Source organism: Halovenus rubra, from assembly GCF_026586665.1.
Taxonomy (GTDB): Archaea; Halobacteriota; Halobacteria; order Halobacteriales; family Haloarculaceae; genus Halovenus; species Halovenus rubra.
This window is the reverse complement of sequence record NZ_JAODIY010000011.1, coordinates 112,289-227,631: the sequence shown is the minus strand read 5'-3', so window position 1 is coordinate 227,631 and position 115,343 is coordinate 112,289. Positions and strand designations below refer to the sequence as shown.

At 55.3% G+C, this 115,343-nt stretch carries 107 protein-coding genes, 3 tRNA genes and 1 pseudogene (2 of these 111 running past the window's edge); 53 read left to right on the top strand and 58 right to left on the bottom strand.

The features are described 5' to 3' along the window. From N5098_RS11965 to N5098_RS11950, 4 genes are all read right to left on the bottom strand, one after another. On the bottom strand, positions 1-596 hold the 5' portion of the coding sequence (locus N5098_RS11965; RefSeq protein WP_267638104.1) for an alpha/beta fold hydrolase. The gene continues 181 nt to the left of window position 1, outside the view; the window shows 596 of its 777 coding nt (coding positions 1-596); it begins with the start codon at positions 594-596; its stop codon lies off the left edge, out of view. Between the two features lie 83 nt (positions 597-679). Continuing rightward, on the bottom strand, positions 680-1,366 hold the full coding sequence (locus tag N5098_RS11960) for a helix-turn-helix domain-containing protein (protein ID WP_267638103.1): 687 nt from the start codon (positions 1,364-1,366) through the stop codon (positions 680-682). Positions 1,367-1,488: 122 nt separating this feature from the next. Next, complete coding sequence (locus N5098_RS11955) at positions 1,489-1,749, bottom strand: DUF8028 family protein (protein ID WP_267638102.1); 261 nt, start codon at positions 1,747-1,749, stop codon at positions 1,489-1,491. A 111-nt stretch (positions 1,750-1,860) separates the two neighbouring features. Then, a complete protein-coding gene (locus N5098_RS11950) occupies positions 1,861-2,241 on the bottom strand; it encodes an Ig-like domain-containing protein (protein WP_267638101.1) in 381 nt (126 codons plus the stop codon). A 478-nt stretch (positions 2,242-2,719) separates the two neighbouring features. Between N5098_RS11950 and N5098_RS11945 the strand changes: the two genes are divergently transcribed. The 4 genes from N5098_RS11945 (at position 2,720) to N5098_RS11930 (ending at position 9,506) form a co-directional block, all read left to right on the top strand. Next, the gene (locus tag N5098_RS11945) at positions 2,720-5,239 is read left to right on the top strand and encodes an efflux RND transporter permease subunit (RefSeq protein WP_267638100.1); all 2,520 of its coding nucleotides are present in this window, start codon (positions 2,720-2,722) and stop codon (positions 5,237-5,239) included. 127 nt (positions 5,240-5,366) lie between these two features. Continuing rightward, positions 5,367-7,982 carry a PAS domain S-box protein gene (locus N5098_RS11940; protein ID WP_267638099.1) on the top strand — a complete coding sequence of 872 codons (2,616 nt, stop codon included), beginning with the start codon at positions 5,367-5,369 and terminating at the stop codon, positions 7,980-7,982. A gap of 94 nt (positions 7,983-8,076) precedes the next feature. Further along, entirely contained in the window at positions 8,077-9,024 is a 948-nt protein-coding gene (locus N5098_RS11935; protein WP_267638098.1) for an ABC transporter substrate-binding protein, read from the top strand. A 260-nt stretch (positions 9,025-9,284) separates the two neighbouring features. Beyond that, a complete protein-coding gene (locus tag N5098_RS11930) occupies positions 9,285-9,506 on the top strand; it encodes a DUF6199 family natural product biosynthesis protein (protein WP_267638097.1) in 222 nt (73 codons plus the stop codon). A 298-nt stretch (positions 9,507-9,804) separates the two neighbouring features. Here N5098_RS11930 and N5098_RS11925 read toward each other — a convergent pair. After that, positions 9,805-9,881, bottom strand: a tRNA-Cys gene (locus N5098_RS11925). 125 nt (positions 9,882-10,006) lie between these two features. Here N5098_RS11925 and N5098_RS11920 point away from each other — a divergent pair. The 4 genes from N5098_RS11920 to N5098_RS11905 all read left to right on the top strand — a co-directional run bounded on the left by N5098_RS11920 (position 10,007) and on the right by N5098_RS11905 (position 13,184). Next, positions 10,007-10,555: a GMP synthase subunit A gene (locus N5098_RS11920; RefSeq protein WP_267638096.1), complete on the top strand. Its 549-nt coding sequence runs from the start codon at positions 10,007-10,009 to the stop codon at positions 10,553-10,555. A 56-nt stretch (positions 10,556-10,611) separates the two neighbouring features. Next, the gene (locus tag N5098_RS11915; RefSeq protein ID WP_267638095.1) at positions 10,612-11,070 is read left to right on the top strand and encodes a pyridoxamine 5'-phosphate oxidase family protein; all 459 of its coding nucleotides are present in this window, start codon (positions 10,612-10,614) and stop codon (positions 11,068-11,070) included. A 61-nt stretch (positions 11,071-11,131) separates the two neighbouring features. Next, positions 11,132-11,836 (top strand): hypothetical protein, encoded by a 705-nt coding sequence (locus N5098_RS11910; protein ID WP_267638094.1) that lies wholly within the window; start codon positions 11,132-11,134, stop codon positions 11,834-11,836. 115 nt (positions 11,837-11,951) lie between these two features. Beyond that, positions 11,952-13,184: a M48 family metallopeptidase gene (locus tag N5098_RS11905; RefSeq protein WP_267638093.1), complete on the top strand. Its 1,233-nt coding sequence runs from the start codon at positions 11,952-11,954 to the stop codon at positions 13,182-13,184. A 120-nt stretch (positions 13,185-13,304) separates the two neighbouring features. On the opposite strand, the gene N5098_RS11900 is transcribed toward N5098_RS11905, so the two are convergent. Next, positions 13,305-13,389 (bottom strand) — tRNA-Ser (locus tag N5098_RS11900). 264 nt (positions 13,390-13,653) lie between these two features. Here N5098_RS11900 and thiC point away from each other — a divergent pair. Beyond that, positions 13,654-15,096 carry a phosphomethylpyrimidine synthase ThiC gene (gene thiC / locus N5098_RS11895; RefSeq protein ID WP_267638092.1) on the top strand — a complete coding sequence of 481 codons (1,443 nt, stop codon included), beginning with the start codon at positions 13,654-13,656 and terminating at the stop codon, positions 15,094-15,096. A 69-nt stretch (positions 15,097-15,165) separates the two neighbouring features. Then, positions 15,166-16,056, top strand: a complete 891-nt coding sequence (locus N5098_RS11890) for a prenyltransferase (RefSeq protein WP_267638091.1) — start codon at positions 15,166-15,168, stop codon at positions 16,054-16,056. Positions 16,057-16,061: 5 nt separating this feature from the next. On the opposite strand, the gene N5098_RS11885 is transcribed toward N5098_RS11890, so the two are convergent. Both N5098_RS11885 and N5098_RS11880 read right to left on the bottom strand, forming a co-directional pair. Next, complete coding sequence (locus N5098_RS11885) at positions 16,062-16,790, bottom strand: DUF547 domain-containing protein (protein WP_267638089.1); 729 nt, start codon at positions 16,788-16,790, stop codon at positions 16,062-16,064. Between the two features lie 68 nt (positions 16,791-16,858). Further along, the gene (locus N5098_RS11880) at positions 16,859-17,554 is read right to left on the bottom strand and encodes a hypothetical protein (protein WP_267638088.1); all 696 of its coding nucleotides are present in this window, start codon (positions 17,552-17,554) and stop codon (positions 16,859-16,861) included. Between the two features lie 322 nt (positions 17,555-17,876). On the opposite strand from N5098_RS11880, the gene N5098_RS11875 reads away from it, so the two are divergent. After that, positions 17,877-18,362: a peroxiredoxin family protein gene (locus N5098_RS11875; RefSeq protein WP_267638087.1), complete on the top strand. Its 486-nt coding sequence runs from the start codon at positions 17,877-17,879 to the stop codon at positions 18,360-18,362. Position 18,363: 1 nt separating this feature from the next. Here N5098_RS11875 and N5098_RS11870 read toward each other — a convergent pair whose 3' ends face one another. After that, positions 18,364-19,944 carry a hydantoinase B/oxoprolinase family protein gene (locus N5098_RS11870; RefSeq protein WP_267638086.1) on the bottom strand — a complete coding sequence of 527 codons (1,581 nt, stop codon included), beginning with the start codon at positions 19,942-19,944 and terminating at the stop codon, positions 18,364-18,366. Then, positions 19,941-21,941, bottom strand: coding sequence for a hydantoinase/oxoprolinase family protein (locus N5098_RS11865; protein WP_267638085.1), 2,001 nt, complete (start codon positions 21,939-21,941; stop codon positions 19,941-19,943). Before N5098_RS11865 ends, N5098_RS11870 begins: the two co-directional genes overlap by 4 nt. 92 nt (positions 21,942-22,033) lie before the next feature. Here N5098_RS11865 and N5098_RS11860 point away from each other — a divergent pair, with 92 nt between their 5' ends. Continuing rightward, positions 22,034-22,597, top strand: coding sequence for a DUF1684 domain-containing protein (locus N5098_RS11860; RefSeq protein WP_267638084.1), 564 nt, complete (start codon positions 22,034-22,036; stop codon positions 22,595-22,597). 37 nt (positions 22,598-22,634) lie between these two features. Here the strand turns inward: N5098_RS11860 and N5098_RS11855 are convergent, their stop codons facing one another. The 6 genes from N5098_RS11855 to N5098_RS11830 form a co-directional block, all read right to left on the bottom strand. Next, a complete protein-coding gene (locus tag N5098_RS11855) occupies positions 22,635-23,345 on the bottom strand; it encodes an energy-coupling factor transporter transmembrane component T family protein (protein ID WP_267638083.1) in 711 nt (236 codons plus the stop codon). Next, the gene (locus tag N5098_RS11850) at positions 23,342-24,064 is read right to left on the bottom strand and encodes an energy-coupling factor ABC transporter ATP-binding protein (RefSeq protein ID WP_267638081.1); all 723 of its coding nucleotides are present in this window, start codon (positions 24,062-24,064) and stop codon (positions 23,342-23,344) included. Before N5098_RS11850 ends, N5098_RS11855 begins: the two co-directional genes overlap by 4 nt. Positions 24,065-24,067: 3 nt before the next feature. Further along, positions 24,068-24,661 carry a biotin transporter BioY gene (locus tag N5098_RS11845; RefSeq protein ID WP_267638080.1) on the bottom strand — a complete coding sequence of 198 codons (594 nt, stop codon included), beginning with the start codon at positions 24,659-24,661 and terminating at the stop codon, positions 24,068-24,070. An 83-nt stretch (positions 24,662-24,744) separates the two neighbouring features. Further along, positions 24,745-25,374 (bottom strand): alpha/beta hydrolase, encoded by a 630-nt coding sequence (locus N5098_RS11840; protein ID WP_267638079.1) that lies wholly within the window; start codon positions 25,372-25,374, stop codon positions 24,745-24,747. A gap of 182 nt (positions 25,375-25,556) precedes the next feature. Next, positions 25,557-26,162: a 30S ribosomal protein S7 gene (locus N5098_RS11835; RefSeq protein WP_267638078.1), complete on the bottom strand. Its 606-nt coding sequence runs from the start codon at positions 26,160-26,162 to the stop codon at positions 25,557-25,559. 2 nt (positions 26,163-26,164) lie between these two features. Next, positions 26,165-26,593, bottom strand: a complete 429-nt coding sequence (locus N5098_RS11830) for a 30S ribosomal protein S12 (RefSeq protein ID WP_267638077.1) — start codon at positions 26,591-26,593, stop codon at positions 26,165-26,167. 152 nt (positions 26,594-26,745) lie between these two features. Between N5098_RS11830 and N5098_RS11825 the strand changes: the two genes are divergently transcribed. Beyond that, on the top strand, positions 26,746-27,468 hold the full coding sequence (locus tag N5098_RS11825; protein WP_267638075.1) for a DUF7978 family protein: 723 nt from the start codon (positions 26,746-26,748) through the stop codon (positions 27,466-27,468). Positions 27,469-27,529: 61 nt separating this feature from the next. Here the strand turns inward: N5098_RS11825 and N5098_RS11820 are convergent, their stop codons facing one another. Together N5098_RS11820 and N5098_RS11815 are read right to left on the bottom strand one after the other, a co-directional pair. Beyond that, complete coding sequence (locus tag N5098_RS11820; protein WP_267638074.1) at positions 27,530-28,087, bottom strand: DUF420 domain-containing protein; 558 nt, start codon at positions 28,085-28,087, stop codon at positions 27,530-27,532. A gap of 27 nt (positions 28,088-28,114) precedes the next feature. After that, positions 28,115-29,170 (bottom strand): ATP-binding protein, encoded by a 1,056-nt coding sequence (locus tag N5098_RS11815; protein ID WP_267638073.1) that lies wholly within the window; start codon positions 29,168-29,170, stop codon positions 28,115-28,117. A 98-nt stretch (positions 29,171-29,268) separates the two neighbouring features. On the opposite strand from N5098_RS11815, the gene N5098_RS11810 reads away from it, so the two are divergent. Continuing rightward, positions 29,269-29,745, top strand: a complete 477-nt coding sequence (locus N5098_RS11810; protein ID WP_267638072.1) for a DUF7311 family protein — start codon at positions 29,269-29,271, stop codon at positions 29,743-29,745. Positions 29,746-29,854: 109 nt separating this feature from the next. Here the strand turns inward: N5098_RS11810 and N5098_RS17805 are convergent. Continuing rightward, positions 29,855-30,013 (bottom strand): annotated as a pseudogene (locus N5098_RS17805) (DUF7967 family protein); the annotation flags it as partial. Between the two features lie 135 nt (positions 30,014-30,148). Here N5098_RS17805 and N5098_RS11805 point away from each other — a divergent pair. From N5098_RS11805 to N5098_RS11790, 4 genes are read left to right on the top strand one after another with little or no spacing between them, the layout of a single operon-like run. Then, positions 30,149-30,640, top strand: a complete 492-nt coding sequence (locus N5098_RS11805; protein WP_267638071.1) for a DUF7285 family protein — start codon at positions 30,149-30,151, stop codon at positions 30,638-30,640. Further along, on the top strand, positions 30,630-31,562 hold the full coding sequence (locus tag N5098_RS11800; protein WP_267638070.1) for a DUF7284 family protein: 933 nt from the start codon (positions 30,630-30,632) through the stop codon (positions 31,560-31,562). Before N5098_RS11805 ends, N5098_RS11800 begins: the two co-directional genes overlap by 11 nt. After that, positions 31,559-35,116 carry a DUF7286 family protein gene (locus N5098_RS11795; protein WP_267638069.1) on the top strand — a complete coding sequence of 1,186 codons (3,558 nt, stop codon included), beginning with the start codon at positions 31,559-31,561 and terminating at the stop codon, positions 35,114-35,116. The genes N5098_RS11800 and N5098_RS11795 overlap by 4 nt, the downstream gene beginning before the upstream one ends. A 43-nt stretch (positions 35,117-35,159) precedes the next feature. After that, positions 35,160-35,684, top strand: coding sequence for a DUF7283 family protein (locus N5098_RS11790; RefSeq protein WP_267638068.1), 525 nt, complete (start codon positions 35,160-35,162; stop codon positions 35,682-35,684). 288 nt (positions 35,685-35,972) lie between these two features. On the opposite strand, the gene N5098_RS11785 is transcribed toward N5098_RS11790, so the two are convergent. Continuing rightward, positions 35,973-36,863, bottom strand: a complete 891-nt coding sequence (locus N5098_RS11785) for a coiled-coil protein (protein WP_267638067.1) — start codon at positions 36,861-36,863, stop codon at positions 35,973-35,975. A gap of 311 nt (positions 36,864-37,174) precedes the next feature. After that, positions 37,175-39,010 (bottom strand): glycoside hydrolase family 2 protein, encoded by a 1,836-nt coding sequence (locus N5098_RS11780; RefSeq protein ID WP_267638066.1) that lies wholly within the window; start codon positions 39,008-39,010, stop codon positions 37,175-37,177. A 123-nt stretch (positions 39,011-39,133) separates the two neighbouring features. On the opposite strand from N5098_RS11780, the gene N5098_RS11775 reads away from it, so the two are divergent. Further along, on the top strand, positions 39,134-40,993 hold the full coding sequence (locus N5098_RS11775) for an ATP-binding protein (protein WP_267638065.1): 1,860 nt from the start codon (positions 39,134-39,136) through the stop codon (positions 40,991-40,993). A gap of 2 nt (positions 40,994-40,995) precedes the next feature. On the opposite strand, the gene N5098_RS11770 is transcribed toward N5098_RS11775, so the two are convergent. Continuing rightward, the gene (locus N5098_RS11770) at positions 40,996-41,970 is read right to left on the bottom strand and encodes an ABC transporter substrate-binding protein (RefSeq protein WP_267638064.1); all 975 of its coding nucleotides are present in this window, start codon (positions 41,968-41,970) and stop codon (positions 40,996-40,998) included. A gap of 92 nt (positions 41,971-42,062) precedes the next feature. Between N5098_RS11770 and N5098_RS11765 the strand changes: the two genes are divergently transcribed. From N5098_RS11765 to N5098_RS11745, 5 genes are all read left to right on the top strand, one after another. Then, the gene (locus N5098_RS11765) at positions 42,063-44,360 is read left to right on the top strand and encodes an ATP-dependent DNA helicase (protein WP_382231028.1); all 2,298 of its coding nucleotides are present in this window, start codon (positions 42,063-42,065) and stop codon (positions 44,358-44,360) included. Between the two features lie 44 nt (positions 44,361-44,404). Further along, the gene (locus N5098_RS11760; protein ID WP_267638062.1) at positions 44,405-45,031 is read left to right on the top strand and encodes an HD domain-containing protein; all 627 of its coding nucleotides are present in this window, start codon (positions 44,405-44,407) and stop codon (positions 45,029-45,031) included. A gap of 100 nt (positions 45,032-45,131) precedes the next feature. Next, positions 45,132-46,181 carry a hypothetical protein gene (locus N5098_RS11755; RefSeq protein WP_267638061.1) on the top strand — a complete coding sequence of 350 codons (1,050 nt, stop codon included), beginning with the start codon at positions 45,132-45,134 and terminating at the stop codon, positions 46,179-46,181. Positions 46,182-46,262: 81 nt separating this feature from the next. After that, positions 46,263-47,609: a hypothetical protein gene (locus N5098_RS11750; RefSeq protein ID WP_267638060.1), complete on the top strand. Its 1,347-nt coding sequence runs from the start codon at positions 46,263-46,265 to the stop codon at positions 47,607-47,609. A gap of 33 nt (positions 47,610-47,642) precedes the next feature. Then, positions 47,643-48,575 (top strand): hypothetical protein, encoded by a 933-nt coding sequence (locus N5098_RS11745; RefSeq protein WP_267638059.1) that lies wholly within the window; start codon positions 47,643-47,645, stop codon positions 48,573-48,575. Positions 48,576-48,577: 2 nt separating this feature from the next. On the opposite strand, the gene N5098_RS11740 is transcribed toward N5098_RS11745, so the two are convergent. Beyond that, positions 48,578-50,221 (bottom strand): thiamine pyrophosphate-binding protein, encoded by a 1,644-nt coding sequence (locus N5098_RS11740; RefSeq protein ID WP_267638058.1) that lies wholly within the window; start codon positions 50,219-50,221, stop codon positions 48,578-48,580. A gap of 129 nt (positions 50,222-50,350) precedes the next feature. On the opposite strand from N5098_RS11740, the gene N5098_RS11735 reads away from it, so the two are divergent. Further along, positions 50,351-51,808, top strand: coding sequence for a PKD domain-containing protein (locus N5098_RS11735; RefSeq protein ID WP_267638057.1), 1,458 nt, complete (start codon positions 50,351-50,353; stop codon positions 51,806-51,808). On the opposite strand, the gene N5098_RS11730 is transcribed toward N5098_RS11735, so the two are convergent. Then, complete coding sequence (locus tag N5098_RS11730) at positions 51,780-53,045, bottom strand: hypothetical protein (RefSeq protein ID WP_267638056.1); 1,266 nt, start codon at positions 53,043-53,045, stop codon at positions 51,780-51,782. The two genes, N5098_RS11735 and N5098_RS11730, sit on opposite strands and share 29 nt — an antisense overlap. A 180-nt stretch (positions 53,046-53,225) precedes the next feature. Between N5098_RS11730 and carB the strand changes: the two genes are divergently transcribed. The 5 genes from carB to N5098_RS11705 all read left to right on the top strand — a co-directional run bounded on the left by carB (position 53,226) and on the right by N5098_RS11705 (position 60,022). Continuing rightward, on the top strand, positions 53,226-57,053 hold the full coding sequence (gene carB, locus N5098_RS11725; protein WP_382231009.1) for a carbamoyl-phosphate synthase large subunit: 3,828 nt from the start codon (positions 53,226-53,228) through the stop codon (positions 57,051-57,053). Positions 57,054-57,194: 141 nt separating this feature from the next. Beyond that, a complete protein-coding gene (locus N5098_RS11720; RefSeq protein WP_267638055.1) occupies positions 57,195-57,986 on the top strand; it encodes a lycopene cyclase domain-containing protein in 792 nt (263 codons plus the stop codon). Then, entirely contained in the window at positions 57,986-59,035 is a 1,050-nt protein-coding gene (locus N5098_RS11715; protein ID WP_267638054.1) for a Brp/Blh family beta-carotene 15,15'-dioxygenase, read from the top strand. Before N5098_RS11720 ends, N5098_RS11715 begins: the two co-directional genes overlap by 1 nt. 97 nt (positions 59,036-59,132) lie before the next feature. Then, positions 59,133-59,492, top strand: coding sequence for a universal stress protein (locus tag N5098_RS11710; protein WP_267638053.1), 360 nt, complete (start codon positions 59,133-59,135; stop codon positions 59,490-59,492). After that, positions 59,489-60,022, top strand: coding sequence for a GNAT family N-acetyltransferase (locus N5098_RS11705; RefSeq protein WP_267638052.1), 534 nt, complete (start codon positions 59,489-59,491; stop codon positions 60,020-60,022). Before N5098_RS11710 ends, N5098_RS11705 begins: the two co-directional genes overlap by 4 nt. 38 nt (positions 60,023-60,060) lie before the next feature. Here the strand turns inward: N5098_RS11705 and N5098_RS11700 are convergent, their stop codons facing one another. After that, the gene (locus N5098_RS11700) at positions 60,061-60,504 is read right to left on the bottom strand and encodes a universal stress protein (protein WP_267638051.1); all 444 of its coding nucleotides are present in this window, start codon (positions 60,502-60,504) and stop codon (positions 60,061-60,063) included. Positions 60,505-60,596: 92 nt separating this feature from the next. On the opposite strand from N5098_RS11700, the gene N5098_RS11695 reads away from it, so the two are divergent. The 3 genes from N5098_RS11695 (at position 60,597) to N5098_RS11685 (ending at position 62,481) form a co-directional block, all read left to right on the top strand. Continuing rightward, on the top strand, positions 60,597-61,031 hold the full coding sequence (locus tag N5098_RS11695; RefSeq protein WP_267638050.1) for a universal stress protein: 435 nt from the start codon (positions 60,597-60,599) through the stop codon (positions 61,029-61,031). Between the two features lie 68 nt (positions 61,032-61,099). After that, on the top strand, positions 61,100-62,197 hold the full coding sequence (locus N5098_RS11690) for a DHH family phosphoesterase (RefSeq protein WP_267638049.1): 1,098 nt from the start codon (positions 61,100-61,102) through the stop codon (positions 62,195-62,197). A gap of 56 nt (positions 62,198-62,253) precedes the next feature. Next, positions 62,254-62,481: a DUF7860 family protein gene (locus N5098_RS11685; protein ID WP_267638048.1), complete on the top strand. Its 228-nt coding sequence runs from the start codon at positions 62,254-62,256 to the stop codon at positions 62,479-62,481. Positions 62,482-62,488: 7 nt separating this feature from the next. On the opposite strand, the gene N5098_RS11680 is transcribed toward N5098_RS11685, so the two are convergent. The 24 genes from N5098_RS11680 to N5098_RS11565 all read right to left on the bottom strand — a co-directional run bounded on the left by N5098_RS11680 (position 62,489) and on the right by N5098_RS11565 (position 82,591). Beyond that, complete coding sequence (locus N5098_RS11680) at positions 62,489-63,265, bottom strand: nucleoside phosphorylase (protein WP_267638047.1); 777 nt, start codon at positions 63,263-63,265, stop codon at positions 62,489-62,491. 61 nt (positions 63,266-63,326) lie between these two features. Further along, complete coding sequence (locus tag N5098_RS11675) at positions 63,327-63,746, bottom strand: DUF5807 family protein (RefSeq protein ID WP_267638046.1); 420 nt, start codon at positions 63,744-63,746, stop codon at positions 63,327-63,329. A gap of 62 nt (positions 63,747-63,808) precedes the next feature. Continuing rightward, positions 63,809-64,390, bottom strand: coding sequence for an FAD-dependent oxidoreductase (locus tag N5098_RS11670; protein ID WP_267638045.1), 582 nt, complete (start codon positions 64,388-64,390; stop codon positions 63,809-63,811). A gap of 49 nt (positions 64,391-64,439) precedes the next feature. Further along, complete coding sequence (arlJ, locus tag N5098_RS11665; protein ID WP_267638044.1) at positions 64,440-66,194, bottom strand: archaellar assembly protein ArlJ/FlaJ; 1,755 nt, start codon at positions 66,192-66,194, stop codon at positions 64,440-64,442. Further along, positions 66,194-67,870: an archaellum flagellar ATPase motor FlaI gene (flaI, locus tag N5098_RS11660; protein ID WP_267638043.1), complete on the bottom strand. Its 1,677-nt coding sequence runs from the start codon at positions 67,868-67,870 to the stop codon at positions 66,194-66,196. Before flaI ends, arlJ begins: the two co-directional genes overlap by 1 nt. A 6-nt stretch (positions 67,871-67,876) precedes the next feature. After that, positions 67,877-68,644 carry an archaellum protein ArlH gene (gene arlH / locus N5098_RS11655; RefSeq protein WP_267638042.1) on the bottom strand — a complete coding sequence of 256 codons (768 nt, stop codon included), beginning with the start codon at positions 68,642-68,644 and terminating at the stop codon, positions 67,877-67,879. Next, a complete protein-coding gene (arlG, locus tag N5098_RS11650) occupies positions 68,641-69,114 on the bottom strand; it encodes an archaellum stator protein ArlG (protein WP_267638041.1) in 474 nt (157 codons plus the stop codon). The genes arlH and arlG overlap by 4 nt, the downstream gene beginning before the upstream one ends. Before the next feature lie 61 nt (positions 69,115-69,175). Further along, complete coding sequence (gene arlF, locus N5098_RS11645; protein ID WP_267638040.1) at positions 69,176-70,048, bottom strand: archaellum stator protein ArlF; 873 nt, start codon at positions 70,046-70,048, stop codon at positions 69,176-69,178. Between the two features lie 15 nt (positions 70,049-70,063). Next, positions 70,064-70,504 (bottom strand): archaellum stator protein ArlF, encoded by a 441-nt coding sequence (arlF, locus tag N5098_RS11640; protein WP_267638039.1) that lies wholly within the window; start codon positions 70,502-70,504, stop codon positions 70,064-70,066. Next, positions 70,488-72,245, bottom strand: a complete 1,758-nt coding sequence (locus N5098_RS11635; RefSeq protein WP_267638038.1) for a FlaD/FlaE family flagellar protein — start codon at positions 72,243-72,245, stop codon at positions 70,488-70,490. Before N5098_RS11635 ends, arlF (N5098_RS11640) begins: the two co-directional genes overlap by 17 nt. Positions 72,246-72,500: 255 nt before the next feature. Next, the gene (locus tag N5098_RS11630) at positions 72,501-73,022 is read right to left on the bottom strand and encodes a chemotaxis protein CheD (RefSeq protein WP_267638037.1); all 522 of its coding nucleotides are present in this window, start codon (positions 73,020-73,022) and stop codon (positions 72,501-72,503) included. A gap of 2 nt (positions 73,023-73,024) precedes the next feature. Then, the gene (locus tag N5098_RS11625) at positions 73,025-74,242 is read right to left on the bottom strand and encodes a chemotaxis protein CheC (RefSeq protein WP_267638036.1); all 1,218 of its coding nucleotides are present in this window, start codon (positions 74,240-74,242) and stop codon (positions 73,025-73,027) included. A gap of 2 nt (positions 74,243-74,244) precedes the next feature. Then, positions 74,245-74,604: a chemotaxis protein CheY gene (gene cheY / locus N5098_RS11620; RefSeq protein ID WP_267638035.1), complete on the bottom strand. Its 360-nt coding sequence runs from the start codon at positions 74,602-74,604 to the stop codon at positions 74,245-74,247. Between the two features lie 82 nt (positions 74,605-74,686). Next, positions 74,687-75,445 (bottom strand): DUF7500 family protein, encoded by a 759-nt coding sequence (locus N5098_RS11615; RefSeq protein ID WP_267638034.1) that lies wholly within the window; start codon positions 75,443-75,445, stop codon positions 74,687-74,689. 208 nt (positions 75,446-75,653) lie between these two features. After that, positions 75,654-76,385: a flagellin gene (locus N5098_RS11610; protein WP_267638136.1), complete on the bottom strand. Its 732-nt coding sequence runs from the start codon at positions 76,383-76,385 to the stop codon at positions 75,654-75,656. Between the two features lie 26 nt (positions 76,386-76,411). Further along, complete coding sequence (locus N5098_RS11605) at positions 76,412-77,137, bottom strand: flagellin (protein ID WP_267638033.1); 726 nt, start codon at positions 77,135-77,137, stop codon at positions 76,412-76,414. Between the two features lie 11 nt (positions 77,138-77,148). After that, positions 77,149-77,883: a flagellin gene (locus tag N5098_RS11600; RefSeq protein ID WP_267638032.1), complete on the bottom strand. Its 735-nt coding sequence runs from the start codon at positions 77,881-77,883 to the stop codon at positions 77,149-77,151. An 11-nt stretch (positions 77,884-77,894) separates the two neighbouring features. Next, positions 77,895-78,617, bottom strand: coding sequence for a flagellin (locus N5098_RS11595; RefSeq protein ID WP_267638031.1), 723 nt, complete (start codon positions 78,615-78,617; stop codon positions 77,895-77,897). Positions 78,618-78,628: 11 nt separating this feature from the next. Next, complete coding sequence (locus N5098_RS11590; RefSeq protein WP_267638030.1) at positions 78,629-79,372, bottom strand: flagellin; 744 nt, start codon at positions 79,370-79,372, stop codon at positions 78,629-78,631. Between the two features lie 11 nt (positions 79,373-79,383). Beyond that, entirely contained in the window at positions 79,384-80,109 is a 726-nt protein-coding gene (locus tag N5098_RS11585; protein ID WP_267638029.1) for a flagellin, read from the bottom strand. A 353-nt stretch (positions 80,110-80,462) separates the two neighbouring features. Continuing rightward, positions 80,463-80,738 (bottom strand): DUF7521 family protein, encoded by a 276-nt coding sequence (locus N5098_RS11580; RefSeq protein WP_267638135.1) that lies wholly within the window; start codon positions 80,736-80,738, stop codon positions 80,463-80,465. Positions 80,739-80,885: 147 nt separating this feature from the next. After that, positions 80,886-81,224, bottom strand: a complete 339-nt coding sequence (locus N5098_RS11575) for a winged helix-turn-helix domain-containing protein (protein WP_267638028.1) — start codon at positions 81,222-81,224, stop codon at positions 80,886-80,888. A gap of 164 nt (positions 81,225-81,388) precedes the next feature. Beyond that, a complete protein-coding gene (locus tag N5098_RS11570) occupies positions 81,389-82,117 on the bottom strand; it encodes an RAD55 family ATPase (protein ID WP_267638027.1) in 729 nt (242 codons plus the stop codon). Between the two features lie 51 nt (positions 82,118-82,168). After that, complete coding sequence (locus N5098_RS11565) at positions 82,169-82,591, bottom strand: chemotaxis protein CheW (RefSeq protein ID WP_267638026.1); 423 nt, start codon at positions 82,589-82,591, stop codon at positions 82,169-82,171. A 293-nt stretch (positions 82,592-82,884) separates the two neighbouring features. Here N5098_RS11565 and N5098_RS11560 point away from each other — a divergent pair, with 293 nt between their 5' ends. From N5098_RS11560 to N5098_RS11535, 6 genes are all read left to right on the top strand, one after another. Continuing rightward, positions 82,885-83,952 carry a protein-glutamate methylesterase/protein-glutamine glutaminase gene (locus N5098_RS11560; protein WP_267638025.1) on the top strand — a complete coding sequence of 356 codons (1,068 nt, stop codon included), beginning with the start codon at positions 82,885-82,887 and terminating at the stop codon, positions 83,950-83,952. Between the two features lie 44 nt (positions 83,953-83,996). Beyond that, a complete protein-coding gene (cheA, locus tag N5098_RS11555) occupies positions 83,997-85,940 on the top strand; it encodes a chemotaxis protein CheA (RefSeq protein ID WP_267638024.1) in 1,944 nt (647 codons plus the stop codon). Beyond that, positions 85,937-86,746: a CheR family methyltransferase gene (locus N5098_RS11550; RefSeq protein ID WP_267638023.1), complete on the top strand. Its 810-nt coding sequence runs from the start codon at positions 85,937-85,939 to the stop codon at positions 86,744-86,746. Before cheA ends, N5098_RS11550 begins: the two co-directional genes overlap by 4 nt. A gap of 3 nt (positions 86,747-86,749) precedes the next feature. Further along, positions 86,750-87,991, top strand: a complete 1,242-nt coding sequence (locus N5098_RS11545; protein ID WP_267638022.1) for a HEAT repeat domain-containing protein — start codon at positions 86,750-86,752, stop codon at positions 87,989-87,991. 56 nt (positions 87,992-88,047) lie between these two features. Further along, entirely contained in the window at positions 88,048-89,136 is a 1,089-nt protein-coding gene (locus tag N5098_RS11540; RefSeq protein WP_267638021.1) for a DUF373 family protein, read from the top strand. Positions 89,137-89,190: 54 nt separating this feature from the next. Next, positions 89,191-89,265 (top strand) — tRNA-Arg (locus N5098_RS11535). Between the two features lie 78 nt (positions 89,266-89,343). Here N5098_RS11535 and N5098_RS11530 read toward each other — a convergent pair. After that, on the bottom strand, positions 89,344-90,969 hold the full coding sequence (locus N5098_RS11530; protein ID WP_267638020.1) for a hydroxysqualene dehydroxylase: 1,626 nt from the start codon (positions 90,967-90,969) through the stop codon (positions 89,344-89,346). Between the two features lie 206 nt (positions 90,970-91,175). Between N5098_RS11530 and trxA the strand changes: the two genes are divergently transcribed. From trxA to N5098_RS11505, 5 genes are all read left to right on the top strand, one after another. Continuing rightward, positions 91,176-91,484 carry a thioredoxin gene (trxA, locus tag N5098_RS11525; RefSeq protein WP_465261603.1) on the top strand — a complete coding sequence of 103 codons (309 nt, stop codon included), beginning with the start codon at positions 91,176-91,178 and terminating at the stop codon, positions 91,482-91,484. A gap of 99 nt (positions 91,485-91,583) precedes the next feature. Next, complete coding sequence (locus N5098_RS11520; RefSeq protein ID WP_267638019.1) at positions 91,584-91,868, top strand: DUF7091 family protein; 285 nt, start codon at positions 91,584-91,586, stop codon at positions 91,866-91,868. Between the two features lie 100 nt (positions 91,869-91,968). After that, positions 91,969-92,259, top strand: a complete 291-nt coding sequence (locus tag N5098_RS11515; RefSeq protein WP_267638018.1) for a DUF7538 family protein — start codon at positions 91,969-91,971, stop codon at positions 92,257-92,259. An 83-nt stretch (positions 92,260-92,342) separates the two neighbouring features. After that, entirely contained in the window at positions 92,343-94,808 is a 2,466-nt protein-coding gene (folP, locus tag N5098_RS11510; RefSeq protein WP_267638017.1) for a dihydropteroate synthase, read from the top strand. Between the two features lie 3 nt (positions 94,809-94,811). Continuing rightward, positions 94,812-95,678 (top strand): hypothetical protein, encoded by an 867-nt coding sequence (locus N5098_RS11505; RefSeq protein WP_267638016.1) that lies wholly within the window; start codon positions 94,812-94,814, stop codon positions 95,676-95,678. 15 nt (positions 95,679-95,693) lie between these two features. Here the strand turns inward: N5098_RS11505 and N5098_RS11500 are convergent, their stop codons facing one another. Beyond that, on the bottom strand, positions 95,694-96,734 hold the full coding sequence (locus N5098_RS11500) for a glycosyltransferase family 4 protein (protein ID WP_267638132.1): 1,041 nt from the start codon (positions 96,732-96,734) through the stop codon (positions 95,694-95,696). Between the two features lie 148 nt (positions 96,735-96,882). Here N5098_RS11500 and N5098_RS11495 point away from each other — a divergent pair, with 148 nt between their 5' ends. Further along, on the top strand, positions 96,883-97,587 hold the full coding sequence (locus N5098_RS11495) for a class I SAM-dependent methyltransferase (RefSeq protein WP_267638015.1): 705 nt from the start codon (positions 96,883-96,885) through the stop codon (positions 97,585-97,587). Positions 97,588-97,653: 66 nt separating this feature from the next. Then, entirely contained in the window at positions 97,654-98,910 is a 1,257-nt protein-coding gene (locus N5098_RS11490; protein WP_267638014.1) for a HEAT repeat domain-containing protein, read from the top strand. 14 nt (positions 98,911-98,924) lie between these two features. Here the strand turns inward: N5098_RS11490 and N5098_RS11485 are convergent, their stop codons facing one another. The 3 genes from N5098_RS11485 to N5098_RS11475 are packed head-to-tail and all read right to left on the bottom strand — an operon-like array spanning position 98,925 to position 101,682. Continuing rightward, the gene (locus N5098_RS11485) at positions 98,925-99,767 is read right to left on the bottom strand and encodes a DUF7504 family protein (RefSeq protein ID WP_267638013.1); all 843 of its coding nucleotides are present in this window, start codon (positions 99,765-99,767) and stop codon (positions 98,925-98,927) included. Positions 99,768-99,820: 53 nt separating this feature from the next. Continuing rightward, positions 99,821-100,474 carry an FAD-dependent oxidoreductase gene (locus N5098_RS11480; RefSeq protein WP_267638012.1) on the bottom strand — a complete coding sequence of 218 codons (654 nt, stop codon included), beginning with the start codon at positions 100,472-100,474 and terminating at the stop codon, positions 99,821-99,823. A 53-nt stretch (positions 100,475-100,527) separates the two neighbouring features. After that, positions 100,528-101,682: an acyl-CoA dehydrogenase family protein gene (locus tag N5098_RS11475; protein ID WP_267638011.1), complete on the bottom strand. Its 1,155-nt coding sequence runs from the start codon at positions 101,680-101,682 to the stop codon at positions 100,528-100,530. Between the two features lie 225 nt (positions 101,683-101,907). Between N5098_RS11475 and N5098_RS11470 the strand changes: the two genes are divergently transcribed. Both N5098_RS11470 and N5098_RS11465 read left to right on the top strand, forming a co-directional pair. Continuing rightward, a complete protein-coding gene (locus N5098_RS11470; RefSeq protein ID WP_267638010.1) occupies positions 101,908-103,668 on the top strand; it encodes a 2-oxoacid:acceptor oxidoreductase subunit alpha in 1,761 nt (586 codons plus the stop codon). Continuing rightward, a complete protein-coding gene (locus N5098_RS11465) occupies positions 103,665-104,528 on the top strand; it encodes a 2-oxoacid:ferredoxin oxidoreductase subunit beta (protein WP_267638009.1) in 864 nt (287 codons plus the stop codon). The genes N5098_RS11470 and N5098_RS11465 overlap by 4 nt, the downstream gene beginning before the upstream one ends. 26 nt (positions 104,529-104,554) lie before the next feature. On the opposite strand, the gene N5098_RS11460 is transcribed toward N5098_RS11465, so the two are convergent. Continuing rightward, on the bottom strand, positions 104,555-106,270 hold the full coding sequence (locus tag N5098_RS11460) for an ATP-binding protein (RefSeq protein ID WP_267638008.1): 1,716 nt from the start codon (positions 106,268-106,270) through the stop codon (positions 104,555-104,557). A 1,141-nt stretch (positions 106,271-107,411) separates the two neighbouring features. Here N5098_RS11460 and N5098_RS11455 point away from each other — a divergent pair. Continuing rightward, entirely contained in the window at positions 107,412-107,609 is a 198-nt protein-coding gene (locus N5098_RS11455) for a hypothetical protein (protein WP_267638007.1), read from the top strand. A gap of 495 nt (positions 107,610-108,104) precedes the next feature. Here N5098_RS11455 and truA read toward each other — a convergent pair whose 3' ends face one another. Beyond that, on the bottom strand, positions 108,105-108,914 hold the full coding sequence (truA, locus tag N5098_RS11450; RefSeq protein ID WP_382231026.1) for a tRNA pseudouridine(38-40) synthase TruA: 810 nt from the start codon (positions 108,912-108,914) through the stop codon (positions 108,105-108,107). A 194-nt stretch (positions 108,915-109,108) separates the two neighbouring features. Continuing rightward, on the bottom strand, positions 109,109-110,665 hold the full coding sequence (gene gpmI / locus N5098_RS11445) for a 2,3-bisphosphoglycerate-independent phosphoglycerate mutase (RefSeq protein ID WP_267638005.1): 1,557 nt from the start codon (positions 110,663-110,665) through the stop codon (positions 109,109-109,111). A gap of 127 nt (positions 110,666-110,792) precedes the next feature. Here gpmI and N5098_RS11440 point away from each other — a divergent pair, with 127 nt between their 5' ends. Next, positions 110,793-112,025, top strand: coding sequence for an ornithine cyclodeaminase, nickel-pincer nucleotide-dependent (locus tag N5098_RS11440; RefSeq protein ID WP_267638004.1), 1,233 nt, complete (start codon positions 110,793-110,795; stop codon positions 112,023-112,025). Between the two features lie 43 nt (positions 112,026-112,068). Here N5098_RS11440 and N5098_RS11435 read toward each other — a convergent pair whose 3' ends face one another. After that, positions 112,069-113,208 carry a PAS domain-containing response regulator gene (locus tag N5098_RS11435; protein WP_267638003.1) on the bottom strand — a complete coding sequence of 380 codons (1,140 nt, stop codon included), beginning with the start codon at positions 113,206-113,208 and terminating at the stop codon, positions 112,069-112,071. A 449-nt stretch (positions 113,209-113,657) separates the two neighbouring features. Between N5098_RS11435 and N5098_RS11430 the strand changes: the two genes are divergently transcribed. The 3 genes from N5098_RS11430 to N5098_RS11420 form a co-directional block, all read left to right on the top strand. After that, a complete protein-coding gene (locus N5098_RS11430) occupies positions 113,658-114,041 on the top strand; it encodes a 30S ribosomal protein S6e (RefSeq protein ID WP_267638002.1) in 384 nt (127 codons plus the stop codon). A 3-nt stretch (positions 114,042-114,044) separates the two neighbouring features. Further along, positions 114,045-114,473 carry a DUF7112 family protein gene (locus N5098_RS11425; protein ID WP_267638001.1) on the top strand — a complete coding sequence of 143 codons (429 nt, stop codon included), beginning with the start codon at positions 114,045-114,047 and terminating at the stop codon, positions 114,471-114,473. A gap of 163 nt (positions 114,474-114,636) precedes the next feature. Beyond that, positions 114,637-115,343 carry the 5' portion of a CheF family chemotaxis protein gene (locus N5098_RS11420; protein WP_267638000.1) on the top strand. It continues 172 nt past the right edge of the window, so the window shows 707 of its 879 coding nt (coding positions 1-707); its start codon is at positions 114,637-114,639; the stop codon falls past the right edge of the window.

Here is a 115,343-nt window from a genome sequence, read left to right as displayed (position 1 = left end):
AGTAGCGTCCTGGCTGCAATACCGGGGTCGGCTGGCAGTTCGTATGTCTCGACTGCTTTGTTCTCTCGGACGACGGTTTCGGCGAGTTCGAACTGTACTTCCTCGGGCCAGATAGGGAGCTGTTCGGGGGCAGGAACCCCGCCCGCGTCCTGGAAAAACAGCTTCATCGCCGCCTTGCGATTGTCCTCGTTGAGGCAGTCTTGCATTCGAGCGGCTAAATCGTCATCGCGGTACTCACCGACGAGCACGGCTGGTTCGTACAGAATCAGCCGGTCGATTGCTGTTTTTTCTGTGGCTGCCAGTGTAACGAGGCCGCCAAAGGAATGACCAAATACTGTTATCTCGCCCTCGATTGTGTCAAGCAACGCCTGGAGATCCTCGACCTCCCGCTCAAGGTCGTACTCGTTTGCGTCACCGCTGTCACCCCGCCCACGGCGGTCGGGCACAATCAGCTGAAAGTCATCGACCAACTGCGGGATCACAGCATCCCAGGCGTGGCGGGTTCCAGAGGACCCATGAACGAGCACCAGCGGCGGTCCATCTCCGTGTTGCTCGTAGGCGATACTGGTTCCATCAGCGGATGTCACTCTTTGCATGTACATCTGTCTTGGTGGTGTTCCGGGGAATAGATGTCTCTCAGCTGTTCGGCTGTTTAAATACCGTCTCCGTTCAGGTCCTATTACGTGGGAAGTGGTGGCCACGTCGTCGCTACAGTTTCCTCGATGAGTTGGGTCTGGGCACGCCGGAGCCGTTCGGACGCCGATGAGGCAGAGATATCTAGCTCTTTGGCGACATCTTCGAGGGACGCCTTGCGCGGAATGTCGAAGTAGCCGCGTTCGTAGGCGATTCGTAATGCTTCTCGCTGACCATCTGTGAGACCATCTCCGGGTGGCTCACTGTCACCCTCTTTTGTGAGCCGGTGGAGATGGAAGCCACAGTTCCGTTGCCAGAACCGACGAAACTCGTCGAATGCCCCGTAGTGCGCAAACCACCCTGACTGCCGCCACCCTGTCTGAAGCACCTCGATGCGTTCGATAACTGCCTCAGTGCTGGCCAGTGCCTTCAGCCCCGAGAGGTCGTCGAGATGTGGGCCCAGATGTTCTGCCAACGTCGGCCCCGGCTGTACTTGATATCGGCGGGTGTCCCCGGCTTCCCCGAGCACGCTGTAGCCTCCGGTAACTGGCGCGCTCTCGATTGCCTGCTCGACTCGCTCCTGATTACCATCGGTCACCGAAAGGACAAACAGCGGGAGTTCGTCGTGATTGAACTGCAGGTCCAGAACAAGGGTCGCGTCAGGGGCCATAGTAGCAACTTCGACGAACGGAAGCTGGTCACAGTCGATATCGAACTCCGCGACGAGTGCCATGGCTATCGGACAGGCCGTGTCGGTAAAATATCTACTGCTTGTGTTAGTCCACGCGCTAAAACGGGAGTCTTGGTGGGTTCGTACCTGGCCAATGCCCGTCAGGTAGGTCTGGGAGGGGTGAGTCACTTCCGGTGAGTGTGACCAACCAGCAACGCGACAACGTTAGTGACGAGCAACACAAGAAACGCCAGGAGGCCAGAATGAGAGTCGATGCCAGTGAGCAACAGCGGGAGCGAAAGAAATGGGAGGACAACGGCTCCCCAGAAGCTAGCAGTCTGGACCGCGCTGCGTACGAAGGTGTACAGTACGCAACTCAACGGACGCCTCTTGTCAGCCGTTTTTGAGTGCTGTGTTGCTGTTTTCTTCCCGGGTATCTGGGACATTGCGAGTTAGCTCCGTTGTGGGTGTTCTTTTGGGTGTGGGTGCAATCTGGGTGGGTACATACTGTTATTTCTTCTAACGCGTGTGTGGTTCTGATAATCAAGTACAGCGAATCACGGATAGAGTCCTTCAGTCACGGAGACGGTCCCGTTTCCAACTTCGACCAGCACTGTCTGGTCGGGCCACTCGTCGACCTCACAGCGAACGGTCTGCTGGCGATGCCCATCAAGTTCGACGTAGACCTCGTACGTACCGGGTGACAACTGCCCGAACTCACTCACCGTCTTGCCCGGCGTGAGGTGGTACCGACTCGAAAAGACCACGCTGTCTGCGTCACGGACCTCGATGGTCAGGTCGTAATCTCGACTTACGTCGAAGTTCCGGATGTGAATCTCTTCGCTCCGGCGAGTAACCCTGTTCTGTATTTCCGTGCTGCCTCTGGGCGTCAGGTAACTTCCGGCCCCATCAACTTTGCTCTCGTCTGGGCTCAACATCGTATTTGATACAACACGCCCAGTCTACCTGACTCAACATGCTAGTATTCGAACTCTCACCTAGCAGTCTATCTAGCCATACAGAAACCCCTGAGTGAACCCCTGTTCGGTCTTGTCGCTCCGAACGATATTCGCTGATTGTGCCCGCCTCAGTGCCAGAACCGTCTACCCGGTTGTTTCTGTAGATATCGGTGTAATTGACCCACAGACACCGCGTTGATTCTGCTCACCGATTCGATTAGATTCGTACGCTCTCAAGCCGTTCCTTGATGAATCGACTCCACTGTCTCTGAGACGATTCATACTCGAGACAGCCCGACCAGCGCACTGTTTTCAGTCTGAGTTGCTTGCTTTGTTAGATGATAACGTAGCATAGTACCGAAAATACGCGTTTCCGGATAGCTAGATGCTAATCGAACAGCCGTTGAGATAACTAGCGCTATGAGTGAATTGATAAAGAGACATGTATCGAACCACGATGATTCGACAGATACTGCAACGGACAACAACCTTCGTCTCGAAACACAACTGGGTCACGTTACTGGTGATGTTAGTCTTGACAGGACTGGTCGTCGCCGGTATTCCACAACTGGACTTTGGAAACCAGGTTGGTGGTTCGGCAGACGAATTTGACAATCTTGACCGTGTTGAGACGAGCCAGTATATCGACGAACACTACGGGAATGACACAGCTAAACAGACAGAACGAGTCATAGAGCCAGTCTACGTTGAGCGGAAGAACGGGACCGCCCTCTCGAAAGAATCACTGCTCACTGGATTACGTTATCAGCAGGAAATTACCGATAGCGAGGCTGTGCGGACGGCACTCCACGACGATGGGGTGGTCGGCATCGAAAATCTCGTTGCCACGCGTGCAGCGGGCACACAGAATGCCACCGTAGACGAGCAAATTCGTGCTATAGAGAACACGAGTGCTGCCGGGGTCGAACAGTTAGTTGGTCAGACAATAGCCGAGGACCCGATTGCACAGCGGTTCCTCCCAACCGACCACGACAGTTCGGCGAGCTCGACCGACCGGCGCATCTTTGTGGCGATAGACACGAGCGTTGACGACGAAACCCTCGATACCGTGGACACCACGCTGTATGACACTGCAAACAAATACTCCGACTCCGGGTTCTTCGTCGCGACCGACGACGCGTTTGGGGAGATGAGAAGTCAGTTCAACAGCGAAATGCTGGAATTGGTTGTTCCAGTCGCGTTGTTGCTTATTCTGAGTATTCTCGTCTTCACGTACCGCGACATTGTCGACGTCACAGTCGGGATGAGCGGCGTTGTGCTCTCGATTCTGTGGATGCTCGGGATTATGGGCTGGCTCGGCGTTCAGGCCAGTACGATAACTGTCGTTCCAGTCGTCCTGATTACTGGACTCAGCATTGACTTTGGCTTCCACGTATTCAACCGCTATCGTGAGGAGCGCGGTCCTGACGACGGCATCCGTAGCCCGATGGAACGCGGTATCCGATTTGTATCGACAGCCCTGATTTTGGTAACCGTAACTGCTTCAATCGGTTTTTTGGCGAATCTGGCGAATCCACTACCGGTAATTCAGGACCTTGGCGTGAGCATTACACTCGGTGTTATCTCTGCGCTCGCTATCTTCGTCACCATTGTTCCCGCGCTAAAAATCAGTATTGACGGCCTACTCGAATGGATTGGTCTCGACCGTCGGAAGGCGGTGCTTGGACGCGGCAGCTATCTCCGCCCAGCGCTTGAACTGAGTGTCTCCCTTGCAAGGCGTGCGGCCCCAGTCGTGTTGGTGGTGTCAGTACTCATCGCTGGAGCCGGTGGCCTCGCATGGACAGAACTCAGCCAGGAGAGTTTCCAGCAAGGCAACGGCGATGTTGCAGAATGGAAACAACAACTGCCTGACCCGGTGGCCTGGGAGCCTGTCGAATTCCGACAACAGCTATTGCGTACCGAGGAGGTCTACCAGCCCGCAAACGCCGACGACGCTGCCCAGTCGACTATCCTTGTTGACGGAAATGTGACGGCTGACAGCACGCTCGAAGATATCGACAGGGGTGTTGCCGACATCGAAGAGGAGGGGCTGTTAGTCACTCAGTCCAGCGGTCAGGCAGAGCAGTCACCGACGACTGCAATGGCTCGCATCGCCAAGGAAAATGAGACCTTCGCCACAGTCTTGAGTCAAGCAGACACGAATGGTAACGGAGTCCCCGACCAAAATCTCGAAGCAGTCTACGACGCCTTCTATGCTGCTGACAGCCAGACCGCAGCACAGGTCATTGAGCGTACCGATGGCGAGTACCGCACCGTACTGGTGACGCTGGCGCTTGATGCCGAGCATTCCGATCGCAAGGCTGTTGTCTCGCAACTCGATGACGGTGCCGCTACAATGCAAGGGAACAGTCAGCGGACCGCCACCGCTGCCGGCTCATTCGGTGTCGGCAGTGCAATTCTTGACGAGATTGTCGGCGGTATTTTCTTGACGATGATAATCGCCCTATTGGCAATAATCGTCACGTTGGTCGCCGTGTTCCGGTATATGCACGGGAGCGCGACCCTAGGTGCGGTCACCGCTTTGCCGATTACTCTTGTTGTCGGCCTGGTCGTTGGGGGGATGTACCTGCTCGAAATCCCACTCACGTTACTGACCGCGTTGTTGATGAGTCTGGTAGTCGGACTCGGCGTTGATTACAACATCCACATTGGCGACCGCTTCGCCGACGAACTCGCTGCTGGCAAAAAGCCACTTGCGGCCCTGCGTGTCGCTGTCACCGGTACCGGCGGTGCACTGCTCGGTAGCACGCTCACGACTGTCGGTGCCTTTGGTTCTATCTGGCTTGTGCCCCATCCACAGATGCAGAGCTTCGGTGGCATTGTGGTCATCGCACTGCTGACCGCATTCATTGTCAGTTTGGTCGTTTTGCCGAGTGCCTTGCTACTGTGGAGTCGCCATGCGACGGTGCCAGAGACGAGTTCACAGGTTACCCTCGACCCAGCACCACAAGACTGACACTCTGGCTGTCGGCCCGGCACGCGTTTTTACCCTGACTTTGCGAAGGGCAACGGACAACTGTTTTTAGCCTGAGTAGCGACAAGAATATTAATCGACAGCCTGTGTACTGTGCTAACGTGGATGTATGACCGACACTTCAGGGGGACTTGAGCTACTGGTCGTTACCAGAGACCAGGTATTTGGCAGCGAAGTCACAGAGGCAATCGAGGAGGCAGGCCGGACTGTCACAACAAGACAGACCGACACGGTATCGACATGGACAGCAGATGAGATTGCAAGTCTTGACGGTGTCGTTGTTGACGCTACGATAGCAGAGCCAGTAACTGTTGTCGAGCAACTGACCAATAGATGGAACCTCCCGGTTGTCATCTTGAGCGATTCAACAGTGGGCGACGAAACAGTTCACCACACAATCGAGGCAGGTGCAATCGATGTCTTTCCGCGGGCGACAGCGGTCACGCAGTACGAACTGGTGTATGAGCGGCTCGCTAGTAAAGCTGACAGATCACCGGCTGGCAGGATGCTCGATGAGCAACCTGCCCGTGCGGTTTTCCAGAACGTCTCGGATGGACTGGTTATTCATGACCCAGAAACTGGTAAAATCCTCGAAGTAAACAAACGGTACTGCGAGCTGACTGGGTACGACCGTGAGGAACTGCTCAACGACACAATCCAACAAATCATCCCTGACAACCCAGCGTACACGTACGACGACGCTATGACGCGCATCAAGCAAGCCCGCAAAGAGGGGACCCAACTGTTCGAATTCAAGGGGAGACGACAAAACGGGGACACATTTGTCGGTGAAGTCCATCTTCGAACAATCGAGATTCGGGGGCGTGAGCATGTTCTCGCGAGTGTCAGAGACATCTCCGAGCGAAAACGTCGAAAACGCGAGTACGAGCAGATTTTCAACAGCGTTGAGGATGCAATCGTTGTCTGGGACCCAGAGACGCTTAACCCGCTTGACGCCAACGAGGCCTATCTTGAGTTATTTGGGTACGAGAGCCAGAGCGAGCTTCGTGAGGAAGGTGTTGCGGGCCTCAGCGTCACCGAGGAGGGGTATACTGAGCAACGGGGACGAGAGATTCACCAGCGGGTTGTCGAGAGTGGCCAGCCCGAGATCGTCGAGTGGAAAGGTGAGACCAGCAGTGGAGACCACCTCTGGCTTGAGGTCAAAGTAACGCCGGCCAGCATTGGTGGGGAGCAACGCACTGTCTCTATCCAGCGCGACATTACAGAGCGCAAGCGCCGTGAAAAGGCAATTCAGGCCTTACAGGATGCCACCGAACGGCTCCAGTCAGCTCAGACTCCCAATGCAGTCGCTACGATTGCTGTCGAGGCGGCCAGCGACGCGCTTGACCTACCACTTGCACTCTGTTGGTTCCACGACGCTGATAGCGACCGGCTCAAGCCTGCTGCAGCGACTGAACCAGTTCACGAGGCCGGATTGGTTTCGCCGATTTCAGCGGGGCGCTACGAGTACGAGGTGTTCAGAGAGGGGACTGTCGTCGAGTACACGCCCAGCAAGCACGGCGTGGATAATCCGCTTGAGACCGGTGTGTTGTTGCCCCTCGCTGACCACGGTCTCGTCGTCGCTGGAACACACTGCGAAAACAAAGCTGATCGTGTTGTTCTCGATATCGCGAAGGCACTGACGGACCACGTCACGACAGCTCTTGACCGAGTCGAACGGGAGAAAGCCGTCCGTGATAGCGAGCGGCGGTTCCGTCTGATTGCCGAACGCATGGATGAGGTAATCTCGCTTGCTGAGCCTGATTTCTCGGAGATTCTGTACGTCAATCCCGCTTACGAAGAAATCTGGGGTCAGCCAGTCGAGATGCTGTACAGCGATTCGAGAGTCTTTCTTGATGCAGTCGACGACCGTGACCGAGCCAGATTCGAGGCTGACTTTGACGAGATGCTCCGTGAGATACAGGAGGGCGATCACGACGAGAGCTACGACTTCGAGTTTCGGCTCCGACAGCCAAACGGCGAAATGCGATGGGTCAACGCGACCGGATACTCCGTCGAATTCCCGGGCGATACGCGGCGATTTGTTGGTATCGTTGACGATATCACCGAACGCAAACGCCGCGAACAGCGTCTTCAAGTGTTTAACAGAATCTTACGTCACAACTTACGAAACCAGATTGATGTCATCAGAACTCATGCTGAAATCCTAGACGAGCAGTCGACAGACGACCACGCCGAGCGAATCATCGATGCCGTCGACGGACTGGCAACAATGGGTGCTCGTGCCCGGAAAACTGACCGAATTATGTCTACAGAGGAGACTGTCGGTGAAACCGACCTTGTTGGAGTGATTGACACTCTCGTCCAGTCGAAGGCGACAGAATTGAACGGTATAACGGTAACCACCGAGTTACCAGGCTCGGCGCGACTGACAACCAACGAAAACGCAGTCACGCTCGCCGCCGAGAGTGCACTCGAAAACGCATTTGCCTACGCAGCGTCGTCAGTGACCGTCGCGTTACAGGAGTGCACAGACGGCTACGTTCTCACAATCGATGATGATGGGCCAGGCATCCCGGAAGAAGAACTCATCCCAATTGAAGTTGGCACCGAAACCAACCTCCGACATGGGCGAGGGCTTGGCCTCTGGCAACTCCGGTGGAGTGTCGACAAACTCAACGGTGAACTCTCGTTCGACGTTATGGAAGGAACGACAGTGCACATTACTATTCCCGACAAGCGTACGCGAAACGAGACACCGTGAGAACACGGGTTGTGCCAGCATGGTGTGGTCAGCAGCACGCATTACCACTCGATAATACCGGCTGGTTATATCCTTCGCGCTCGAACAGCCCTTGATGTCTACTATCGAACTTGCACTTGACTGGACGCCAAACACGAACCATTCCGGAATCTACGTTGCCAAGGCCAACGGCTACTACGACGATGTCGAACTGGATGTGAGGATTCGTTCCCCAGCTACGGACAGTTACGACGAAACACCGGCGAAGCGAGTCGCAACGGGTGACTCGACGATCGCTATTGCTCCCTCAGAAAGTGCAATCAGCTACCACACGCATCCTGACTACGACTCTCTGACAGCAATCGCTGCTGTCTGCCAACAGGACACCAGTGCAATTGTCGCCCTTGGGGACAGCGATATTAACCGCCCAGCGGACCTCGACGGCAAGTCGTATGCATCCTACGACGCGCGCTTCGAGGACCACATCGTCGAACAGTTGGTTCGAAACGACGGTGGAGACGGGACTCTCGACATCACGACCCCACCGAAACTAGGTATCTGGAACACACTTGTCGAGGGCGAAGCCGATGCGACCTGGGTGTTCATGCCCTGGGAAGGTGTAATGGCCAAACGAGACGGAATCGAACTGACACCATTTTATCTTGACGAGTACGGGGTGCCATACGGATACACGCCGCTCATGCTTGCCCGCGAAGACACAATCACGAAACGAGCCGATGCGCTCGAACGCTTCCTCGATGCGACGGGTCGTGGCTACGAGTTTGCAACAGACAATCCTGCCGATGCCGCCCGGATTCTCGGGGAGACAGCTACTGGTCCGGACTCGCTCGATGATGAAGCGTTCCTTGTAGAGAGTCAAAACCACCTCACGGGTAACTACCTCACCGACGACGGGATGTGGGGCCGGATGAACAGCGAGCGCTGGGAGCAGTTCGTTGAATGGCTTGCTGACGAGGAGATTTTGACGACCGTCGACGGTGACCATATCCACGCCAGCGAAATCGACGTGTCGACACTCTACACGAACGAGTTGCTTCCGTAAGGAGACAAAACCAGCAGTGGCTGCTTGCATCACGACGAAACTGATTGACGTTCTCGGCTACTGAGCCAGAGACGGTCAGTCCCCTCGACTGCTCGACTTGTGGCAGCCCCACGACCGACAAGCATCGTTTTGTGCTCGCTGTGGGCAGGTTCTTGACCCCGAGACTGCCGTCAAAATCGAGGACGCCGATAAGCGCCAGCGGTTAATGGCCTGTGGTAACATTCCATAAAAGCTATACTACTTCCTAGTCAGCATCCAATATGGAGCTCGTACTGGTCTTCGTCTTGCTCGTTTTCGGCCTCCCTGCTGCGGTCTGGCCGTACAAGATCGCACGGTTCAACGAGCGACTTGACGGTATTGGGAGCCGTCGATCGTGGTCTGAAATTGAACCTGCGGACTGGCGAATCGCTCTCACTCGAGTAATTGGGATTGGAATGACGGGCATCGGTGCTATCGGTATCTTTATCATGATATCTGGGTGAGGACAATCGATAAATATCGTTTCCAAACTGAGCGAGTTTGTCACTCATCGAGCACTCCTCCTGTGCTCGCTGAATCCGTCTGACCGTCTCGATATCCCCACCCGTGTCCGGGGAGTGTTCCTTGATTCGTGCTATTATGATGTCGTTCTGGGGTATCTATAGGTTGCGTGCCCGTCGTCGGCGACACTTGTACGCCGGGTCTCCCGCTCGCGACTAGCCGCAGTACAACCAGTTGGCTCCACCTAAAACCGAATACTCTGGACTCTCGGGGTGTGATGGACTTAGATTAAGAACGTTAAGCCAGGGGCCGGATTCGAACCGGCGGGGGTTCCGCTCTGCAGGCGGATGCGTTGGGCCGGACTCTGCCACCCTGGCGCAATTCAACGTTTTTTGTTGGATTGCTTAAGCCCATCGGAGTCACTTGCTGGGCCGGTCGCTAGATAGGTGCTACCGAGAACAGAACGGACAACATTTAATGCCTGACCGACTATCAGCGGGTAATGACGCGCATCGACGTTATTGACAATCACGGGCAGTTCACGCACCTCGAACAGCGTGCACTCCGCGATATGGGTGTCGACGTCGACATCGTGGACAACGAAACGCCGCCGGAAAATATCGACGCCGACGGACTCGTCCTCTCTGGCGGACCAGATATCGACCGTATCGGCAACTGTCCCGACTACCTCGACCTCGACATCCCCGTATTCGGCATCTGTCTTGGCATGCAGATAATTGCGACAGAACTCAACGGCGACGTTGGTTCCGGCGACTACGGTGGGTACGCCGACGTGACTGTTGAAGTGACCGACGATACAGACCCGCTTGTCGGCTCGCTTGCCCCTGATACCCGTGTCTGGGCTAGCCATGCTGATGAAGTCAAAGATGTCCCTGAAGGATTCGAGCGGACCGCCAAAAGCGACGTGTGCGGTGTCGAAGCGATGAGTAACACTGCCCGTGACCTCTATGGTGTCCAGTGGCATCCCGAAGTTGCCCACACTGAGCGCGGCGAGGAAGTGTTCGAGAACTTCCTCACACTCTGCGAGTAGCGGCCTTTTGTTCCGTTTACTGCAGCTTTTTGCATCGCGTTGCCAATATTTTTTAGATGGACGTCATTGAGAACTCACTTGAACCGTCCCTCGCTGACTTCCTCGACCGCCCACTGTTTTGCTTTCTCGGACAGATTTCCTCCGACGGAGCACCACGTCTCTCGCCGTTGTGGTATCTCTGGGAGGACAACCGTCTCTGGATTATCGCTGACACCGTTGGGAAATCCTACGCAAGTCGAGTCAAACAACACCCTGAGACTGCCGTTGCAATTGTTGACTTCGACGTACACACTGGCCGAGTCGAACACGTCGGCATGCGTGGCCGTGCTGTTCTCTCGCCACTGAACATGGACCGGGTATCTCGTCTTCTTCGACGGTATCTCGGTGAGAACACCGACACGTGGGACGACCGATTTGCCAACCTTGATGCAGAGCGCTGGTCATTTATCGAGTTCTCACCAGAGACAGTAGTGGCTCGTGACCAGTCATTCTCTCCGAGCTTTGACTGCCGGTGACTGGTCACACCACAGAAACACAACTAGCTCTTATATTAGAGCGCGGTGTACAGTTCTCGGTATGACGATGTACAACCGTAGCACAGCAGGCCGCGCACGGGTCGTCGGAGAGTGGAGCGATGCCGTTTCGTGGATTTCCTATCCCGACGAGGATGGCAAGCGGGCAAGCCACGCCATCCGAACCGACGAGGGTGTCTGGATACTGGACCCTCTTGACGCACCAAACGTCGACGACCTCGTTGCTGACCTTGGTGATGTCGCTGGCGTTGCCGTCCTCTCGTGTTATCACGCCCGGGACGCTGACACCGTTGCCCGCCGCCACGACGTTCCAGTTCACGTTCCCGAGTGGATGGGTCGCATTGCGGAACGTCTCGACACGCCAGTTAAGCGCTACACGCTCGCTCCTGGTGGCTCTGAGACCGGGTTTCACACTTTTTTGTGTCGCCCGTTCCCTGGGTGGCAGGAGGTGTTTCTTTATCACGACCCTACTGAGACTCTTGTCATCCCTGACTCTCTTGGTACCTGTGACCAAAATCGGATTCGTGACGAACGGCTTGGGCTGGTAACGCTGTGTCGACTTCGCCCGCCGAAACAACTCCGTGGACTGAACCCCAACCGTATACTGGTCGGACATGGAGAACCAATCGACAAAGACGCAGCCACGGCACTCGACACCGCCCTCGATGCAGGACCACTGTCGTTCCCGAAAGCGTTCGTTGAACACGGTCCTGAGAGTATCCGGAGCATGCTTGAGGCGCTACGCTAAGCTGGAGATGCCGTTGTGATTCTCTGACTGTTAGCCAGCATCGACTGGCACGTGTTTCACAATTAGCGATGCTTTCTAGCCGTTTTTATGAATTGCTTCCGTATGCCGACACAGCATGGGTAGCCGAGAACTGTACCTCGGGCTGTGGGTACGAATGACGGTAGCCGTTCTGCTTAGCGTCTGTGGACTCCTCGTGTTACTTGCTGCTGAGTTCGTGCTTGCGGCTGGTGTCTCGTTTTTTGCTCTTGTGCTTGCGCCCCTGCTTGGGGGATTACTGCTCTTTGGGGCAGGGTTTCTTCTGGTCTTCTTTGGACTCCAGTGGCTGATAGCCGTCCGCCGTGGAGCTGTGGAGTGGTCGGACCTGCGTGTTTCACCCAACGACGAAGCTTCCGGCGACCAGTGTTCCACGGATGAGGGGATTTCCACAGACGAGTTGCCTTCGGCTCAAAAGATAAAACGCACAACTGCCATACTCGTCGGTACAGGTGTCGGCGTGTTGCTCACACACAGCGTCATCCTTGGGGCCTTTGAGGTCTCACCGGTTCTGTTCGCTGTCGGTTCCGGGGCTGTTATTGTCGTCGGATTCACCGGATGGTTGGTCTACGACGAGTTGTCCTCGACGAGCAGTATCCGCACTGATCTTGAATCGGAGTACGATATTGTTTCGGACCCGGAGCGAGAACACGACGTTCAGCGCCGCGTGCGCCGCCTCGCACGACAGGCAGATAGTCCGGCACCAGCTGTTGAAGTTGGGGCGTCAACGCTCCCAAAGGCGGCCAGCGTCGGGTACCGTCCGTCGAATTCGGTTATTCTTGTCTCCCGTGGGCTGGTTGACTCCCTTGATAGCGACGAACTTGATGCGGTGCTTGCACATGAACTGGCACATCTCCTCAACCGAGATGCGGCAGTGCTGACGGCACTCTCGTTTCCACGGGCCAAAATAGCACAAATTGCTGATCTACTGTTCGAACCTTCGGCGTCCTCAGATGCAGACGTGATTATCTTTCCGCTACTTATTGTGTCGACGCCCGTTTACATCGTGAACCGACTTGTTGTCCCTACAGTTACGCGATACCGTGAGTACGTCGCAGATTACGTGGCAGGTGAACTAATCGGCTCCCACTCGGCGATGGCGAGCGCACTGGCGACACTCGACCAAGAGTATGCGGTCCACTATCGACGAGACCTCCGGATGCAGTGGTCTTCGACAGCGTTCGGAATCGTTCCGCCGCCCTGGGAGGAACGAAAAGTGCTCGACGGTGCCATTCGGTTTTTCTACCGCCGTCTGCTCGGGACTCACCCGCCGACCGAGTCACGCATTGAGCGCCTTCGTCTGTGCGAAGAGTAAGCGGCTATTCTCGTCCAAATCGCACGCATTGCTCACTGTCTACCGATTAGTTAACCGAAAAGAAACTCGCGGCTCCAGCGACACACAAAGCGGCCGCTACAAGAGTAGTCCGTGAAGAAACGCCGAGGATGAGATTTGAACTCATGAGTCCTTGCGGAGACCTGCTCTCGAAGCAGGCGCCTTGGCCGGGCTAGGCTACCTCGGCTTACCTGATTATATCTGGTCGCTTTTGAAAGTGGTTTCGATTCCATATACGACCATTCGTTGACAGCACCTCTCTAATTTCTGACTGCCTTTATACTCATTCTTGCTCTCTCGGTTCTACTCTGTCTGCTTTGACGGGACTCTCTGGAGCCACCCTGGCCCTAACCGCTGCAGTTTCGGAGGGGTTAGTAGAGAACTGGCTTGACTCTCGATGTCTTCTATACCGAGGGAAACTATTATTACTTAGTTTTACAACCTAGTTCTTATGGCGAAAACACAACTTCAGCACGCACGTGAGGGAACAATAACGCCAGAGATAGAGCGCGTGGCCGAGCGCGAGAACGTCGACCCTGAGTTGGTCCGCGAGCACGTTGCCCAAGGACAGGCGGTTATTCCGGCGAACCGCCACCATGACGCTCTCGATGCGATGATAATTGGGAGCGAGTTTTCGACAAAGGTCAACGCGAACATCGGTGCAAGCGAGACAACAAGTGACCTCGAAGAGGAGGTAGAGAAACTCCATACAGCGGTTCATTACGGAGCAGATACGGTAATGGACCTCTCTACTGGTGGCGGCGACCTCGATCGGATTCGGCAAGCCAATATCGACCACTCGCCGGTTCCCGTCGGAACTGTCCCGCTCTACGAGGCCCGGAGACAAGTCGACGATGTTGCCGACCTGAGCCACGAACTTCTCCTTGATGTCATCGAGAAGCAGGCAAAGCAGGGCGTCGACTACATGACTATCCACGCAGGTATCCTGATGGAACATCTCCCCAAAACCGATGGGCGCAAGACCGGCATCGTCTCGCGTGGTGGCTCAATTATGGCACAGTGGATGGAAGAGCGAGGGATGCAGAACCCACTCTACACAAAGTACGAGGAAATCTGTGATATCTTCGCCGAGCACGATGTGACATTTAGCCTCGGCGACAGCCTCCGTCCGGGAAGTATCGCCGACGCCGGTGACGAGGCGCAGTACGCCGAACTCGACACGCTCGGGGAACTGACTCGCGTCGCGTGGGACTACGGCGTCCAAGTGATGGTTGAGGGTCCAGGTCATGTTCCGATGGACATGGTCGCCGAACAGGTCGAACGACAACAGGAAGTCTGTGACGGTGCCCCATTCTATGTGCTCGGCCCGCTCGTCACGGATATCGCACCGGGCTACGATCACATCACGTCTGCTATTGGTGCCGCCATAGCCGGACAGGCCGGCGCGGCGATGCTTTGTTATGTGACGCCTAAAGAACACCTCGGCCTTCCCGAGCGCGAGGACGTGCGCGACGGACTGGCAGCTTACCGTATTGCCGCTCACGCTGCTGATGTTGGTCAGGGACATCCCGGTGCTCGTGACTGGGATGATGCGCTCTCCGAGGCTCGCTATAACTTCGACTGGCGACGACAGTTTGACCTCGCGCTTGATCCCGAGCGAGCCAAAGAGTATCACGACCAGACACTACCCGGTGACAACTACAAGGATGCACGATTCTGCTCGATGTGTGGCGTCGAGTTTTGCTCGATGCGCATCGATCAAGACGCCCGAGACGCGGGTGATATGGACGAACTCGATGACGAAACCAATCTCGAAGCCTCACCGGCCTCGGAGGTAAACCTGCCGCCCGTGGGAACACACGAAGAGGCTGACGTGCCAGACCAGTCCGATTACGTCGACCTCGGCACACACGTCCACTCCGACGACGACTGACCAGCCCGTTGTGGACCATCAGAACACAACCCCCGGGAACATAAGCCAGTTCGCGCCAATCCCCTGATAATGCGGACCCGAACGCTGACGTACACTCTCTTTCAGACGAGTCGGCCCTCTCAGCTGCTCCTCATTGCTGGTGTCTACCTGTTCGGTGGCGTAATTGCGGTCGCAAACGCTGCTCGATTTGCCGAACAGACGTTTGCTCTCGGTGCTGTGCCGCTTTTGTTCCTCTCGGCGAGTGTTCACTACGCAAACGAGTTTGCCGACGTTGAGACCGACACGCTGACCGACAGAACTCCGTTTTCGGGTGGCAGTGGCGCGCTCCCAGAGCTGGGTTTTGACAGAACAATTCCGCTGTATGCCGGTGCGTTTACGTTCGTGATAGGCGCAGTCATGACGATTCTGCTCTGGTTCAGTGACGTGCTCTCTACACCAGCGGTGGCACTCCTTGCTGGTGGGACGGTCGTGGGCTGGCAGTATTCGGTCCGTCCGCTAAAACTCGCGTGGCGGGGTCTTGGCGAAGTGACAAACGCAGCTCTCGGTGGCCTGATACTACCCGTGTATGGTGCTGCGGTGCTTGAGGGGCCACTTTTGACAGCCGCGTTGGCATCTGTCCCATTCTTTTTAATCGTCCTACTGAACCTTTTTGCGACGCAGTGGCCCGACCGAGACGCCGACGAGGCTGTCGGTAAACGAACGCTTGCCGTCAGGTGGTCTCCGGCAACCCTTCGGGTTGCCTACGTGACTATCGCGCTTAGTGCGGGCCTCTCACTTGTGGTGTTACATTCGGTCGTAATTCCAACGCCGGTCGTGCTCGCGAGCCTGCCGACCGCGCCACTTGTCGGGTGGGGTGCGTGGGGATACACCCGTCGACATGTGCCGTGGCCAACGGTGAGTGCGATGACTGCACTTGTGACGCTCCAGCTACTGGGGTGGCTCTGGACAGTTCAAGCGTGATTTGCTCAGTCTGTGGCTGCCGTTTCTAGGTCGTCGTCCTCGGCGAAGTTGTTTGGTGTAAGCGACCAACTCCAGTCGTCGTAGACGATATCCGGCATCGCGTCGGATGGTATCTGGTCGAACCGGCGCAGGAACAAGGTACGGCCGCCTGTGACCCTGAAGTCGCCACGGAACCAACGCATAATGACCGGCACAAGCACCTGTTCGCTTGCAGGATTGTATTTGACGGTCTGGTCGAGATAGCTTTGCGTGGCGAGGTCAAGCTGCGTTTCGATGTCGTCTCGACTGTATGCGACGATTGGTGGACAGCTTTCGGCCCCACAGTTGAGCGCGAAGTGGACACGCGGGTCACGCTCGCTGATTTCGTGTTTTTCGGCGAACGCATCCCGAAATGGGCTGCGGATGTAGCCCAGCGCGAGCTTGCTGTAGGAGCGTCGGAGAATACCATGCTCGATATCGTCGAGGCTCAGCGTCTCGCCCGCGATAGTCAGGGCTGGCAACGAGAAGAACTTCCCGCGTGATTCGTACATATCGCGGTCGGTTTCGAGCAACTGCTGTGTCGCGCCGTTGTAGAGGTTACACCAGAACGCGATGCGTGCGCCATTAGAGTCGAGACGAGCCGCGAGATCGTCGCTATCGTAGGCTGCAAGTCGCTCTTCGAGTCTGCCGGTCGGATCATCGTATCGAATCGCTCGCAGGAACTGCTCGGAGACAGCGACAGGGTCCTCAGTCACGGCTGTTCATTACACTGCCAGTTACATGAGCGTTTCCCGCTCTGTTGGACACGGACACACTCACCCGCTTATTCGAACCGGTGGTCTACTTCACTGGTTGCGGACTGAATCACTGACTGCTGGGCGCGGTACATCGCTCGGACTGCCTCGTCGGTATACTCGACCTCAATAGTACTGCTCGGGAGGACTGTCGCTAACCCGCCTAACACAGCGCTGATATCAATTGTTGTCAGCATCTCGAAGGCGTCTCGATTCTGGCGCAGCGGGTCGGCAAACGCGAAATGCTCGCTCACCAGCCTTTCGGCTTCCTTGCGATTCAATGCTGACCGAGCGGCTGCCCAGAACTCCGATTTGGGTGAGGCGAGCAACGGCTCGACTGCATTCCCGAGTCCGCGGTGGTGGTCGAGGAGTTGCGTCATGACTCGCTCCCGACGCTCTTGAGAGATATCAGTCCGAATTGATTCGGCGACACCGCCCGTCGAGAGAATCTTCGACCGGTTGTCGTCGATAGTTTCGCCTGCTTCCACACAGTCGAGGACGACGTGGAACTGGGAGAGTGTCTGTCGGCGGTACGCATTGAGTTCTGGCTGTACGACTCGCTTGTGGAGTGTCTCCGAGTTCTTCAACAGTCTGTCAACGGCTGCGCCGGTCGCTCCGCGAGAACCATTTTGAACTGCACGGGCCACGCTGAACTCCGCTACTGTTGTCTCGATTGCATCCGTGATGAAGTGCTCAAACCCCTCAACAACTGCCTCACGTGTCACATCACTGCTTTGGACTGGTTGTACTTGGCATTTACCCGGTCGTGTCACTCCTCGATTGCTTCGAACAGAACTACTGATTGACCCTTGCCCTAATAAATCAGTCTTCTATTGTGGGTCTCTCAAAGCTGTCCGTGAGGACACTCGTCTGGCGAATCAGGAACCAGCGATTCAAAGAATTACAGCCACCAGTCTGACTAACTGAAAACAGCAGACGTCTTTCTGGAGGGAATTAGCGTAGTCAGGTCTGACAGCGGTCATCTCCTGTGCTGAAGGCATTGCCGCCCAACGCAGCTTTTTCAGTCTGAGCACCCAATATACAGACGTGACTCTCGCATCAGCATTCGAGTTGCCAAACGTCGGTGCCGGCCCGGACCCGCTCTCGCTTACGGAACTCGCCGAAACTAACGAGTTCGTCCTGCTGTTACTTCAGCGGGACTTTCACTGCGGTAACTGTCGTAAACAAGTGCAGGTGTTCGGTGACTGGTACGACGAGTTCCGTGACCGCAACACAGAAATTGTCTCTATTGTTCCCGAGCCACGCGACCGCATCCAGTCTTGGCAGGCAGAGTATGACCTTCCTTACCCACTTTGTGCTGACCCGGAGGCAACTGTTGGCGGCGACTACGACCAACCAGTTCGGTTCGGCCCCCTTGGGAAGTTCAGCGACCTGCTTGGCAGGATGCCCAAAGCAGTGCTGCTTGACTGTCGGGGTGACGAGCCAGACATCGTCTACACCCATGAGGGATCCTCAACGTGGGACCGCCCAGAACTACAGGAGGTCTTCGACGCAATCGACGAACAGCGCTAGCTTACTCTGTCTCGGCGGAGTCAGGTGTTCCGTACCCGCCACCGCCCGGCGTTTCAACGGTGACTTTTGTTCCGGCGGTGACTTCTCTTGTTACTTTCGAGGGAACTGTCTCGTCATCGATAATATTGGTCCCTCGTTTTCCATCGGTACCCCCAAGACTCCCATTTGGTGTGTGTTGCCGGCGCTCGCTCAGCAGCGAGACTGTGGCATCCTCTTGTAGAGTCACCGTCCGGACAATGCCGTCACCGCCTTCATACTGGCCGTCGCCGCCACTGTCTCGGCGGACAGCATACCGCTCAACGTGTAGCGGATAGGTGGCTTCGAGTGCTTCAATCGGCGTGTTACGCGTGTTTGTCATCCCAACCTGTACGGCTGACAGACCGTCACTGTCCGGGTTTGCTCCTGTACCGCCGCCGATTGTCTCGTAGTAGGTAAATGTCGACGAGCCGATGATGAGGTTGTTCATCGTTCCCTGACCCTGTGCCGGAACCCGTTCTGGCGCGGCTTTGGCAAGCGCGCTGGCGGTCACGTCGGCAATGCGCTGGCTTGTCTCAACGTTTCCCCCAACAACCGCTGCTGGCGGCTCCGGATTCACCAGACATCCCGTTGGAGCACGAACGGTTACTGGCTCATAACAGCCGTGGTTTGGCGGTATCTCGGGGTCGGTCACAGTCCGGACGACAAAATAGATAGCACTTTTTGCCACTGCCAGCGGCGCGTTGATATTGCCCGCAACCTGCACAGCGGTTCCTGTGAAATCTACCTCAATTGCGGACCCGTCGACGGTAACTGTCACGCTGATTGGGATATCCTCATCGGTGACACCGTCGCCTTCCATCACGCCACTGGCGTCGTACGTACCATCGGGAATGTCAGCGAGTTCAGCTTTGAGACGTTTTCGAGAGTAATCGATGACTGCATCGAAAGCGTCGAGCAGCTTGTCGCCGTGGTCTGTCAGTAACGCCGCGACTCGTTGTCGGCCACGTTTGTTAGCGCCGAACTGTGCCCGTAAGTCTGCTCGTCGCTCCGTCGGGTTGCGGACGTTCGCAAGCACCAGTGATTCGACCGCATCGTCGATGGTACCTTTGGCTTCGAACCGAACTGGCGGGATACGAAGACCCTCCTGCTGGATGTCACGCGCACCAGCTGGCATACTCCCGGGAGCCATTCCACCGACATCGGCGTGATGTGCACGCGAGACGACGTACCCCACTATCACATCGTTGGGTGCAACAGTCGAAACGAGCGTGATATCAGGTAAGTGGGTTCCGCCACGGAACGGGTCGTTGAGGATGTACGTCTCGCCCGGCTGAGGGTCTTGCTTGCGGACAGTTTCAACTGCGCCGGGCATTGCCCCGAGGTGGACGGGAATATGTTCGGCCTGTGCGACCATCCGGCCTGCCGCGTCGAATAATGCCGTCGAGCAGTCGCGACGCTCCGTGATGTTGGGTGAAGAGGCACCCCGTACCAGCACCTCACCCATCTCCTCGGCAACGTTTTTGAGTTGATTGCGAACTATCTCTAACTCGACTGCATCGAGTTCCGACACTGTCATGTCGGCGGTGTTATCCTCACCAGTCATCGGTTTCCACCCAACTGTGTTCCATGCATATGTAATGTCCCAGCATCGTCGACGGTCGCTGTCCACCCTGGTGGTAACACAACGGTACTCTCACCACCCTCGAACAGCGCTGGGCCGTCAACTGCTGTTTCGGGTGCGAGTGTCATCCGGTCGTACACTGGCGTCTCGCGGAACTCTCCATCAAAAAACGCCTCGCGGCTCCCAACCGGCATATCTTCTTTGCCATTATGTGCAAGCTCCGGAGCCGGGTTTGAGACTGAGCCTGTAACACGGAGGGTAACCAGTTCGACGTGCTTTTCGTCTAGTCGGTACCCACGAACTCGCTCATGGGCGTCATGGAATCGTGCTTCAACTGCATCTCTGTCGAATGTCCCAGAGATGTCGATGGTCAGCTCGTAGCTCTGGCCTGCATAGCGCAGGTCTGCTTGCCGTGTGATTGACAGCCCATCAGTAGTGCTTGTGGTGCCGACCGCCTCTTCTAGGTCCGTGTAACGCTCCTCGATAGCAGCATTGTCGAGGTCTGCCAGCGTGCCACGGAACGTTCGAGAGCTGTCGTGACGTTCATCTGCCGCCAGCAACCCGAGTGCCGAAAGGACGCCACTGGCACGCGGGACCCGGACGCTCTCGATACCGAGGTCGGCAGCGAGCGTGGCAGCGTGCATCGGACCCGCACCCCCAAATGCAACCAGTCCAAACTCTCGGGGGTCGTCACCCCGCTCAACTGTCGCCGTTCGGATTGTCCGTGCCATCGTCGCGTTTGCGACGCGATGGACACCTCGTGCGGCTGCTACTGCATCGGTGAGGTCTGCCTCGGTTGCAAGGTCCGATACAACATCGTGAGCGACCGATTTGTCGAGTGTGAGTCCTTCGCCAAGCTCCGTGTCCGCGCCAAGATACCCCAGCACGAGGTTCGCGTCGGTAACCGTTGGTTTATCGCCACCGTGGCCATAACATGCAGGCCCAGGTTTTGCCCCCGCCGACTTTGGGCCAACACGTAAAGCACCGCCGTCGTCGACCCATGCAATCGACCCGCCGCCTGCCCCAACTGTCTCGATGTCGACCATCGGAACGTGGACCGGATACCCAGCGATTGTCGCCTCGCTTGTTCGTTCGATATCGCCGTCACAAACGAGCCCCACGTCACTCGACGTACCGCCCATATCGAACGTGATGATTCCATCGTGCCCGGACTCGAACAGTGACGCCCCGACGACGCCTGCTGCAGGACCGGACAGAACTGTCGTCACCGCATGTTCGGTGAGCGTGTCACTATCGGTGATTCCGCCGTTTGACTGCATGACCGCTGGCGGGTCAAGATGACGGTCGGCTGCGCGCTCGGTGAGGTGGTCGAGATATGCCGCGATTGTCGGCGTGACGTAAGCATCGACGACAGTCGTCGACGTACGCTCGTACTCTCGGAACTCTGTGAGCGTCTCGTGGGAGGCAACCACTGGAATATCGAGTTCCTCGCGGAGTACATCTGCGGCTACTTTTTCGTTTTCGGGTGTCGCGTAGGCGTGTAGGAAAGAAATTGCCACACTCTCTGGCTCATTGAGGCTCGCCGCGATATCACGTACATCGTCAGGGTCGACCGGAGTCTCGATGCCGTCTGGTGTTGCCCGCTCGTCGAGTTCGTATCGTCGCTCTGCTGGGACAAGTGGCTCGGGTCGTTTGACTGAGTGGTCGTACAGGGCAGGTCTGTCTTGTCGCCCGATTTCGAGCACGTCACGAAAGCCTGCTGTCGTGACCAGGGCCGTCTTCGCACCGGTGTCTTCGAGCATCGCGTTCGTCGCCACGGTCATCGCATGCCTGAACTGCTTGATGTTTGCTGGCTCGACACCAGCCTGTTTGCAGGCAACGTCAATGCCGTGGACGACACCAACACTCTGGTCGTCGGTTGTCGGGACTTTCGCTGTTGTAACTGTCCCCTCAGCGACGAGGACAACATCAGTAAACGTGCCGCCGACATCTACACCGACTTGGCTCGGCGTACTCATACTACTCGCAGGTCTGGGACAAATATAAAGATACTTGTCGACCTGTTTTATCCCAACGTCACTCTCATACGGCTTGCCACCGACAAACGGACATGGACGATTCAACCACGGATGCAGACAAAGAGAGTTACGCCCGGACGCTACGCGAGAAACGTGCAGAGAAAAACGAGTTTTTCGCCACGCACCGCCAGTCGCCTATCCCTCCAGAGCACCGCGACACATTCGACAGTCTCGACTATTTTGACCCTGATATGGAGTATCGTGCCGAGGCCGACGTAACACGATTTTCGGAGCCCGAGACAGTCGAACTCGACACTTCTGACGGTCGGTCGGTTCGATATAGCCGACTATTTGAGTTTTCGTTTGAACTACGTGGGCAGACACAGACACTCGCAGGTTACCGTCAGCAGCCCGAGGACGCAATTTTCGTGCCGTTTCGTGACAAAACGACCGGTCAGCAGACGTACACAGATGGTCGCTACATCGAACTCGAAACCGAACAGGACCTTACTGACGGCGACAGCATCGAGATTGATTTCAATCTTGCGTACTCGCCGTTTTGTGCTTACAGCGAGACATTTGCCTGTCCGTTACCGCCCGAAGAGAACTGGCTAGATATCATTGTCCCAGCCGGCGAGAAATCTCCACCGTTGTGATCAACTGCTGACTCTGTTTGGCTCCGATACTGGTGTGTCAGACCTGCAAGACGCCCCAGCCGACAAGCACCAGCCCGATAACTACGAATAGATAATCCGGAGCGGTAAACGCCAGCTGTGGCAGGGTCGGGTTCCATGAGAAACACCGTGCGCGGAGTGCGAGCGCCAACCGCTCCCCCCGTGAGAACGCCTGCTCGATAGTGAGAAGCGAGAGTCGCCGCACTCGCTCGCGGGTCGACAGTACATCCCCGCCCCGGGCACGGAGTGCCAGTCTCGCCCGCCGAACGTCACGGAGAAGGACCGGGAAAAAGCGGAACACGAGGCCGACACCAACGCCGAGTAACTGCCCGGCTTTCCCGGGAACGTGTCGCTGGATGGCAGCCCGTGTCTCTCGTACTGGTGTTGTCTTGACGTACGCCGCCGAGATAAACAACACAAGGACCACCTGATAGCCTGCCAGGATGGAGGGCGGTGCCTGTTCCAAAGCAATCCACGGCGAGCCAAACTTCAGACTCGCAAACAGCGGTGCAAGACCCAAAAGCAACAGAACAAACCGGTACGTCCAGAGCACACGGAACACCGAGAGTCGAGCGAGTGTAAGCGCCACAATCGCCAGCAAGGTTAGCGTGACGAGGGCTGCTGGCTCGGTTGTCGTGACAGCCGCAAACGCAAAGCCAAACTGCACGAGAAGCTTTGACCGCGGGTCGAGCTGGTGTAACAGCGTTGTCCCATATTCGTACGTTATCATGAGGGTTGACTGTTGAGACGGTCGACAACCCGGACGTCGATTCCTGACAACTCTCCGGCAACGTCTCGGGGTGGGCCGTCGACTACAATTTCCCCGTTGTGCAACCCGAGCAGACGGTCAGCCCGATTGTGGAGGTCACGGATATCGTGAGTGACGACGAGTATTCCGGTGCCGTCAGCGTGGAGTGTGTCGAGCTGGTCAAGCACTGACTCTCGTGCGGGCTGGTCGAGGCCGGTGAAAGGCTCGTCGAGGACGAGATAGGATGGCTCCATGGCCAGCGCGCCCGCAATTGCGACGCGGGCCTGCTCGCCACCAGACAGTTCGTCAATGCGGTCCGTCTGGCGACTATCGAGATTGACCGCGTTGAGCGCTGACTCCACACGGCGGTCGACCTCGTTGCGGTCGAATCCAAGATTTTCCGGCCCGAATGCAACGTCAGCGCCGATTGTCGCGGCAACGAACTGGTCGCGAGGCTGCTGAAAGACCATCCCGATGTTTGCCCGAGCAGCGATTGGGTTGTCCGTGACGCTGGTGCCGTCAATCTCTACAACTCCTTTCTCTGGTTCGAGCAAGGCATTGAGATGACGGACGAACGTTGTCTTCCCGCTGCCGTTTGCGCCGACAATCAGGACGAACTGTCCGTCGTCGATACTCACGGAGACATCGTCAACCGCAGTCACATCCCCGTACGTTGCGGTCAAGTTCTCGATGTGAATCATCGGTTACTCGACAAAGGAGATGCGTGCGAGGTGGCCACCGGTGACAAGCGAGATAACAGCGACTGCCTTGAGCAAGTCTCCCGGGACAAAAACGACGCCACCCTCGATGAGGCCACTAACGAGTGATTGGTCGGTCGAGGCAGCGAGCCAGACCGAGCCGATGGCGTAAATAACCGTGAGACCGACCAGCATCCCAATCACCTGCAGCGGTATTGAGACTGTATCGAGTGGCCGCGGCTTAACTCGTCGGTGAACAAGACCACCGATAACGGCGGCTGCAATCGGGAAGCTGACGATGTAGCCACCAGTGGGACCGGTGATAACTCCAAGGCCGGCACCAAAGTTCGCAAACACTGGCGCGCCTGCTGTCCCAACAAGCGCGTACAACAGAAGCGCCAGCCCACCCCAGACCGGCCCAAGCAACAGCCCTCCCAGATACACCCCGACGGTCTGTAAGGTAACCGGTACCGGCGAGAACGGGTACGGAAACGCAACCTGTGCGAACGCCCCAGTCAACGTAGCGACGATGACTGCCATCGCAAAGTACTCTACTATGTTGTCCCCCACGAGTTTGACGGACTCGTACTGTCCTGCCATACCGCTCTCTGTGCTGTCAACTGTGATAACTTCTACGGTTTACAGCGTTCAAGTCCACACTGCCGGACGGAACAGTCGTTCTGTCAGGAGGGCTGGTCCGGCAGGAACGCCATCGTCTCGTCGATAATCCGCTCGTAGTCGCCCCGGAACGAGTGGTTCTCTCCGGATAGCTCGACGAGTTCACCATTAGGCAACCCATCTACAAGGCTCGCCGCGTTCTCGACGGACACGACCTCGTCTTCGTCACCCTGTAGAATCCGTACCGGGATATCAATGTCTGCCAGTTCTTCTTCAGTCAGCGACGGTTTCTCCTCGTAGTCACCGGCCATGATTGCTGGCGCCCAGAGCACGAGCCGGTCGACGGTTTCGGGCAGGTGTTCGAGTACAACCCTGCCACCGAAGCTCTTTGCGACGACTGTAACCGTCGAACAGCCCTGAGACTGGAGAAAATCGACGCTGGCATCGATTTCACGGCTAAAATCTTCTTCTGTCTTCTCTTCGAGGACCTCCGGAAACGGCCACGTCTCGAACCGAGCGACGTGGTGGCCATCTTTCGCCGCCGTTCTGGCGAATCTGAGAAAGATATCGCCAAAGGGGCCGTGTCCCGACCCCGGAACCATCAGGACTCCGTGTTCTGACGACCTGTCAGGGACGTTGAGCCGGCCCGGGAAGTTCTTGTCACCAACCTCAAGTGTCACGTCTCTTGGACACATACAACTACCCGATATGACTGAACTCGTGATAAAATCTATGGAAAACGTAATTTACTTCTTGGTTATGTTTTTGGAGGGTAAACATTCAAATCTACCGGGCTCTCGCCGTATCGTTGACGCTGACGGTACGGTGGCGTAGCTACGGACGACAAAAACGGTAGAAAATAAGAATATCGTCGAGCTTATCTGGCAGCCGCCGCGACGCGCTCGTTTTCTTCTTTCTGTGAGACTGCATAGGTGTCGACGTCGTTGTCTGCTGCACCCATAAGCTGGCGTGCAAGGGCATCAGCTGCGTCAGTCTCCGTCTTGAAGGAGTCACCGTGGACGCCTTCGGCGATGAATTTCAGTGCCTGGTCGACGCGGCGCTGGGGTGCAACGTCGACGGCCTTGGGCACAGAGATACCACCGTATTTCAGGCGGACAGTCTCCTCACGCGGTGCCGAGTGTTCGACCGCACGAACGAGCACCTGCACAGGGTTCTCGTCGGTCCGGTCATGGATAATCTCGAAGGCATCCTGCGTGATGCTAATTGTCAGTTGTTTTTTGCCAGTATTCTCGTCAGTTTGCATCAATCGGTTGATGAGGCGCTCGACGACAGAAATTTGGCTTTTCTTGAACTGTTTGTCAGCGTGACGGCCCATCGTGTGAGCGATTGGTGTGACTGTGATGTATCGCTCTGTCGAGGCATCGCTAAATTCGATTTCGTCGGTTCCCCACTCACCGAACAGCAGTGCACTCGACTCTTCGGCGTCAGCCGGGGCATCGGTGTCTTGTTGTTCCGTGGACATAATTATCGGACAGGTTTCTCCGCGTTTCCACGAACCAATTCAATTAGTGACACGCCGTTTACTTTCTCGACTTTGTAGCGGACGCCACCGATGTCACCCATTGCACCACCCTTTGCGCCACCGATACCGGCGATGGTGACTTCGTCGTGCTCGTCGATGAACGAAATTGCGCCGTCACCGGGACAGAAGGCGGTAACCTGCTTCCCGTTTTTGATAAGCTGAACACCAACACATTTCCGGATTGCAGAGTTGGGCTGTTTCGCTTCGATACCGATCTTTTCAAGGACGATGCCACGTGCCTGCGGTGCGCCTTCGAGAGGGTCCGCCTTTTCGCGGAGACCCCGCTCCCGTCGCGCATAATCTGAGTCAGACCACCGGTTTTTCTGGCGGTCTTTCTTCAGCTTGCGCGCGGCGTACTTGCCGTTTGCCATAGTGCGATACGATACTTGGTGAAGCTACTTAACACTCTCCTTTTCGCCCGCCAGAAAGCAGCCGTGTCAGCATAACACACGGATTAGTAACAATCTCTGCCGGAATTTCTTTGGGGCGGTATGTTCTTGTTTGTTGGGGCGGTACCGAAGGTATGTCACACTGTCCAGAGTGTGGAACAGCGACGGCCGGGATGACCGGCAACTGTTCTAACTGTGGGACCGCACTTCCAGACGCTGAGGAGCAGGTATCCCGACCACCTCGGGACTGGACGGACCCCGTTGCTGGGTTCATCGCCGGCCTCGTCACCCTTGGTTTCGGACTTCTTGCCACGTTCCTCTTCTCGGATGTCCGCGGGAGCCGCGACCGTGTTATGGCGGTTCGCGATGCCGAGGGCATCGCTGGTGCGGTGGCGTCAGACGTCATTCCTGACTGGTATTATTTTCTGAGCTGGGAGTTCTTCGAAAACCATCAGGTCCCCGTCTCAGCGGCTGTTGGCGATCTCTTTGGTGCTGCAAGCTGGACGAGTGAGTACGTCGAAACGTTACTACCAACAGCGTCGAACCTCCAATTTCTTCTGCCAGCTTTGCTCGTGGTGGCCGGAGCTTTTGTGACTGCACGCCGTGTTTCGAGGAGTCCCGGGAGTGCGGCAACTGCTGGTATGACTGTTGCTCTTGGTTACTTTCCAGGCGTCGCCGCCATCGCGTCCATCGCCACGTTTGAGATTACTGTTTTCGGTGAGGCCCTGCTCCTTGAAGTCGGGCCGGCGTTTGGACGGGCCGTCATTCTTGCAGGTGCGATCTATCCGCTTTTCTTTGGTGGGGCTGGCGGCCTGCTTGTGTTTTTTGGACGAGCACTGTATGCGGATGACCAGTAGCTCACGACGAGACAGCACTGGAATAGCAGCAGTCAGCAAAACCGATGACCGCAACGAGGCGTCAAAACAGGATGTGAATCATGAGCCACACACAAATACCGAGCGCAAACGAGACGAGCCAGAGGGTTGCCGCCACGCGGCCGATGCGGGCATGTCCCGTTCCCGGCAGCTCGGATAGTGAGTGTGTCGTCGCTAAAAGGAGGGCGTAGTAGACCAGTGGCACAGCGATAATTGCGAACAGAATGTGTATCGCCAGCATCGGCAGATAGATGAACTGGTAGACGATATCAGGTCCCCCAAACTCGGTTGGACCGGTCAGAGAGATACGGTAGAGGTACAACAGTAAAAAGAGCGCGAACAGGGCCGCGCTAGCAAGCATAGACTGTCGGTGTGTCTTGATATCGCGGCGTCGAATGGCCCGGACTCCTCGGAGAATTGTCCCGATAGCGGTCGCACTGATGACCACGTTAATGTGTGGAATCATCTCAACTAATGGATCGAGCCGCGGCAACAGCCCATCCGGGACGTAACCGCCCACAGCACCAAAGACGAGCGCGAGCGAGAGAGCGGACAGGACAGCCGCTAGCCCACGCACGTGCTCGCGAGCGTACGATTGCATATCGGGGTGTTCGGCTCGACTCTTCTATCAGTTGCGCATTGCGGTGCTGGCGCGAGGGCTCTTACCGCCGTGGGATGTCTTCCGGTTTCGAATCCGTGCTCCATGTACAGTTTCTGTTGCGTCGTCGATGATAACGACATCCCCTGGTGTGGTTGGCATCCGTTCACCGAACTCACCCTGCAAATAGGTTGGCTTGGCCGATTCGAGTGCTGCGAGGTCAGACTGTGCGGTGAGACGATGGGAAATGAGTATATCTGACTGTGAAATCCCAACTGCTGGAATCGCGCTCGGACGCTGGGTTGCAGTGACAAGGCTCACACCCGGGGCACGGCCACGGGTGAGAAGTAACTGTAATGTTTCGTTTGCAACACCTCCAAAGAAGGCGTGTGCTTCATCAACGAGTAGCCAAGGAAGACGGTCGATAGTATTTGAGAGACGAGCCCGGTACAACGCGTTGCCAACGCCACGGCAGATTGCATTCATCGGTGCGTCATCGTGGCCCGATACGTCGACCACGGTTACCTTGCCAGTTGAAAGGGTATCGGCATTCAGTCCGTCACTGTCGAAGACATCCCACGAGTCAGCCAGTGACAGATGGTTGTGTGCACTACGAACGTCTCGGTCGGCTGCGGTCGCCTCGCGGACGTTCGCTTTCATCCCTTCGACCGTTGTAGATTCCTGTGCAGCCTTCCAGACCAATCCACCAGCACCACTTTCGGGAGAAAGCCCGAGCAGCGAGCACCACGACTTCGGGTCGAGTACGTCTGGCATAACAGTGGGGTTCTGGATAACTTCTGCGGGAACTGACTCGCTTTTGACCTGGTCGGTAAGTGTATCGAATACTCCCATCGGATCGATCAGTATCGGTGCAACACCCCCTGTACACGCAAGCTCCTCGGCGATGACCCCTAGCGTGTACGACTTGCCGTACCCGCGCTTCCCGACGACGAGAATCGCGTGGGGGGTATCGACGTCAAGACGAAGACTCGCACCGTCGCTCCCATCAAGAGCTCTGTAGCTGCCGAGTCGTCCTGTCGGTCCGCTCTCGTCTCTATTTGTCTCTCGTCCAATAACGAACGCCATGCTGGCGCTGGTCGCCCGTTGATAGATAAATATCCGGTCGCTCTGGCTCTGACGGTCGTCCCGATGTTTAGGTATGATGGCAAAGCCACCTTGTCTGGATGATCCGGTATGTGCTTGCGGTCCTGTTGACGACAGCATTGCTTGGTATCGGGCTCATTGCAGTTCAAGAGGTTGCTGTGGTCCGCACTGAAACACAAGTCGAGGGTGCAATCACCGATATCGAGCGTGCTGCGGTATCACTGCTGGCCTATGACGATCCTGTTTCGGGTGACATCCCGCCGCCACGCCGTGTTCTCGACATTGAGATTCCGCCTGGCGGATTTACTACCGAAGATATCGAGACCCTCCGATTTGAACCGGTTACTGAGTCCAACTGGACTGCCGTTCGATACAAGATAGATGGACGACCGACTAATACAGTATTCCTCGATGTCCCGCTCGTGAACGCGGCAGACGACACAGCGACGCTCGACATAAGCGGGAGCTCCTCTCTGACTCTTGTTCTCGAACTCGTCTCCGATAGTGGGCATAAACCTGTTGTCCAGGTGAGGATTGGCTTGCAGGACGAACCGTGATTCTGGATGGCGTGTCTACAGAGCGTTGTCAAGTTCGTGACGGTTGGTAATCCGCGTGGCTTCTGCTGTGTACTGCGCCTATACCGCTTCATTGCCGACCATTCACAGATTATTTGCGTTTCGGTGGTAACAGAACATCGACAGCCGCTGTGCTCTCACGTGGGTTGTGGGTAAACGACGCGACTGTGCGCATATTTCCACAATACTGCTCGCTATCTATTGCCGCGTACATGAGGATAATCAAGTTTTGTTGGTTGTCCGAGTAGGTCCACTCAACAAGCTATACTTGGATACTGTTGGCCTTTGTTGTGCCTTCTATTTGCCTGTCACAGGCAAATGGTCCGTGGCGGCCAGCATAGTCAGCGATACTTACATTTATGTACCAACATGGGACCAGTCCGTGTTGAGTTCCGAGATGGCCCTATCTCAGATACATAAGAGCCGGTCTCAGTCGGTTGGACGCGGCCAAACAGAGCCACTGGCAGCTCTTGTCGCCGTTTCACTGTTTTGCCTTGCTGTTTCAGTGTATGCGACCGTTGTGATGGGAGTGGTTCCAGAACTACACAGTGACCGGGAACTCGCCGAGGTAACTGGTGAACGAATCTGGGAGGCCATCAGTGAAGACGGAATCTACCCGGCTGATGCCAACCTGTCGACAGCAATTGGCCCCACAGACCTGCCACAGGGTCAGCATGTCACAGTCAACATTACATTCCTCGGGCCACAGGGGTATCTCGTCGAGAGAGGGCGGGCAGGGTTCGATGACCACGGCGCAGTTCAATCGACAATGTCTCTTCCAGACGGCGAGACGTTCAGCCGTCCAATTCCGATACAGTATCAGACCGGCGATATACGGCCAGGGACGCTCACGGTGGTGGTTTCGGATGAGGCCTAACAGAGGCATTAGTACGGTTGCCGACGTGAGCTTGGCGCTTGTTCTTGTTGTCGCCGCGGTCGGTGTTCTCGCTGCCTTTGCGGGGGGTAACGCAACTAAACATAATCCACAACAGACGGAATACAGCGTTCAAACCATTGCCGCGTCGACGATGAACGTCTCTTACACGCTTTTGCCAGCTATGGATCGACATTACGAAACCCAGTCGACGATAAATTCCACCGATGACGACGCCGTTGAACGCGTCGCACACGAACCAGTCGCGTCACTGATTGCGGATATCGCAGTGGCAAACAGTAGTATTGGCGGGCAACAGCTCTTGAAGGGGGTGGGCGACTACGAGCGTGCCGTTGAGGAGGCGCTTCAGACTCGGCTGGTCGGTTCCCGGTTTGAGATGGGTGTCTCAGCAGTTTGGACACCGTTTGGCGGTGCTGTGATGCAGGGAGATGCGTTGCTGGGTGAGCAGCCACCACCCGGGGCTGACGTGAGCACGACAACAATTGCAGTGCCGAGCGGAATACCTGATGCCCGTCAGGCAGCCATCGAGGCAGTTACTGGACCACAGGCCTACGATGCTGTCGCTCGGGCGGTCGCTAATGCGACTATTTCGGGCTACTTTCCCGAACGTGAAACACAGCTAGCGCTAGAGCGAACCGGTGTCGATTCCCAGCTTACTCGATACCGGTACAAGCGGCTGGCAACAGTGAGTGACGGTGACCCGTCTGTTTTTGCGGAACACGATTGGCTCAACCCCTCTCATGCAGATGCTGGCGCTGCGAACGCGTATCTCAGCCAGCGTCTCACAGCGATATTCAAATCACAGCTTCAGTCCCTCCATGGCAACCGCTATGAAAACGCGATGGAGGCTGCAAAACACGTCTCAACAGGAACTGTCACATTAACAGTCAATACCTGGACATGACTAACGATAATTCAATACCACGAAAAATCGGGCAGTTGACAAGCAGTGAACGAGCGATGGTCCCACTAGCGGTGATTGGTGCGTTCCTCCTCATTTCGAGTCTGCTCATCGTCGGGTATATCGACACGAGAGCGGAACCGGACACTGATGTAGACGCGACCCTTGCTCTTGATCGGACTGAAGCGACGATGCAGACGGTTATCCGTGACAGTACACAGCGGGCAGCTGAGATGGCGGCGGCGGAACCGTTGACTAGTACTGCAGATTCTCCGTGGGGTAACATACTTACCCGGTCGAGCGGTGCGTTTTCGGGCAATCCATTCGAGAATTATCTTCGGGGCCTTATTTATATGGAAGTAAAACAGGACTTGGGCATTGCTGGACAAGAAGAGAGACAAGTGACGACACATGTAACTCTGCCAGCAGTCAACAATCCAGACGAATTCGGGGCAGCGATTCGCCGGGTCAATATCACAGACAATGGGACCGAGCTTACAGTCAGGCTCTCGAATGTCACAATCACCGCGACGTACGCCGGTGAGGTTATTGAACAGCGCGAGCTGACTATTGAAGTGACTGTTCTCACACCGGTCTTGGAACTGCACAAAAAAGTCTCCACCTACCAGCACGCAATCGATAAAGCAGCTGTAACCGAACAGGGGTTCAAACAGCGGTTTAACGCCCGGACGTACGCAATTGGTTGGGCGCGTGGCTGGGCACAGAACTATCAGGCTCCAATTGCGGAAGTGTTAGCTAATCGGCATATCGAACCGTCAGCGAACTCAGCACTCTATCGAACCCAGCAAGATGTCTTCGGCGCTGCCGACCCCGATCTCAAGAATGCGGTCCGTCTTGGTTGGGCCTGTATGGCACTGAAAGACGGCAAGGCAACAGCTGACGTGTATACTGGGGAACAAAATAACACAAACAGCGCTGCGTTCCCATTTGAACGAGCTCGGAACAAAACCAGCCGCTCCCAGACAATTGATACGCCCAGCGGCATCGGTAACCTCTGTGACGGCGCACAATCACTGCTTGCCCAGACAACCGATAATAAACCTCAAACACCCACAGTCACCGACCTGTTTGACGGGCCAAACCGGTTACAGGAGACCAAAACAATCGAAGTCGGGGAGAGTGCGTTCCTCCCGCTGACCGAGATGCGTAACTCAACAGCTAATGCGTCTTTCGAGAAAGCAATTCAGCGGATATTTACGATAGAAGGCTCTGTCGACGCCAATATTGATATTTCGGGCTATCTTGATTTCGATATCGACTGCACCCGTGCATATCGTGGCGGACCCGTTTCCCGAGAGGGCTCGCACTACGTTACGACCACGAATCGCGAGGAACTCAAACACGACGACAATCAGTACTACGAGTACGACTCCCAGGTCACTGTGGCTGTTACTGCACAGCGAACGTGTCACAAACGGGGAGCAAATGAGACGATACAGAAACGCGATACCGACAGCTATAGCCTTGATATTAGTACGACAGTCGGTGAGCAGTCAGTGAGTCCCACCGCGAAAATAGACGAGGTGAACCCATCCAGTCAGATTGACTCTGAGCATAAGTACGACCCTGGTCCTTCGAAGTGGGGCAAATTCAACAACTACGATGGGGCAAAAGATGAAGTGACGAGAGCATTTTTTGGCGGAATCAACACGGGGGCGCACGAACAGTGGCTCAGTAGTATGCTGGAGCGGGCCAACTACGCGGAGTATCCACCTTCTGATCGGGTATTTGAAAAAACCAAAACTGTCGAACTGGACCCTGATAAATTCCTCAGTGAATTTAAACTCACCGCTAAATTGACCGATGATATCGTGGACTTACAGGCAATCGCGGCAAACATCTCTGCTGAATACGAACGACGAGAGATTGTTACAGGTAATCCAACGAGTCAGTTGCTCGATGCTGTGGCTGTAGAACTCAAAGACAGGTACATCGATAAACAAGGAAAACCGTACGAAAACGTGGGGGAGAAAGTAATCTACGAAACGCGGTACCAGTACTACCTCACTCTTGTCAATCATCTAAATGACCTCGCAGCCGCACACGAGACAGCGACCTCGGAACTCGACAATCGAATCGCAAAGATTGACAATTCCCTTAGGAATGCTACCCGATTTCTCACACAAGGTATCCAACAGCAGGAGACAGATCCGGATGCGTTCGCCACTTCCGAACTAACTGACAGTATCTCATATGAGGTGTCGGGCGCACCGACGTATTTGCGTGCGGGACAGACAGTTGATACTGAACGCGTACCAGCGGTTGATCAGGGTACCACGTTTGCGCCGATGGCAATAAAAAACGAGAATGCTGTTGAAATGCCGTATGACAAGGTCATTGACGGGATACTCACAAAAGCAATAGCGGCGATTTTTGGAAGGACTTCTACACCTGATGCGGAAGTGACGTTCCGAATGGCTGGCGACGTTCTTGCGGCCGGAGAGCTCGCTGTGGATGCTCACAAACAGGCAGAGCACGTGAACCGACAGGATACGTATCTTTCTGATCTTGAGACATTTGAGCATGATATCAAGGCGTTCGAAACAAATGTCAATGAGGCTCTCGACGCGTTTTCCCGGGAGGTTGCAACACATACCGTCACACGATTGTATCCAAGCGCCCCGGTTGAGTGTCTCCTTTCCAGTTCAGTAACGGTCGACAGACCATCAGAGAAAAGGACATGTCACAACCACTCAGCCGAACACAACGGGCTCGAATCAATCGTTACCGACGCGAGAGTGGCAGTCGAAGACGCCGTTAATAATTCGCTCAATCCGTACGATACTGAGACTGCAGCACTACTGGTTGGCAGCGGAAATGCGACGGAGTATATTGTCGACAACGTAACCCGACAGCTTGCTGATGGGGAGTATTACGAGTACAACGCTTTTGAGGAACGATACAACAGTAGCCAGTGGACGCCACTTGTCGGTGCAGCAGTCAGATCGTCTGTTATCCATGCCAGCGGCCGCTCAGTCAAAATTGGCAGTGCGAAACAGGCAAAAAAGATCGACGAGCGAATTCAGGCAGCACTTGGAACGGCTACGACAGATCTCGTCAAAGAGCGCGTTTCTCGTGCAGGTGAAGCCATCGGTACAGCTGTCGGCGAGCGTTGGCTGGGAAATACTGATAGAACAGTGAACCGTGCTGCACGGGTTCCGGCAGGCTTACCACTCCTGCCAATTCCGGGACAGTGGGTCGCAACCACGAACGCGTGGGTAATCGATGTTGCGGGTGAATATGCCCGTTTTGAGGTTTCCGCTACTATCGGGACGCCTGCTGACGGACCACAACTCACCTACGTCCGTGAGAACCACACCGTCAGCTATGAAATCGGAGGTGTGGAACGTACGCTTGGCTCGGTCGATGCAATCACATTCGACAGTCAGTCGGTACTCGTCGTGATCACGCCGCCGGGTGTTGGCGTCGGTGACCGTGATAGTGAGAATCCCGAGTGTTCGCCAACCTACCCCTCTGTTGGAGCGATTGACCCAGCATACAGTGCTAACTGTACAGAAGACACGAAAGGGGGTTGAGAGAGCCGCTCTTTTAAATACGATACCTCGTGCAAATGGCAGTATGGAGTTTGAGACACCAATTGACGCCTGGTATATGTGGCTCGGTGTTGCGTTTGCGACAATCGCTATCGCCAGTGTTGCTCTCTCGCTTCCAACACAACCGCCGCCGGATGCAACTGCTGTGGCTAACACCATCGATAGAGTCGCTGGGAGTACGGAGGTCGCCGGAGCCAGCTACGAGCATGACGCAGAGGAAGTTCGGGTTGACATGTCTCGACTCTCGATGCGAAATGGTGGTGGAACTGCACATGCGTCTATCACGTTCGGACCAATTACTCCGGTTGCTGCCGTGAGCAACACAACCAAACAGGCAGCACTGTTTGCACTCCTTGATGGAACACCACCCTCGGTGGCACTAAATCGTCCACAGTTTGCTGGACTCACTGAAGCTGACCTGCACGGTGCGGTCAGTGAGGTGCGAAGAAATCTCTGGGATCAGACACCGGAGTGGCAACCTGCAAGCGGAACACTCCGTATCCGAAAATTAGAACTTGATGGGAAGGTTGTTGTACTCGTCGCTGTGTGACCAATGCCGTGACTGTCGTCGATGTAACATCGATATCTGTGTAGTAGTTCACACCTGAGTGACGACCGACTTACTGAGCTAAACAGCCACGTTGACTTCTAGGAGACTGAAACGAGAGAGGTCCCCGAGGCAATTATTACGGAGCCTCGCCTCACAGATGAGAGAAGTCCACTCTAATTGGACTAGAGTGATAAACGGGGTGGCGTCAGACGGTCGAGACGACCGTCGGTTACAGAATTGCTGTCGACACGGAATGGCACACCCCACCGTTTGCGAGGGACAATCGCGTTACAGAAGTCCCGTTTTCTGGAGCTTCATCAGGTCCTCGGTGTCGAGGGTTTCGCCTTCTTTGAACTTCTGATAGATCTCCTCGGCTTCTTCGCGCGCTGCTTCTTCCTTTTCCTCGCGCTCTGCCCGCTCTTCTTCTTCTTCCTGCTTGTCGAGTTCGCGCAGGCGTTTCTGGACACGAACGAAGTCCTCGTGGTGCTGGTCGGCGGCTTCCTGCACTTCGACGAATTCCTCGTGTTTTTCGTCGGCTTCGTCACGAATGTCATCGGCTTCGCGGTAGGCCTCTATCATCTGGTTGTGATGTTCCTGGGCCTCGTCGGCAAGCTCAGTCACCTTCTGGTGGTGCTCTGAGGCTTCGGCGCGCACTTCTTCGGCTTCCTCTTCAATTTCTTCGAGGTCACCGCTCTGGTTGAGCTTCTCGCGTTTTTCCTGCAGTTCTTCACGCTTTTCCTCAATTTTCTCGATGAGTTCGCGCTCGTCCTCGGAGTCGAGTACCTCTGTCTGTTGCTTAAATTCGAGGTCCTCAATCTCCTCTTCGAGTTCCTCTATCTGCTTGCCCTCATCGATTTTGAGGTCGTCTTTGCGCTGTTCGACCTGCTCGAAGAGATCATTGGCTTCGGCGTTGAGCTCGTTGCGTTCCTCTTTGTGCTCTTGGACTTGCTCGTTGAGCTCATCGCGCTTCTCACGATGCTCTTGGGCCTTGTCGACCTTTTCTCGCGTCTTCGCGTTGAGGTCGTCACGGGCAGAGGCTTTTTCTGAAGCCAGCTGGTTTAGCTCGTTTCGTCGGTCTCGGAGCTTCCCTGCAAGCTTGATAAGTTCGCCTTTGGAGTTGTTTTCGAGTTGTTCTTCTGTTACTTCGATGTTGTTTGCTTCTTCGAGTACCTTTGACATGATTGTCCCTCTGATTATGGGTCGATGCCATATCCGTCCCGTGGGCGGCAATACAGCTACTGAGTTGCTGACGCCGATAACAATTGTTGCCTGTCATGTCGGTCGTCGAACTGTACTTCCCGAACGCTGGGACGTTCTGGTAACTGCTACTTCTTTCGGATAGCGTTTAAATATTCCGGTCGACACCCCGTGTGACGGTTGTTCGCATATGTTTACCAACTACTGTTTTAGCCCTCACAACCTGCCCGTAGTTGCAACTGTTTGTCTGTGTGGGAGAAAATCATGTAGAGAAACAATGTGACACAGCGGGGCTACAAATCGTACTGATTTTCGATATGGTGGTCTCCAACTGACAGTACAAGCTTGACCGTCTCTCCTTGCGGAGTCGGCACTGGCCCACCACGCCACCGACTGGCCTCACCAACAGTCTGTGAAAACTCGCCGCTTTCATCACCAGCGGTCCACGAAAGTGTCACGTCGAACGATGTTGGTAGGTCGTTGATGATTACGACCTCGCTCTCGCCGGGACTTGGATCGGCTAAGAACGACTGTATCGGCTGAAAGGCGTTTGATAACGTCTCAACAGCGGGTTTCGCTGTCCCGTCAATACCGTAGACTCCCATTCCTCCATCGTCGGTGTCCCGGAGCGCAAACGCAAGTGCGCCAACGTCTGTTATCCGGAGCTGTTCGGTAACTGTCTGGAGAAGTTCAGCCTGATATGTCTGTGAGTCTGCCGGTGTCTTCGCGTCGTTGGGCTGCTTCGCAGCGTCGAATCCTGCAATCGATTGGGCTTTTTGGCTCCCTTCGACCACCGAGCCGGCTCCAAACTCGGCGACGATGTCTGTCGGGTACCGGCTGAGCACACTCTCGATATCCGAACCCTTGCCGTAGGTCCACCCGGGATAGTACGAGCCAGCATCTGCGCCGATGCCGGGTGCTCCCACGACAGGGACCACGGGTCGATTCGCCGGAAACGCATCGGCAACCGCATTGGCGGCTGTGTGGTCGTAACTGGACCGCCAAGCACGCCAGCGCAGTCGAAGCCGGTCAAACAACCCTGTGCCGAGTCCATCTCCGAACGGGTCGGCTGGGTCATCGTGGACGGTATAGACAGCCATACTCGGGTTGTGAGCACGCTGTCGTGCGAGTTGCCGAGCGAGTTTCTTCGCGCGCCCGGTGTCGAACGTTCCGGAACCGGTCAACGGTAAATCCTGCCAGACCAATAGACCCTCCTTGTCACACCGTTCGTAACACACCTCCGGAAGGACAGCCGCATGCGCCCTAATAACAGTCGCGTTGAGACTTCGAGCACGTTCGATATCGTCTTCGGTACCGCCAACAAGATTGACGCCACGTATCGAAACTGGCTCGCCGTTAACACGTAACGTTTGGCCGTCGCGACTGATCTCACAGATACCAGTGGTAACCGAGTATTCGGAGTCACCGAGCGTTGCTCGCAGTGTGTAGCGATTCTGTTCACCCAACTCTCGAGGCCACCAGCGATCGGGGTCACGAACTTCGATGGTGTGTTCGACTTGGTTCCGCCCCGGGGCGTCCGTCTCCACACGTGCACGTTCCATCATCCCGGACTGGCGAGACCTTCCTTCGGGCTTGAGTGAGTACGTCACTCGTTCCGAGAGAGGCTCGTCGCTGACAACCGTTGTCTGAACGTGAAGGTGTACTCCCGCTTCGGTAATTTCGGGCCGGACACGCATCTCCTCGATATATGGGAGCGGTCGTCCCGTAAGCTCTGCTCCCCACCAGATTCCCGGAACACGTTCGCGTTCAGGGACACTCTCAGTATCGTAAATACCGCCGAACCGGTCTGCCGGCTGTCGACAGGTCACAGCCAGCTCATTGTCTTCGTGGGGTGCAAACGCAATTCGGCACGGCTTGAAGTAGGTGTCGTGTTCGACGGCTCCTTCGCCGTCGACTCGTACCCCTGTCACCTCTATCTCGGCGTGTGCATAGAGACCGCGCAACTCGAGGACTGCCACGTCGTCGTCGGGTCCGCGGGGATCCGGAAAGCGCGTTGTATATTTGACAGCGTCGTGGCCGGTCAGCACTTCGGGCTTACCCGGGACTGTGACGGGATATTCTTCCGACGACCCGCCTCCAATTGCCGACGCCTGCCACTCCTCAACCATATGTCGCCCGCCGTCCGCCGTCGTGATAGCGTTTACGGGTAATTTATGTTACACGGTAACACAAAACAATAAGTTGTTTGACTAATTACTTTCCGGTAGCGGGGGACAGTGGAAAGAGAGAACGTGAGTAACGCGGGCGGAGCAGAGCAAGGGGAGCAATTGCGTGGAATAAGGCGGTTGCGACGGCTGCCGGCAGCCGTTCGTAGCTCGTATCTGTTGAAGGTTGCGCTCGCACTTGTGTTGATTCTTAGCCTCGTTGCGGTACTCGGGACCGGTATCTTCGTCCAGACATCGGAGACACTTGACGCGAATGTTGAAGAGACGGTTGTGAACCTCGCAACGCTCGAAGCCAGGGAGCACACCCGGTGGATTGACGGTAATGAACGGGCAACCCGGTTGGCAAGTGCCAACGGTATCTTTGCCAGAGACAACGCCACTGAACTCGATACCTATCTCGAATCGGTTCGCGACGAGCGGCTACAGGACCCATCTTACGAGATTCATTACGTAGATTTCAGAAACAGAACGGTGTTAGCAAGCAGTGAAAACTCAACAGCGCAACTCCCCGAGCAGCCATGGCATCCGCGTCTCCAGTTCAACACTCTCGACGACGTATTCATTTCCGCCCCATACACCGACGCCACTGGCCGAGACGTGATGGCGTTTATCAGCCCAGTCAACGAAGTTCCGGGGCGACTCCTGGTTTTGCTGACACCGGTAGATGAACGCAAAGAGGCGACACAGGCCTTCAAAAATTCTTTTACGACGGTTGTCGACTCTAGCGGAATAGTCATATTTGCCTCGAACGAGAAACCTGATCTCGGGCCATATGTCTCAGCGCCCAGCAGGTCGACAGCCGTCCGGCGAGGAGTCACAGGTGAGCGTGGCTTTCTCGAAGAGCATCAAAAGAACGCGGAACTAGACCAGCGGTTTGTCGTCGGATATGCGCCGGTCGAGGGAACCGACTGGACCGTCATCAAACACGTGCCTGCCGAAGACGCATACCAGATTCAAACGACCGTCGAATGGGGACTGCTCATCTTGCTTGGCGGTGCGCTTCTCGGACTGTTGGTGTTCGGGTTGACTATCGGGCGGGGAACGGTCCAGTCGGTTCGGACGCTTTCGGCGAAGGCAGCGACCATCGAAGCAGGTGACTACGATGTCGAATTAGAGAGCGACCGGTCGGACGAACTCGGCACACTGTACAAATCGATTGACGGGATGCGGATTGAGTTGGTCAGTCAGATAGAAGAGGCGAAAGCCGCACGCAGGAAAGTCGAGCAGACGAACGAACACCTCCAGCTAGTCGACCGGCTACTCCGTCATAACATCTATAACAGGCTCACCGTCGCAAAGCTGAACGCCGAACGCGCCGGTGAACTCTGCTCGGACGACGTGAAAAAAGAGATACAGACGCTGGAACGGACAATCGATGACATCATCGAGAAAGTCAACAAACAACGACTGATTACGGTAGCGCTTGCACAGAACATGACACCACAGCCGACCGATGTCGGGACGGATATCGTGTCGCTCTGTCGCCGCGTCGCCACAGAGCATCCATCCGCAGAGATTACCTTCAAGGGATTACAGTCGGCCGAGGCCGTGGCGCTGCCGATATTCGTCGAAGCAGTCGATGAGTTAGTCGACAACGCTATTCGACACAACGACACAGAGAACCCGAGAATCGTCGTTCGCGTCGAAGTAGAAAACGAGAAAGTCGAGGTATACGTCGAAGACAACGGACCGGGAATCCCCGAGAGAGAACGGGCTCTCATCATGGGTGAGAAGAATGCCGACCAACTCCAACATTCCAGTGGAGTCGGCCTGTGGATGGTCCGGTGGGTCGTCGGTGAATCCGGTGGACACATGACAATCAACAAGCGGGTCCCTCACGGTTCAGTTGTCTGTATCACACTGCACCGGCCAGACACGACCGCCGAGGGCCGAGACACGCGCCCGTCTTCGATGACAGTCAGATAAAACTACAACAGGCCGGCTTGTGCGAGAAACTCACGAGCAACCTCACTCGCGTCCCGGTCGTCGAATAGCAACTCGGATGTCAGCCGGCGGATGGTGTCGACGCCACCGATCGCAGGACCGAGCTGGTCGAGAAGCGCATGAATCTCGGGATAATCGGCAGACAGCCACGCCGGAACGACCGGCGCAGGGCTGTATACCGACCAGTAGTTGCCGTCGTCATCGAGGACGACCAGATCGTAGTGCTCGATTTGGGGGTCGGAGGTAAACCGAAGCGCAACGTTGACACTCCCACGGACGAGTCGCGAATAGATTTCCCCGGTTGGGAGCAACAGCACGTTCTGGCGCTTTTCGTCCCACTCCTCGATGGTTTCCCGGCGGATATCGTAGTGAGATAACATTCCCGGCCAAGCATCCTCGCGTTCGTACGTTCCCGGGCTGACGCCGGCGACGGTATCGGTGTTGCCCGCGTTCAGGTAGGCGGCAAAATCGCTGACCGAGCGGACACCAGTTCTGTCCGCCCACGCCTCGGTTGTGATGAGGCTATAAGAGTTGTTGAACGGGGCCATCGACAACACCTCGACATCGTACTTGTCTTCTGTGAGCGTTTTCGCGTGCCGGTACATCTCGTCTAGTTCGTAGTACTGCGTGTCGCGGTTAGGTGGGATTTCGTGCCAGAGTGTCCCAGAGTACTCCCAGTAAACATCGATCTCCCCAGATGTCAGTCCTTTCCAAACCCCGAGTGTCGGCGACGAGTAACTAAGACGGTTGATGATGCTAGCGTCGTCTCTCTCTTTTAAAAGTTCGATACAGAGGTGGCCCAGAAAATCACTTTCTATGAAAGTTTTCGAACCAACCCGCAGCGTGAGAACATCGTCTGTGGATGACGACCTGCCAGAGAGACAGCCACCTCCTGCAATGGCTCCGGCAAGAGAAACCCCCGCTTGGAGTGTTTGCCGTCTCGTGTGGCATGCCACCATATCACATATTTTGTCTACATCAAAATAATGGTTCGGATGAAAGGGATACAGCCACTTCGAGGCTGTCGTTTATATCCCAGAACACCGTAGCACTGCCCGTGCCAGATCCGTCGTACCTACGGTACTTCCCGTACGATGCTCCCTACGACCACCAGCGTGAGGCCATGGCCCAGGTGTACGACGCGCTCGAAGACGGGACAGATATGCTCTTTGAGGGGGCAACAGGGACGGGAAAGACGCTGGCGTCACTGACGCCGGCGCTCGAATACGCCCGCGAAACCGACAAAACGGTCGTCATCACCACGAACGTCCACCAGCAGATGCGCCAGTTTCGCCGTGAAGCCAGCGCCATCGCCGATACCGAGGACGTGCGGGCGGTCGTCTTCCGGGGGAAAAACTCGATGTGTCACATCGACGTGGGCTACGAGGAGTGCCAGGCCCTGCGCGACACCACGCGCGAACTGGTTGACACCGAACAGGAGGTTGCCGAACTCGAAGGCAAACAACGTGACCTCCTCGAGCGGAGCCAGCAGGGTGATAGTGAAGCGACCGAAGCCCGCTCGGCCCTCATGGACGAACTCGACGCCGCCGAGTCTGACCTCGCGGAGTTCGAGGATCGTGCCACCTGCGACCACTACTACCGGAACTTGACCGGTGACACGACCGACTTCTTCGCATGGCTATACGATGACGTGCGCACGCCCGACGAAATCTATGAGTTCGCTCACGAACGGGGCTTCTGTGGGTACGAACTCCTCAAGGAGGGCGTTGAAGGGGTCGACCTCGTGGTCTGTAACTACCACCATCTGCTTGACCCGATGATACGCGAGCAGTTCTTCCGGTGGCTGGGTCGGGACCCTGAGGATGTTATCGCTATCTTCGACGAGGCCCACAACGTCGAAGATGCTGCCCGCGACCACGCCCGGCGGACAGTCACCGAGAACACCATCGAGAGCGCGCTCGACGAGCTAGATGGCGAGACCCATCGCGTCTCGGAAACGTCAAGCGGGGATGGCCCTGGAGACGGTACTGATGACCGGCGCTCCGATAGCGCATACAACATTATCTCGACGTTCCTGCGAGCGCTTCGAGAAACCTACGATGACCATCTGAACAAAGGGTCCTACGACACCGATATTCCGGGTCCCGAGCAGGTCGATGAACACTGGACGGACCTCTCCATCGCGAACGAGGGCCGACGTGACGACCTGACGCTTGCGTTCCTCCAGTCGTACTCCGGGCCGGGCTACGAGCAGGAACTCGAAGAGGCGGTTGAACTCGGCCGCGAACTCGACAGCCAGTACAACGAGGCCTACAAGAACGGTGAAACGAGCGTCCGCAAGGAGTGCCAGACGCTCCAGGCCGCTACCTTCCTCAAATCGTGGCTCGATGAGAGCGATGACAGTGGTATGTATCCGGTCGCGAGTGTCCGCCGCGAACAACGCGGTGAGTCTGGTGATATTGATGAGCGAATCAACGACACGCAAGGTGATATCTACGGGCGCGTAGAACTGTACACTTGCATCCCCGAGCAGGTGACACAATCGCTGTTCGATGACCTCCATGCAGGCGTCCTGATGAGTGCAACCTTGCGGCCGTTCGACGTGACCGAAGACGTACTGGGACTAGAAGAACCGAAAACGATGGCCTACGGGGCACAGTTCCCCGACGACCGTCGACGGACCTATGCGGTCGACGGTCCCGCACTGTTTTCCAGTAACCGTGGCGACCGAGATGTACAGGAGACCGTTACAACTGTCCTCGAAGACACAGCCCGGATGACACCTGGAAACACGCTTGCGTTCTTTCCGAGCTACGGCGAAGCTGAGCGGTATCATGACCGCATTACAACTGGTACGACCTATCTCGACGAGCCTGGGACGGCGGCCAACGACCTTCGAGAGCAGTTCGCTAGCGACGACGACGGCCTCCTGTTCACCTCACTATGGGGCACACTCGGTGAAGGCGTGAGCTATGACGGGGATGACGCACGGACTGTCGTGGTTGTCGGTGTCCCGTACCCCCACTTGGACAACCGGATGGATGCGGTCCAGCAGGCCTACAAGACAGAGTTCGGGAACGACGATCCAACCAATTCTGGCGACGATGCCGGTTGGCGGTACGCTGTCGAGATTCCTACCGTCCGCAAAACGCGACAGGCACTTGGGCGGGTTGTCCGTTCCCCAGACGATTTTGGTGCGAGAATCCTACTTGACGCACGGTACACCGAGCGGGCCGAAATTGAAATGCCAGAGTATGCTGTCCGCGGAACGTTCCCCACAGAGGAGCGCAAAGAGATGATTGATGTCGACCCCTCGAAACTCAAGTTCGGATTATTGAACTTCTATGGCGACATGAACGCCTACGACGGCGAGCCCCCACGACCCTGATCGGCACCGCAACCGTTATTGAGCGGGGGGAAATCCGCACAGCCATGGACGATATTCGCACCGTTGCTCGGTCGTATTTTACCGCAGAAATGAACCCAGCACACGACTGGCACCACGTCCAGCGCGTCGAAAACCTTGCTGAAACTCTTCTCGACCACTACGAGGCCGACGAATCAGTCGTCCGCCATGCGGTTTTGTTGCACGACATTGGCAGAGCGCGTGAGGACCGCGGAGATATTGACGACCACGCCATGTGGGGCGCTCAGGAAGCGCGGGACCTCCTCACAAACCGTCCTGTCGATGATGAACATATCGATGCGGTCTGTCACGCGATTCGGGTGCACCGCTACTCAAACGCGCTGGAACCCGAGACACTGGAGGCTAAAATTCTCTGTGACGCTGATAATCTTGACGCGCTCGGTGCTATCGGTGTCGCCCGCTGTTTCAGCTACGGGGGTGAGCGTGGTGAGACAATATACGACCCAACAGTGCCAGTATCTGCCGACGAAACCACAGCGGGTGCTGACCAGTACAATCACTTCTATAAGAAAATCCTTGACCTCCCCAGCCGGATGTACACCGATATTGGCCGGGAACTTGCCGACGACCGAAGTGCATTCGTGGAGTCGTTTCTGGATAGATTCGACGATGAAATTGCTGGCGATTGCTGACTCTGTCGTGCTACTAAGATAAGAGGTGTCTGACGCACGTATGACAAAAAGACTAGGTATTTGATGTGGTAGGGTATCAATAATGCTGTAAGAGCTTACAATGAACCGCGAGACACTGATAGCTGTTGGCGGGCTAAATGTTGCTTTCGTCGTGGCTGTAGCGTCTGGAATATTACTGACGCCACTGGCTGGAGCTGGTATCGGAACTTTTGGGCTGGTCACAGTGGGTGTCGTGGTTGTCCTCTATCGGCATATCACTCGGTTACAAACCCAGCAGAAAGCGCTTGAACAACAGGTCGAACAGCAACAAAAAAAGACAACGTCGTATCGCCGTCAGTTCGAGCAGACACAGAACCAGTTAGAGACGGTCAAACAAGAAATTTCGACCGCTACTGAGGATTCGTCGTCTGCGGAGACAACTGAGTCAACTGGTGATACTGCAGCTGAAACGACACCGTCGTCAACACCAACGTCACGGTCTGCCTCACAGGAGACAGATACGACCACCTCGTCACACAAAACAAAAAGCCAATCACAGACTGCCTCAGTGGGTACGACTCAGCATTCAGATAGCAGTATGGAAGGCGGGACACAGCGACAGACTGAGGTCCAATCTACGGACTCGTCGGCGACATCGCTCGCTAGCGTTGTCGAATCTTCGTGGGAAGCAGTTGAAACGCAGTCGGTTGTGTTGGAGATTATCGACTCGCGACGACTCCGAACCGACGGGGAACAACTTGAGTCAACACTCCAGAATCTCATCCAAGCAGTCGTTGGCAGCCACACTGAAACCGGTCAGCGTACAAACCAAGTGTTTACAAGCAAGGCAATTGCACTCCGTGCACAGGACAGAAACCCTGAAAGCGACATTACCCTGGAAAACGACGGAGGATACACTCCACAGCGGGAGACAGCGAGACGACAGGTCGTTCGGGTTGGAACCACCGAAAACGGAATCTACCTTGACTGTACGGCCTCTCTCCTCGGTAACGAACCAACAAGCCAAACGAAGGATGCGCTGGTTACGTCCCAACAACGTGCTGAGTTGGAGACGATCCAACAACAGGTTGCTAACTGTGGTTGGACCCTTGGTGTCTCGAAACGTGAAGGCGGACACAGGATTCAAATCGAACAGGTCTCGCACGCATAACCGACGCTTACGGAGCCGAGAGATGACGATATCAGCAGTACACCGCCACCATTTTGACCCAGTAGAGTGACAGTATACGGTATGGGAGAGCGTTCGTATGATCGGGACGCGACCGTATCAGCCGACGGAATCACTGTGTACCAGCTCTACACCGAAGATGAATTTGAGTCACCTGCGGTAGTTCTAAAGCTTGTCTCGATGCGGCCCGAGCGGACAAGTGTCCAACTCCGACTCCCGAATGTTGACGCTGACCGTATTGGATTCCATCCCGACTTCGAAGCTGAGTCCTGGACCATCGGTGAAGATTATCTGACCTTCGAAGCTGAAATCGACCCCGATACGACGCTCACGACGCTCTATTTGATACAGAATGGCGATGAAGCCACTGCGACACAAACTCTCGAAGGTTGTGAAATCACTGCCGTCACGCCGGTTGACTCCCTGCCAACCAACGCCGAAACCGACGACTCGCCGCCAGAAGAACAGGTGAGTGATGCTAGCGAGCCATCAGATACGTCTGATGCACTGTCTGCGAGCGGATTTGAGTCGACACACGATCAAGAAAACAAAGAGGCGGAAACGGCAGAGATTGGTACTAACCCGGATGATATTCTCGTTGACCCGGAAGATGAACTGTCAAATGAGACAGCTGACCCACTCATTGATGCTGAGGACGTTAGTGATTCTGTTGACTCTGACTCCGAAACTGAGACTGGGTCTGGCAACCACGAGGAGTCTGAACCGACTGACGACGATACAACAGACCTGACATCGACACTTGACGAAAGCTTGGTTGATGAGACAGTCGAACCCCAGTCGTCTGGGGATGAGCGTGATACAACCACTGAAATGACGGCATCGTCATATGAGGATGATAATATGACAACACAAGACTCAGACAATGCAGAGATGACTGCACACGAGCAAGACGAGACTGATGTATCGTCGGTTTCGACAGACGAACTGGTTGCGGAGCTACGCACACGTCTCGACGAGGGCGAGCTCTCGGAGCAACAGCGCCGCCAGCTCGGCACTGTCGACCCTGCAACCAGTGGCGGTAGCGGTGCCCATGATGCGCGGATTGCAAACCTCCAGTCTCGGATGAGCGATATCGAAGCGTTCAGCGCCTCGATGGAGGCTGTGCTCGAACAACACGGGGCACCTGCGGAAGTATTCGGGGAGTTCCAAGACCGACTTGACCGCGTCGAATCAGAGGTTGGGACGCTCAGTGACGATGTCGAAACGAACACAGAGTGGCAGGAAACGGTCGAACCGCGTCTGGGTTCCGTCGAACAAGAAGTCGACGACGTGAGTGAGGACGTGACCGCAATGGAAGAGACTGTCGACGACCTAGAAGCCGAGGTCAGCACGCTACAGAGCTGGCGGGAAAAAGTAACAGGTGCGTTGAAAATGTTCACGGATGACTGAGGACCGCGTTACGAGTGACAGTACAACTGAGCGATGACAGAACAGACACGACCAAACGGCGGGGACACGCTTGCCTGTCAAATAACACTCTACCGTCGGGAGTCCTATGTCGCGGTCAAGCTTATCATGAAAAACCTCCGGGAGGAAGCGATTACCGTCGATTACCAGCAAACTGTCCCTGACGCGCTCACAACAACCCACCTCAGTTTCACCTCGAATTACTTGGCTGATGGTTGGGTGTTTGAGGACTCACGCCTTCATTTTAGTACCGAAATCGGCGGAAGGGAGCAAATTGAAACAGTATACGGAATCAAGCGTGTGGATATCTCATCTCTTGTCGACTTTATTAGCTACGCAACTATCGTGGCAAAGCAAGATGGAAATACTGTCGAAACAGTCACTAGTATCGACCCAGATATCGAACGGACCAATGACGGCACTGAGAGAGCGTCGACTGACGACGAGACGACATCGGTGATGACGACCGAGAATACAGCCAACGCACCGCCGGAGACACAAGAGGCATCTGCCGTTGGCAGATCAATTCAAGAAACACAACACAGTGAACAAACTGCCGACCAGTCTCACTCAACAACCGGAGCCGACACGGAACGAACGTCGTCTACAGAAGCTCCGACCGACGACAGTACTGACACAGACGAAACTGTGCAGTGGGAAACACTCTCGACAGAATCCGAGAATGACGCTGATGAAACGGCAGAGACAACCGCAACTAACGAGCATGTTCCGTTCGCGTCGGCGGAGGAAACGAGTCCACAGCAAAGCGATGACGAAAAGCCTGCACTCCCTGCAAACCGGTCGGACTACATTCTTGAAGACGTCCGTGAGGAAATTGACTCACCAGCTGAATTCAATTGGATCGAAGTAGATAGCGAACCCGAAAAATCTGAAACGGCAGATAGCGACGGTATCATTGGGTGGGTTCGCTCGCGTCTTCCGTTGTGAGCTTACTCCTGGGACATCCAGGTACCTGCTTGTGGCTCCGTTGGGTCTGTCGGAACTTCGATGAGCGTTGGGGCATCGGTAGCAAGCGCGTCTGCAAGCGCGTCCGATATCTCGGCTGGCCGACTCGCTTGGATCGTTTCCAGTCCCATACCGTCAGCAATCGTCGCAAAATCAAGTGGTGCGTCGGCCCAGCTGTAGGCTTCTTTAGGGAGATCGAATGACCGACCCGCCTCCTCGCTGATAATGGCGTAATCGCTGTTATTGAACACGACAATCGTCACGGGAATTTTTTCGGCGGCAGCAGTATGTAGTTCATGAAGGCACATCATCAGCCCACCATCACCAGTCAGGACAACCACATCGTCGTCAGGATTGGCGAGTTGCGCGCCGAGACCTGAGGGAAGACCGGTCCCCATCGTTGCCCACGAGCCGGGGTTAACGTACGAACGGGGACCTGCTGCCTCGAAGACGTTGAGGCCCCATACACGGAACCCGCCGGCGTCAGCGGCGACCACTGTCTCGTCAGGTAACTCGTCACGAATGGCCCGGAGTGCTCGAACAGAGGTCAATGGTGGCTCGTCATCAAGCAGTGGCTCGATACGTTCTTCAGTTCCTGTACGCACAGCTTGTGCTCGCTCGACACCGCTTGCGTCAGGGATGTCCCGGCCTGAAAGCTGCTCTTCGAGCGCTTCGAGCGTGTCAGCAGCGTCAGCGATAATTCCAACCGTTGGGTCGTAACCTGTCCCGAGGTCGTCAGGCGAGAGGGTCACATGGATGATATCAGCGGGCATATCGATCGACCACGCGCGCGTGCCAACGGCGTCGAAGTCCGTTCCGACAGCGAGGAGCGTGTCAGCGTTGGCGAGACAGTCAAGCAACTCTGGACTGGCACTACCGGAGAGCGCACCGGCAACTCGGTCGTCAGCATCAGGGACTGCACCCTTACCCTTGTAGGTCGTTACGATGGGCGCATTTAATGTTTCGGCGATAGTCAGCACTTGGTCGCTTGCCCCGGACGCTCGGACACCACCGCCGGCAAGGATTACTGGCTCATCACTCGTCGCCAAGACCTCTGCCCCATCAGTGATATCCTCCATCGGCACATCTGTAATATGCTCTCTGGAGTACGTTGCTGGCTGAGAGAGTTTCCGGTCTTGTTTAAGGAAGTTTTTCGGAATGCCGACGCGGACCGGACCCTTTGGGGCTGTCATCGCGGTGTCGATAGCTTCCTGTAGATTGACAAGCGTGCTTTCGGGGCTATCGACGACTATGTTTTCTTTGACGACGTTATCGTAGGTATCAGGTGGTGTTTCGTGGATGCCGTCACCGCCACGGATTTCAGGGCTTGTCTCGACAGCGATATGGATGAGTGGTGTACAGTCGTTGAGTGCGTTTTTTAATCCGTTCATTGCGTTCATATCTCCAGGCCCGGGAATGACGACTGTAGCAGCGGGCCTGCCACTCGTTTCTGCGTAGCCCCATGCAGCATGGGAAACTGCCGTCTCGTGGCGCGCGACGATGAAATCAATATCCTCCCGATTACCGATTGCCTCATTTAGTGGTAGGGTTTGCTTCCCTGGGATTCCAAACAGTGTTTCGATACCATTCGTCGCAAGTTGCTCGATGACCGCTCGACCGACCTTCATATATACTGTCTCTTTGGAAGCAAGTATAAATAACGCGCATTCGATACCGCCGAGAAACCTGTGTCTTGGTATTATTTTATGAATATATCCTGTGTTTTATATGCTATGACGTGACAACTCGGTGGTAAGATGTGGACAAAAGCAGGAATTGGGATTCTTGTTGTTGTAGTTGGATTGGGAACCATCCTCGCCGGTGGGGTCGGCGCTGTCAGTAGCGTAGCCGAAAGTAGGCCCCTCGCTGATGCTGGTCTCGACCAGACAACAACAGAGGGGAGCACAGTCTACTTAGATGCGGGCGGTTCGACTGCGCCCGACGGACGTATCACTGAGTATAAGTGGCGTATTGAGACGCCCGCTGGTAAGACACTCCAGCCAAAGTGCTCGACATGTATCACAACCTCATTTGTAGCCAACACAACCGGTACGTACGAGGTAACAGTTTCAGTAACTGACAATACAAACCAGACAGACTCTGACACACTCCACGTTGAGGTCGAGGCCTACAAGCCTCCAGAACTGTCGGTCAGCGGTCCATCGGAGGTGGTCGTCGGCGAGACAGCGACGTACACCGCAGAAGCGACGGCGACCGAAGAACCACTCTCGTCGCTGTTGTGGCGACATGATGGCGCGCACCACGATGATGCATCATTCTCTGGGTCGCGGTCGATACATGAAGAGACGACACTCACGTTCACTGAGCCTGGTGTGTACCCGGTCAACGCGACGGTAGCCGACGAGTTAGGGTATCAGGCCAGCGACGGAATGACCGTCCGCGTTACCAAACCCAAGCCACACTTCACGGTCGATATCACCAACATTGATACGCCCGTTCCGGCAGGTGACTCCCTTACCGTAACCACCAATATCGAAAATGTCGGTGACGGCGCCGCCACACAAAATGTTTCGCTCATGCGCGATGGGACTCCAGTTAACAGTACGGTTGTATCACTAGCATCGGAGACAGAGGAGACCGTTGAGTTTCGGTGGAAAACCACGTCTGGTGATGTAGGAACACACGAATTCGTTGCTCGGACGGCCAACGACTCCGACAGTCAAGAGGCATCGGTTGAATCACTCGCCGGAGCGCAAGTTTGCTCGAAAAAAATAGACTGTGCATTCATGTTCAGCGAACTTGACGCTAATGTCTATGTTGATGGGGAGCAGATGAAAACCGAGATTGCTCTAGAGGCACCCGGTGATGTAAACCTCGAAAATATAGCTATTGCTCCAGAGGAACATAACGTGGAGTTTGTTGCTGAGGATGGAACAGTGTATGATGTCCGGGATGACGGGACTATCCCTGTAGGACCTAACCAAATTAACAACGGGCAAGTCAAGGTAGAGCTTGAACATTCGAAGGGAAAAACAGTGGGTCCTAGCTGGTACGGAGCAGAAAGGGGGCAAAAAAAGAAAGCAGAAGCTGAAATAAATAATCCAACTTTCACTCGCAACCGAAAAAAAATCACCACTCCAGGTATAAGTGAAGATACTGCTCTGAAGTCTCAAGATCACGTCTATAAGAAAAGCCCACACTCATTACGAAGTCTTGAGGTATCGGTTAATCGATCTTCCGGCAGGGCTTACTGAATTTATCCGTTAGTACTGCTCTGCATTCTTTAGGCGAGGGGAAGTCTTCAGCATCAATTCCGATACTCTGGTTTCCGTGGTCGTAGAAGTCAATGATGTGGATACTAGGATTCATCCCCTGATATTTATCAAAATACCCAGCTTTGTTTGCAAGGCGCTCTCGTGCTTCCCATCGAAGGACATGTCCAGTTTTGACATCTACATAGATGCGCGCCTGATTACGGGGCCCAAATACATAATCACTATCCGCCCATTCAGAATAGCCCCTCATACTAATATTAAAAATATGCACCTTTTCTCCTTTATTTTGTTTGGGAATTGAGTGGAATTGAATCGGTTCTGGAACTGTTGAATCGTTCAATTTCTGCGTGTCTACATATTTAAGCGAGATGCTTTCCATACCAATTAGGTTACCTCGAACTGGATCAAATGCTGGCTTGTATTTTGGATTGAATGCAAATCTTTTGGCATTCTCCCAATTCCCGTTCCAGTTACGAAGTTGAAGCTCGTTTTGGATGGAAGCAGTCTTCACCGGAGTGAACTTTTCACTCTTTATAACCCACAATAAATTAAGTTCACTCACCCAATCTCCGTTGTCGTATGTTCCTCCGCCGATAATCTGCTCTCTTTCTTCGACTAATCTAGAGGTGTTCTTCATTTCGAGCGTCTTGTCATTTACGTATGCATGATGAATATGTCTCCATTTCCACTTGAATTTCTGTGTCTGCTGGAAGTTTGGGAGTGTAAATACCTCAACCATGTCGGTCTGTCCAGGATCAAACGAAGACTCCACAGGTGGCATATCCTGCCACCCAATCTCTGTGATTCGGGCGGTATAATTCGTCCCTGGCTCCAGATTGCTAATCGTATGTTTTGAGCTACCGTTGAGCGCGAACGACTGCTGCTGCGTACCGGTCCCGTCATAGACAGTGACGGTCGCTCTCACCAACGCCTCCGACCGATTGTGGGCGTAAGTCTTTATTGCTACTTTGGTCGGATTCTCGATACTTGATGCGACAGCATCTTTTTCCCACTCGGGTGTGGGTGTCGATGTAGGCTTTGGATCTGGTGTCACCGTGGATACTTGCGTCGGTGTTACTACCGTCTGCTGTTCGGTAGCATTCCTTTCTGGCGTAGACTCGTGAGGGGTCTCTTGTTCTGTAACTCCTGACAGGCCTGCACAACCTGCCAGTACAACAATTCCGACGACCGCCAGCACACAACCGAAACGCCTCATATATTCGTAGAATATAACCAAAATCCTACAAAAACGTTTTCCTTCTCTCAGTTGCTCGTCGTTGTACTCGATTTCTTCAGCGCTGTGAAATTCGTCATCAGGTGTACGATATTCGAAACACACCTTCGAGTTTCGTATAATTTCGTCGGGCTTATTACGATGTACGGACTGTCACCGGTAATGACAGAGGGAGAAGACCGGACAATTCTGCTCATCGGGAGTGGCCCGATACAGATAGGACAGGCGGCAGAGTTCGACTATTCAGGGGCACAGGCCTGCCGGGCACTCCAAGAGGAGGGCGCGCGCGTCGTGTTGGTCAACTCCAACCCGGCAACGATTATGACCGATCCGGATATGGCAGACGAGGTATACATTGAGCCAATCAACACCGAGGCTATTACCGAGATCATCCGGAAAGAACAGCCTGATGGTGTCATCGCTGGTCTGGGAGGTCAGACTGGGTTGAACGTCACCGCTGAACTCGCCGAGGAAGGGGTTCTCGACGAGTACGATGTTGACGTTATGGGCACACCGTTGGATACGATTTACGCGACCGAAGACCGCGACGAGTTCCGCCAACGAATGGAGGCTATCGACGAGCCGGTGCCAGCGTCGGTGACAATCGAATCCATGGCTGAAGTCGAAGAAGCCGTCGAGGCTGTGGGCGGACTGCCGGTTATCATGCGCACAACGTACACGCTCGGCGGTGCCGGTTCGGGCGTCATCGGCGATATGGACGAACTCAAGGATGCAGTTCGCAAGGGACTCAGTCTCTCACGGGACAATCGCGTGATGATTACGGAATCTATCGATGGCTGGATTGAACTCGAATACGAAGTGATGCGCGACGCTGACGACTCCTGCATTATTATCTGCAACATGGAGAATATCGACCCCATGGGTATTCACACTGGGGAATCAGTTGTCGTCACGCCATCTCAAGTTATCCCAGACGAAGGCCATCAAGAGATGCGCGATACAGCCCTGAAAGTCATCCGTGAACTCGGCATTCAAGGCGGTTGTAACATCCAGTTCGCTTGGCATGATGACGGTACGCCAGGTGGTGAGTACCGCGTTGTCGAGGTCAACCCCCGTGTCTCCCGGTCTTCAGCACTTGCCTCGAAAGCAACTGGGTACCCAATCGCCCGTGTGACCGCCAAGGTTGCACTTGGCAAGCGCCTCCACGAAATCAAAAACGAGATTACTGGCGAGACGACCGCTGCTTTCGAACCGGCTATCGACTACATCGTGACAAAAGTGCCTCGATGGCCCAAAGACAAGTTCCCTGACGTTGACTTCGAACTTGGGCCAGCGATGAAGTCAACCGGTGAGGCGATGGCTATCGGTCGGACGTTTGAGGAATCGCTGCTCAAGGCGCTGCGCTCTTCGGAGTACGACCCTGCTGCGGACTGGAGTGAGGTCTCGGACGAGGAACTAGAAACGGAATTCCTCACGTCGCCGACACCAGATCGCCCTTACGCAATGTTTGAAGCGTTCGAACGGGACTTCTCTGTTGACGAGGTTGTTGAACTGACCGAAATCAGAGAGTGGTACGTCGAGCGTTACAAACGAATTGCAGAGGCCGCTGGTGCTCCAGCCGACGGCGACTTTGAGTCAGCGGCGAACGTTGGATTCACTGACCATGAAATAACTGCCCTTGCTGGTGGGGAATTCAACGATACACACGCATCTTGGTTACCGGATTCTCTGCTTGACAAACGAGGAACTGTCGAGGGGAACCCTGCTCCTGACGGCGGTGAGCAACACTCATCAGAACCGCGGTCTGACGGCGGGACTGTCGCCACTGTTGATAGCGTCGAAGAGAAGACTGTTGACCGCGATTTCAAACTGGTTGACACTTGTGCCGGTGAGTTTGCTGCATCGACACCGTACTACTACTCGGCGCGTGACCCTGTTTCGGAGCTTAGCCGGGATGAACTCATGGTTGACCGTGACATCGAAAGCGTTGTGGTTGTCGGCGGTGGCCCCATCAGAATTGGACAAGGGGTTGAGTTCGACTACTGCTCAGTACACGCTATCCGCGCGCTCCGTGAGATGGGTATCGACGCTCACGTCGTCAACAACAACCCTGAAACCGTCTCGACGGACTACGACACCTCTGACGGGCTTTTCTTCGAGCCAATTACCGCGGAGGAAGTCGCAGATGTTATCGAGTCAACGAATGCGGATGGCGTAATGGTTCAGTTCGGCGGGCAGACCAGTGTCGATATTGGTCACCCCCTAGAACAGGAACTCGACCGCCGCGGTCTCGACTGCGAGATACTCGGGACATCAGTCGACGCAATGGACCTTGCAGAGGACCGGGACCGCTTCAACAAGCTGATGGGTAACCTTGGCATTGCTCAGGCCGACGGCGCGACTGCGACCAGCAGAGAAGAAGCGCTTGACCTCGCTCATGATATTGGGTATCCCGTGTTGGTCCGTCCGTCGTATGTGCTCGGTGGCCGAGCAATGGAGGTCGTTTACAATGATGAAGACCTCGAAACGTACATTGAGGAGGCCGTTCGTGTCTCCCCCGAGAAGCCAATCCTTATTGACGAGTTCCTCTCCGACGCAGTCGAACTTGACGTAGACGCTGTGTCCGACGGCGAGAACGTCCTCATCGGTGGCGTAATGGAACACGTCGAGACTGCTGGCGTTCACTCTGGCGACTCGGCCTGTATGATCCCACCTCGTTCGCTTGGTCGAGATGTCAATCGTCGCGTCCGCGAAGTCGTCGAAGATATTGCAGAGGCACTCGATACGGTCGGTCTGTTGAACGTCCAACTCGCGGTCAGGGACGGCGAGGTGTACGTCCTCGAAGCGAATCCACGTTCATCCCGGACTGTCCCATTCGTTTCGAAGGCAACCGGCGTTCCAATTGCGAAAATCGCTGCAAAAGTCATGGCCGGCGAGTCGCTCGACGACCTCGATTACGAAGAACAGATTCCAGACGAAGTCAGTGTCAAAGATGTCGTGTTGCCGTTTGACCGCCTCCCTGGCAGCGACCCTCGGCTCGGTCCGGAGATGAAATCGACCGGGGAAGTGATGGGCACCGCACAAACGTTTGGCAAGGCCTACGAGAAAGCACAGATGTCACGCGGTCGGCCAATCCCCAAGGAAGGGACTGCGCTCGTAGATTTGCCGGTCGTTGGCTACACCGAGTTCTTTGATGCTGTCGACTTTAGCGACTTTGAGGATGACGACGACCTCGAGAACGCGCTTCGCTCTGGTGAGATTGACTTCGTCTTGACACGTGACCGCGATGTGCTCGAAATTTGTGTTGAGGAAGACACACCGTACTTCTCGACAATCGAGAGTGCACAGGCAGGGCTAGAGGCGATTCGGCACTCTGAGGAGCCAATCGATGTTGAACCGATTGATGAGCGACCCAAACTTCAGGAGTACTGGGGCCAGCCAAAGAATCGTGAAGACCTCCGCACGCAGATTGAGGCGTTGCGAAGCGTTGCCGATGCCGGCTACTTGGATGCACTCTCTGACGAAGGCGGTGACCTCGCAGAGTTCGGTGACGCGCTAGATACCGTCGTCGACACGATTGATAACTCCGTGTTACTCATGGAGGCAAGCGCTGATGAGGGTGGACATCTTGATGAGGTCGAGACGCGCCTCACCAATCACGGGTACGACACGCGGCAGGCGACTGGCCTCCCGGATGTTGAAGGCCGGCCCGCTGAGGAAAAACGCGCTATCTACATGATGCTCTCGAAGTTCTCGGTCCTTGTCGACTACGACTCCTCACGTCGCCTCACAGAGTACGAGACTGCCAAGGCACACAACAATGTGCTGGCATACCTCGTTCCAGCCGACAATGAGCGCCAGACGACGCATATGATTGGCGGCCACGAAGACGGAAACTCGTCTCACATTCGCAAGTTCGAGTTCGACGAAGAGCCGACCGAGGTACTTGATGAAGCTATCAGCTGGGCCGAATCGGTTATCGAACGTCGAAGAGAGTCGACGCGCGACCGTCTTCCCTGGAGCCGGTAACTGTCCGTTTTTCGCCTGCTCCCTGACTAGTTTGGCATATGACTATTATACTGGGGTGTTTAGGTGTAACATACAGAGTGTCTCCTCTCGATACTGGCCACGTTTGCCAACTCGTGGACCCTTGAGGGATATCCTGCTCACATGATTTCACCGGATACGTATTTCCAGTTTCACCTCCTGTTTACCCTCCCAATTATAGCCCTGTTACTTGTTGTTTCGTGGCGACGCGGAACCCACCTCGCAACACGGAAAAGAGTCGCTGGGCTTGCTGTTATCCTTATACTCGCTGTCGGATACACGACTCCCTGGGATAATCTTCTTATTGAGGCGGATGTCTGGTGGTACGGCGAAGACGTTGTCTGGGCGACTATCTGGGCTGCACCGGTCGGCGAGTACCTGTTTTTTGTGATACAACCAATCGCCACAGTCCTCGTTCTCTGTCTGCTATCGGTGCCGACCGATACTGACCTCAGTGTCGCCCTCTGGGACCGTTTCGTTGGGCTGGCCGCTGGCTTCGGGCTGTGTATTCTCGGAATCGCTCTACTGCTTTCAGGGAGCTCATGGCTTTATCTCGGCTCAATGCTGGCTTGGGGTGGCCCTGTGTTGGCAATCCAGTGGGCGTTTGGCTGGCCACACCTCTGGCGCGCCCGTCGGCCTGTCAGTATCGCCATCGCGCTCCCAACGCTATATTTCTGGGTAATCGATTGGTTTGCGATTTCCGCTGGTCTCTGGACGATTTCGACAACTCACACTGTCGGAATTGCACCGTTTGGCTTTCCCGTTGAGGAAGCGATTTTTTTCCTCCTCACAAATATCTTTGTCGTGCAGGGATACGTCCTCTTTCTCTGGCTTGTAGCACAGTGGTCGACCGTGACACCGATAGCCGCGCTCACTCCTCTTCGTGGATTGGTCGCTGCTGAAGACAGTAACTGATGACCGGGCACACTGAGAACGTACGACGGCAACTCATCAGGGTAACCATTGTGCCCGGCTGGGTCATCCTCGTTGCTGTTACCTTACTTTTTGCTGCCGGCCTCACACTCCCGCTTGAATACCAGTTCGTCCCACTCGTGGCCAGCGTTGCGCTGCTTGGCCTACCCCATGGTGCAGTTGACCATCTCGCTCCGACCCGCGTTCGTGGCCGGACGGCGACTGGCCGTTCATTTGTTGCCGTTGGCGCTCTTTATGCTGTCGTCGGTGGACTCTACGCTGTTATCTGGTTCGTTGTGCCTATCGTTGGTTTTGTGAGCTTTATTATGGTCACGTGGCTCCACTGGGGGCAGGGTGAGGTACACTCTCTTTTGGCGCTGCTTGGGCTTGAGCATCTTGGGACGCCGTCCCAGCGAGCGCTGACTGGCCTCGCCCGAGGAACGCTACCGATGCTTGTCCCGCTTGTAGCCTTTCCCGACCAGTATCAGTTGATTGCCAAGACCCTAGTCGGCCTGTTCGCTGCATCGACACTCGGTCCGATAGATATCGTTTTTAGCCCGACCGGGCGATTCGTCGTGGGACTGTTGGTGACAACGTTACTTATCGCCTCGCTTGCAGTCGGGTACCATCGCGCTACGCGCCGACGCGACTGGATTGTCGATGTGGCGGAGGTGTGTTTGCTTGTTGGCTTTTTTGCGCTCGTTCCGCCAATACTCGCTGTGGGGCTTTACTTTACATGCTGGCATTCACTCCGGCATATTGGTCGTCTACTCGCTATCGACCCGGGTGCCCGCCGGGCGCTCAACGCCAGACAGTATGGTACGGCACTAGCTCGATTTGGGCGGGACGCCGCCCCACTAACAGCCATATCGTTGGCCTTTCTCGGTATTTTCTACTGGTTCGTCCCCGTCTCACCCGGAACACTTTCGGAGTGGGTCGGTCTGTATCTTGTCCTTATCGCCGCGCTGACAGTGCCACACGTGGTCGTGGTGACGTGGCTCGACTACGAGCAGGACGTCTGGACTGCCCAGCCAGTACAACTCACCGAGTGATTTCCCTCTAATCAAAACCGGTGAGATTTCGGCTTGCCATCGCTGTAACTCAGGCTGGGACGGTGCGTTTTAGTAGTCTCCGACCGTCAGCCGAGACATGCGACTTATCGTCGGCGTCGATGCGAGCGAGCGCGCGATGGCGGGACTTGAGGAAGTCGTCTCCCGTGCAAGACAAGCCGGTGACGCTATCACCGTCGCAGTCTACGACAGTTCGGGCTCACTCGCTGGTGCAGAGGCGACCGTCAGAGAACGCCTCGATACCCTCGATTTCGACGCGACAGTCGAGACGCTTGAAGATAACCCGGGCAGTCAGCTCGTCGAACTCTCCGAGTCGGATGGGTATGACCGTATCGTGCTTGCCGGAGGACAGACTAGTCCGCTTGGCAAGATACAGTTCGACCCCGTTATCGAGTTCGTCCTGCTAAACGCCCACACGACAGTAACACTGATACGATGACAGTACGATTCCCAGATGACTCAGTCGATGGCTTTCCCGCGCCGCCACGAACGGCCACTGACCGGGAAAGCCGAGACATTAGGTACCGCCAAGCGAAACACGAAGATAGGGATGCCCTCACCGCAATGTATCTCGACTTTGACCCAGAAGACCGTGCACAGGGCATCCCTCCTGGCGACGAGTCGGGAATCAACGAATGGCTCGACGTTGTTATGGACGAAGACGCGTTGAATACCGTTGCTAGACACGACGACTCGGCGGTCGGCCACGTAATGTTGGTCCCTGATCGCGACGGAGCCTCCGAACTCGCTATTTTTGTCCTCCAGGGGTATCAGGGTGCACATATCGGGACCGAACTTGTCAGAACGGCGCTCGGTCTAGCACAACGGGAAGGCCTCGAGTGCATCTGGCTTACCGTTGAACGCTGGAACCGTTCGGCTATTGCACTCTATGAGAAAATTGGCTTCGAACGAACCGGCGACGACAGCTTCGAACTGGAGATGTCACTCAGACTCGCCACACCAGAGTAACTACTGTAACGGCAAATCCACACCGGTTTTAGAGAGACTCAGACCGAGAGCACCGGCTGACTGGCGTACTCGAGGACATGGAGAGCAGCCTTACCGACAACCTTGTCGGGGTCCCCACTCGGTGTCTCACGGGGGACGACAAGAAAGTCTGCGCTGAGTTCTTCGGCGACGTCGAGGACGATGTTTCCGGGTGTCTGTCCGAGTTTCGTCGTCGAATAGCCTGTCGCTCCAGAGAACGAGAGCGGTATACTGTCGGCCAACATCTCACGGATGGCCGAACTCAGGGCCTGTTGTTCGCCTGCAACCGTCTCCGGTGAGAGGTCTCCTGTCTGAATACCTCGCATTACCCGGTTGTCGACGAAATGCAGGAGGTGAAGCTCTGCCTCGTATTGCTCGGCGAGAGCAGCTGCTGACTCCGCAGCTTCTTGGGATTCATCGCTGCCGTCGACCGCCACGAGGACAAGGTCGATGTCGAGCGCCATCGCTTGCTACTCCTAGGCGCTCAACAAAAAACCCGCCGGTCCGACAGGAGGAATCACGCGGCTTTTTTATCGTTCCCCGGTTAGCTCGTAGTATGTTCGAAACGGTCGTCATCGCGACGGACGGGTCCGAAAGCACAAAGCGCGGTATCCGAACCGCACTTGATGTCGCTTCCCGGTTCGACGCGACCGTTCACGCAGTGTACGTCATCGATGAAAACGAGATTGCTGCCTCACCCGAAGAAGTCCGCGACCAGTTACACGATGCTATCGAGTCGACTGGTGAGGATGCGTTAGCCACGGTTCGTGACGAGGCTGCCCAACAAGGGGATATGGAAGTTGTCACCGCTGTCAGAGAGGGAAGCCCTGCAAGCGAGCTTATCGAGTATGGTGAGGCGGTTGGAGCTGATGTTATCGCCATGGGGACTCGTGGCCGTCACGGCGAGCATGCCTACCTGCTCGGAAGCGTCGCCGAGGCTGTTGTCCGGCGGTCGCCTATCCCCGTATTGACTGTCCGCCAACTGGAGTAATCTTTGTTAGCTGGCCGATAACTGAACAAAAGCGAGGAGTTCTTTGCTATTGGCCATAACGGCAAGGTATGCAAGACTGGCTTATCGAGGACGAACAACTCTCTATTGGTCGAAAATCTGTGCTCCCCGGAGCGGGCTTTTTTTATCCTGATTCGCTGGAAGAACAGGAAGCTGAACGCGAAGCCGAAGAAACGCTTACCGGCAGCGATGTGGTTGTAGTTGCAGACCCAGATGCTGACGGACTTGCCTGCACTGCACTGGTCCGTCTGGTCCACGGTGAGGGTGCGTTGCTCCCGGCGGGACCACACGAACTCGAAGAAGCGCTTGAATGGGTCGCCGAGTACGCTAACCCTGAGGCGACGGTCTACGTCTGTGACCTCTGTCCCGACAGCGAGAGTGATATCGACGCGCTTCCGGATGCTGTCTCACGACTTGCGTCGTTCTCGTGGTACGACCACCACCAGTGGGATGACGACCTGGCAACACAGGTCAGGGAGACAGGCGTCGACCTGACTGTCGGTGAGTCAGACGAAGTCTGTACCGCAGATGTCGCTCTCAACGAACTGGACCACACGTTCGATGACCGCTTTGAGGAACTCGCTGCGGTGACTCGTGACCATGACCTCTGGATACGCGACGACGAACGCTCGGACGACCTCGCTGATTACGCCTACTGGACTGACCCCGAAGAGTACGTCGAGACGGTTCTTGAACACGGTGTGGATTTCCCTGCTGAAGTTGACGAGTTCCTCGCCGAGCAACGCATCGAGAAAGAAGCCCTTATCGAGAAAGCAATCGAGCGCGCCGAGATGCGCGAGGCCGGTCCTTGGACTATCGGTGTCACGTACGGACGGTGCTCACAGAACGAGGTTGCCGAGGCACTTCGCGAGCAAGGGTCCGATGCCGCGGTTATCGTCAAACCAGCTGGCTCTGCCTCGATTCGTGGGACAGAGACATTCGAACGCTGTCACGAGGTAGCCGCACAGGTCAACGGTGGTGGTCATCCAAAAGCGGCAGGCTGTAAGCCCGATATCTATGATGACATGCTCGATTACGCTCACCACTGGACGACACAGGGCGCAGTTGCCAAACAGGCTATCATTGGTGCATTTCAGCGCCTTGCGGACGACACCGAGACTGAATCCGATAACGCAAGCGACGAGTAAGCGGATCCGACAGCGAAATCGAAAAGTTCTCAAATACCACTCATCGATTTACTGCTATGACACAATACAGCACTACCAACTACGCCAAGCTGGCAAAGAGTGGGTTCTTTTTAGGAATTGCACTGTTTGTTTCTGGCGCACTCGGAGGCATTATTGCACCAGGGCTCCAGACACCGGTGCCTGGGTGGGAACACACCCTTTTTCTCTACGCTGAAATAATCGGGACAGTCGTCGGGTTCTTCTCGCCGCTGGTTTTTGGCGTTGTTCTCCCACTGGTAGACTGACCGCCAGCTATGCCGACTCGACGTGCTCGGTCAGCGCGTCGATAGTCGGCGTCAACATGTCAGGTAACCCCTTTTTATCACCAGAGTCTGGTACCCATTCGCCTGGGTTGAGATAGTCGCCTATCTTGTGGACTGTCGCGGCGTCGACGCCGCGATACTGACAAACTGCCCAAATTGCTGCAGATTCCATACACAGCGAAACGACGCCATCGTTCTGGTACTGCTCGATTTCGGGCACGGTTTCCCGATACATCGCGCTTGTCGTCCACGTCCGTCCACGCGGCGTCTCGAACCCGGCGGCCGACAACGCTGTCTCCAGTTCGTCTACCAGTGGCTCCGTCGCCACGACCCCCTCTTCAGCAGGCACGTAATGATACGAGACACCTTCGTCGCGGATTGTTTCGGTCGGTAGAATCGCTGCATGTGGCGATATCTCTGTCTGGAGACAGGCACAGCCACCGAGCATCACAACCGCACCTGCACCTGCAGCGATAACGTTTTCGACAATCATCGCAGTGACTGGCGCACCGACGCCTGATTCGTGGACTGGAACGTATCCGACGGCATCCGAGAGGAGATAACACTGCTGTGACCGGACAATGTCGACAACTCCGCTGGCACGGTCACGAACCTCCGCGGTCAACGCTTCTTGATAGCCAAGAATGACCGTAGGCGGTACATCTGGGACTCCTTGTCCTTGCACGTCCATTGCATCTATCGGCGAAAACAACGCATCTGCAGTGTACTTGTCGTCGTAGTTTGGGATTTTGTGTTGGTCTGGCATTTGCAACGCAGTTGCTCGGCACTGTGATATTTTCTCCGGAGTCGCACTGTCGCGTGGTCGCTTACTGCTCGCTGGCAACCCACTTATCAGAGTAGCGCTCACCGCAGTCGCAAGCGACGTAGGCGTGAATAACGTCACCGTCCGCATAGAGGCCGCCGACCTCCTCGTTTTGCTCTTCTGCGAACGAAAAGATGAATTTCGGCTCGTGGTCACCGTCCGGACAGATGCCGCCGGCACAGTCCTCAGTCACGTCGCCGTCGGTTGCCATCGCATCCTGTGCGAGTGCCATCGGGTCGATACCTGTTGCGCTCTGAAACACTGATCTGGCTTGGTCGCCGTCCATCAGCAAGACGATTCCACCGTCAACACGTTCGCCGTGTGCTTCGAGTGCCTCAGGATTCGAGACAGCGCTGGTGTCAATGTAGACGTGGACATCATCTGGCCGCTTGCCAGCCAGAAACGCCTCTCGTTTTGCGTTCATGGCACGCATTCGGCCGCCCGGCCGAATAAGACTGCTGAAACCGGTTGCAAGGCTGACGTACGCTACTCCTCTGCCAGCCCGCCAAAGACGCTGGCAGCGTCTGCAGGCACATCGAAATCGTGGAAGTGCTCACCTTTCTCCTTCGAGAGGATGTTCAGTGCAGCTGCTGTGCCGTCACCGGCGGAAATGACGGCCTGCCACTCTTGGTCGCGAACCATCGCGCCTGTCGCGTAGGCATCGGTAACGCTTGTCTCCATTGTCACGTCCACGTCAACCACGTCGCCGTCGAACGCACAGTCTAACTCCTTTGCGAGGTCTCGATTCGCTCCCGTCGCTAACACGAGATACGCTGTGTCGTGGCTGTCGTTTTCAGTCGAGACGGTAAACCTGTCACCGTTGGCAGTGACTCCCGTAACCTCGGTCTCTTGGTGTCGGTCGACACCAAAACTGTCGGCCTGTGACCGGAGAACCTCCAAGTATGACGAGCCATCAATCGAGCCGATACCAGGATAGTTGAACAGGTGGGCTTTGTGCATCCATGTCTCGTCCATGTCGAATACTGTCGCGTCAAGCCCGTTTTTTTCGACGAACAGTGCCGCGCTCAGACCGGCGGGACCACCGCCAACAATTGTTACGTGTGTCATATGGTTACATATATCGCGTTTGGGTCCCGGATGCAAGAAAGTTACCGCATCATCCGACTGCGAGGAACGTGTTGATGAGCCACCGAGTAAATGTGGCGACGAGGGCCGAAATCCACGCCAGTAACACGAAATGCAGGTACGTGTTAATTTTGTGGCCACCGTCGACCGTTCGGACCATCAGCGATGAGAGCATCGCCGAGAACATGATGACGACGATGAGTAAGAACTCGATAAGAGGGATATTGTACACATCCGGCTGAATAATCTGCCCGACATCGATGCCTGCACCAGTATCTAGGTCGAGGCCCAATTCGGAGATGACATTGACAACTTCCAGCCCAATAAAGAAGGCAAAGGTTGATGCGGCAGTGATACCGTAAAGCAGGCCGATGAGCGTTGTCGACGCCTGGTTGCGCTGCTCGCGGAGTTGGAGCGACCGGTTCATATTCTCTGAGATAAGCTCGCCAAGTAGCTGTGGGTCACCTCCCATTTCTCGGCCCATAAGATACATCTCACTGAACGTCTGAATCAGATACGAGCGACAGTCCGCGGTGAAATATCGCCACGCCTCAGTCGGTTCGATGCGCATATTGAGACGCTTGTAGAGGTCGTCAACGTTGTTCGTGAGCGGACCAAAGTCTTTGTTCCGAAGCGTGCTGAGCACGTCCGAACTTGTAGACTGTTTGACTGCCTCGGTGGTTCCCAGTGCCCGGATGAAGCTGGGATACTCTTGATCGCGGGCTTTGACCCGCTTTTCGGCCCGGTTGAGAACAAATCCCGGAACGATAAGCGGCGTTACCGGGATAACAGCGTAAAACGGGAGCGGGAGTGGGTCACTAATACCTGGAATGAACGTGGCCAGCCCGATGGGACTGAGGCCGATGATGCCGGTAACCGAGATGACCATCAACACTGCTGTGAGCCCAACTCCAAAATAGAAGCTCCGGGTAATCTTTGACTCGACGGCTGACGGTTTCGATTCGGGGTGGTACCACACAGGGTCGTATGGTGACAACGACCGCATTGCGAGGAAGAAGGCTGTCTGGATAAAGATGTAAAGCAGGATGACGGCACTCACAGTCATCGTTGGCTCTGTCCCGGTCAGCACCGGTAGGACGACCGCGAACACCAGCGCGAACGTCATCGACAGGACCATCGACAGGTAGAGGTCTTTCATCACTTCGAGATTATCGAGTGACGATTCATACACTGTCGCGTAGTTTTCTAGAATCTGCTCTTGCTCGGTCAGCAGGTACTTCCGGAGTGACTGTCCGGCTCCCATTGTGTAGGCAAGACGTTCAAAAAAGTCTGAAAGCGTATCGCTTGGTACCTCATTTGACCGTCGCCGGAGAGCGTCGTCGAGGCTCTGGTTCCAGGTATCGACGAGTTCGACAACACGGCGCAACTCGTTTGCGAGTTCACCATACTCGTCTTCTTCGGCCAGCGTCCGAAACACCTCCATCCGGTCGATTTTTGTCGTCGCCAGAATCGTCATATGTGTGACCATCAGATGAAAGCGGTTGTTGAGCTGACGCTTGCGCTGGCTCAACAGTATCTTCGGGTAAAAGACCGCCGACAAAAATGCTAGCATCCCTAGCAACGGAATGGGCAACCGGATACTCATTGGCAACGGCAGGACGAACGCGAGAATACCCGTCACAATCAAAAATCCCACTGATGGGACCATAATAAAGGAGACGTACTGCCCCATCGGCATCTGCATCTTCCGGTAGGACTTTAGCAGCGACTGGATGTTCTCGGAGATTGTTAGGTCGAGCGTTGCGTCTGAGCTGTCAGTAGACATTAGTCCTGGCGCACAATGTCGAAGGGAAGCCCCTCGATGCCATCCCGTTGGAAGTCAGTGATGAGTTCGTTGACTTCGTGATACCCGGTAATTCCTTCCTGAATAGCGCGCTCGATAAGCCGCGCCCGGAAGTCAAGGTCGTTGTAGATATCACGCGTTTCCTCATACCCCAGCAGCGTCGCAATCTGCTCTTCGAGGACATAAGAGTTGTTCCGGCCCTGGAAATTAATCTCGTCTTCGACGGGGTCCCAAAAGAAGCTCTGACGAGTGACGACACCATCCATCTCCTTGGAGTAACCCTCGATTTCCTGAACAGATGTGACACGACGGAGCACATCGTCGCCTTGTTTGACACGGTTCTGGAACAGTGCAACGTCAGCAACGTCCATGAACGTCTCCGGGACATTAATTGGCTCACCGGTAAAGCGCTGAATCATCGAAACGATATCGCTGGCGTGGAACGTAAGCATCACCGGGTGACCGGTCTGTGCAGCCTGGAAGGCCATCCGACCCTCCTCGCCACGAACCTCACCCACAATAATGTAGTCTGGACGGGACCGCAGTGCTGCTGCAACCAAATCGAACATGTCGATTGACGTGTCTTCGTCGTCTCCCTCTCGTGTCAACAGCTGTTGCCATGTGTTGTGTGGCGGGAGCACCTCTGCGGTGTCCTCTGCGGTGTAAATTTTGGAATCTCGCGGGATGAACGACATGATGGAATTCAACGTTGTTGTCTTCCCTGATGCGGTCTCCCCGACGACGAACACCGTCTGCTCGTTTTCAAGACAGAGCCAGAGGTATGCCGACAGCTCTGGACTGAGCGTGTTCCAAGCGGTAATCTGGAAGATAGATAGTGGCACATCGTCACCCTGACGAATGGTGAGTGAGGGACCTTTCAGACTCACGTCGTCTGAGTAAATAAGATTGAGGCGTGAGCCGTCGGGGAGCGTTGAGTCGACAACTGGGTCCGAGTCACTCACAGGGTCGCCCATCCGCTCGCCCATGTTCTTGAGCCATTGGTCGAAGTGTTCGGGGTCATCCCACTCGACGGTTGTCTCAAGCATGCTGTAGACGCCGTGGTCAACGTGGCACTCGGTATGACCGATAACGTGAATATCCTCATTTGCCGGGTCACGCATCACTGGCTCTAGCGGACCGAGACCCACGATATCGCGGTTGAGTCGGTATCGGATGTTCTCGTATGTCTGTTCAGTCACTTCGACTTTCCCGACTTCCGTAATATTTGATAGCCGTGTAAGCACGCCGCCGCGTTCTTCTTCGGCACTCTTGACTTTCGTCGTCTCCTGAAGTAACTCCTCGATACGGTCGTCGTACTCGGCCTCGTCCTGTGGTGCGGGCTTTGTCACGCTCAATTCAAGCAAGCGGTCCCGAACCGTATTGAACAGCCCACTTTCGTCTTCAGAGAGGTCTGGCTCAATTGCGTAGTACTTCGTGTCTTGCCCGACATCGCCGTAGACGTGGGCATAAATTGGACCACCGACAGGGTAGATGACGTTTGGTCTGTTGCTCTCGTAGTCGTCGTCAGCCTCATCGATGAACAGTGGGAACTCTCCAGTTATCTGCTTGAATTTTTGGAGATGCTCACGCAGATGTGGCCTCCGGGCTGCGTGTTGTCTGAGTTCGTCTGAGGGGTTGGGTCTTCCGTGGTCTGTCATGGATTGTTATGCAACGCTGCGGCTTTCGATCACGATTCCTGTTCCTGAGCGCACCGAGTATCCAATTGTATCCCCGACCTGTTCGCCCATTCCGGCAAATCGCAACACGCTGATCTGCCGACGGACATCGTTACCAACTTCGACCATCTCTAGTTCGAGGAACACATCGGCGATAGAACGGAACGGTCCCAAAGCTTCCTCATCCAAGGTCGTCGGGTCAACGGTCAGCATGATGACTTTCCCGTCGGAGATAACATCCCTGAAAAAGGAGATGATCTCTAGTGCGGCTTGGCGCTCTTCGTTTTGCCGAACCAGGGCCTCGAACGTGGGGTCGTTTCTGAGGATGGCGTCGAACGTATCGATGATGACAACGTCCGAGTCCCACATGACTTTGGCCTCCATTAGTCGTTTGAGGAGGTCCATCCGTTCCTCTTCGTCGTCGCCGTTGTCAGTGAACGAGCTCTTCGACTCGCCGATATCTGCGTGGAGGAACAAAATATCCTCCTCCAGTAGATGATTCACCATTCCGTAATTTAGCGAATTCATCTGTTCGAGATAACTACCGACCGTTAGCTCCGTCGATAGTAGCGTCACAGAGTGGTCCTCTTCACAGAGACCATACGAAAACCGCTGGCTCATCGCGGACTTTCCGGACCCGTAATCGCCCTCAATGAGGACGATACTACCGGGTGGAAAGCCGCCGCCGAGTTCTTTATCCAAGCGATCTCGTTCGTCTAGGCCGATTGAATACAGTTCGTTACGTGAGATACTCATGTGTTGTCCTCCACTCTGAATTTGAACGTTTCTTCGTCACCATTGACGATAACCAGTATTCGGTGATCGCCAGTGCTGAGATGGTCGTTTATCTGCAACTCGATAACCTCGTTTGTGTCCCAGGTGTCTGGGTTCCCCTCACTGAGCACAGTGGCAGATACGTCATCGCTCGTTTTGAAGCTGCCATTGACCAGAATGTCAATCTGGCGCACCACTGGGTTCAAGCTCTGTGACCCCGTATTCTTGACGTAGATTGTCGTCGTGTTGCTTGTGCCGTCATAGATATTGCTGCTTCCGCTGTCGCTGATGATATCGACACTCGTTCGGACGTTATCACTTATCTGAACGCCTCGTTCGTCGATCGCATTCGACAGGTCCTCGACGCTGGTCGTGAACACACCAGCGACCCCAGCTGCGATGATCATGCTGGCGATGAACAAGATGAGATGAGAGACAGAAACACTCGCCATTAGTTGTTCACCTCTAGTAGCAGGCTAGCGCTTGTATGGTTGTCGCCGAGGCTATCATTCATTAAAATCCCGCCTCCGTGAAGCTAAAGGTCCGTTCGACGCCGTAGGGGTCCTCGAAGGTAATCGTCACTGACACCGTTGTTGAAGGCATCGCCACAGGGCTACCGCTTGCATCCCGAAACTCACCGAGGCGATACCGTGCCGTCTCTTCGGGCCCCAAGCTGATGGCATTGTGGCTAATCGTCTCCCCAATACTGAACTCTCCGTCAGCAGTTGCGTTTGCTGTGCCATGGTTGGGTCCGATTGTAATGTTTAACTCCGAGAGTGACCCATTCTTCGCGTAGTTGAGCGTCGTCGGCCCCGCACCCGCAACCGTGTCAACGCTGACGCTCTGTAGTGTCACATTTTCGGCGTAGCTCGTCTCGATATCGAACGAAATTGTCGAGTCCGTTCCGTTTCCGGTTCGGTCGAGAGTTCGTGCAGAGTCGTTCGTAAAGCCAACCACAGTGACCGGCGCAGTCGCGGCGACGCCTGTATCTGTTATCACTTTGACTCGCGTGGCACTCGCGGACGTGTTTTCGATACGGAGCTGTTCGCCCGTTTTCCAGAGGTCGGTCCCACGGTCGTCAACAGCCACAATATCAAATGACGACAGTGGACGGAAGACGCCGTCAACCAGCACATCCATCTCCGAGACGATGAGGTCTGTGGCCCCGTCATTATCGGCTCGGAGTGTGAGATTTCCATCAGTCTCGTGGTAGGTTGCTTCAACAGACAGTCCAGTCTCGACGATGGCTGACTCTGCGGAAAAATCGTCACTGTAGGCGGTTGAGACATCCTCGGTCGTATTCGACGCCACCGTGTACACTGTCCCGAGTGCGATAAATGCACCAAAAAAGATGATCAGGAGGCTGGCGCTTGTGCTAAATCCCATTGCAGACACCTCCGTTCATGTTGCCACCTCAGCTGTTGCCGAGACACCTGAGGCCGTTGTCAGTGAGACTCGCGCCGGTTGGCTCGTCTTCGATACAGTAATTGTCACCGTTTCCCCGGGTAACCAGAGATCAGTTTTCTCGTTGCTGTCGACGCTTGCATTGGCTTCCCAACCCTGTGCAAGGCTGTTGTCAACCAGTAGGCTGGTGGCGTTCAGTGAGAGTGCCGTTGCACCTGTGTTGTTCGCTGTAATCGTCAGCTCATCACTGGGGTCACTGTAGTCTGTCGAACCCACGGTAATATTCGTATTCTTCATCTCCAGTGCTCCGTCTGTCTGGTCGTCTTGGGCGTCGAATACGCTGTTGAACGAATTATCGGCGGTCGTATACAACATCCCGAAGGCGATGAATAGGCTGAGGAAAATAATCGCCGCCGAGCCGCTAACGCTGAAGCCCATTGCTTCCACCCCCGTGCCCGAGTCCGTATGTAGCGGCCACGCCGTCGCCGTTTAGCTGGCCGATGTATTCCAGACTCTGCGTGTGGTGGTCAATTGTTAGCGAACCGGAACCCGTGCTGTCAAACCCTCTGAGATAAGACTGCAGGTCTTCGGCGACTTGCTCATCTACCCAGTCGATACTCTCGTAGTAATCGATTGCTTTTGCGGTGCCACGAACACCCGCCTCGTCGACGAGAAATTCGAGCCACTCCACAACGATAAGTTCAGAAGCGAAACCATCAGGAACCGTCGATAGGTACGGTTTTCCATCGTCTGAACTGCTCGTCTCTGTTCCGGTATTGTCAGTCACTGGCTCCTCGACAGCCTGCTCGGTTGTCTCTGACGCCGTCTGTTTGGTCGTCGTGGAATCTGTCTCCTCGGTCGTTGTCGGCTCTGTCTCTCCGGTCGTCGTTGGCTCTTGAGCCGATTCTGGCGCAGACTCTGGCTCTTCGACAGGCTGTTCGGTCGTCGGCTCGGTTGTTGACTCGACTTCAGTCGTCACCTCCGCTTCGCTGTCTTTTGTGGTCTCGGGTTCCTCTTCGGTGTCGGATTTGTCCTCTTCGATGACATCGTCGAACAGTTCATCGTCACCGAACTCGTCGTCACCTCCGCTCTCGTCTTCGAACGACTCGTCCATCTCTACACTCTCATCGAGGGAATCATCCACGCCCTCACTCTCGCCGAAGGCGTCGTCCATGGCGTCGCCTTCTTCCTCTTCGGCCCACTCGGCATCGCCCGAGTCGTATTCCTCCTTTAGGTCCTCGAACGAGGAGCCGCCCCCACCGTCGCCGCCGTCATCCGACTCTTGGGCTGACTCATCGCCAAAGTCAGCATCAGCTGCCGAATCGCTCATGTCGAAATCTTCCTCATCGAAGTCGTCCTCGAAACTTTCCTGAAACGCGTCGGCACTCTCGTCGGCGCTGGTACTGTCACTCTCGCCGAGCATGTCACCGCCTCCGGTGTCCATCTCCATCCCGTCATCTTCTTCGATGAGGTCATCATCGAAAAAGCCCTCTGCCTCGGCTTCCGCGATATCATCGTCAACATCACTTCCCTCTTCTTCTTCTCCGTCGTCGAACAGACCGAACGAACCATCACCCATGCCACCACCGCCACCACCCATTCCCGCGTCGATATCGTCGGCAAACGGGTTGACACCACGAGTCACCATCTCGTAAATATCAAGCAGTTTTCGGACGTTTTCTTCGACCTCCCCGACAGTTTCCGAGATTTGCTCGTTCTCGTTTCGGACAGTGTTGACTGTTGATGAGAGGCTGCCAACTTCGTTTTCGAGCTCGTCGAGGCGATGCTCAAGCTCGTCAACATTTCCGCCACCACCGCCGCCGCTACCACCACCCATATCGTCGAATCCGTCATCGTCAAGCCCGCCGAGGTCGTCGTCTTCGAGCCCACCAAGGCCATCGAGGTTTTCGTCATCGTCACCCCCTTCGTCGTCCATCAGACCGCCACCGAGGTCGTCACCACCATCCAGTCCACCGCCACCCCCAAGCCCGTCGCCACCGTCGTCTCCCTGTGATAAGTCACCGGCATCCCCTTCCTCCTCTTCAGACATGATCGACTCGAACATGTTACGGATACTCATCCCAGCAAGCCCACCAGAAAGAAGCACAAACACTACGGTCATTGTTGCAGCATCGGGCACAGCAGCCTGTAGCAACAACGCAGACACGAAGCTACTCATTACATATAAGATCCGCTCTCATGCCCTTGAATGTATTGTTTCACATATCATAACTGATAATAAATACATTTTTTCTATATTTATATGTAAATTCAACCTATATTCTCTGGAAAATGCGTCTGACGTTAGTTTCTCTGCCAGTCTGTCGAGAGAAGGTAACTATCTATCAATTACTGAAATTGAGTCTGCCGGCTGTCTGACGGGAGCGCACCAGCTCTTTTTGTCATTGGAGCGTTTCTCCGAAGAGATCCGTTATCACAGTGTCCTATCGTCTCGGTTTGCACTTTTGACGAGAAAATCCCCATCCACGGATTTGAGTTGGACTGAGCGTCCGTGGTCGCCGCCAACATCTTCGCCGACGAGCGAAATATTGTAGCCTTCGAGAGTTTCTTTTACTTTGTCGATATTCCGGTCGCCAATACCGGAGCCACCTTCAGAGAAGTCGAGCATATCGCTGCCGCCAGCGATTTTCGCCACAAGGTCTCGCCTGCGTGACCCAGTCGCTTCGAGTTCTTCTATCAGGAGCTCCGTTCCTGTATCTGCAAACTTCGCTGGCTTTCCGTCGTCCATCTCTTCGGCGACTGGGAGCATCACGTGAACGAGCCCGGCTGCTCCGGTTTTCGTATCGTAGAGGCCAACGCCGACACACGAGCCAAGCCCACTAGTGGTCAGCGTTGCACTGTCGGTTGTCACCTCGTACTCGGCGATACCGACCTTAACACGCTCTGGCTCTTCTTCCTGTGAGCTGTCTGTCTCACTCCCATCATAGACCTTCATGCTTAGAAGAGTTGGTCAACATTGGCCTCGGTCTGATCTGCCCTGTCAAGGTCAAGGTCATCCAGCGTCTCACGGAGTTCCTGCTCGTTCGGAAGTGCGTGAATCTTGCTTTCGAACTCTAGATCCTCGGTTTTCATCTTTGAATCGATCATAAACGCGTGACGCTGATGTTGCCCCAGTTGTGCTGCGAGTGGATCGAGGATTGCTTGCCCCATGTCATGGACTAACCGAGGCGGTGTGTGCTCAACCGACCGCTGTAGGACGTTGGCCCAGCCGTCGACGAACCCACTTGTCATGATGTTACCGAGTTCCTCGATTGCAGCTTTGTGCTTGTCTGTTAGCTCACTACTTTCCATCTCCATCGGCATCAGCCCCTCAGCAACGGTTATTGCTGACTGCTCGTCGAAGAGCACGAGTAAAAACCCACTTGGGATGCCGGTAAACTCTACTGCAGTCCCCACGTAAGTTTCCTCGCCGAACTGTTTTGGCACGTCCTCAATCGGTGCAAATGATATCTGTGAGACCTCTGCCTCCGTCTCGATGCCTGACATCATCTCGACGTTTTCGGCCGCACGCTGTGTCCCCTCGCGGGTCATCTGATTAAACGCAGCGAGTTTCTCAACAGGAATCGCATCGGCCTCTTCGTCCCGATGCTCGGACATCAGCTTCGTCAACGGCTCGTACTCCGGCACCATGTATATATAGAAGGAGACATTCTCTCCTTCCCACTGTATCTCACTGCTGAAGACGAACACCTGGTCGCGTTCGTTTGTGTCGGGACTTCCCGGCAGGATGTCTTTCCCTGTCCGTTCGATGTACGTTGGCGGCGAGTGGTCGATGGTGGTCCCCAGATACTCGGCCCAGCCGTCGATGAACCCACTCATCATGATATTGCCGATCTCCTCGACACTGCTTTGGGCCATCGATTCGTCTGCGTTCCCGCCCGGAACGAGCGCCTCGACGATTTCGGAACTCCGTTCTCGTTCGAAGATGAGCACTGTCTTGCCAGTAAGCGCACCTTCGAACCCGAACTGGACACCGACAAACTCGGTTTCTCTTCCAAACTCCTCTCCGAGGTCCTCTCTATCGACAAGTGAGATTTTCGTCACTTCGACTGTTGCTTCGATACCCGTCATCTGGGTCATCGAGCGTGTTGCTTCCTCCGCCCCCTCGTGTGCAAGTTTATTGAATGTGTCGAGCGATTGAACGTCGATCTTCATTGCTATGAGGGCACGACGTCTTTGATTGCCTCTATCACGCTCGGTTTCTGGAACGGTTTCGTGATATACCCGTCAGCCCCCGCTTTGACCGCCTCTTTCATTTTTTCTTCCTGACCAACGCTAGTACACATGATGACATTCGAGTTTGGGAACTCGTTTTTAATTTCGTCGGTTGCTTCGATGCCGTCCCGTATCGGCATCACAATATCCATCATAACTAGGTCAGGTTGCTGTTCTTTGAAGACCTCAACGGCCTCGACGCCGTTTTCAACCTCGTCGATGATATCATGGTCTTCCTCCAGAATCTCTCGAAGGAGGTTTCGCATGAATTCGGAGTCGTCGGCTATGAGCACTTCTGCCATGTCTCTCACCACATTGTACTGCGATGACGTAAATAAAACCTTCCCGGTAATTATCGGCGTTGATATCTCCCGTGTCTCGTTCTCAGAACTGAACACCGTCGTCAATCTCTTCGAGCAGGTCGCCAATGGAATCTTCAGGTGTCAGATTCGATGACTTGATAAGCTGATGGAGGCTTTCGGGCGGGTAGCGGACGGGAACGTTTGACTCCATTAGCAGGATGCCAAGAATCTCCTCGACAGGTGTATTGTTGTCGACCTGTTGGGCATACCAGAGCATAAGACTCTCAAAAATAGTCACGACATCGTTTGAGGCCATCCGGCGCTGGCTGGTCGACCCTTCGAAGGTGGCAGTTACGTCGAACCCGTACGTGGAATTACCGTTCTCAAAACTTGCCTGCAGCCACTGGTGAACCTGTTCCTGTGTCAGCTCAGTGTTTTGTTGTGGCTCGGATTGTTGTCGCTGTGACGGCGCTGAGCGTGGCTCTTGTTGGGGCTGTTCGTTCCGTGGTTGTCGCCGTGATTGACCACCGCCCTGTGGCTGTGTCTCACTGTGGCCTCGCTGTGTCTCTGACTGCTGTGTAAAATCTGACGGGTCATCGTCTTGCCGTGGTGACTCTGACTGTCTGTTACGCGAGTCCGATGATGATGTCTCCTCGCGCTTTGCCGGTCCGGGATCCGGCGGACCGTCGGGTGAGACGACGAACCGCCCCTCTTCGAGCTCCTCGACGTGTTCGCTTTTGCTGATGTCGAGTTCCTCGGGCGAGAGGATACGTCCCTCGTTTGCGGGACCCTCATCGATGTCGTCGAGGTTCTCGACGTCGTCTCCCGACCGATCAGCCATGACATAGTGTTTATTTTGAACGGACAAAAACGTGTCTCCGTCACAGGTCACTCTGTGATATCTGTCCGTAGTACAACACTGTTAACAGAGCAGCGAACTGCCTTTCGTCGACCACGCAAGTAAGACATATCTACTCATGGGTTGATACCACAGCCAGAACCTCGTTACAGGATCGTCAAAATACTGTAACAGACCGCGTAGTGGCTGTTCAGACGCTAATTATATTTCCAGCATCCTCACCGGCCAGCGAGTCCGGAACTTGGATGAACGTCACGGCCTGTGCGCCAACTTCGGTGGTAATGGTAATCTCTGAACTCTCACCTTCGTCGAGGCCTGGTGGGAGTGCACCCTGTCCAGCGATATAGCTGTCACCCACTGAGCTTCCACTTTTATCGTACACCGGGTAGGTCGTGCTGTTCAACGTATCGTCGAGCGGGATGACAATCTCGTAGCGGTCGGAGCTGTCGGTCATGACGATATCATCCTCGTTTTCGGCCTTGATGACATCCACCAAGAACTCAGCTCTGTTCTCGACGTTCTGGCTGGTCAGACCGATACTGTCCGGGTTCGTGTCCCCTTCTGCCTGTTTAGTCGATTCGTTGCCGACGACGATATTGGCAAACTGCTCGTCGGCGACGTACTGCATGGTGAACTGAGCAAGGTTGATGTCACCCGCTCCAGCGGCTGGTTGCACCCCAATCCGAAGGGCGTTAATCGTGTCGTCTTCGCTGACGTTCCCTGCCGTCGTGATGACAGTAAGGCTGTCGGCGACCTGTGAGGTACTCTCGGTTCCCGTGTCTTCGGCTTGCGTTTGCAGGAAGCCAGCAGTGTTGATGAGCACACCGGCGGCGATTGCGGCAACAAGCACCATCGCAATGAACACAATAAGGGTACCAATACCCACTTGTGCACGTGTCTCAGCGCTGTCTTGCCTGTCCATACTTAGTGAATTCATACGGGTTCACCTCAGAGGTTGACGGTTGATCCTTCGGAGTCTCCAGAAAGCGAGTCAGGGACCTGGAGGAACGAGACGGTCTGTGCACCGACTTCGTTCGTGATGGTCACCTCAGCGCTCGTTCCCTCGTCAAGCGGAGCCAGTGACCCTTGATCGATGTCGCCAGTGGTACCGCCATCGATATCAGCGCTTTCAATCGCTGCTTGCTCTAACGGAATAACAAGCTCGTAACGGTCGGAGCTGTCGGTCATGACGATATCATCCTCGTTTTCGGCTTTGATGACATCGATAATGTACTGCTCCTGTGAACTGGCGTTCCCGAGGACAACGTTTGAGGGGGAAACATCGCCTGCTGCCAAGCCCGTTTCTCCACTCTCGTTGCCAACGATGATATTGGCGAACTCGTCATCGCTCACCCACTGCAAGGTGAGTTGAGCGAGGTTCACATCACCGGCACCGGCGGCAGGCTGGACGCCCAGCCGGACTGAATTGATTTGGTCGCTGCCACTCACGTTGCCAACCTCGGTGATGACTTTGAGGTTGTCGGCGACCTGTGAGGTACTCTCGGTTCCCGTGTCTTCGGCTTGTGTTTGCAGGAAACCGGCAGTGTTGATGAGCACACCGGCGGCGATTGCGGCGACCAGAACCATCGCGATGAACACGATGAGGGTGCCGATACCAACCTGTGCGCGTGAGCGGTCAGTCGATTCGTCCGTGTCGAAGAGTAGTTGTCTCATATGTGTTCACCTCAGAGGTTAACGTTTGAGTCCGCGGTGTCCCCAGAGAGTGAGTCGGGAACCTGCAGGAACGAGACAGTCTGTGCGCCGACCTCGTTCGTGATAGTCACTTCGACGCTCTCACCCTCATCCAGTGCCTCCAGCGAGCCCTGATTGAAGTCACTAGTAGCGTCTCGTTCTGCGTCGCCAGCTGCTGCTGGGGCTAACGGGATGACAAGCTCGTAGCGGTCGGAGCTGTCGGTCATGACGACATCGTCCTGGTTTTCGGCTTTGATGACGTCGATGAGGTACTGTTCACCGTTACTATTCACGGTGCCATCAGTGTCTTCTAGGACAATGTCACCGGGTGCGACGTCGCCAGCTGCAAGCTTGTTTTGTGAACTTTCGTTACCAACGATAATATTGGCAAACTCGTTGTCACTCACCCACTGCAAGGTGAGCTGGGCGAGATTCACATCTCCAGCACCGGCGGCGGGCTGGACGCCCAGCCGGACTGAATTGATTTTGTCACCCTCGCTCACGTTGCCAACCTCGGTGATGACTTTGAGGTTGTCAGCGACCTGTGAGGTACTCTCAGTCCCAGTATCCTCGGCCTGTGTTTGCAGGAATCCGGCAGTGTTGATGAGCACACCGGCGGCGATTGCGGCAACAAGCACCATCGCGATGAACACGATGAGGGTGCCGATACCAACCTGTGCGCGTGAGCGGTCAGTCGATTCGTCCGTGTCGAAGAGTAGTTGTTTCATATGTGTTCACCTCAGAGGTTAACGTTTGAGTCCTCGGAGTCTCCCGAGAGTGAGTCGGGGACCTGCAGGAACGAGACGGTCTGTGCACCGACTTCGTTCGTGATGGTCACTTCGACGCTCTCACCTTCTTCGAGCGGGTTGAGTTCACCGAGGAAGGAATCACTCCCATCTAGCTCATCACCACTAACTGTCTCATTGGCCAGCGGGACGATAATCTCGTAGCGGTCGGAGCTATCAGTCATCACGATATCGTCCTCGTTTTCGGCCTTGACAACATCGACGAGGTACTGCTCACCGAAGTCTCCATTAGTATCTTCGAGGACCACATTTCCTGGCCTGACGTCACCAGTTGCAAGATTGTTTTGCCCACTCTCGTTGCCAACGATGATGTTGGCGAAATCATCATCGCTCACCCACTGCAAGGTGAGTTGAGCGAGGTTCACATCACCGGCACCGGCGGCGGGCTGGACACCCAGCCGGACCTGGTTAATCTGGTCTCCACTACTCACGTTGCCAATCTCGGTGATGACTTTGAGATTATCGGCAACTTGTGAGGTACTCTCGGTTCCCGTGTCCTCGGCTTGTGTTTGCAGGAAGCCAGCAGTGTTGATGAGGACACCGGCGGCGATTGCGGCAACAAGCACCATCGCGATGAACACGATGAGGGTGCCGATACCAACCTGTGCGCGTGAGCGGTCAGTCGATTCGTCCGTGTCGAAGAGTAGTTGTTTCATGTGTGTTCACCTCAGAGGTTAACGTTTGAGTCCGCAGAGTCTCCAGAGAGTGAGTCAGGGACCTGCAGGAACGAGACGGTCTGTGCACCAACTTCGTTCGTGATAGTCACTTCAATTGTCTCCCCCTCGTCTAACTCTTTGAGCGTTCCCTGGTCGAAAGGACTAGTTGTGCTCGATTGGTCTATATCACTGGCATCAACTGCGGCCGCGGCGAGTGGAACAACAATCTCATAGCGGTCGGAGCTGTCGGTCATGACGATATCATCCTCGTTTTCGGCCTTGATGACATCGACGAGGTACTGCTCGCCGTTGTTGTATGTACCATTGTCGTTCTCCAGAACAACGTTGCCGGGTGCAACGTCACCTGTCGCAAGCTCGTCGGCCCCGCCACTCTCGTTGCCAATGATGATATTAGCGAACTCGTCTTGACTCACCCACTGCAAGGTGAGTTGAGCGAGATTCACATCTCCAGCACCGGCAGCGGGCTGGACACCCAGCCGGACTGAATTGATTTTGTCACCTTCGCTCACGTTGCCAACCTCGGTGATAACTTTGAGGTTGTCGGCGACCTGTGAGGTACTCTCGGTTCCCGTGTCTTCGGCTTGCGTTTGCAGGAAGCCGGCAGTGTTGATGAGCACACCAGCGGCGATTGCGGCAACAAGCACCATCGCGATGAACACGATGAGGGTGCCGATACCAACCTGTGCGCGTGAGCGGTCAGTCGATTCGTCCGTGTCGAAGAGTAGTTGTTTCATGCCTGTTCACCTCAGAGGTTAACGTTTGAGCCCTCGGAGTCTCCCGAGAGTGAGTCGGGGACCTGCAGGAACGAGACGGTCTGTGCACCGACTTCGTTCGTGATAGTCACTTCGACGCTCTCACCCTCATCGAGTGCCCGCAACTTCCCGTTGAAATCACCGCTATTGAAGTTGCTGTCAGCTGTGTGATTGAGTGGGACAATAATCTCATAGCGGTCGGAGCTATCAGTCATCACGACATCGTCTTCATTTTCTGCCTTGATAACCTGAATTCCGTACCGCTCTTGCCCGTTCTCTGGGACTCCTCCAGTTCCGTTCAGAACCGCAATGTCCGTTGGGTCTGTATCACCGGAAGCGGTGCCACCTGCATCGCTGCCGTCGCTGGTATCATTACCAACAATAATGTTCGCAAACTCATCGTCGCTCACCCACTGCAAGGTGAGTTGAGCGAGATTGACATCTCCAGCACCGGCAGCGGGCTGGACACCCAGCCGGACTTGATCTATCTTGTCATCCGCACTCACGTTACCGACTTCCGTAATAACTTTGAGATTGTCGGCGACTTGTGATGTACTCTCTGTCCCAGTATCCTCGGCTTGAGTCTGCAGGAAGCCGGCAGTGTTGATGAGTACACCGGCGGCAATTGCAGCAACAAGCACCATCGCAATGAACACAATAAGCGTGCCAATTCCAACTTGGGCACGATTGGGTTCCGTTTCTTTGTCGTTTCCTAACATGGTTTATCTGTCTGGGCTCTACCAGACTTATCTCATCATCTCCTAGCCACCCTAATAAGGGTGTGCTCCAAATTATCGGTATTGAAAATAGATATTGGGGGTAAAATACGATACTTCAATGACTGATAATCTTCTCCGAGATGGTAAAAAACTGGTCCTTAGGGCCTGAAACTCTAGATACTGGTAAATATTTATTGCAGTAATTCTGACCTCCTTCTAAAAACAGAATTTTGATATTGATAACTTAACTCTGGGGTCCGATTATGAAAGTGTCTAGTTCAGCCCTGTGGGTGGTGGTCGGACTAACAATAAAAAATCAGCTTGCGTGTGGGCGCGCTGGAGAACAATCCTCGCTACTCGTAGACGAGTAGGCTATAAATAACGAACAGAAAGCCGATGGTAAAGAAAGAACTCTTGACGAGCAGCAACATCTGTGCGTTCTCAAACCCACTATAAAAGGCACTGATGAGTGTCGCCGCGGCACCGGCGACAGCCAGCGAGAATCCGACGGCGAGGTGAAGCATTGCTGTCCGTGCTGTCTGAACATATGCACGCACCGCCATTCCAACCATTGTCAGGCTCGCAATGATAAATACGAGCGTCACCACAGCATACAGGAGCTCAATTATTGACGCCACTGGTACTGTATACTGTCCCACTCGTCTTAAATCCACTTACGTGAATATTTTCGTTGATAATCTGCTATAATTCTCTCGCATATCAAACTCATTGGCATTGCAAAAACACAGTACAGTATTAGAGCCAGAGTGGGACAGCTAGCCCTCTGAAAGAGTCTTCCACGCCTCGTCGAGGGTATTTGTCACCTCAGAGCGTTCCTCAATATCGACAAACAACTCATTCTCCTCAAATTCGACACGGACTGCCTCGACGTTTCGGCGATACACCTTGATTCGCCGTCTGTCATCCGAGAGAATATTATCGTGAAGCTCGAGCAAGTTGTGTTCGGTGAGTTCGTCGATTCGCCGATAACACGTAGCGATAGGAATATCAAGCTCATCGCTCAACTCTTGGGCCGAACGCGGTTCGTCTGTTGCATCAAGTATCTCCGCGCTGTATTTGTTCCCAAGGGTCTGTAACAGATCCACTGATGACATTTATTATCAAATTATAAATTACGAGAACCATAAATCTATCGGCAGCCGTATTGGTATATTGAATCACCCGACGAAGCCTCAAATCTGGCGATATATTCGATATTAGGCCGTAAAACTATCGTTTTTGTACGCAATAACGAAAACCAAACATCGATTTCACCACGTTACAGCGGTGAGTCGTTGTCGTTCATCATAGAGAACGCGCTGGCATTCTCGTGAACTGTGATACCGTTTCCTTCCAGTATCTCCATCGGGAAAATATCTGTGTCAATATTTTTCTTCCGCATTTTTGCAACCCACGCGTATCGGTTGACGCCGGAGTCGGTTGGTGTCTGGAGTAGGAAAATGTTCCCATCGGTCAGGAAGTTCTCCAGTCCGATGTCGGTCTCAGGGAAGACGGTGCCTTGCTCGTTGGTCATCAGCGTGGTAAGATTGTTCTCACTGAGAATATCTGTGAACTTCAGCAGATACGTCCGCTTCTCGCGTTCGCTGTCGAAAAATAGTTGGAACATTGTTAGTGAGTCCAACACGAGTCGTTCGTAATCGTCTCCGTCAAGTTCGCCAAGCAACAGTTCGAGCGAGGAATTGAAGTCATTTTCCCGCAACAACTCTTTTTTGTCGTAGATTTTGATGTTACCTTCTTCGACGTGATCTCCCCAATTTTCGAAGCCAATTGACTCTGCGGCCTCCCGCAGGTCTTGTTCATTTTCTTCAAACGAAAGGAACACGCCTTTCTCATCAAACTGTTCGACGCCGTTGTAGATGTACTGGAGACCAAGAATACTCTTGCCTGCTCCCGGATTCCCACTCACGAGCGTTGTCGAGTTCTTGACAATACCTCCGTTAAGAATTTCGTCGAGTCCATCAATGCCGGTTTTGGTTAGCTCCACCATAATCTAATAGTTGACTGTAGTGCCCGCGGGCGATAAAAAAGTCCCTGTTTGTTAAGCCCTGTGTACCGCTGCAGGGTCGACCCAGATAACGTACTTTTCTCCCTCGCTTTTGATGACACCGTAGATTGCTTCGTCATCTTCCGCAGGAGACTCGTCTACGTCGTCGTCATCAACCTGTACAACTTGATTGACCTCGTCGACGAGCCACCCTGCTGCAGCTTGGTCGTTGACAATCTCAGGGTCAAAGACAATGATGCGAGCTGGCTCTCGGTCCGAATCAATGTCGAACACTGCCTTGGGGTCCACAATGGAAGTCGTTCGCCCACGAAGGTCCATTACCCCTTGAATGTGTGGCGGTGAGTTCGGAACTGTGGTTAACTCACCAATATCCACAATCTCTGTCACATAGTCGATACTTACGCAGTACGTTTCCTCCTCGAGCTTGAATTCGAGAACCTGTCCGGTCGTTTTCATCGATTGTGCTCTCCTCTCTGTCGTATTGTCTGTCGAATCTTGTTCGCCTGTGCTGGTCCTGTCGACCGGTTCACGTAGGAAAAAAGTTGGTGCAGGGTAACTTAAATCTGCCCACCAGACTATCATGATTGATTACAGCGCCGGAGTCTTTATTTAGATACTTGCCGCAGTACTGAGTGTGAATGCAGCGAAGTGACCGTTGTCCGGGTGCTGTGTGCGCTTCGACCGGAAGCGAAGTGGGGAGACGAGTAAGAGAGGGAGTGTCACAACGGTATTCCAGCAGGTACCCATAGATGTCAGGAACACGCGCTGTGGTCTCAGACGACTCGCATTTCATGCGGAGTGTCATCACTGACATTCTTGAGGACGGTGGTGTCGAGGTTGTGGCACAGGCTCGTAACGGGGTAGAAGCCGTCGACGCCGTAACCGAGCACGAGCCAGATGTGGTCACCATGGACGTCGAGATGCCAGAGATGGATGGTATTGAGGCGGTCGAGCAAATCATGGAGACGCGACCAACACCAGTGTTGATGTTGTCAGCTCACACCGACGATGATGCCGACGTGACATTCCGTGCACTCGACAAGGGTGCAGTTGACTTCTTTACCAAACCCGGTGGAGAGGTCTCGATGGAGATGTCTCGGCTCGAAGATCAACTCGTCGAGATGGTCACGTCGGTTGCTAATGTGGACTTCTCAAAAGAGAACAAGACTAGCGCCGCTCCGACGCCCGACGAACCAACGTCCCAAGAGTTCGTCGACAATCCAACACTGCTTATTGGCTCGTCGACTGGCGGACCGAAAATGGTCGAACGCGTCCTCTCGACGCTACCGCCTGCGGCTGGCTTTCGTGTTCTTATTGTTCAACACATGCCAGACGGCTTCACCGAACGGTTTGCAAAGCGGATCGACTCCCGTAGTGAGTACGATGTCAGTGAGGCATCTGACGGGGACCGTATCGGCGATGGTGAGGCCCTCGTTGCTTCTGGTGGTAAACACATGGTCGTCTCGAACTACCGTAGCGGGCGGCTTCGAGTGAAACTGACAGAGGACCCACCAGTCAACAGTGTTCGGCCAGCTGTCGACATGACCATGTCGAGTGCCGCAGAGGTCATACGGGACCCTCTCATCGGGGTTATCCTCACCGGGATGGGAGAAGATGGGGCTGCAGGCATCAAATCCGTCAAAGCGGTCGACGGAATCACGATTGCACAGAACGAGGAGACTTCGGCTGTGTTCGGTATGCCAAAGCGCGCTATCGAGACAGGATACGTCGATGAGGTCCTCGCTATCGACGACATCGCGGACGGTATCATCCGTGCTGCACGGCCAGACGAGCATGGGACACAATCTGAACAGTAGCACCAGGGAACACTTATGAAACGACAACAAGAGGTGAACTAACGATGGACGACCAGTACCTCGATGCGTTCATTCGGGAGAGCGAAGAGGAGATAACGAAACTGAACAACTCGCTGCTGGAGTTGGAATCTGATCCAAACGCACAGGAAGCGATGGACCAGATATTCCGGACAGCACATACGCTGAAAGGTAACTTCGGCGCAATGGGATTCGACGATGCGTCGAATCTCGCGCACGCAATGGAAGACCTCCTTGACGAGATGCGCGAGGGCAACATGAGCGTGACATCGGAGGTAATGGACCTGATCTTCGCCGGGGTTGACCAGATTGAGGCTATCGTCAAAGAAATTGAGGAAGAAGGCGAAGCCTCACTAGATACGTCGGAGACTGTCTCCCAACTTCGGGCTGTCCTAGAGGAAGGAACTAGCTCCGTTGATACCGAAGAAAATTCCACCACTGGGACCGACAACAACTCTCAGGAAGTCGACCTTTCTGCCGTCGATGTCGACAAAGAAGAAGTAAGCAGTCAGGTCGTTCATGCCGTTGTCGACCTCGGGGACAGCGATATGCCCGGTGTCGACTCGATGTTCATTCTTGAATCGGTCGAAGAAGCGTTCGATATCATTGATGCGATTCCCGACCGCGAGGACATCGAAAATGGTGATTTCGAGGATGCCTTTACGCTCTTGCTCGACGCCGATGACACTGGTGCAGTGGCTGACGAGTTGGAGGCACTGGGTCGTGTCCATGACGCTGCTGTCGACAACGTAACAGATGAAGTCTTAGAGGAGGAAAACAGCGTTTCACTGACTGGCTCGACTGACGAACACGAGGTTGACGAAATCAAGTCTGTCAGGGTTGATGTAGACAAGCTTGACGACCTTCATGGGCTGGTCGAACAACTGGTCACCAGTCGTATCAAGCTCCGGCGCGCCGTCGAGGAGAACAATCTTGACTCTGCGAGCGATACGCTGAACGAACTCGACAAAATCACGGCAAACCTCCAGAACACCGTGATGGATATGCGACTCATTCCGTTAAAGAAGGTCGTCGGTAAGTTCCCTCGGATGGTGCGTGACCTCTCGCGTGAACTGGACAAGGAGGTGAACTTCGAAATCGAGGGCGAGGACATCGAACTTGACCGGACAATCCTCACCGAAATCTCCGACCCACTGATGCATATCATCCGGAACGCACTCGACCACGGTATCGAGTCCCCAGAACAACGGGTCGAGGCAGGCAAACCAACCGAAGGACAGGTCACGCTGCGTGCGTCCCGGCAACGTGACCATGTCACAATCGAAGTGGCTGATGACGGTGCTGGTCTCGATGTCGAAGAAATCAAACAGACCGCAATCGAGCGCAATGTCCGCTCCCCTGAAGAGTTAGAAATGATGGACAACTCGGATATTTACGATCTGGTTTTCCATCCTGGCTTTTCGACGGCAGAGGAAGTGACCGACACCAGCGGGCGTGGAGTTGGGATGGACGTTGTCCACGATACTGTGACTCAACTAGACGGGTCGGTCGATGTCGACAGTACACCCGGCGAAGGCTCGACCGTCTCTCTCCGACTGCCGGTGACCATGGCAATCGTCAAAGTTCTGTTCGTGCAGGTTGGCGACGAGGAGTACGGCGTGCCTATCAAGAACGTCGACGAAATTACGAGTGCAGACGAGATGAAACACGTAAACGGGCAGGAGGTCATCAAACACAACGAAGAAATTTATCCTGTCATCAACCTCGGCAAACGGTTTGAAGTGCCCCGACGGGCCACCGCTGACGGCGGTGTCGAGGGTGGCGAGATGCTTGTCCGCATCCGTGAATCTGAGCGTCAGGTAGCGTTACGCTGTGACGCGGTCAACTCTCAGGAAGAAGTCGTCGTCAAGCCACTTGAAGGCATTCTCAGTGGTACGCCCGGTCTTTCCGGAACGGCTGTCCTCGGCGACGGCAATATTGTCCATATCCTTGACGTGGTGACGCTATGAACCGAGGCGACGACCGTTCGTTTTCCGACCTGCTTGAGTATATCGAACAGAACATGAACTTCGAGTCCGGGTTCTACAACGACGCGTACCTGGACCGACGGATTACCGCTCGGATGCGGCGTACCGACCATGACGACTACAAGACCTACCAGCGCTTGCTCAAGAGCAACCCTGAAGAACAGGAACTCCTGTTAGATTCCTTATCGATAAATGTCACCGGCTTTTTCAGGAATCCCGAAGCGTGGGAGAAACTGCGGGAGGTCCTGCGTGACCTTACTGAGTCGAATCGTCGTGTCAATATCTGGAGTGCCCCCAGTGCTGACGGAAGAGAACCGTACTCGCTTGCGATGCTCGCACTGGACGACGATGATATCAACCAGCGCCGTATCGATATTCTTGGCACCGATATTAACCCGGATATCCTCGAAACTGCACGGCGTGGGGTCTACGAGACATCACAGACGAGTGACATTGCAGAGGAACTCGAACCACTGACTGACTATTCGCCGTATATCGACAAAGATGAGAACCGTTTCGAGGTCCGCGACCGCGTCAAGGATTTGGTCACCTTCGAGCAACACGACCTCATTCGGGGCGAGTCAAAACGAGACTTCGACCTCGTATTGTGTCGCAATCTACTCATCTACATTGATGCCTCGTACAAGGAACCGATTTTCGAGACGATACGGAAATCGCTCCGTGACGGCGGCTATCTTATGATTGGTATGACAGAGACCCTTCCGACGGTGAGCCGCGAACATTTCGACCCCGTACACAAGAAACAACGCATCTACCAGCGTACGTAATTCATGTCCCTCTACGAGTACGAACGAAACGGTAACGCACAAGAAATAATCCGCACTCTCAACTCTTCGGAGAACACGAACATCAGGGAGCGCGCAGCAAAATTGCTTGGTCGGTTTGAAGAACACGATGACAGAGATGATATCATCCGCGCATTGATTACGACCGTTAACGAGGACGATTCCGACGCCGTCGTTGCTGTGGCGGTCGACTCGCTCAACAATCTCGGACAGGACGCTCTCACGCAACTGATGGCGACGATGGCCGATATTGAGTTTGAGGAAGGGGCGGAGTGGGTCCGCGCCAAAGCATTCATGCGCGGGCTGTCAGCCGACATCCCCGAACTCCGGATGGCTGCCGCAAATGGCCTCGGTGAGCTTGGTGAGGGTGATGCTGTTCCGGATCTTATCGAGCGGTTCCGGGACCCTGATCCGCGTGTCCGCGCTCGTTCTGCCCGGGCAGTTGGCCTGATAACTGATGCGCGAGCAACTGATGGTCTCGAATCACTGTTGAGCGACTCAAAACCAACTGTCCGGCTCGAAGCTGCCGAGTCACTCGGGCGAATCGGGAACCGGCAGGCTCTCTCTGCGCTGTTACAACTTTACGAAGACAACGACGAACGCGTCCGTCGTATCGCAGTCAACGGGTTTGGGAAGTTCAGCAACGACAGTCCGGTCGAATATCTTGTTACCTCGCTTGCTGACGACTCTGCGGCTGTCCGTCGGACAGCCGTTTTCTCGCTTATCGAGTTGCTATCGAACGTCCCGACAGAAGAGAGCCATGAGATACGCGAGACGGTCGTTGATCGGCTAGCGGCAACTGAGGACGGTACTGTTGTTACGCCCCTTGTCGAAATTCTGGAACAGGGGACACAACCCTCACAGCGGCGGAATACGGCATGGCTTCTTGGACGTGTACTTGACGACGAGTCCAACCGCGATGCCGTCGATGCACTGCTCGTCGCACTCGAAGACGGTCAGCAGATGACCCGACAGTTTGCGGCGACAAGTCTGGCCGAAATCGGCGGCACCTACGCCGAGGCAGAATTACTCTCACTTGCAACCAACGATGAACACGACAGCGAAGCCAGAGCACAGGCGCTGTTTACGCTCGGAAAAATCGGTGACGAAGAGACGGCTCGTGAGATAGAGAACCTGCTCGACGACACAGATGATCAAGAGGTTCGAAAACGCGCTTTCTCCGCGCTCTCGAAACTTGGGGGCCGAACCGGCAACACGTCGGGGTAGCGTGACGAGCCACCGACTCCCGAAAGCAGATAAACCGGGCTGGCGTAGCCACGTCTATGCTGCTGGTGCTGTGTGTCGACCTCGATAACGACCTCGGACGCAAAACTGGAATGGAGACGCCGGTAATTGGCCGAGAGGAAGTCCGAAAAGCAGCAGTCGCGCTCGCTATTGCTGACCCAGAAGACAGTGACGTGAACGTGTTGTTTGAGGGGCTCCATCTCATTGACTCAATCGACGATGAGGAAATCGAGGTCGCCGCAGTTGCCGGCATCGACGGTCGTGAGGTCGAAGCTAACCGAGAAGTCGGTAACGAAGTTGACCGCGTGCTCGCTGAACTCGACACGGGTGAGGATGTGCGTGCTGTCGTCGTTACTGACGGCGCACAGGACGAGTCGGTGCTCCCAGTTATCCGCTCGCGGGTGTACATCGATAGCGTTCGGCGCGTCGTTGTCCGGCAGGCACAAGACCTTGAATCAATGTATTACACTATCAAGCAGGTGCTTGATGACCCCGAGACACGGGGGACACTGCTGGTGCCACTAGGTATCCTGTTGCTTATCTATCCACTGACGATTCTCGCCAATCTCGTCGGTCTGCCCGGGACCGTGTTTGGGTTTGCGTCGGGGTTACTGGGGCTCTATTTGCTTGCCCGTGGGTTCGGCGTTATGGAGTGGATTGACTGGGTGGTCGAGCGCGTGCGGACGGGCCTGTTTACCGGTCGAGTAACGTTAATCACCTCTGTCGTTGCCCTCGCGTTGCTCGTTATCGGTGGGGTCGGCGGGATGCAAGAGCTCGAAGCAACGCGGGAGGCCACAACGCAGTCGCTTGGTGTCGTCGAAGTGATTGCCGCGCTGTTGTTTGGTTCGGTCCAGTGGTTCGCCGCCGCTGGTGTCATGAGCAGCCTTGGCCGCGTCACTGACGAGTATATCAGCGGTGAGTTCCACTGGCGCTATCTCAACGCGCCGTTCTATATCGTCGCTATCGCTGCTGTGCTCTCGGGAGTGAGTGGCTTCTTCCTCGATGAAGCCTCGCTTGAGTTCCTTGCGTTTATGCTTACAGGCGGGACATTGCTCGGTGTCGCCAGCACCCTCTCGTTTGCCGTTGCCGAATCGTGGACACAACGACAATCACAGATACAACAGTAACGGCTCTATGGAAATCCAAATCTCTATTTGTGAGAAGTTCGGACTCAAACGCAGGGGCGTGTAGCTCAGCCCGGATAGAGCGTCGGACTTCTAATCCGACGGTCGTGGGTTCAAATCCCATCACGCCCGTATACTGAAGAGCAGTACCACCGGCCCGTGACGGCTGAACCGACGGATACATTATGCAGCCGTAGCGACGATGTTCGCTTATGCCGACCCAAGCAGACGACTTGAAACAGAACGAAGCGACTGTGTAACCTCGGCCGGATGTGGTAATCCAAGACGGTAACGCAGGCGGTCTTGACGCTTGAATGGCTCGAAGATGGATGGCTCCTGTAGTTCCCACACCTGCGCGCGGTCACCGATTCCATACTGCTCGAATAATGCGTTCGCTGCCCGACGCCCCGCTTCGTTGGCTGACTCCATTGACGCCAAATCCGAGTTTGTCCGAACGTAATCGCTGGCAACAACGAGGTTGTCGATACCAACGTTGGCTGGCGGTCGATTCTTGAGCGAGCCGACCGTGTTGATGAGCAGTGGTGACTGATTTGTAACGCCACTAGTACTCTCGACAATTGCCGGGTCGAGGAAGGTGTCGACGAGCATTTCATCGCTGAGACGACTTTCCTCGGTGTTGAGGTGGGTCTTCAGTTGTGCCCATATCTCGGATTGTATCTCTTCGCGGGTACACTCTCGTGCCGGTTTACCGTGGAGGATACCCGGTGTGTCCCAATCTGAGGCAATCACCGAGAGTACACCCTCGACTGCGTCGGGACCGCGTCCTTCAATATCATACTCGGGCCAGAACTGGCGCTGTGAGATGGAAGTCAGCGCCCAGGGGGCATCAGCATACACCTGATGACCGCGCGAGAGCTGTACGTCTTCGGTGAGATAGAACTGAACTCCGTTCATCCATGCGGTATCGAGCCGGTCGATGTCCGAGAGCTCGGGCGCGGCCGCCGCCATCTCTGACGAAACGAACGACGGCGCGACCTCGACGGGGACCGCGAGTACGAATGCATCGGCGCTGATCCGCTCACCATCAGCGAGGACGAGAGTATCGATACGCTCGCCGCTGGCCTCAAACGCTTGGGCTGGCCGTCCTGAATGTAGTGTAACACCATGTGCATCGAGATAGTCGACCCACGGCTCAATCCAGGCTTCGCTCGTCGGTGCATTCAGAATCTGCTCGGTCGGACGTTGTGGATTCATCTGTCCGAACAACAGTTGCGTATAAATTGAGCCGACTGTCCGCGCGCTCCCGACTTGAGGGCGCAGGGCAACCAGTGATTGCACGGCGTAGCCGAGCCGGTCGCGGAATTCAGGCGACCGGTTTTCAGCATCGATAAACTCCCACCAAGACACTTCATCGAGTTCCTCTTCACGACGACTCTCACACGCTGTCAGTAGGTACAGTAGCCGTTCGAGCAAAAAAGCCACGTCAGTCCGCGGGAGGTCTTCTGCAAACGCTGGCCGCGCAGCGTCGAGCCAGCCTTGTATCGAATCAGGGGTCGCACTGCTTGCGACACGCTCTGGCCCGTCGACGGCGGCAATGAGTGTCTGCTCGGTTTCGACGAGGTTGTCGGCAACGGTGCCGTTGCCGTCGGGTATCCGTTCCATCGTCTCGAAGACGTGGCGGTAAAACGCTGGAAAAAAGCGAAAGCCGTGCTCACCATGGAGCGGGTTCGGACCATCGGTCGCATCCATCGACCGTGCTTTTCCGCCGAACCGGTCGTTAGCCTCGAAGACAGTGACATCGAACCCGCGGTCGACGAGTTCGTGTGCTGCTGAGAGGCCGCCGATGCCACCGCCGACGACAGCGATTTCTGGCATTACCTCCGTTACGACTACTTGTGTATAAACGTGGGACCTAACTGAGAAGCCTCTCTACTGTTGGTCTATTCAGTGTAATATGCTGGTCACCATCGCAGTAGACAACTGCACGATTTCAGTCTGCCCGTCTGTCTTGTCTCTACCCGGCGTAATTGCTTTTTTCTCACCGTAGCGAAAACGCGCGTGTACAGTTTTTGCATAAGAGAATAACGCTTATGACTGCCGATAAGCTATCTATGGGCGCAACGATGACTGTCACAATTAAAGACTTCTATGCCGACTGGTGTGGTCCGTGCAAGACGCAGGACCCGATTCTGGAGGAGCTTGAAGAAGAGTACAGCGATGTCACATTCGAGAAAATCGATGTAGACGAGAACCAGGATGTCGCAAACGAGTATCAGGTCCGTTCGCTTCCGACACTTATCGTCGAGAACGATGACGGTGTCGTCGAGCGGTTCGTCGGCGTCACGCAGGCTGACGATATTGAGGACGCGTTCGCGTCTGCCGACGCCTGAGTGTCCTGTTCTCTTAGAGTCCCCGGAACGAGACTCAAATAACAGCAGTGTCCTTGTGTCGTGAGACAGGCATATCAGGATACACCACGTACTGCGACCATGAGCGACGGGGACCGACTGGCTCGCTTTCTCCGGACGAAGCTACAGGATGTGGGCCGCCAGTACGAGGAGGCCAGAAGCGAGTTCTACAGAGGGATGTACGAACCGCCTGAGGACCTGCCGACCGATAACCGGGGACGAGTGAAGCTGGTTTGTCGACGACACGCCGAAAAGCGAGCTGTCAACATTGACGGTGGCGGTCGACCCGCCTGCTACGACGCCGACCACCCCGACTGTGAAAGCTGTGTCGAGGATATTGAGGCGGATCGTATCGAGACTTGGTAAGGGTTGCGTGTACAGCATAGCCCGCGCCATTTGGCAAGCCAAGCCGCCGTTGCTGTCCCACGACCGTAATCGGTAGGCTTCTTGCCGCTGAAAACACCATATGAGCGACGGCAGCGAACAATCAACTCTCAACGCCCTCGGCAAACAGGAAGGGTGGCGTGTCGAGAACCACGCCGCACGCGTCCACTACAGCGGTGCGACCGACCGCTACAGTATCGAATACTACCACCCCAGCGACTGTGTCCTCTACTGGAAGGTACCTCCCGAAGAAGTCGACGCGGCAGCTGTCCCGGTTGCTCGGAGTAACGTTCCGGCACCGCTACGGGAACGAATCTGTGAGGACCTCGCCGCTGCGGGAATCGACCCTGCTGTCGAGGAACGGTCACTCTGAGGAGGACAACCCGACGGTATCGCTCGCTGAGTACTGGAAGCGTATCCGTCAGTATAAAGCAGACAGCACCGTATCCGTCAGGCATGAACTTTCAGGAGGCGGCAAACTTCCTTTTCGATTTACAGCGGTTTCCGTCCCGTCCGGAGACCGATGCCACGGTCGCGCTCCTCTCAGAACTCGGGGAGCCACATGAACGCCTCGACTGCGTACAGATTGCTGGGAGCAACGGGAAAGGGTCGACCGCCCGTATGGTTGAGTCAATCTTGCGGGAGGCAGGACTCGATGTCGGTCTCTACACCTCACCACATCTTGACGATATCCGCGAGCGCATCACAGTCAACGGCCGACAACTCTCTGAGCGTGCGCTCGGTGAGTTTATCGAGACAACACAGGAGTATATCGTCGACTGTGCTGCACACGGTGACGCGCCAACGTTTTTTGAGACAGTTACTGCGCTTGCACTCTGGGAGTTCGACCGCCAGAATGTTGACGTCGCAATCCTCGAAGTGGGTATTGGTGGCGAGAAGGATGCGACAAGCGTCGTCGATCCGGTTGCCAGTGCGGTCACGTCGGTCGCGCTCGAACACACCGACTTTCTTGGCGAAGATGTCGAAACGATTGCGCGAGACATGGCACATGTTGCCCCGACGGACCGACCACTCGTCACGGGTGTCGAGGGTGACGCTTTCGGGGCAATCCAACCGATTGCTGGCGACACTGTTCGAGTTGTCCAGCACGACGATGGAGTGACTAACAGAGAGTCCAAAAAAACGGTAACTGTCGACTACGGTGGGCGAGTCGGCATCGAGGGCGAGGTCAGTATTGACGGCGGCAACTGGGATATCGATGCGCGGCTCCCACTGCTCGGTGAGCATCAGGCTCGAAATGCTGGGGTTGCGTCTGCACTTGCACAGCAAATCGAGACGGTTCACGAGACATCTGTCTCGGAGGAATCGGTCGCTCGCGGCCTGCGGAACGCCCATTGGCCGGGTCGGTTCGAAATCATGAGACAAGACCCGCTTGTCGTTCTCGATGGAGCCCACAATCCCGGTGGCGCTGCTGTCCTCGCCGAGACACTCTCGGAGTTTTCCTTTGACTCGTTGCATCTGGTCTTCGGCGCGATGGCTGACAAACCCCATCAGGAGATGGCTGCAGCCCTCGACGTGGCAGATACTGTCGTCACCTGCGAACCAGACAGCGACCGCGCTGCCGACAACGACGCACTCGCTCAGGCATTCACCGAAACGACTGACGCGACTGTTACGACCCGCACAGACGTTGCTGGCGCAGTCGGCGACACGCTCGAATCGGCCGGTGACGAGGACGCAGTCGTCGTAACTGGCTCGTTGTACACCGTTGGCGAGGCTCGAACACTCTGGAGTCGGACCTCTGTGCCAAAGCGTGCGGACTCGGTCCAGACAGCGGCGTCGCTTCTCGAAGACACCCATGTCACCGAACCCGGTGTATGGCGGATGCAAGAGAACGCAGTCCACCGCCTGCTCAAGACCCGCGTCCAACCCCGACAGGCCCAGTCCCTCAAAGAAGAATTACTCTCGCTTGGGGGCGAGTGTGCTGTTTCGGGGCTTACTCACCACAAAGAGAAACGGACTGTCGTGTTGATGGGGACGATGGCCCAGTTCCAACGCCTCTGTGACAAACTCGACGACCAGCCATACGGCTTGTCACCGCTGGCTGATGAGATTCGCGAGACGCTTGGGATTGGAACCGAGCCACCAACTTATCCGTGGGAGGGTGACACAGCAGTAATGGGGATCCTGAACGCGACACCAGACAGCTTCCACGATGGTGGCGAGTACAAGGCTCGTGAAGACGCAATCGAGCGGGCAGAGGAGATGGTTGAGGCGGGAGTCGATATCGTTGACGTAGGCGGTGAGTCGACTCGTCCCGGTGCAGACCCGGTCGACGCCGAAACCGAACGCCAGCGGGTTGTCCCAGTCATTGAGGCGCTTGCTGAGTCTGATGTGTTAGTCTCAGTCGACACCCGAAAGGCAGGCGTCGCTCGTAGTGCACTTGATGCGGGGGCGGACATTCTTAACGATGTCTCTGGGCTAGAGGACCCTGAGATGCGCTTACTCGCCGCAGAATACGATGTGCCTGTTGTCGTGATGCACTCTATCGATACGCCCGTGGTCCCTGAACGCGATATCTATTACGACGACGTTGTCGAGGATGTTATCGATGAACTCACCGAGCGAGTGCTACTGGCTGAAAAGGCAGGTCTTGACCGGCCACAGATTATCATCGACCCGGGGTTGGGCTTTGGCAAGTCCGCCGCCGAGAGCTTCGAGTTACTCGACCGCTTAGAGGAGTTCGCCGGCCTTGGCTGTCCAGTGTTGGTCGGCCACTCTCACAAGTCGATGTTTGGCCACGTCGACCGCGATGCCGACGAGCGCTACGAGCCGACCATCGCGGCAACTACACTCGCCGCCGACCGCGGTGCGGACATCGTCCGCGTTCACGATGTGGACGCCAACGTCGCGGCTGTCGATGTTGTCGAGGCCGCACGGAACGGAACCAACGAACAGTGAACTATGGAATTGGTCGACCCGTACGGTGATAGTGAGACAACTCATCGAGTTGTTACCCGACTGAACCCACGAAAAGATTGGGACGAAGTGGGGCAGATTCGGGTCGAGAATCGGGTCGTCGAGGTTGTCATGGGATACGGGGACCGCGTTCACGTCCGGCTCTCGGCCGAAACGGAGGAACTCGACCGCATCAAGCAACGGCTTGCGCGGGCAGAGGAAGGGACGCAGTTGTTCCAGACCTCGGGTCCCGAGTACTACGCGACGCTTCTCGAGGACCGCGACCTTGTCAGGTCACTCCTCGCGGTCGACCCGGACGACTCCGACGCCTGGATCGACCGCATGTTCAACGTCGAGGAGTTCGCGGTCGTGGACGGCGAGGTGTGGCGCTACTGGTCGGTCCCACACCATAGTCACTGCCGGCGTGTCAATACGGCTGGTCGCGATCCACTGTACGATGCCCTTGTCGCCGAACTGGCTGGCGTTCCCGGGTCGGCGCTGGTTCCTGCCGAGGGACTCGCCTCCTGGGGTGTAAAATCACACCGGTACGAACTGGCCTGGGATGCACTCCGGCGACATGAGACCGACAGCGAAAGAGTGAGGCGGTTCGAACTGACTCGGCTTCGGCGCGTTTCCACGGTGTCTGACCGGCCAGTGCTCTCCTGTGACTGGGAATCGTCCTCGTCGGCGTCGTGGCTCGACCGACTTGCCCGGTGGGTACTTCGCTCCGAATCGGCGGACCCACCACCGCGGGTCCCGTTCCCGGACAGCGAGACGATGGGTTCGGTGCTCGATGGCCTCAGAACGCTGAAACACGACCTCGGATACGAGTTCACAATCGAGGGTCGCACGTCTCGGGACGACCGTTCGTAGCCTTCCCAGCGGCTCTCATTGTTTCCGATACAACTCAAGATACTGGCTGACGACGGCACTATGATCGTACTCTTCCCATACGTCGTCGGTCGTTAGGTGTGGGTACTCCCCGGCGTCAGCAATTGCGTTGGCAATCTGCTGTGGGTTGGTGACGCCAAAGCCGCGCTCATGGTGTTCGACGAGTTCGTGTGCGCTGGATTCGGCCTGATACTGGACGATGCCAATACAGCCAGCCGCAAGCGCCCACAGCAGTTCCGTCGCGTACTGTTCACGGCTTGCCGTCTGAACAAACGCGTGAGCACCGCGGTAAAGACTCACCCGGCGTTTACGATTACATTCCCCAACAAAGCTGACACGGTCGTCAATACGAAGCTTTGTGGCTTCGTCTTCGTACTCCTCACGGAGCGGCCCATCGCCGATGATGGTTGCCTGCCAGTCGCGCTCTCTGAGTTCTGCAAGTCCGAGCAAGAAGTCGTCGAGGTTTGCCGTCTCATCGAGTTGATGGGCATAGACAAGGTCGACGCCATCTGCTGGTTCAACCGTCTCCGTTAGCGAAAAGTCGATACTTTCGGGAATAACGGCTGTGTTCTCATCGGTTGCTCCGCACTCCCGGACGTTCGTGCGGACGAACTCCGAGGGAGTGATGATACAGTCGGCCTGTCCAGTTATCGACCCCACATAGCGGTCGTCCGCGTCGAGTGTTTCGGTCCCATACCATTCGACGACAACAGGGGCACGTGCGAACTGTCCGCCGGCCAGCGCGGCCAATACCTGTTGGGGTGGGAGCACTGCCGCATGAATCACGTCCGGACGGTACATCCCTAGCAGTGCAGGCAGACGCGTACAGAACGAAGCGGGTGAGGTACCGTAACTCACCGCACGGTACCGCACTCCATCGACGACGAACTCGTCGCGGTAGTCATCCCACCACTGTCCACAGAACACCGTCACATCGTGGCCACGGTCGGCGAGCAGCCGAGCAATCTGTTCGACGTGTCGAACACTCTCGGCGTCAGTGTGGCGGGTCGTTTCGAGTGCAACTATCGCGACACGCATACTCGTCGCGTCGGTGCCGGCAGTAAAAAACCCCGCCCATCCGCCGCCATCGTTTGGCCTCATCTCTGTCGGTAACCTCATCCCAGCTACCTCGCGTTCAGCCGGTATCGGTTCATTATTAATGCAGGGGGAATGAAGAGCACCTAACGTGAAAGGACAGGAGTGGTACCAGGCCGAGGACGTTGCCGAGGCCTACGATGACAAGCGGTTCTCACAGGGTGGTCGCCTCATCAACGACCGCGAGAAGCGGGCAGTGTTGCAGGCGGTCACTCCGGTTGAGGATAGCAAAGTCCTCGAAATTGCGTGTGGAACCGGGCGCTTTACGGCTATGCTTGCAGAGCGTGGTGCGGATATCGTCGGTCTCGATATCTCGGCAGCGATGCTCCAACAAGGACGCGAACGGGCGCAAGCTGCTGGCGTCGACGGCAAACTAGAGTACATGCGTGGCGATGCCGCTCGGCTTCCCTTCCCGGATAACCACTTCGATACTGTTGTGGCAATGCGGTTTTTCCACCTCATGCACGAACCAGCGGAGTTCATGCAGGAAATGCAACGTGTCTCGCAGAATCAAATTTTCTTCGACACGTTCAACCGGAAATCAGCACGGTCACTGTACACATGGGCACTCCCAATGGGGTCGCGGCTCTACTCTAACTCGGAAGTTAGAAACCTTCTCGACGGCGCTGACCTCGACCTCGTTGCCGCGGAACACGACTGGGTGTTCCCGTATGGGTTCTACCGCGAGTTGCCAAACGTCTTCGCATCTGGTTTCCGGACAGTCGATAAAGCTATTGGGAAGACACCCGCTGGTGGCCCGCTTGCGTCTGTCTCGTATTGGGACGTTCGAGTGTGACACATATCGGACCGCAGAGACGTACATTTATGCGGGCTCTTCCCGTAGATTTAAGCGAAGCGACGGATGTCATTCGAGAACTCCAAAGGAGAGACGTTCCTCTATGAACTCGCCCGCGCCGGTGAGACGACCAAACTTATCGGCTACATGAAACGGGGGTCCAGCCCTGTGGTCCGCCAGCGTGCCGCCGAGTTACTGGGTGATTTTTCGGACCTTTCCGAAGAGCAGGGCCGAGAAGAGGTTATTACCGAACTCATTGTAACAGTCCAGCAGTGTGACGACGAAGACGTCCGTTCACAGGCTGTCGACTCGCTGGTTCGGTTCGGTGACGAACCGCTCAAACGGCTTATCAACCGTTTTGCGGATTTTGATGTCTCAAGCGCACCCGGATGGCTCATCGCCGAGAACCTTGTCGAATGGCTCGAAATGGACCGACCGGAGTTCCGACTGGTCGCCGCGACAGGCATTGGCTGGTTTGGTGGCGAGGAGACGTTGCCGGCCCTTGTCAGCGCGTTTACTGATACTGACGCGCGCGTTCGCCTTCGCGCCGTCCGGGCGTGTGGCTCTATTGGTGACGATCGCTGTGTCGAGGCTCTTGCCACACGACTGACCGACCCCGACACGCGGGTCCAGAAGGAAGCAGCGAGCGCGCTTGGTGCACTCGGGACGAAAAATGCCCTCGATGCACTCATCCCAGCAGCCAGAGATGCCGACCCGGAAGTCCGCCAGATAGCCATCGAAAATCTTGGCCAGTACGGGTCGATTGAACCTCTTGTCGTGTTATTACGAGCACTTGAGGACGAATCAGGCCCAATCCGTCGAACTGCAATCATCTCGCTCATCGAGCTGTTCGTCCAAGCACCGTCGGACAAAAGTCATAAGATGCGCTCGACGATTGTCGAACAGCTGGAAGCGTTGGAGTTGGTTGACGTGGTTCCACAGCTCGTTGATATTCTGAACGAAAGCGAGCGGTGGGCTATCCGACGCAACGCCATCTGGCTCATCGGCCGACTAGTTGATGAAGCTGATCCTCAAGTACAGGAATGTCTTATTGACGCACTGGACGACGAGGACGACTCGACGGCCCAAGTCGCGGCAACAACGCTGGCCAAACTTGGCGGTAAAGACCTCGAAAAGCGCCTCATGATGTATCGGCAACGACAGGAGGGTGGCTCAGAGCCATGGGTCCGGACGCAGTTTGTTCTGGATAAGCTTGGTACTGACCCTGGCGCTGAACTCGTTTCGACGGGCGTTAATTACACGTACGTTAGTGAGCCCGAGGATTACTCTGAGGATGACGACGACGGTGCACCTGACACCTAGAGACCGCCCAACAATCAGTTACCGCTTGGGGCTTGTGGCCCGGAGACGAACGTGTTCTCGGTCGCGTCAATCCGTAGGTCGAACATCTCTTCGAGGACGTTTGCACTTCCTTCGTATCCCGAGGATGGGTCAATATAAAAATGTGAGAGGGCGTTTGCATCTTCGAGACGGTTGGTGAGAATGTGCAGGAACTGGAACACTTTTTGCAGGTCGAACGTCTCGACTAAGTCTGGGAGGATATCGAACCCACAAGAGATTCTGCCGTCCATCTTCTCTTGCTCGCTCAGTACACGAGAAATCGTCTCGCCCAGTCCTGACAACCCGAGTTGCTTGTCGAGTTGGACGACCTCTATTGGCAGCGAAGAAAGCTCTTCTTTTGGCATCGCTTTGAGTGGTTGATCATTCGTAGTTACAACGACAATCCAGGCGGGCAGCTCCGAAAGTTCTTGTTGGAGTAACTGTATCCGCCGCACAGCGTTTGTCGTGACCAACACAATAATATCGCCCGGTGATAGGAAATGGATACGGGCGTTGTCCGCGCCGGTCCCTTCGAGTGGCGCGGCGACCATTGCACTTCCCACGTAGCCGAAATCTTCGGCGACGTGAACGCCCGACTCCATGAGTGCCTCAACATGCTCGAACAGATGCTCTTTGTAACTGTTCAGCGCACGCGAACCATCTGTACTCTGTTCAGTCCGCTCACAGTATGGGCACGACCATTGGAGTTGCATTCCTCCGTCGGAAATATTGTGTCGGTTGTGCTCGACGAGGTGCTGTTTGACACGGTTGGCGACTTGCTCCCGTCGTTGCCCCCACGCCGAGAAGTCACAGTGACGACACCGCCAGCGATAGACCATTCACATGAGAAGATGTGACGAACCGTAATAAAATCTGTACTATTTGAGCGAACTCAGCCGAAATTTTCGACCTTTGCGCCGTCGGGTTCCCCGCCAGCGCGCTCGATAGCGTCCATCGCATCGTCGAGGAACTCAGCAAAGCCGTAGACAAACACTTGTGTTGTCTCGATATCTCCACTCAACGTATCTAGGCTGGCCCGCACAGCCGTCGAGAGCGAACTTTCACTGTCAAGCACACGGACATCGCCACCGTCTGCGGTCAGGGTCTCGAGTCGCTCCCTGTGGATTGGGTCGTCATCACGGTAGACAACGGCTGCTTCACCGCCGTCGGTCAGCGCGCGCTCGGCAATCCCGACAGACGGGCCGATACCGGGTCCGCCCGCAATAAGACAGACTTGGTCTTCTTCCTCGTAGTATGCGTTCCCGTAAGGACCCGACAACACGAGCTCGTCGCCAGCACTGAGAGCACGCAACTGGGGACTGACCTCGCCGTCTGAATCGATACCGACGGTCATCTCGAACGTATCCTCGACGCTGGGTGAGGAAATAGTATAAAATCTGGATTCCTCGTCGCCGTCAACAGTAAGTGTGACTTTGATGAACTGTCCGGGTGCCGCATCGAAGTCGTCAGGCGACTCGATATCGAGCGCGATTGCGTCTGGCCCGACATCACGAACTTCGTTCACCTCCGCAGGCGTTTCCTCCATACGCGCTTTTCCGGTGAGAGCATCAAGGGCGTTTCGCTCTTCGGGGGCTTTCCTTACCGCTCGGCCTGACGATAAATCAGGTTGCGCTGGATGGGGTTTGCACCTTCGTAGATAACCGGCACACGAGCGTCACGGTACACCCGCGATATTTTGTTTTCTTCGAGGACAGACCGGCCCCCGTGGAGTTGCATTCCCAACTCGGCGCACTCGGTTGCGGCTTCTGTTGCCCGGGTTTTAGCCAGCGCGGCCCAGTAGCCAGCGTTGTCGTTGGTTTCGACCTTGTCGACGGCCCGCCATGCCAATGCACGTGCAGACTCGAATTCGAGGCGCATATCCGAGAGGTCGTGTTGGACAGCCTGGAACTCGTCGACGGTCCGGCCAAACGCTTCTCGGTCATGAACGAACGACGAAGCTTCCTCAATTGCGGCCGCTGCGAGGCCAAGACCGTGGCCAGCTACGACGGTTCGCCCGTGATTGAAGAACTCGGCGATCATGTAGAATCCGGCCCCTTGTGTCCCAATGAGGTTCTCCTCGGGAATTCGACAGTCGTTGAACGTGATATGAGCCTGCTTGGAGGCACGGTAACACATCTTTTCGGGGATATGCTCGGCCTCATACCCCGGCGCGTCAGTCGGGACGATAAACACGGAGTAATTGCCATAGCGGTTGTCGGGGTCGTCGCCAGTTTTGGCGTAGACTGTCATCCAGTCGGCCTCGACACCGTTCCCGACCCAGTACTTCTCGCCGTTGAGGACCCACTCTTCGCCTTGCTTCTCGGCCGAGGTTGACATCCCTGCCATATCGCTACCGGTATCAGGTTCGGAAACCGCCAGCCCAGAAATTTGTTCATTTGCGGCGACTGGCCTGAGATACTCATCTTTCTGCTCATCGTTTCCGTGTTTTTCGAGAATGTTTGTTCCGAACTCGGCGAGTTGCAGGCTCAGTGCGATACCGGCGTCGGCACGATAGAACTCCTCAGCGATGGCAAGCATCTCGGACAGCGAGAGGCCACGCCCGCCGTACTCCTCGGAGATAGATTGTCCAACGAGTCCCGCTTCCATCCCCTTTTCGACAATCTCCCATGGGTACTCACCGCGCTCGAAGTACTCCTCGGCATTCGGTTCAATATGCTCTTTGGCAAATTCTCGCGCTTCTTGTTTGACAGAACAAGCCTCTTCTGGTATGATGCTCGCATCGAGCAAATCCATACCACCACTAGGGGCTCATCGCTCTTAAATTGCGAACCACTAGACCGGCTTCGTCACCTCTTTTACCTGTTATTCAAATGTCTTCAATTCCGATTTCTCTCTTATAGAATCGGACGTATGGTCAGTCACAGCGGTTCTACCGGGGTATTGAATGAACAATCATACAGGACGTGGCGCGCGATGACAGAAGGTTTTTTCGTCCGGCCACCAGAGTGAAAAAGTAGCATGCCAGAAGACCTGAACTGGGCCATCGGCGGTGAAGCCGGCGATGGAATCGACTCCACCGGGAAGATCTTTGCACAGGCGCTCTCACGCGCCGGCCGGCACGTCTTCACCTCGAAGGATTTCGCATCGCGAATCCGAGGCGGGTACACTGCTTATAAGGTACGGACGTCAGTCGACCGCGTCGAGAGTGTCGTCGACCGCCTGGACATCCTCATTGCGTTGACCGAGCGGACTATCGACGAAAATATGGACGAACTCCACGAGGGGAGTGTCATCATCTACGATGGCGAACGGACCACGATGCAAGACGTGGAAATCCCCGACGAGATGATTGGACTCGACGTGCCACTCAAGGGCCTCGCCGAGGACGCTGGCGGTGCCATCATGCGCAATATCGTTGCGCTCGGTGTTGCCTGTGAGGTTGCTGATTTCCCCATCGAGAATCTCGATTCGGCGCTCGAAAAGCGATTCTCCGACAAGGGACAGTCTATCGTCGAGAACAACTGCAAGGCAGCGCGCCTCGGACAGGAGTATGCGGCCGAGGAGTACAATCACGAGTACGACTACGACCTCGAGACAACCGACGAAGATTATGTCCTGCTTAACGGTGACCAAGCCATCGGGATGGGCGCAATCGCCGCAGGCTGTCGGTTCTACGCTGGCTACCCGATTACGCCCGCAACTGACGTGATGACGTATCTCACCGGTCGTATCGACGAGTTCGGTGGCAAAGTCGTTCAGGCCGAAGACGAACTCGCCGCAATCAATCTCGCGCTTGGGGCTGCCCGTTCGGGTGCACGCGCGATGACTGCCACATCGGGGCCGGGAATCGACCTGATGACAGAAACGTTTGGACTTGTTGCAACAAGCGAAACGCCGCTTGTCATCTGTGACGTGATGCGCGCTGGTCCATCGACAGGAATGCCGACCAAACAGGAACAGGGTGACCTCGATATGGTGCTCTACGGCGGTCACGGCGAAATCGACCGCTTTGCGGTTGCACCAACAACGGTCGCGGAGTGCTTCTGGAAGACTGTCGAGGCATTCAACCTCGCTGAAAAGTACCAGATTCCGGTATTCCTCGTCTCTGACCTTTCGCTTGCAGTTACCGAACAGACGTTCCCGCCAGAAGCGTTCGATATGGATGAAGTCGAAATCGAACGGGGCAACGTTGTCGACGAGACCGATATTGACTCTTGGCTTGACGAGCAGGGTCGCTTCCAGCCGCATTTCTCGACTGCTGATGGAATCAGCCCGCGGGCGTTCCCTGGCACCGACGACGGTGCACACATGACAACCGGTCTGGAGCACGACGCGCTTGGTCGACGGACGGAAGATACTGATGTCCGTCTCGAACAAGTCGAAAAGCGCCAGCAGAAAGTTGAGACGGCAAAACAACGCGAAGACTGGGAGTGTCGTGAGTATGGCGACACAGACGCGGAGACACTAGTCATCTCGTGGGGGTCGAACGAAGGACCCATGCGTGAGGCACTGGACATCCTCTCGGAGCGTGAGACCGATGTCCGATTCCTCTCAGTTCCGTACCTGTTCCCACGACCAGACCTCAGCGACGCGATTGAACAGGCAGAGACGACAATTGTCGTCGAATGTAACGCGACTGGTCAGCTCGCCGACGTAATCGAGCACGATGTTCTCGAACGCGTTGAGCGAATCAACAAATACAACGGCGTCCGCTTCAAGGCGGACGAACTTGCAAACGAAATCGAGGCAGTACTCGCCCCACAGGAGGTACAAGCATGAGCTCAGACGTTCGCTTCATTGACTTCAAATCGGACAAACAGCCGACGTGGTGCCCCGGGTGCGGTGACTTCGGCACCATGAACGGCATGATGAAAGGACTTGCCGAAACTGGCAACCACCCTGACGACACGTTCGTTGTCGCAGGGATTGGCTGTTCGGGCAAAATTGGGACGTACATGCACTCGTATGCACTCCACGGCGTCCACGGTCGCGCCCTGCCTGTCGGCATCGGTGCAAAACTCGCTAACCCCGAGCTTGAGGTAATGGTCGCAGGCGGTGACGGTGACGGGTACTCCATCGGTGCCGGACACTTCGTCCACGCTGTCCGGCGCAACGTCGATATGTCTTATGTTGTCATGGATAACCGTATCTACGGACTGACGAAAGGCCAGGCGTCGCCGACCTCTCGCGAGGACTTCGAGACAGCGACGTCGCCTGAGGGAACCAGCATGCCCCCAGTCAACCCGCTCGCGCTTGCGCTGTCTGCGGGTGCGACCTTTATCGCACAGTCGTTCTCGTCGGACAGCCAGCGCCATACCGAAATCGTCAAAGAAGCAATCGAGCACGACGGCTTTGGTTTCGTCAACGTCTACTCGCCGTGTGTCACGTTCAATGACGTCGACACCTACGATTACTTCCGAGACAGTATTGTTGACCTCGGCGAGACCGACCACGACCGCCACGACAAGGACGCGGCTCGTGAGAAGGTTGTCGAAGCTGATACCGAGTACACGGGTGTTATCTACCAAGACGAGAACAGCGTCCCGTGGGAAAAACGCGAAGGCGTCGACGAGAACATGGCGGATATCCCCGAGGGCGCACCTGAAGGTGCAATGGACCTCGTCCGCGAGTTCTACTGACTCAAGTCTGTCACTCCTTGTATTTTTCAGGCCGTAACTTCGCTCTCGGTACGCTGGTCTGACTTTGTTTGTTCACCGGACGGGACAGCAACTACGACCGTGGTTCCTCGCGGGTCATTGTCCGTAATAGATAGCGTCCCGCCCATCTGTGTAACTCCCCAGTAAACGGCCCAGAGTCCGAGGCCGCTGCCGTGTTGAAGCTGGTCTTCTTCGCCGGCGTCGAGAACTGCCCGTTCGTGTTCAGGAATACCGGGCCCGTTATCTGAGACGGCAAGCTGAAGCTTTCCACTGTCGGTCATATCCCCTGAGATGATGACGAACGGCTCCTCACTGTCGTTGTGTTTAGCGGCGTTTTCGACAAGTTGGGAGAGAACAATCTTGAGCGACTGTGCGTCGACTGCCGCGGTGGCATCTGATGGTAATGAAGTGGTAAGCTCGACGTCTGGATACGACAGATTGTTGACTACTTTGTCGACAACCGGTGCCACCGCTATGGACCCGTCGATGTCCGACGTGCTCATCATGTTCTCGATATTGCGTGCACTCTCGGCGACCCCAACCAAGTTCTCGGTCGTTTCGATTATCTGCTCTGCAGCACCCTCGACATCGCCGCCATCGCTGATGAGCTGTGCTCGTCCGATAATACTGGTTGCGTTGTTCCGGAGGTTATGTCGAAGAACACGGTTGAGTACTTCTAGTCGCTGCTCTCTTGTCTGGCGCTGTGTCACATCACGGAATACAAGGACAGTACCGCGTCGGAAGCTACTGTCGTCGGTGACCGGTGACTGTGTCACCTCGAACTGGCGAAGACCGTCTACTGTCTCTAACTCTGTTGTCTCTTTTTTATCGAGGTTGTCCGTTGTGTGGTCAATGACTGTCTCAAGAGACTGACCGACAGCAGTCTCTTCTGTGGTATCAAAGGTTTCAGTGGCAACGCTGTTCAAGCGGAGCACGTTGTCACTGTCGTCGGTGATAACCACGGCGTCGGTCATCGAATCGAGTGCGCGGTCTGGGCCGACGTTTCCGGCTGCAGGTGAGGAGTCAAATAAGCCAAGCGGGCTCACTACAAGCCCTGCGACGATGCCACCGGTCGCGTATCCTGCGGACAAGACGGCAAGCCCAGCAGCAGCACCGTAGACCGGTGTTATCTCCGGAAACAGGAAGTTTCCGAGCCAAGGCCATGCCCCGATGAAAGCAATAAGCGCAGCGAGCCGGTTGTCGAGGTGTTCGTACCGGAAGACGTTCACCGCTACAAGCCCGACCGCGAAGATGACGACACCAGCAGTATAGTAGAGCCCGACTCTATCAAATGTCGTTGCAGTATCGAACACACCACTCGGGAGCGAAGCGAGGGCATCCAATGGAACGTCTGACCCCGGACTCTGTGCGGGTGTCCCGAGGATGACGAGTGTGCCACCAATAAAGCCAAGCACCGCCGGTGTCATAACGGCGATTATTCTGGCACGGGAGCCACGAAGCGTGATGCCGTAGTACTCAAAACTGAACGCAAGCAACGCGAGTGGAATCGAGAGGTTCGTGAACAGCCAGATCAGTTTGTTTGTAACTCCTTCCCCTCGTGTAATGCCGAGGCAGAATGCGGTTGCCCCCAGTAATACGAGCAGCGCACTGAACGACCGGCCGACCGGCGTTTGCTCTGACCGGTATATCTGAGCAGCAAGTGCAGTTAGTCCGACTCCAGCGACGAGAATTACTATCTGGCTGACGACCGTTTCCTCCACCATACCATGGTATTTATCGGCAACCCATATACCTATTATTCAAAAACTGTTGTAATTCCAGCTAGGTTCTCACCGAAGTCAACTATATCCACACCTTACAGAACTTTCACGAAAAAAGCCTCGCCGCTTTAGGACAGGGATGAAGCCTACAACTGGGTATCCTCTGAACTCATAGCCATGAGAGGGTATTCAATACGAAACTGTCTGGGATATACACTGCCAGCAATCACCAAGTCGCCTTGACAACTACTGAAAACAGTTAAATGCTTAGCTGAGGTCTAGCACTCTTTGAGGTTTTGGGACAGATTGCTTTTCTATATATCATTATTTGATTTATATCTGTAACAATACTGCTTACAGCTTGAGGTATCTCAACGATAGACCAGCGTCTTGGTACAGCCAATCTGTGGCTTTTCCAGCCCGCTATTTTACGTTCTCTACAGGGTAGGTGTTATCGAACAGTTCCTACAGAGGATGGTCTCGCTGGTAGCGCCGAATTATCTGCTCAATTAGCGCCCGGAGTAAGAACGAATTCGTACCAAAGATGAGAAGTCATCTCTTTGGCTCGGATGGTCGACACACCCACCCCATCCTCATTTATACACGCCACTGTATCGATTACACATGTCGTCGAAGCAACTCTCCATCAATGATGTTAGAGTTCAAGATGCTGGATTTGCTCTCGCTGGGCTTCTGTCTCTTGCTTTCCTTATTCCAGTGCAACTCGTTTCCATGATTAGTTTCGACGCAACCGGACTTGACACGGTTACACCCAGTTTCATCTTTATGATTGTTGTTCCTGCAGTACTTCTTAGCTCAGTTCTTACCCTTGTTGCTCGGTGCCTCTACACCGGTAGAACGACCCGCTTCATCGCTGTTGTTGTCTTTGTCTCCTTCACCGCTACTACTGCTTATATAACGCAGTTCTACGGGGTCTGTGGGCCGAACTGTTGAGCATTCTCCCTAGAAGTTAATGCCGACTACATCCACTGACAACGACGCTTGTTTCTTCGATACGCTTGCACTGAACGATTGATGTTTATGAAAAATATTAACAGCAACTCATTGCTGACGTTCTCGTATCGGATCTTGGCACAGCTCACATCGCCAGAGGGGCTATTACTGTCGAGGCCATATCTTGCCTATGCCGACTAGAGCATTGTTGACTGAGCGCGAACGTGATGTTTTGGGGCAGCAGGCTGGGAACAGCGCCTACCGGTCAACAGTTCGTAGTCGAGTTCGCAATCGACTCAGTGAACTCGAAGCTGATATTGATGTACTCGCGACACATGAGCCTGAGCTATACGAGCAACTCTGTGAGGCCGTTCTCGACGAGCACTAACTTCCAGTCCGTCGGTCACAGTGACTCCACCGCCTTCGGGCGCGCTGGTCTGTTCTCAGTATACACGGCTCGCCGCGACGGTGACCCCAACAGTAGTGACGTAATAAGCCGGCTGTGAGCAAGGAACTGTCTGCTGTCAAGACGCTTGGTTGGACAAGCCAGTCTAGAGACGGTTTGTTGCTGGCGGTTTCTGTTGTCCGCTTATCCCCACGTCTCCTAGGGGACGTTTTTGCCAATCCTTTGAAACAGCTTTCTGGGCGTACCGCGCCTTTGACTCTGGGCGATTCGAAGATACTCCCAAACAATCCTTACTGAAACAGTCGTTCGGAACTGGTCTGCAGACAGCAAAATAAAAAGTGGTATCAGGTCGAACCGGGGTGCCTCTGACTGCGCCTCAGACTTGGACTACCCAAAGAAAAGCTCTGCGATGGCGGCCGTACCTACGTGTTCTTGGTTAAGTGGGGGCACGTATTGGGTGTCTCTCTCAATCGTCTCTCATCTTTCTGACTCGACTCCAACCTGCGCAAGTGTCTCCGTGATTCGCGTCTTAGCCGCGTATTCTCTGTGCCTCTTGGCAAAATACTGCTGTGTGCGCTCGACGGCCTCTTGTTCTGTGATAAACTCTATACCGGTATATGAAACATCGGTCAGAACGAGTGGCGCAGGCGGGGCAGGGCCGATACCGTCCGGCCCTGAAAGTGCATCCGGCGCAAGAACTCGCTCGAGAAATGGTAGTTCCCTGCTTCCACCTGCAATCTGTCGTACCAGCGTGACGGCTCGGCGGACAAACTGACGGGGAAAGCCACCGGCGCGGAACCGGAGTATAAAACACGAGTCGTCACAGTCCAGTTCTGCGAGCAGAGTCCGTTCAGTCCCAGCCTCATCAACTGTGAGATTATGGAAGTCGTGTTCGCCTGTGAGCCTATCGACTGCTTTCCGAGCTAAGTGTTCGTGCTTGTCGGCTGCGTAAAGGAAGTACGTATACTCCCGCTCGGTCGCATCGTGGGTGGCATGGAAATCTGTTGGGACATCTGTATATGCCCAGGCTTGCACTGTTTCAGGTAGTTCGCTGTTGAGCGCCCGTGGTGTGAGCCACTCTGGTGCGTCGAAGGCAATCGTCTGTGCTTTCGCTGAGACACCGGCATCGGTCCGACCGGCAGCGGCGTATCCGGGCGGCACCTCGCCGTCAGTAACGCCAAGGGCGGTTAGGGCAGCAATAAGTCGGTCCTCGACGGTGTCAACGTCAGGCTGTCGCTGGAAGCCGTGATAGGGCTGGCCGTCGTATGCGATACGATAGGCGCGCATGGGCTGGTTTCGACTGGCATGCCCCTTAGCATGTCGCATGCGGTGACCCAGTGGAAGTCTCTGGGCACGTACAGAGTAGAGTGTAAAGTATAGATATAGACAATAACGTTACTTATCCATATTGAAACAGTGTCCCTGTCGGAGTCGGAGCATTCGCTACTAACACCGACACAAACAGTACACCACAGCCCATGTCACTCCAGTAGCGACTCGCCGGTCATCTCCGGTGGCTTTGCCAGCGAGAGGAGGTCGAGAACAGTCGGTGCGATATCTTCGAGTGCACCACCGTCTCGTACGTTCCGGTCTCCGTTGTCGTTGGCATCGGAAACGTAGACGAACGGTACTGGGTTTGTCGTATGGGCGGTATGGGGGTTTTCTGTTGTTCCCATCTCATCGGCGTTGCCGTGGTCGGCCGTAACAAGCACATCAGCCCCAGCAGCCTGCATCGCATCGACGAGCCGAGCGAGTTGTGTGTCGACGGCCTCGACGGCAGTCACAGCCGCCTCGAAGTCGCCGGTGTGACCAATCATATCCGGGTTCGCGTAGTTCAACACCACCACATCGGGGTTGTCATCGTCGATAACTTCGATAGCACGGGAAGTCACGCCGGCTGCGCTCATTGCCGGCCGCTCGTCGTAGGTCGGCACGTCCGGGCTCTGGACGATTTCTCGGCGCTCGCCTTGGAACTCGACCTCACGGCCGCCGTTGAGGAAGTAGGTAACGTGGGCGTATTTTTCGGTCTCGGCAATACGGAGCTGTGTTCGCCCGGCGTCGGCGAGCACCTCTCCAAGCGTCTGTTCTGGCTGGATAGCCGGGAACGCGATGGGGAGCTCAAAGTTGCTATCGTACTCTGTCATGGTCACGAAGCAGGCTTCGGGCGGGCTAGTCTCGAACGACCAGACCGGCTCGATGTTCCCGAGTAGCCGTGTCAGTTGTCGGGCGCGGTCGGCCCGGAAGTTGACAAAAATAACGCTATCTTCTGCCTGTACGGACGGACGACCCTCGACGAGTGTTGGCTCGACGAACTCGTCGGTCACGCCACGCTCATAGGACTGCTCGATTGCTGTGACTGCCGATGGGGCGGTGTGAGCTGCTTTACGATTCACGATAGCGTCGTAGGCGTGCTTCGTTCGGTCCCAGTTCTCATCGCGATCCATCGCGTGGTAGCGGCCACAGACAGTCCCGACACGGCCAGTTCCGGCGTCTGCCGTGTAGGATTCGAGTTTGCGAAGGTACTGCTTGCCACCTGTGGGTGACGTATCTCGCCCGTCGGTAAACGCGTGCGTGACCGCCTCTACGCCGTGCTCGCTGGCGAGGTCGATGAGTGCCTGAATATGTGATTGATAGGAGTGGACGCCGCCATCACTGAGCAATCCAAGCAGGTGGACACGCCCCCCGTTATCGTTGGCATACTCGAACGCTGATTGGATGGCGTCGTTTTCGTCAAGTGGTGGATCAGCAGGCGCATCAAACGTACTTGTCTCACCACGCCAGCGAGCAATAGCATCTGTGATACGGGCTGATTCCTGTGTGACGACGCGGCCGGCCCCGATGTTGAGATGGCCGACCTCGCTGTTACCCATCTGTCCCGTCGGGAGACCGACACGCCGACCATCGGTTTCGAGGGTCGTGGTTGCGCCACGCTGTCGAAGGTCATCGACTGTGGGCGTCTCGGCTGCAGCGACTGCGTCCCGTGTGTTGCTGTCAGGGTTCAGTCCCCAACCGTCAAGAATGACGAGTCCGACGTCCATATCTGGGTATCGCCGGCTGACCCTACCAGTCTTTCGAGTGCGGTTTGCTCAGCTTGGCCAGACCTCTCGACAGTATGTACCGAGGATGTCCCCAACGCTCATATCTACTCCCTACATCGGAGCATCTATGGCCACGTCACGGACTGTCGAGCTTGAGGGACATATCATCGATTCAGGGATGATGCAGCGTGTATTCGGGCTCGTGATGGATATGGGTGGTTCCTTCCATGTCGAGACATTCGAGGTGGGTACCCGAAAAGACGAGACAAGCTACTGTCAGATGACCGTCTCTGCAGATACTGAGGCAGAGCTCCAGCCTATTCTTCACGAACTCCACCAGACTGGTGCAAACATCGCGGACCCGGTCGATGCCCAACTGGAGCCCGCCCCTCGCAATCAGGTCGTTCCGCGGCAGTTCTACTCCACGACGAACCACCCGACCCAGATTCGCCACGATGGCGAGTGGGTTGAGGTTGAACAGATCGAGATGGACTGTGCAATCGTCGTTGAGCCTGACCAAGCAGATGGGACACGGGCGTACACGAAAGTGCTCAACGCTATCGAGGAAGATGACCTCGTTGTCACGGGTGAGGCGGGCATCCGCGTCCAGCCCCCTGAACGGCCCCGTGATGCATCTGGACCCTTTGGCTTCATGCAGGGTGGTGTCTCCGCGGAGCGTCCTTCAGAGTCGTTAATCGAAGATATTGCAACAGCAATTGTCGAAACAACCGAGTCCGGCGGTGATATTCTTGCTGTCCCCGGCCCGGCGGTCATCCACTCTGGCGCTCGTGATGACCTCGCGAGACTTGTCGATGCTGGCTACGTTGACTACCTCTCTGCAGGCAACGGCTTTGCAGTCCACGACCTCGAACGCGACCTTTATGGAACCTCGCTTGGCATGGATGTAGAGGACCTCGACCACCCACGGAAAGGGCACAAACACCACATATACACTATCTCACAAATCATCCGGGCCGGAGGCATTGAGGAGGCGATTGAAGCAGACATTATCGATGAAGGTGTGATGTACCAGTGTGTTCGCAACGATGTCCCCTACGTTCTTGCGGGGTCGATTAGGGACGATGGTCCGCTCCCGGACACAATTACCGACGCGGTCGAGGCACAGAATGCTATCCGCAAGCAGGCTCACGAAGCAGACCTCGTTCTCATGATGGCGACTCTCCTCCATTCTGTCGCTGTGGGCAACTGTCTCCCCTCCAAGACGAAGGTAATCTGTGTGGATATCAACCAGGCCACCGTCACTCAACTCGCTGACCGGGGAAGCGGCCAGGCTGTCGGGATGGTCACCGATATCGGCACGTTTGTTCCGCGACTGGCCGACGAAATTCTCGACGCTTGAACTCCTGACCAGCCAGACTAAGCCGGTCGGTAGCTCCCGTTTTCTATTTTTCCACGTTCTGCCAGCGTATAAATAGCCCAACAGTATTGTCAGTGTCTTCAGTCATTGCAGTAATCGTAACACTGCAGTCAATCCCCGTACCGTCGGCGGTTTGTAAGCGTGTTTTGGTCGTCGTAGCGCCATCTCGTTCGCCCGATCTGATTGCCTCGGTTACTGTTTGCCGTTCGCTCTCGGGGAATAATTCAAGAATGTTGGATTCATCGAGTGCGTGCGGAGTGTAGCCACTCAGCCTGAGGATACGGTCGTTCCACCGAACCACCGTGTTTTCTGTGTCGATGATAGCACATGGGTCTGCGAGCGCGTCCAGTGCGTGCTGGCTGAAGGCTCGTTCGACTCGCAATGCTTTTTGTGATTCACGTCGGTCGGTGATACTAACGAAGGCGACGACTAGCTGTTCGACCTCGCCAGCAGTGATGACCGGCGTGACGATACTTTCGTGAACAACCTCTCCAACTGGATGGTCCAGTGTGACTGTGTATTCGACCGGTTCACGTCGGTTGACACACGCCCGATAGGCCCCGGTAACTTTCTTGTGGCCTTCTGGACCGAGTAACTCACGCGGTGTCTTGCCGATGAACTGTTCTTCATCTATGCCAGTTAGATTGCTCGCCTGTGGGTTACACCGCCGGAATCTGAAGCAATTCGGTTCCACGTCGATGAGTAACAGACCGCTTCGTGCGTTCTTGAATACAGCGGCGTACTCTTTACGTGTCTCCTGGAGCTGTTGTTCTGAGTGGTGTTGCTCGACGGCGTTACGGATTCGGTTGGCTAGCAGTTCATACTGCTCTGTTCCGCCCCCCTTCTGAAGGTAATCTGTGACTCCGGCTGAGACTGCTTCGCTTGCTATCGCCTCGCTCCCCTTCCCGGTAAAGAGAATAAACGGCAACTCCGGGTACTTGTTACGGACAGAGGCCAGAAACTCAAGCCCATCTGTCCCGGGCATGTTGTAATCTGAGACGATACAGTCGACTGGCTGAGAGTCCAGTATTGTTAGCCCGTCTTTGGCACTGTTGGCTGTTTCAACAGCAAAACCAAAGTCTTTGCTCTCAAGAAGCTCCTTGCACAGGTCTGTGGCTATTGGCTCATCGTCGACGTGCAGAATATTGACCACATCCTGTTCCATGAACAGCTAGGAATTGTACTGAACTTACAAATTCTTTTGCCAATGTATTTGAAACTTTGACATAAATTGGTTTTTTGTCACCTCTCCGCCGTCCTATTCCTCTATTTAGTCATTATTGTTTCTGATTTGAACGTTTTTGCTTGATTTGATGGGCTCCTCTGGCTGTGTGCCGTCTGTAATGAGCGTCTCACTCGCTCGCTTTATTCTGTATAACAGTTTGTCCTTTCTTAGCTGACACAGAAAGAGGGAAGATGACTCTCTCATCTTGTCGCGGTAAACGGTGTCTCGGCACACGGCTCCGTTTCAGTTCGAACTAGTCAACGGCCTCGGGGTCAAGCCCCGTGGCATCCGCCTTGATTCTTCTGTGAAGATAACGGCCTGTCACGCCCCGGTGCTCTCCTCGGACCGGTTCGACGGGCTTTTGATTACGGGTTGATTCTGTCACACATATGGCCGAATTCACAGTCACCGTTTCCGACCCAGAAGACGGCATGACCTACCAAGTTGACGTATCGGATCAAGACGCAAACCGATTCATTGGACGAGACCTTGGCGAAGAAGTCGACGGCAGCGCCGTCGGTCTCAGCGGCTACTCGCTTGAGCTGACCGGTGGCTCCGACAACGCTGGACGACCCATGCGTGACGATGTGCGCGGAGCAAGCCTGCAATCAGTCATGCTTGAAGGAGGGACAGGCTATGAACCCTCACGTGATGGTGAACGCAAGCGCGTTACCGTCCGTGGCCGTGAGATTAGCGACAATACGCGCCAGATTAATGCGAAAATCACCGACCACGGCGGCCAGCCAGTCGAGGAACTACTCGACGACGAGTAACGCGTGAGCGACCGGATTCCATCGGACCATACTACCGTCGAATCCCGCCGCATTCACCTTGCGACAATTGGACGAACGGGACGGTTCCAGCTTCAGCTTCCTCCAGATCTCGACTGTGAGCTCGAAGATGTGATTTACCTCTCGCTCGAAGGAGATGGCGTTCACGCACAGGTGCATTCCGGACTTGACAGCAAGTGGACGATAAATGGAGCGTTCCGGACGCGCAAGGCTGCTCGGACGCAGGATGGAGAGAATGCATTTCATGCGTGGCTTGATAAACACACTCTCGCCGACGGCGACGCGCTGATGTTCGACGTGTTACGAACCGGCTACGCGTTCGGACTGCGGCGTCCGGGTGAGCGCGTTGTCTACTCGCCGCCGGACCCACCAGATTCGACACTGACCGATATCGCTCGTGATCTTGATAGCTGACAGCAACAAAGAGAGTTTCTTGCCACCTGCGATAACTCGTAACCAACGGTTTTCAGGAACACAGCCCGAGTGGTGCACAGACAGCGGCACGCAAAAACCGTTCTTTCAGATGATACTCGCACGAAATGCTCATTACTCGGCCACTTATATGTAGGAACAAGGGATGTCGGAGTCAGTCATTGCAGATTTCGTCGGTACGTTCGACTCGAACGTGCTCAAGACATCGGAGCCGGTCAAAGGCCGGGTGCTGTTGAGCGAAAAGCGCCTGGTGTTAGCAGTGCGCAATGCCGACAAGCTCACGATTCCGCTCACCTCAATTTTCGACGTAGCAGTTGGTCAGGTGCCTGATGAGCTCCATGGCTTCTTTGAATCGACGGTCACTGTCGCATTCGAGAAAAACAACAAGCGCTTTGTTGCCGCAATTGAGGCAGACAGCGATAAGATTGAAAAGTTCTCAAACGTGTTGTTCAAAGCCCTGCTCAACGGCACTGAGATGACAATCAAACACCCAGCACGGGTTGGTGGTCGCGTGACAGACGCAGAGTTTCAGGCGGCAAAAATGTTTCTCAAGCCACAGCAAGTCGAACTCAAAAACAGTGACGAGACGGTCACAATCAAGCTCTCAGCAGTGACCGAGTTCGACCAGATGAAACGCCAAATTGGGGGAGCGAAACGTCCCGTCCTCGAAGTCCATCATCTGCCCTTTGGCGACGCGTTGCTGACGCAGGTAACGACAGACTCTTCGCGAAAGATGTCAATTCTCGGGCGGTATCTCCGGCTCGAATACTCTGACTTGATGTCCGAGCTCAAAGACCTTTCGCCCTCCGAAGATGAAAAAGAGCTCCTCGTCGCAATCTACTCCGGGGCCGG

Coding starts and splice junctions, on each gene's coding strand:
- N5098_RS11720 (WP_267638055.1), top strand. CDS start 57,195: ATGATTTCACCGGATACGTATTTCCAGTTTCACCTCCTGTTTACCCTC.
- N5098_RS11810 (WP_267638072.1), top strand. CDS start 29,269: ATGATCCGGTATGTGCTTGCGGTCCTGTTGACGACAGCATTGCTTGGT.
- N5098_RS11460 (WP_267638008.1), bottom strand. CDS start 106,270: ATGGTGGAGGAAACGGTCGTCAGCCAGATAGTAATTCTCGTCGCTGGA.
- N5098_RS11635 (WP_267638038.1), bottom strand. CDS start 72,245: ATGAGTAGCTTCGTGTCTGCGTTGTTGCTACAGGCTGCTGTGCCCGAT.
- N5098_RS11740 (WP_267638058.1), bottom strand. CDS start 50,221: ATGAAGGTCGGTCGAGCGGTCATCGAGCAACTTGCGACGAATGGTATC.
- N5098_RS11785 (WP_267638067.1), bottom strand. CDS start 36,863: ATGTCAAAGGTACTCGAAGAAGCAAACAACATCGAAGTAACAGAAGAA.
- N5098_RS11795 (WP_267638069.1), top strand. CDS start 31,559: ATGACTAACGATAATTCAATACCACGAAAAATCGGGCAGTTGACAAGC.
- N5098_RS11485 (WP_267638013.1), bottom strand. CDS start 99,767: ATGGTCTATCGCTGGCGGTGTCGTCACTGTGACTTCTCGGCGTGGGGG.
- N5098_RS11680 (WP_267638047.1), bottom strand. CDS start 63,265: ATGCCAGACCAACACAAAATCCCAAACTACGACGACAAGTACACTGCA.
- N5098_RS11480 (WP_267638012.1), bottom strand. CDS start 100,474: ATGGAGGAAACGCCTGCGGAGGTGAACGAAGTTCGTGATGTCGGGCCA.
- N5098_RS11915 (WP_267638095.1), top strand. CDS start 10,612: ATGGACGTCATTGAGAACTCACTTGAACCGTCCCTCGCTGACTTCCTC.
- N5098_RS11735 (WP_267638057.1), top strand. CDS start 50,351: ATGTGGACAAAAGCAGGAATTGGGATTCTTGTTGTTGTAGTTGGATTG.
- N5098_RS11910 (WP_267638094.1), top strand. CDS start 11,132: ATGACGATGTACAACCGTAGCACAGCAGGCCGCGCACGGGTCGTCGGA.
- N5098_RS11530 (WP_267638020.1), bottom strand. CDS start 90,969: ATGCCAGAAATCGCTGTCGTCGGCGGTGGCATCGGCGGCCTCTCAGCA.
- N5098_RS11685 (WP_267638048.1), top strand. CDS start 62,254: ATGACACAATACAGCACTACCAACTACGCCAAGCTGGCAAAGAGTGGG.
- N5098_RS11905 (WP_267638093.1), top strand. CDS start 11,952: ATGGGTAGCCGAGAACTGTACCTCGGGCTGTGGGTACGAATGACGGTA.
- N5098_RS11850 (WP_267638081.1), bottom strand. CDS start 24,064: ATGATTCACATCGAGAACTTGACCGCAACGTACGGGGATGTGACTGCG.
- N5098_RS11605 (WP_267638033.1), bottom strand. CDS start 77,137: ATGAGACAACTACTCTTCGACACGGACGAATCGACTGACCGCTCACGC.
- N5098_RS11545 (WP_267638022.1), top strand. CDS start 86,750: ATGTCCCTCTACGAGTACGAACGAAACGGTAACGCACAAGAAATAATC.
- N5098_RS11760 (WP_267638062.1), top strand. CDS start 44,405: ATGGACGATATTCGCACCGTTGCTCGGTCGTATTTTACCGCAGAAATG.
- gpmI (WP_267638005.1), bottom strand. CDS start 110,665: ATGGACGTCGGACTCGTCATTCTTGACGGTTGGGGACTGAACCCTGAC.
- N5098_RS11585 (WP_267638029.1), bottom strand. CDS start 80,109: ATGTTAGGAAACGACAAAGAAACGGAACCCAATCGTGCCCAAGTTGGA.
- cheA (WP_267638024.1), top strand. CDS start 83,997: ATGGACGACCAGTACCTCGATGCGTTCATTCGGGAGAGCGAAGAGGAG.
- N5098_RS11565 (WP_267638026.1), bottom strand. CDS start 82,591: ATGAAAACGACCGGACAGGTTCTCGAATTCAAGCTCGAGGAGGAAACG.
- N5098_RS11455 (WP_267638007.1), top strand. CDS start 107,412: ATGCCGACTAGAGCATTGTTGACTGAGCGCGAACGTGATGTTTTGGGG.
- N5098_RS11590 (WP_267638030.1), bottom strand. CDS start 79,372: ATGAAACAACTACTCTTCGACACGGACGAATCGACTGACCGCTCACGC.
- N5098_RS11435 (WP_267638003.1), bottom strand. CDS start 113,208: ATGGAACAGGATGTGGTCAATATTCTGCACGTCGACGATGAGCCAATA.
- arlJ (WP_267638044.1), bottom strand. CDS start 66,194: ATGTCTACTGACAGCTCAGACGCAACGCTCGACCTAACAATCTCCGAG.
- N5098_RS11745 (WP_267638059.1), top strand. CDS start 47,643: ATGACAGAACAGACACGACCAAACGGCGGGGACACGCTTGCCTGTCAA.
- N5098_RS11845 (WP_267638080.1), bottom strand. CDS start 24,661: ATGGCAGGACAGTACGAGTCCGTCAAACTCGTGGGGGACAACATAGTA.
- N5098_RS11610 (WP_267638136.1), bottom strand. CDS start 76,385: ATGGACAGGCAAGACAGCGCTGAGACACGTGCACAAGTGGGTATTGGT.
- truA (WP_382231026.1), bottom strand. CDS start 108,914: ATGCGCGCCTATCGTATCGCATACGACGGCCAGCCCTATCACGGCTTC.
- N5098_RS11695 (WP_267638050.1), top strand. CDS start 60,597: ATGTTCGAAACGGTCGTCATCGCGACGGACGGGTCCGAAAGCACAAAG.
- N5098_RS11560 (WP_267638025.1), top strand. CDS start 82,885: ATGTCAGGAACACGCGCTGTGGTCTCAGACGACTCGCATTTCATGCGG.
- N5098_RS11890 (WP_267638091.1), top strand. CDS start 15,166: ATGCGGACCCGAACGCTGACGTACACTCTCTTTCAGACGAGTCGGCCC.
- N5098_RS11730 (WP_267638056.1), bottom strand. CDS start 53,045: ATGAGGCGTTTCGGTTGTGTGCTGGCGGTCGTCGGAATTGTTGTACTG.
- N5098_RS11515 (WP_267638018.1), top strand. CDS start 91,969: ATGAGCGACGGCAGCGAACAATCAACTCTCAACGCCCTCGGCAAACAG.
- N5098_RS11770 (WP_267638064.1), bottom strand. CDS start 41,970: ATGGTGGCATGCCACACGAGACGGCAAACACTCCAAGCGGGGGTTTCT.
- N5098_RS11870 (WP_267638086.1), bottom strand. CDS start 19,944: ATGACTGGTGAGGATAACACCGCCGACATGACAGTGTCGGAACTCGAT.
- N5098_RS11520 (WP_267638019.1), top strand. CDS start 91,584: ATGAGCGACGGGGACCGACTGGCTCGCTTTCTCCGGACGAAGCTACAG.
- cheY (WP_267638035.1), bottom strand. CDS start 74,604: ATGGCAGAAGTGCTCATAGCCGACGACTCCGAATTCATGCGAAACCTC.
- arlH (WP_267638042.1), bottom strand. CDS start 68,644: ATGAGTATCTCACGTAACGAACTGTATTCAATCGGCCTAGACGAACGA.
- N5098_RS11825 (WP_267638075.1), top strand. CDS start 26,746: ATGTCACACTGTCCAGAGTGTGGAACAGCGACGGCCGGGATGACCGGC.
- N5098_RS11430 (WP_267638002.1), top strand. CDS start 113,658: ATGGCCGAATTCACAGTCACCGTTTCCGACCCAGAAGACGGCATGACC.
- N5098_RS11800 (WP_267638070.1), top strand. CDS start 30,630: ATGAGGCCTAACAGAGGCATTAGTACGGTTGCCGACGTGAGCTTGGCG.
- arlF (WP_267638039.1), bottom strand. CDS start 70,504: ATGGGCTTCAGCGTTAGCGGCTCGGCGGCGATTATTTTCCTCAGCCTA.
- N5098_RS11710 (WP_267638053.1), top strand. CDS start 59,133: ATGCGACTTATCGTCGGCGTCGATGCGAGCGAGCGCGCGATGGCGGGA.
- folP (WP_267638017.1), top strand. CDS start 92,343: ATGAACTTTCAGGAGGCGGCAAACTTCCTTTTCGATTTACAGCGGTTT.
- N5098_RS11615 (WP_267638034.1), bottom strand. CDS start 75,445: ATGGCTGATCGGTCGGGAGACGACGTCGAGAACCTCGACGACATCGAT.
- N5098_RS11945 (WP_267638100.1), top strand. CDS start 2,720: ATGATTCGACAGATACTGCAACGGACAACAACCTTCGTCTCGAAACAC.
- N5098_RS11855 (WP_267638083.1), bottom strand. CDS start 23,345: ATGATAACGTACGAATATGGGACAACGCTGTTACACCAGCTCGACCCG.
- N5098_RS11490 (WP_267638014.1), top strand. CDS start 97,654: ATGTCATTCGAGAACTCCAAAGGAGAGACGTTCCTCTATGAACTCGCC.
- N5098_RS11960 (WP_267638103.1), bottom strand. CDS start 1,366: ATGGCACTCGTCGCGGAGTTCGATATCGACTGTGACCAGCTTCCGTTC.
- N5098_RS11865 (WP_267638085.1), bottom strand. CDS start 21,941: ATGAGTACGCCGAGCCAAGTCGGTGTAGATGTCGGCGGCACGTTTACT.
- N5098_RS11940 (WP_267638099.1), top strand. CDS start 5,367: ATGACCGACACTTCAGGGGGACTTGAGCTACTGGTCGTTACCAGAGAC.
- carB (WP_382231009.1), top strand. CDS start 53,226: ATGACAGAGGGAGAAGACCGGACAATTCTGCTCATCGGGAGTGGCCCG.
- N5098_RS11705 (WP_267638052.1), top strand. CDS start 59,489: ATGACAGTACGATTCCCAGATGACTCAGTCGATGGCTTTCCCGCGCCG.
- N5098_RS11500 (WP_267638132.1), bottom strand. CDS start 96,734: ATGCGTGTCGCGATAGTTGCACTCGAAACGACCCGCCACACTGACGCC.
- N5098_RS11550 (WP_267638023.1), top strand. CDS start 85,937: ATGAACCGAGGCGACGACCGTTCGTTTTCCGACCTGCTTGAGTATATC.
- N5098_RS11505 (WP_267638016.1), top strand. CDS start 94,812: ATGGAATTGGTCGACCCGTACGGTGATAGTGAGACAACTCATCGAGTT.
- N5098_RS11755 (WP_267638061.1), top strand. CDS start 45,132: ATGAACCGCGAGACACTGATAGCTGTTGGCGGGCTAAATGTTGCTTTC.
- thiC (WP_267638092.1), top strand. CDS start 13,654: ATGGCGAAAACACAACTTCAGCACGCACGTGAGGGAACAATAACGCCA.
- N5098_RS11815 (WP_267638073.1), bottom strand. CDS start 29,170: ATGGCGTTCGTTATTGGACGAGAGACAAATAGAGACGAGAGCGGACCG.
- N5098_RS11950 (WP_267638101.1), bottom strand. CDS start 2,241: ATGTTGAGCCCAGACGAGAGCAAAGTTGATGGGGCCGGAAGTTACCTG.
- N5098_RS11935 (WP_267638098.1), top strand. CDS start 8,077: ATGTCTACTATCGAACTTGCACTTGACTGGACGCCAAACACGAACCAT.
- flaI (WP_267638043.1), bottom strand. CDS start 67,870: ATGACAGACCACGGAAGACCCAACCCCTCAGACGAACTCAGACAACAC.
- N5098_RS11625 (WP_267638036.1), bottom strand. CDS start 74,242: ATGAAGATCGACGTTCAATCGCTCGACACATTCAATAAACTTGCACAC.
- N5098_RS11470 (WP_267638010.1), top strand. CDS start 101,908: ATGCCAGAAGACCTGAACTGGGCCATCGGCGGTGAAGCCGGCGATGGA.
- N5098_RS11575 (WP_267638028.1), bottom strand. CDS start 81,224: ATGTCATCAGTGGATCTGTTACAGACCCTTGGGAACAAATACAGCGCG.
- N5098_RS11780 (WP_267638066.1), bottom strand. CDS start 39,010: ATGGTTGAGGAGTGGCAGGCGTCGGCAATTGGAGGCGGGTCGTCGGAA.
- N5098_RS11570 (WP_267638027.1), bottom strand. CDS start 82,117: ATGGTGGAGCTAACCAAAACCGGCATTGATGGACTCGACGAAATTCTT.
- N5098_RS11465 (WP_267638009.1), top strand. CDS start 103,665: ATGAGCTCAGACGTTCGCTTCATTGACTTCAAATCGGACAAACAGCCG.
- N5098_RS11670 (WP_267638045.1), bottom strand. CDS start 64,390: ATGACACACGTAACAATTGTTGGCGGTGGTCCCGCCGGTCTGAGCGCG.
- N5098_RS11675 (WP_267638046.1), bottom strand. CDS start 63,746: ATGAACGCAAAACGAGAGGCGTTTCTGGCTGGCAAGCGGCCAGATGAT.
- N5098_RS11820 (WP_267638074.1), bottom strand. CDS start 28,087: ATGCAATCGTACGCTCGCGAGCACGTGCGTGGGCTAGCGGCTGTCCTG.
- N5098_RS11700 (WP_267638051.1), bottom strand. CDS start 60,504: ATGGCGCTCGACATCGACCTTGTCCTCGTGGCGGTCGACGGCAGCGAT.
- N5098_RS11715 (WP_267638054.1), top strand. CDS start 57,986: ATGACCGGGCACACTGAGAACGTACGACGGCAACTCATCAGGGTAACC.
- N5098_RS11955 (WP_267638102.1), bottom strand. CDS start 1,749: ATGTCCCAGATACCCGGGAAGAAAACAGCAACACAGCACTCAAAAACG.
- N5098_RS11930 (WP_267638097.1), top strand. CDS start 9,285: ATGGAGCTCGTACTGGTCTTCGTCTTGCTCGTTTTCGGCCTCCCTGCT.
- N5098_RS11840 (WP_267638079.1), bottom strand. CDS start 25,374: ATGTGTCCAAGAGACGTGACACTTGAGGTTGGTGACAAGAACTTCCCG.
- N5098_RS11860 (WP_267638084.1), top strand. CDS start 22,034: ATGGACGATTCAACCACGGATGCAGACAAAGAGAGTTACGCCCGGACG.
- N5098_RS11630 (WP_267638037.1), bottom strand. CDS start 73,022: ATGAAGGTCTATGATGGGAGTGAGACAGACAGCTCACAGGAAGAAGAG.
- arlG (WP_267638041.1), bottom strand. CDS start 69,114: ATGGCGAGTGTTTCTGTCTCTCATCTCATCTTGTTCATCGCCAGCATG.
- N5098_RS11790 (WP_267638068.1), top strand. CDS start 35,160: ATGGAGTTTGAGACACCAATTGACGCCTGGTATATGTGGCTCGGTGTT.
- arlF (WP_267638040.1), bottom strand. CDS start 70,048: ATGGGATTTAGCACAAGCGCCAGCCTCCTGATCATCTTTTTTGGTGCA.
- N5098_RS11750 (WP_267638060.1), top strand. CDS start 46,263: ATGGGAGAGCGTTCGTATGATCGGGACGCGACCGTATCAGCCGACGGA.
- N5098_RS11920 (WP_267638096.1), top strand. CDS start 10,007: ATGACGCGCATCGACGTTATTGACAATCACGGGCAGTTCACGCACCTC.
- N5098_RS11835 (WP_267638078.1), bottom strand. CDS start 26,162: ATGTCCACGGAACAACAAGACACCGATGCCCCGGCTGACGCCGAAGAG.
- N5098_RS11690 (WP_267638049.1), top strand. CDS start 61,100: ATGCAAGACTGGCTTATCGAGGACGAACAACTCTCTATTGGTCGAAAA.
- N5098_RS11540 (WP_267638021.1), top strand. CDS start 88,048: ATGCTGCTGGTGCTGTGTGTCGACCTCGATAACGACCTCGGACGCAAA.
- N5098_RS11600 (WP_267638032.1), bottom strand. CDS start 77,883: ATGAAACAACTACTCTTCGACACGGACGAATCGACTGACCGCTCACGC.
- N5098_RS11475 (WP_267638011.1), bottom strand. CDS start 101,682: ATGGATTTGCTCGATGCGAGCATCATACCAGAAGAGGCTTGTTCTGTC.
- N5098_RS11830 (WP_267638077.1), bottom strand. CDS start 26,593: ATGGCAAACGGCAAGTACGCCGCGCGCAAGCTGAAGAAAGACCGCCAG.
- N5098_RS11440 (WP_267638004.1), top strand. CDS start 110,793: ATGGCCACGTCACGGACTGTCGAGCTTGAGGGACATATCATCGATTCA.
- N5098_RS11595 (WP_267638031.1), bottom strand. CDS start 78,617: ATGAAACAACTACTCTTCGACACGGACGAATCGACTGACCGCTCACGC.